The sequence below is a fragment of the Duganella kummerowiae genome (genome assembly GCF_053572355.1).
Genome location: NZ_JBKFEH010000008.1, coordinates 226,929 through 339,343 on the forward strand (window position 1 = coordinate 226,929; position 112,415 = coordinate 339,343).

Below are 112,415 nucleotides of genomic sequence, written 5' to 3' on the forward strand. Positions count from 1 at the left end.
GCAGGTTCAGGCGCGTGATGATGACGCTGATACCGGCCTCCACCTTCACCGTGTAGCGGCTGCCGTCAGTATGCCACGCCATGCTGGCCACGCCTGTCCATTTGGTGCCGTCCGCATCGACCCGGTCCACCTGCAGCTCGAAATCGGCGGGCGGCGGCAGCTTGACCTTGTAGCGGCGCATGGCGGGCAGCGCGGGCGCGGACGCCACGGCCGGGGCGGCATCGGCGGCCGGGGCCGGCGGCGCGGCGGTCTGCACCTGCTGTGCGCCGGGCCGCGGCGCGCCAGCCTGCGGCGCGCCAGCCTGCTGCGTGCCGGATTGCGGCGCGTCCGGCATGGCAAGGTCGGGCAGCGCGGCCACGGCGGGGTCCAGCGGCGCGGCGGCCGCTGCCGGCGCGCTGTCGGCCAATGGCGGCACGGCGTCCGGTACCGGCTGCGGCGGCGGCATGGCGGGCGGCCGGGGCCGGGCCGGGCGCGGGGGCCGGGGCGCCAGCGGCGCGATCTCCGGCGCAGCCTCGGCCGACGCCGTGCGCTGCGGCAGGGCCAGGCGCAGCTGCGCCGTGACGATCGCGGGCGGCGCCGGCTGCGCCTGCGGTCCCAGGCGGCTGCCGGCCCAGTCTATCGCCACCACGTGCAGCAGCGCGGTGGCGGCGCACAGCACCAGGGCGCGGCGGTGGCGGTACAGGAAGGAAGCTGGCGTCATGGCCGCTAGTGTAGCGTGTTCGGCGCGGGCGCATGGCGCGGCCCCGCGCCGGGTCCGGCAATCTTGTCAAAAGACTTTGAATGCCTGGGAATAATCTGGTACGCTGGTCGCTCTCTCGCCATAGGAGCCGCGACATGTCCCAACCGCAGATGCCCCATATCCCGGGCATGACCGACACCCTGGATTTCGTCAAGAACCTGTGGGGCAGTATGGGCGTGCCCGGCCTGACCGCGCCCACCCTGTCGGTCGAGGAACTGGACAAGAAAATCAATGACCTGAAGGCCGTCGAAAGCTGGCTCAACCTCAACATGAGCATGCTGCGCGGCAGCATCCAGGCGCTGGAAGTCCAGCGCGGCACGATCGCCACCCTGAAGTCGGTCGGCGCCAGCCTGGCCAGCGCCGTGCAGCAGGGCCACAGCGACCGCTCCATCTTCGACGCCAATCCCTACGCTTCGGCCTTCTTCCACCACGCCCAGGCGGCAGCCGCCAAGCCGGAGCCGGTCAAGCCGGCCCAGCCCGCCGCACAGCCGGCCCCGCCGCCGGCTGCCGAGAGCAAGGCTGATAACAAGGCCGACAGCAAGCCGGACGCCCCGCCGCTGGCCAATCCCGCCATCTGGTGGAATTTGCTGCAGGAACAGTTCAAGCAAGCAGTCTCGACCGCGATGGCATCCGAGGCGGCCATGGCCGACGCGGCCGCGCGCGCCACCGACACGGCGGTCAAGTTCGCCACCGCGGCAGCCGGCGGCAAAGCGGCCAAGGCCGAGACCGCCCCTGCGCCGGAACCGAAGGCCGACACCGGGCCCAAGGAAACAGTCCAGCCCGCCACCAAGCCGCCCGCGAAGGCCGCCAGCGCCTCCGGCCCCAGCAGGGCCAGCACCAGGCCCGCGTCCAAACGCACGCCAGCCGCCAGGAAACCACAGGATTAAGTCTGCACGGCGGGGCGCTGCGGCGCCACGGCCATGTTAAATGGCTACCCTAGGACAACCGCAGGATTCTGATGGCATCCACCAGCCCATCGGACTGGCGCTGCACTTTCTCGATATTGATCAATCCCTCGTCGGCGAGCTTCTGCGCGCCGTCCAGCGCGCCCTGGAAGCTCTCCAGGGTGTCTCCCTTGGCGGTGACGGGCCGTATCCAGGCCACGCCGCCGATTTTCATCTTGCCATACACTTCCTTGGCGATATCTCGCATAGATCAGCCTTTCCGGGGTATCAAGCAATCCAGTGTAATCAGGAGAGCAGGCTGTGACAAGCCACCGTTGCGGCCACCCATCAGTCCGCCACGGGCGCGGCGTCGCCGCTGTCCACCCCGACCTTGGCCAGCACCGCCAGCTGCTCCATCAGCTGGGCGAAGCGCTGCTGACCCGGCGCGATGCGGTCCACGTGCATCAGCACACCGATGGCTTCCTCCGACAGCTCGCGCCGGAAACCATGGGCCTGCATGTACGAGAGCAGGATTTGCGCCGAGTTGAACAGGATGCGCAGGTTGTTGGGCAGGGCGGTACGCGCCTCGCGCATCCATTGCACAGCCTGTTCCAGCTTGCCGGTTTTCCACAGCAGCACGCCCTTGTTCATCATGTCCGACGCCTCATCGCGGGCCTCGCGTATCAGCGCGGCGCCCTCCTCGCCCAGGCGGGCGTTGGCGAAGATGCGCTGCACGTCGTCCAGCAGCACCGGGTTGTCGTGGTTGTTGCGGGTCAGCTCGCGCAGCAGCGCCACCGGCGCCTCCTTGACCCCGACCGCGAACATCAGTGTCGCCATCTCCAGGCTGGTGCCATTGTCCGGCAGGCCGTGCTGGCCGCTTTCCAGCATGCGCTCCAGCTCGTCGCCGGCCTTGCGCGCGCGGCGGAAGTCGCCGCTCTCGTGGTACACCAAGCCCTCGGTAATCTTGGCGCGCAGCACCACCGGATTGCCCTCGAACTGGTGCACGGCCGCATTCAGCAGGCGCACGGCTTCCTTGATGTCGTTCTTGTGGCCGCACACGCGCGCCAGGCCGAAATACGCGTCCACTGTCTTGAGCACCGAGTACTCGCCGATTTCTATGCATTTGCGGAAGGCTTTTTCCGCCAGCGGGATATTGCCCAGCTTGAGCGCCACCATGCCCAGGTTGCGCTGGCGCGGCACCGAGTTGGGCGACAGCTTGGCGGCCTTCTCCAGCACCTCGCAGGCTTCCTCGGTCTTGCCCATCAACAGGCAGGACTGGGCCAGCTGGTCGAAGGCGTCGATATAGAAACGGTTGTCGGTGATCACGGCCTGGAACATCTGGTGCGCCGCCTCCGGTTCGCCGTCGGCCATCAGTATCTTGCCCAGGCCGGCGCGGGCCCAATTGTAGTCGCGCTGGTTCAGCACGTACTCGTACACGGCGCGCGCCTGGTCCGGCTCGCCCGCCTTCAGCAGCAGCGTGGCGCGCATGCGCAGCAGGTCGATCTCGTGCACGTGGTGGATGGCGGCCTGCTCCTGGCACAGGCGCGCGGCGCGCAGGTAATCCTTGTCGCCGTAGGCCTGGTCGATCTCGCGGAAGATCTGCTTCTTCTGCCAGACCCGGTTCAGGCGCGTCAGCAGCACGCCCTCGGTGATGGGCTTGATGATGTAGGCGTCCGGCTGGTGCTCGGCCGCGCCCATGACGGATTCCACGCTTTTTTCAGCCGATACCATCAGCCACACGCTGCTGGGCAGCATCAGGCTGCGGATGCGGGCTTCCTCCAGCACCTGCTGGCCGTTCTTGCCGTCGCCCAGGTTGTAGTCGCACATGACCACGTCGTAGCGGGTCTTGGCCAGCAGCACCATGGCTTCGCCGCCACTGGCGGCCTGGTCGATGTGGCGCGCCCCCAGGTTGCGCAGCGATTCGCGCAGCAGCTGGCGGATGCCGACGAAATCGTCGACGATCAGGTAGCGCTTCTCGGCCCAGTCGACACTGGACGTGGCCTCGGCGCTCATGGCAGGCGCAGCACGAACATGCCGCCGCCCAGCTGGCCGCCGTTTTCCAGCGCCACGCTGCCATGCCGCTGGCGGTGCCGGTGCATGCGCGCCACTTCGCTGGAAAAGTACAGCCCCAGCCCGCTGCTGTTGCTGACGAAGTTGACGCCGCTGCGCTGGCCGTGGCTGGCGGCCGCGCCGGCCTGCAGCAGGGCCGGCGGGAAGCCGGCGCCATTGTCCTCCACCCGCAGCTCCAGGTAGTCGCCGTCGCGCCGCGCCGTCAGGCGGATGCGGTCGCGCGTGTAGCGTACCGCGTTGTTGATGGCGTGTAGCAGCACGCCGATGATCAGGTCTTCGTCCACGGTCCAGATCAGTTCATGCGCCACCTCCACGTCCAGCGTGATGCCGCGCGACTGCAGCAGGATGCGGTCCTGGGCGGCGGCCTGTTCCAGCAGTTCGCTGACCGCCACGGTTTGCGGATCGAAGGGATAGCCGGGCTGGCCGACCTGCTTGTACAGGGCCAGCAGCTGTATCAGGTTGTCGTTCAGGCGCCGGGTCTGGTACAGCATGTGGGCCAGGGCCGGATAGGCGGCCGCCACGTCGCCGCCCACGGCCGCCGGGGCCGGGATGGCGTCCAGCGGGACGGCCGAGGGCGGCGCGTTGGCCAGCAGGTTTTCCAGCGTGCCGCTGAGCACACTGATCGAATTCTTCATGTCATGCACGGTGGAGGCCAGGAACATGCCCAGCCCGGGGGCATCCGTCGGTTCTTCCATGTCGCGCTCTCCGTGGGGTTGTTGCAGGAAAGGATTATATCGCCGCGCCGCCGGGGCCGCCAAGGAGGGCCGGCAAGCGCGCTATTGCTCGCGGCGGCGTTGCTTGAGCAGGAAGCGACCGGGGTCCACGGCGTCGGCCAGGGCCGCCTCCAGCGGCGGCGGCAAGCCCTCCAGCTGCGACACCAGCAGCTCGGCCATCAGCGGCGCCCAGATCAGGCCGCGCGAGGCATAGCCCAGCAGGCCGTACAGGCCCGGCAGGCGCGGCACGTCGGCCAGCTGTTCCAGGCGTCCGGCCGCCGGGTAATCGGGCAGGGCGCCGGCCAGCGGCAGGCGGTCCGGCCCGGCGCAGCGGAAGCCGACCCGGCCCGCCAGCGGCTGCGAGCCCAGATGGGCGCCGGGCAGGATGTCGGCCAGGCGCGCCAGGTTTTCCTCCTGGCTGGACAGGCGCAGCGCGGCATCATCGTCGTTGTCATAGGTGGCGCCAGCCGAAACGATGCCCTCGCTGGGCGGGGTGACATAGGCTTCACGGCACACCACCAGCGGCAGCGCAGGCGCGCCGTGCTCCAGGGCCAGGTGGGTGACCTGGCCGCGCAAGCTCCACAGCGGCAGTTCGGCGGTCTGGGCCAGGGTGCGGGCGCCGGTGCCGTTGGCCACGACGACGGTGGGCGCGACGGCCAGCAGCCGCCCATCGGCATCGCGCGCCTGCCACTGGCCGCCGCTGCGCTCCAGGGTGAGGGCCTCGGCGTGGAACAGGCGGCGCAAGCGCGCGCCGCAGGCATCCAGCATGGCGGCGCAAACGGTGGCGGGCCGGGCCCAGCCGCCCTGCTCGAACAGCCAGCCGCCATGGGGCGTGGCCTGGCCCAGCAGCGCGCCGGCCTGCCGGGCATCCAGCCAGCGCGCGTATTGCTGCGGATAGTTCCAGGCTTCGATCACGTCGCGCTGCACCTGTGCATGGCGGGCGTCGCGCGCCAGCTGCAGCACGCCGCAGCGCGCGCCGGTGAACGCGGCGCCCACGCCACCGAGGCGATCCCAGGCGCGCAGCGCGTGCAGGTAGGCGGCGCGGGACAGGCGGGTGGGAATGTTGTCGTCCTTGGACAGCAGCGGCATGAAGATGCCGGCGCGGTTGCCGGATGCTTCCTGGCCCGGCCCGGCATGGCGTTCCAGCAGGGTGACGTCCCAGCCATGCGCGCACAGGCGCTCGCAGGCGGCGGCGCCGGCCACCCCGGCGCCGATCACGATGGCGCGGCGCACGATGGCGCGGCGCACGATTACGTGCGGTTCTGCGGGGCGCGGCTCCGGGGCGAGCGGCTCGATGTCGAGGCCCCCGGTCGCGCCGCGCCCGGCAGCACGCGGCTCAGCGCCGACGCGTTCGATATCACGGCGCTCAGCTGCCGGCGGCGCGGCGGCGCGCGTTCGGTGTCCGGCGCGGTACTCGGCGCTGATATCGGGCGTATCGCCCACCACGGCGCAGCGGAAACCCACCGCCGCCAGCATCCACACCAGCAGCTCATCCGGCGCGCGCGCCAGCAGCGTGGCGCCGGGCCGCGCCAGCGCCGCCAGCGTGCGCGCCAGCTTTTTCGGGTCCGGCGCGCACAGGCCGTACGGCAGATGGAAATGGTCGACGCCGGCGCGCACCTGCGGTAGCACCACCTCGGCCTCGCCCACCATCAGGTCCAGGGTGACGCGGCCACCATCGAGCGCGATGCGGTGCCAGCCCGGCACCAGCAGCGGCCAGGCCGCGCGCAATTGCGCATCGTCGAACTGCGCGGCTTGCGGCGGCTGCGGCGCCACGGCCAGGTAGTACAGCGGCTGGCCGCAGGCCAGCGCCTGCGCGCGGCACTGCAGGAAATAGGCGCCCTGCCCGAAGCCGGCGTCGAGGATGACGCGCGGCCCGCTCACGACGCCGCCCCGCCCCCGGCCGCGTGGCGGAAACAGCTGGCGTCGTGGTCGTCAACCATGCCTATGCCCTGCATGTAGGCGTAGATGATGGTGGAGCCGACGAACTTGAAGCCCAGCTTGCCCAGATCCCTGGAAATGCGGTCGGATAAATCGGTCTTGACGATGCGCTGCCCGCCGCGGTTGACGATGGGCTGGCCGTCCACGTAGGACCACAGCAAGCCGTCCAGCGTCTGGCCCGAGGCGCGCAGGCGCAGATAGGCCTGGGCATTGCTGATGGCGGCCGCCACCTTCAGCCGGTTGCGCACGATGCCGGGATCGGCCAGCAGCGCCGCCACCTTGTCCGGACCATAGGCCGCGATCTTTTCCGCATCCCAGTTGTCAAACGCCGCGCGGTAGGTGTCGCGCTTGTTCAGGATGGTTTCCCAGCTGAGGCCAGCCTGGGCGCCCTCCAGGTTCAGCATCTCGAACAACGTGCGCTCGTCGTGGCAAGGGACGCCCCATTCATGGTCGTGGTAATCGAGATAGCGGGGATTGGCCGGATTGGCCCAGGAGCAGCGCGGTCGGTCCATGGCGGTGTTGGCTTTAATACGGGAAGCGGCAGTATACCCGCAATACCCTTAGAACCGTTTCAAAAAGACCATGGCGTCGTTACCGCTCCTTGCCGTGCAGGCGCACTGTCTGCGTCGCGGCGCCTAGCCCTGCTCATTTTGAAACAGGTTCTTAGTGATTAGTGATTGAGGTCGCTGGACAGCCCGGTGCGGCGCCGCTCACCGCCCAGCACCAGCGGTCCGGGCAGGTTGCTGACGATGCGCACCTGGCCTTCGGCCAGGGCCTCGCCGGGCTGGCGCATCAGGCGCGCAAAGATGCCGTCGGCGCTGGTCTGCGCGGTGCTGTACAGCGCGGCCCAGGCGTTGCGGCCGGAGCGCTTGGCGATGTACAGGCCCTGGTCGGCCAGCTCCACCACCTGCGACCAGCTCAACAGGCGCGGCTGCTCCGGCAGGAAGGGGAAGCAGCAGAAGCCGATGGAACAGGTGCGCGGCAGGGGCTGGCCGTCCGGCAGCACGAAATCGCGCTCGGCCACGGCGCGCCGCATGCGCTCGGCCACCACATGGGCGTCATCGCGCTGGGTGGCGCGCGCCAGCACCAGGAATTCCTCGCCGCCCCAGCGGATCAGGTAGTCGGATTCGCGGAACACTTCGCGCAGGCGTTCCTGCATCTGCACCAGGATGGAATCGCCGGCCGCGTGGCCGTAGCGGTCGTTGACTTCCTTGAAGTGGTCCAGGTCCACCATGAAGAACACCAGGTCCTTGGCGGCCGCCACGTCGCACTCGTTGAGCTGGCGGTGCAGGCCATGGTCGTAGGCCCGCAGGCTCATGGCCACGTCGGCGTCCACATTCTGCAGGAAGAAGCGGCGGTTGCGCAGGCCGGTCAGCTGGTCGGTCAGGCTGACCTCTTCCAGCGCCTTGTAGGCCTGCTCCAGCTCCAGGTTCTTTTCCAGCAGCTGCTCCTGGGTCGCGCTCAGGGTGCGCAGGGTGGCCGCCACCTGCCGGTAGGCGCTGGCGTTGTCCAGCGCGATGGCGCCATAGGCGCACAGGTTGCGGAAGATCAGCAGCTCGCGTTCGCCATAGGCGCGCGGCTGCAGCGATTGCACGGTCATCACGCCCAGCACCCGCTCGCCAATGCGCAACGGCGCGAACAGCAGGCTGCGGGTGGGCAGGGTGCCGGGGATCAGGTTGGGGGTGGCGCCGTCGGCCTCGATCAGGATTTCGCGCCGCTCGCGCAGGCAGCGCGCCGTGTTGGCGCGCGGGTCGGACACGGCGATGCGCAGCGGCGCCAGCGCCTTGCCGGCCTCGACCCCGAAGGCGCAGCTCAGGTGCCCGCCGTCCGGCTCCAGCAGGAACACGGAAAAGTGGGTGGCGTCCAGCAGGTTATGCACCTGGCGGTCCAGCACCCGCAGCACGGCGCCGGCGTCCAGCTGGGCCGTGATCTCCTGGCCGATGGCGCCCAGGCGGGCCAGCGTGTCGCCGGTCTGCGCCAGTACTTCGGCGCGCTCGGCTTGGGCGGCCGCCAGCTGGCGGTGGTGCTCGCCCTCGGTCTGGGCGCGTTCGGTCTGGTACTGCACCTGCATGGCGATGGCGCGGTTGGTGGCCTGCAGCTGGTGGCCGTGGTCGCGCGCGACGCCGGCCTGCCGCGCCACGGCATAGGCGCGCGCATAGTCGCCGCGGGCCGCGTGGCGGCTGGCCAGGGCGTCCAGCAGGGCCCCCGGCACCAGGTAGCCGTCGATGGCGCCCGCCAGCGCCAGCGCGCGCTCCAGATAGTGCTGGGCCGGGTCGGCCCCTTCCAGACCGGACGGCGCGGGCAAGGCATGGCGCATGTGGATCTCGGCCAGCACCTTGAGGGCGGCGATCTCGCCGCTGGGATTGCCATGCGCGCGCGCCAGGGCCAGCGCCGCCTCGGCCGCCTCCAGCGCCTCCACCGCCCGCCCCAGATGCGATAGGGCATGGGCCTGGCCGCGCCGCGCGCTGATGCCGAAATCGGGCTGGGCCAGGGCGTCGCCGCGCGCCGCCAGGCGGATGAAGCTGTCCAGCGCCGCCGCGTGGCTGCCCAGGTCCAGCGCCAGGTCGCCCTGGTATTCCAGTGCCATCGCATAGGCGCGCGAGCCGGACAGCGGCGCCAGGGTCTGCAGGGCCTCGCGCAGCAGGGCCTGGGCCGACTCGCGCTGGCCCAGCAGGCGCAGGGTCTCGGCGGTCTGCATCAAACACATGCCTATGCTGTGGGGCCAGCCGGTGGGACGGGCCAGCGCCAGGCCGCGCTGCATCCATTCCAGCGCCGCGTCATGCGCGTTCAGGCAGGTGAAGCCATGGCCGATATTGGCGGCGATGATGATGGCGCGACGCGGCTGTCCGCAGGCCAGGGCAGCCTCGTAGGCGCGCATCAGGTGGCCGATGGCGCGGCCGTATTCGCCGCCCTGGATGGCGGCGGTGCCCAGATAGTCACTGATCCAGCCGGCCGCCGCCGGCGCCAGCCCATCGAGCCCGGCGCTAAAGCGGTCCTGCCAGGCCAGCCGGGCCGACTGCCAGTCGCCGAACACGGCGCAGATGGCGCGCGCGGCGTCGATCACGTCTTGCCGCACAGGATCGGCGGCGGCGCGGGCGTGGCCGGCAGCCTGGTCCAGCAGCTGGCCGCCTCGCCGGCCATGGCCGCGGTCATTGGCGATCCACGCCTGCAGCCAGCGGCAGTCGGCACGGGCGGCCTCGCTCCCCGGCGCGCCGCCCACGCCGTCCAGCAGCCGCAGGGCTTGCGCCGCCAGGTCGTCGGCTTGGTCCAGCCCGGCCTCCAGCCAATAGCCTTCCGCAGCCACCAGCAGCAGGCGGGCGCGCGCCACAGCCGCCTGCGGCGGCGCCAGCACTTCCAGCAGGGGCGCCAGCTCGGCGCCGACAGCATGGGCGCGGGCCGGCGCGCGCTGGCGCAAGTGCCAGGCCAACGCCAGCAACAGGGACAGCCGCTCCCCGCCCTGCGCCACCGGCAAGTCCTGCTCCCACTGCGTCAGCGCCGCATCCGGCGCAAACAAGTCCACCAATTCGATTCCTTAAGCTGGAGAGACAACATTGTTGCTCTGGCGAACATACGCCATGCAGCATTATTCCACAGTTTTTCCACTGTGCATCTTTCCGCTCGTGGACCCGCCGGCATTATTGTGGTTTGCCGTCCCTGGCGCCCGCCAGCTTGGTCACTTCCTGCAGGTGGGCGTCGATGGTGGGCTGCAGCTTGGCGGCCAGGGCCTTCACGTCGGCATCCTTGGCCTTGGAGGCCGAGCTGCTGGCCAGCTGGTGCGCGGCCTTGTGGTCCTTGACGCCGGCCTGGGCCAGGTAGGCGCGGTCGAAGGCCTCGCCGCTCAGCTTGGACAGCTTGTCGGCGGCCTGCTTGTGCTTGGCGTCGGGCTCGGTCGGCAGGGTAACACTCTTGCTCTGCGCCACCTGCTGGACTTCCTGCAAGCCCTTGGTGTGGTCGTCGACCATCTTCTGGCCGAAGCTTTTCACGTCGGCGCTCTGGCCTTTTTCCACGGCCAGCTTGCCAGTCGCGATTTCGGCCAGGTTGGCCTGGGCCAGGTCGGCCAGGATTTTCTGGTCGCCCTTGGCCAGCTGCTGGGCATGGACGGTGGATACGGCGGCCAGCAGGGCCAGGCCGCCTATCAGTTTTTGCATTGCCATCATGGACTCCTGTCAGGAAAACAACGGGAGTCCATTGTATGGGCGCGGACCGGGCCGTCCGCGCACCATACCTTTGCACAACTAACGTGCTGCTGGCTGGGGCTGGCTGATCTTGATCAGGCGCGAGCGCATCACATCGTTGGCCGCCGGGCCGGGCGCGAACATGTAATCCTCGTCGTTGATGGCCAGGCCGCTGTTGGCGTCCACCAGCACCTGGTCGGCCGGCTTGCCGGTTTCACGGCTCACCACCAGCAGGCTGGCGCCCTCAGGCGCCAGGTGCTCGTTGCCCCAGGCAATAAAGGCCAGCAGCACCGGCTTGAAGTCGCGCCCGGCCTTGGTCAGCACGTATTCATAGCGCGGCGGGCGGGAACTGTACTGGCGACGCTCCATCAGCCCGCCCTCGACCAGCCCGGCCAGGCGGCGGGTCAGCATATTGGGGGCGATCTTCAGGCTCTTTTCAAATTCGTCGAAACGCGACAGACCGTAGAACGCATCACGCAGTATCAGGATGCTCCACCACTCTCCTACTTTGCCCAGGCTGCGGGCGATGGGGCAAGGCATGAGGCCGAAATCGGTATGCTTCATTTTTGACTCCTTTTATGGTTGGAATGAACAGCGGTAGACCCAGGCAAAACCGGCATGACTTTCAATTTAGGTGCAAGAAAGTGCGACATTTGCCCAAGGCGAGTCTCACTTTCCCCACAGTGACAATGTGTGATATTTGCGGCAGCAAAACTCACGCGCGGTCGCCTCACCGCGTACTCTGGCTTCCCTATGAAAACATGGCATCCGCCGCGTTTGCCACAGCCTCAAAAATAGGACAAAAAAGGGCTGCGCAAACTCTCCAAAACTCACATATTGACGTAAGGAAATTTCGATATAGAATGTGTATATCGCGAGAATGTTGATGCACGGTAAAATTACTTCCTACAGAGACATCTCCGACACCGCACCATCCCTGCAAATATCGGACTTTCTCACAAAATTGCCACCCGGAATTACGTGGCGCCCTGGTCCAGATGTGGTGGCTGCACGCCAGTTACGCACTTAAACAATGTGTGTCAAAAATGAAAAAAATTGCCTTTACTCTCGCTGTTGCCGTGGTTTCCTTGCCCATGCTGGCCCAGGCCGCCGGAAAGAACGCCAGCACCACCATGCAGGTGACCTTCACCGTCAAGGACAGCTGCACCGTGCAAACCGCCACCGACAGGCAAAACGCGCAGCCGGCCGTCGCTTGCCAGCTCGGCACTCCATATCAGGTCCAGCGCGCCTCGGCCCAGCCGGCGGCCCAAGCCACCACCAGCGCCAACAGCAGCGCCATCCAGCAGCAGCGTCCCGGGGCGCAGGACTGGGTGGTATATTTCTGACTCCCCCGCCAAAAAATGATGGTCGCCGTGACCGTATCCTTGTAATCCGCCGGCGACGGCGTGCTTTGCGCCGGCACCATGCCATAGATGGTCACACTATCCTGGCTGCCGGTTCCCGTTCCCCCCACCGTCTGGGTGCCGGCGCTGCCGTCACCCCACACCGGCCCGTCCAGGCTGCCCGACAAACTGTAGACGATGCGCTCGCTGCCATTGCCGAGGTTTTGCATCTGGCGCGCCGCCACATTGTTGGACACGGTACCGCCGTTGAGCGCGATCTGGTAGGCCGCGCCCTTGCTGCACAGCACGCGGATGGCGGCCGTGCTGCGCACCGGCGCACTCAGCACCGCCGCCGAACCGAAAGACAGCGGGTCGGCCGTGATGGTGCAGTCGCTGCTGATGTCGGCCTTCACCTGGAATGGAAAGCTGCCGGTGCCGCCCAGCGTGCACAGCTGCACCCCGCTCAGGAAGAAGGAATAGTTCATGGTGGTGGCTGCGGCAAAGCTGGCGCTGTAGGTGGCGGTGGCATTGATGGCGGTCGGTACCGTGGTGGCGATGCTGCTGCTGTAGGGAATGAAGCCATAGATGGTGACGTCGGTAAAGCGCGACGCCACTCCGGTGCCGCTGCCGCGCGACATGGCGATGTTGATGCTGGCGCCCTGCGCCACCGAGCCCCAGGGCTGGGTGCGGGCGGCGTCGCGGTACAGGTTGTAGGGTATCGACACCCCGCTGGTGGCGTTGAACAGGTTGCGCGCCGTATAGCTGCTGGCGTTGGTGCCCGGCCCCAGGCCCAGGCAGACCGACACTTCCGGGAACAGGGCCAGGCCAGTGCCCGCGTTGAGTAGATCCCAGGTGCAGGTCACGCGCGCCGTGGCCGTGACCGCGTTGCCAGCCGTGTTGATGGTGCTGGCGGGCGTGAACACCACGTCGGTCATGGCCACCGAGCAGCTGTCGGCGCGCGCCTGGCCGCACAGCAGCGCCAGCAGCAAGGCCAGCAGCCAGCCGGCCCGCTTCATGGCGCGCTCCTGCACACCAGGGGTCCCAGCAGCGGCAGTGCCGGACCATCCTTGGCCGCATAGGGGAAACGCACCAGGCAGCGCGCGGCGCCGCTGCCTACCTCCAGCGTGTTGTTTTCTTGCAAGCCATCGATGAAGGCCACGCCGTCGAACCCGGCCACGGTGGCGGCCCCGCTTTCCAGGTGGCGCACCGGGGTGCCGGGCGCGACCGGCTGGCCACCGGCGCCGTGCAGGATGACGCTGGCGGCCCGGTATTTCTCCACCATGAATGCAGCCAGCACGCCCGACAGGCGGGCCGGCACCAGGGTCTGGCGCGCACTGGCGATGCGCGCATCGAGCGGCAGGCCGCTGCTGTCGATGGCAACCTGGTTGCCCATGTAGGGCGTAAGGTTGGGCACTAGCAGGTAGCCGCCGCCATTGGTGGCGCCCACCAGCCGGTTTTCCTGCAGCACCGGCACGCCGGGCACGCCGGTGGACACCAGTGCGAAGCTGCTGCCCACCTGGCGCGCCGGCTGCAGCGTGCCATCCATCAGCACCAGCGATCCGGCCAGGTCCAGGGTGCTGCTGCGCTGGCCGCCGTATTCCTGTACGAAAGCGGTGGCCTGGCCATAGTTGCCCAGGTATTGCAGCTGGCCCTGGCGCACCGCCGTGCCATCGTTGTCCAGCGACTGCAGGCTCCAGCCCAGGCCGCCGCCATAGTCAGGGCTGCGCTGCAGGCCCAGGCCGCGCGTTCGCACCCCGTCCTGGCGCGCCTGGCTGGCGCTGAGCGCGACGCGCCCGCCCAGCGTCATGCCCAGGCTGAGGTTGATCCCGCGCACCGTGCGGTCGTCGAGATCGCGGAAGGCGCTCAGGCTGACAAAGGCCCCGCCCCACAGCGGCGCCGTGTAGGCCAGCGAGGCGACCCGCGCGCGCGGCGCGCCCGGCACCTGGTAGGCCACGTAGTTGGCGCCCACGCTGTGGCCGCGCACCAGGGCCAGGTTGACGCTGGCGCGGTCGCTAAGGCGCGCCGGAGCACCGCCGCCGGCCGTGCCCAGGTCGGCATAGCCGGCGCTGGCGCGGGTGCGCTGCAGGTCGATGCCGAAGCGCGGATGGACATACTGGTAACCCAGGCTGGCCTGGCGCCCGTTGCGGCCCAGGTCCTTTTCTCCTGGCTGGCCCGGCGCGCCGTCCGGCCCGGGCTGGCCCGCCATGAGGACCCGCACGGCGGAGCCCGCGCTGGCGGCCAGCGAGGCGCTCACCACCCCGCCCAGGCCCAGCCGCCACAACATGCCGGCGCCGCCGTTCAGCATGCCGCCGCCGCCCTCGCCATGGGCTTCCACCGTCAGCAATTCGCTCAGGCCGCGCCGCAGCGTAGCGCTGGCCAGCGGCGCGCCGCCGTAGCGGAATGAGCGCAGGCCATAGTCGCGCCGCAGCACGCCCAGCTCCACCGAATAGTCGGCGAGGCCGGGGGCCAGCATGCGCGTGTCCACGTACAGCGGCAGGCTGGTGGAAACGGCGCGCCCGGCCGCGTCGCGGGTCACCAGCGTGGCCACCCCGGCGCCGCTGATGCCGGCCACCTGGTTCACCACGAAGGGCCCGGCCGGCACCGTGGTGTCGACCTGGCGCACGCCGTTGATGTACAGGCTGACGGCGCTGGGCACCACGGCCGAGCCGCCCAGGCTGGCCACGGGAAAGGTCAGCAGGTCGGGCCGCAGGCCGAAATTCTTGTTCCACTGCACACCACCCATGCGCACCGAGCGGCTCCAGCTGAGCGAGGATGAAATCAGGTCGCCCACCTGCCAGGTTTCCAGGGTGGCGGGATCGGCCCGGCTCCAGCTGGTGTCGTAGCGCAAGTACTGGCTGCCCGCGCTGTTGCGGGTGGCCACGCCGTTGCTGCTGAACACGCCCCGGCTGTCGAAATAGCGCACTTCGTGCACCATGGCGTGGCTGTGATTGGTGCCGAGCTGGCTGAACAGGTCGTAGTTGAGCAGCCAACCCGGCGTGACGCTGGCCTGGCCGGCCACGGGCACGGTGCGCGCCGACAGCTGGGCCGGGGTGCGCAGGCTGTCGTCCAGGGTCAGCTCCAGGCTCTGGCGGGCCGCGTCGTAGCGGTAGCGCAGGCCCCGTATGCTGTCGAGCAGGAATTCGCTGCGGCCGTCCACGCCGAACAGCAGCGGGTCCAGGCCCAGCTCGCGCAGGTTCTGCACGCTGCTGCGCAAGCCGCCGCTGCCGCGAACGAAACGCAATATCTGCCCGCTGGCCTCCCCGTTCACGCTCACCTCCAGAAACAATTCCTCGTCCACGGCGGCGGCCTGGCGGGCGCATACGCCGGCCGGCCAGGCGCCGCCCAGCAGCGCCGCGCACGCCAGTCCCACGCCGCCGCCCGGCCAGGATTTCATAGGGCGGCCGTGGTGGCGCTTTGCGGCTTGGTGTTGATGGTGGTGCGCACCGTCAGCGCGCCGCGCAGGTCCGCCTTGCCCAATGCCGGCGGCAACTGCCACACCCGGGTGCGGCCCGCCAGCACATAGCCGAACAGACCCTCCGACACCAGGAAGGATTGGCCGGCCGGGTTGATCAGGGTCAGGGCGCCGATCTGGGCCCGCTGCCGGCCGCTATTGTGGACGCGCGGCATCCACTCTCCATCCTGCCGAAAACAGGTCCAGGCCAGGACCGGCACGCCGCTTTCGTCGGGCGGCAGCACGAACAGGGGCACGGAATACTGGAGCCGGATGTCCACTCCGCTGGTGGCCGGCTGGCCGGCGCCCGGGATTTCGTCGATCAAAATGCGGTAGCTCAGTTCGCTGGTGGATGGCTGGTCGCTGCGCCGCACCAGGTATCACCTGGCTGCTGCGGGCAGCGATCTGCACGATGGGCGGACTGGCCACCACGTCCTGGGTGGCGCTGAGCTCGTCGCCGGCGCCGCTCTGGTCCCAGCGGAACACCCGCACCTGGCCATACACCGGGGCCTCGCCCAGGTTCTGCAGGCTGATCCCGGCCGCGCCCTGGCCGGCGCGCAGGATGATCATCACCGGCGAAATCTGCAGGTTGGCCGCGCGCGCCCACGCCCGGCAGCGCCAGGATGCCGGTTAGCAGCCACAGCAGCCAGCGCGCCGCGCGCATGGTCAGAAGTACACCGTGGCCGTGATGGTGGATTTGTAGGTGTCCGGCTGCGGCGTGGACTGGGCCGGCACCACGCCGTACACGGTCAGCGCCTGGGCGGTGCCGGTGCCGGTGCCGGCCTTGGTGTCGGTACCCTGCGCATTGCCCCAGTTGGTGGCGCCGGCCGTCTGGTACAGCGAGTAGGCCACGGTGCTGGTATTGCCGCCGGTGGTGCCGCTCATGTAGCGGGCCGAGGTGGTCGAGCCGGTGCCGGTGCCGGCGTTCAGGCCCACGGCGTAGGGCGTGGTGCTGGTACAGGTCACGGTCAGCGTGGTGTTGACCGAGACCGCCGAGGCCAGCACGCCCTGGGTCTGGCCGAAGTCCAGGTTGTTGGCCGCGATGGTGCAGTCGGCGATGATCTTCAGGGTGACGTCGAAGTTCACGGTACGGCTGGCGGCATCGGCCAGGCCGTGGACGCCGAGGGTGGCGGCCGCCGCCAGGGCGGCCAGGGTGCGGGTGCTGCGGATGCCAAACATAATTCCTCCAGGATATCGACAGAAGTGCCGGGCCTGCCTGGCAGAAAATTGCCGCTAATCAACACTTGGTTCATTATGTGTGATCTGGAAAAGGCGTGCTTTTGCAGCAGGCGGCCACGCCTTTGCTGGCGGCGGTACGTTACAAAAATCTGCCTGGATGCGAACAATACGCAACAGCGGTTTCGACATGTTTATACAGGATGGCTACACCGCCTGCCGCCTGCTGAAGGCCCATCCGGCCACGCAGGACATCCCGATTATTTTCATCAGCAGCAACGATGGCGACGACGATCGCATCCTTGGCCTGTCCATAGGCGGGGTCGATTTCGTGTCCAAGCCATTCTCGGCTGGGGAACTGGCGGCCCGCATCCAGGTTCACCTGGGCCTTGTGCGGCGCTACGACGCCGCAGCGGACGCCGTCACGGTGGCGGCCGCCAAGCGGCTGATCGTCGAGCACCTGGCCGACCTGCCCAGCCTGGCCGAGATCGCGCGCCTGGTCGGTACCCACCGCGAAAAGCTGAGCCAGGTGTTCCGCCAGCAAACTGGGGCCACCGTGTTCGCTTATATCCGTGAGGAGCGCATCCGGCGCGGCGAACAGCTGCTGCGCGACACCGACATGGAGGTGCAGGATATCGCCATGCTGATCGGCTTCCAGAACGCCGGCAATTTCGCCACCGCCTTCCGCGCCCGCACCGGGGTCACGCCCAGCGCCTTCCGCCAGGCGCTGCAGCGTCAGCCCGGCTGAGCCTGCATGCGGCGGCGCCAGAAATACCAGGAGGCGGCCGCGTTCAGCCAGTAGAAGGCGTACAGCAAGGCGGTCAGGTACAGGCCACGGCTGGCGTACAGCGGCACCGATACCGTGTTCACCAGCAGCCAGAACGGCCAGCTCTCGATGCGCCTTCCCATCAGCAGCAGCTGGGCCACGATGGAAAAGGCCAGCACCGCCGAATCGATGAAGGGAGCGTAGGCATTGGTCCAGGCCTGCAGCATCAGGCCGTAGGCCAGGGTGCCGGCCAGGGCCACGCCCACCATCCAGGCCAGCGCGGCCGGACGCACGCGGGCGATGGGCAGCGCGGCCCCGCCATTGCCGCGCAGCCACTGCAGCCAGCCCAGCAGGCAGGTGACAATGAAAAAGACTTGCAGCGCCACGTCGGCATACAGGTTGACGCCGTAGAACAGCACGGCCAGCATGGAACAGCCCAGCACGCCGAGCCACCATGAATGCACATTGTTGCGGCCGGCCAGCACGATGGACACCGTCATGACGGCGTTGGCGGCGATTTCCAGGAATGAGGTCAAGCGGGCTTCCTTCCTGCCAGGGATGAGAACGGGCTATTCTCGTCCACGGCGCGCCGCCAGGCAAGCGGCGGCATCATCAATCACTTGAAGAAAGATGGTATTTCTGGCAAATTACAGCCTCGCAACCTGGAAAGAACTACATGCACGCGCGTCGCAGTTGGTCCGCACTGGCGTTCGCGCACTTCGCCGTCCTGGCCGCGACAGCACCGGCCTCATCAGCGGTAGGCGCCGCAGCGCCGGGCTGTACGCTGGCGGTGGCGCTGGAACAGTGGCCGCCTTATCTCTACTCGCAGGCCGACGGCGCCGCCGCCGGCCTCGACCTCGAACTGGTCCGCGCCATCCTGCGCGAGGCCGGCTGTACCTTGCGCCTGACGGCCGAGCTGCCGCCCGCACGCCGCCTGCGTCTGTTCCAGTCCGGCCAGCTGGACTTGCTGCTGGCGGCCTCCGACACCGCCGAGCGGCGCCGCTACGGCCGCTACAGCCTGCCCTACCGGCACGAGACGGTCGGCCTGTTCAGCCTGGCCACGCACCAGTCGCGCTATCGTGGCGTGACCAGCCTGGAGGCGCTGGCGCGCCTGCGCCTGCCGCTGCTGGCGCCCAAGGTCGGCTGGTACGGGCCGGCTTATGACGCGCTGCAGCCGCGCCTGGAGCAACAGGGATTGCTCAGCACCTTCCTCGGCTTCCAGCAGGGCATACGCATGCTAGCCGCCGGCCGCGCCGGCCTGCTGCTGGGCGACGTGGCCGCCGTGCGCCATGCGGCGCGCGAACAGCAGGTGGAAGTCGCACTGCTGCCGGTGCCGGTGCTGCGCGCGCCGGTGCACCTGCTGCTGAACCGTATCAGCACCACGCCCGAGCAGTTGGCCGCCATCGACGCCGCCATCCGGCGCCTCGAGCAGCGCGGGGCGCTGGGCGCCATCCGCGCCCGCTACGGCGCCGATTGAGCTGCCGATGCACGCACCGGCTCGTAAAATCCGCTATAATTCCTGACAAGAAATAGCACTTTATCCTGTGCACCTCCCCACGGCGCCCTGCCCCCTTCCCCGCAGCCGCCTGTCCACTCGGCCCGGCCCCAGCCGAACGTTATTTTTTCGTTCATTCCCATGGGCCAGTCCATCCATCGCATTCTTATCGTAGACGACAACCAGGAAGCTGCCGACATCACGGCCGAGCTGCTGTCCATGTACGGCTATCAGACCAAGGTCGCCTACAGCGGCGCCGACGGCCTGGAAGCCGCCCATCAATTCGCCCCTCAGGCCGTGCTGCTGGACCTGGGCATGCCAGGCATGGACGGCTACCAGGTCGCCAGCTCGCTGCGCACCCTGCCGGTCTGCCACGACGCCGCCCTGGTGGCGCTGACGGCCTGGGGCGACCCGGCCACCCGGGCCCGCACCAGCCAGGCCGGCTTCGACCACCACCTGATCAAGCCGGCCAGCCTGGACAGCATCCTGGCTAGCCTGGCCTACGCGGCCGACGCCCGCGCCGTGCGGCGCGCCGCCAACGACAGCGCCGCCTGAGGGACAAGCGGGCGGCAGGCAGGCTGCAGGCCGTCCGTAATCGGGCTGCGGGCGGGCAGGCCTCCGACACGGCGCTGCGGCGCGTTCCTACGGCTGCCCGCAGTTGCCGCCGCTATCATGGATATCCCAGCAATTGTTGCCAGGAGAGTGCCATGTTGTCGTTCAAAAAGCTCAGCCCCACCATCACCGACATGATCCGCTTCGACCATAGCCACGTGATGGTCACCTTCCATCAGTACACGGCCGGCGCACGGCCCAAGGTCAAGCAGGCGCTGGTGGAAACCATCTGCACCGCGCTGGAAATCCACGCCACCCTGGAAGAGGAACTGTTTTATCCGGCCATGCGCAGCATCGACAGCGGCGAGCCGGTGCTGCAGAAAAGCGTGCCCGAACATAACGAGATGCGCCGCCTGATCAGCGAACTGCGCGCCACGCCGCTGACCGACGTGCGCCACGACCAGCTATTGCACGAGCTCATGCGCGACGTCATCCACCACGTGGCCGACGAGGAGACCGTGCTGCTGCCGCACGCCGAGCGCCTGCTGGGCAAGGACCGCCTGGCCGAGCTGGGCGCCGCCATGACGGCGCGCCGCCTGGAACTGGTGACGCCCAAGGCCGGCAAGATCGCCGCCAATACCGCCATCGGCTTTTCCGGCAGCACGGCGGCCTGGGTGCTGGGCGCGGCCGGCGCCCTGGCCGCCGCCACCGTCCTGAGCCGCAAGCGCAGCCAGGCGACCTGAGCCGGGCTTCCCACTACGGCGGCCATTGCGGTTATGCTGGCGCTTTATGCGCTGGAGTAACCATGATACGGCTGGACGACCTCACCCTGTTCGTGCGCTCGGCCGCGCTGGGCAGCTTTTCCAACGCGGCGCGCGAACTGAACGTGCTGCCGGCCCAGGTCAGCGCCGCCATCCAGCGCCTGGAACGGGAGCTGGACGTACGCCTGTTCGCGCGCTCCACCCGCAGCCTGCGCCTGACCGATGAAGGCGAGCGCTACCTGCCCTATGCGCACGACGCGCTGGCCTCGCTGCAGGAAGGCGCCGGCATCCTGCACGGTGGCGGCGCCCTGACCGGCACCCTGCGCATCTCGGCCCCGTCCGACCTCGGGCGCAACCTGCTGCTGCCATGGATCAGCGAATTCCGCCGCCAGCATCCGCGCCTGGACCTGCGCCTGCTGCTGTCGGACCAGGTTCAGGACGTGTTCCGCGAGCCGATAGACATCGCGATCCGCTACGGCCCGATCGACGACGCCAGCTTCGTCGCTTTGCCGCTGGCGCCGGACAACCGGCGCGTGCTGGTGGCCGCGCCCGCCTATGTGGCGCGGCACGGCGCCCCCGTCTCGCTGGACGATCTGCCTCGGCACGCCTGCCTGCGCTTCCAGCTGGGCGGACGGGTGTACGAGAAATGGAGCTTCCCCGGCCCGGATGGCGGTCGCCAGGTGCAGGTCGGCGGCCCCCTGGTCACGGATGACGCCGACGTGGTGCGGCGCTGGGCCGTGGCCGGCGAAGGCATCGCCTACAAATCCTGGCTGGACGTGGCGGACGACGTGCGCGCCGGCCGCCTGCTGGTGCTGCTGCCGGAAGTCCAGGGCGAGGCGGCGCCGCTCAACCTGATCTGCCCGCACCGCAAGCAATTCTCGGCCGCCGTGCGCCAGTTGCACGAAGCGCTCAGCCTGCGCTGCCGCCAACTATGACAAAATAGACATCATTCACGGCCAGCGCGGAGGCGCATACGATGCAGGACAGGGACAGCGTCGCGGTCATCGCCATCCACGGCGTGGCCGACCAGAAGGCGGGCGACACGGTGAGCGCGGTCGCCGCCCTGCTGTCGACTGCCGGAACGCAGGCCTCGCGCTACAGCGACGGCGTGCGCGACAGCGTGCTGCTGCCGGTGCCGCCGCTGGCGCCGCTGGCGCTGGCCCAGGTGGCCGGGGATGTGCGCGCCCGCCACCTGGCGCTGTCGGGCCTGAGTGGCGCCGGCGACGGCGCCGCGCCGCCCCCCACCGCTCCCCCCAGCGTGGCCAAGGCGCTGCAGCAATCGCTGGCGTCGGATTTCAAGCGCCCCGGATGGCAGGCCCCGGCAGACCGCACCACCCGATTCCCGGCCGCCGCTAGCGCCAAGGCCGCGCCTGGCGATGAATCGCCAGGCGCTGGAGAGCCTGCTGCTGGTCTGCCGGCCGCTGCGCTTACCCCGCCTGCCATTGTGCCGCCTGCCATTGTGGCGCCTGCCGTAGCGCCGAAAGCCGCCGGGGCGCGCACCGGTGGGTCGCCCGCGGCCGCGCCCCCTGCCGCTGTTCCACCTGCCGCGGTTCCGCCCGGCGCAGTTCCACCTGCCGGTGCTTCACCTGCCGCAGTTCCCCCCGGCGCTGCTGCGCGCGCCGTTGTCAAGCCTGGCGGCGCGCATGACGCCGCCGGGCAGGCCGGGAGCGCGTCCGGCGCCGGTACTGGCGCGCCGCCGGGCGCCGACCTCGGGCTGGCCTACACCGACTACCTGTTGTTCAAGGCGCACGGCAACGGCGCCGGCAACGAGGTCTACGAAGCCAGCCGCATCCGCATGCGGCGCGCACAGAATGGCGAGGCGCCGGCACGCCAGGTCGACCTGTACGAAATGTACTGGGCCGACCTGTCGCGCCTGTCCGGCAAGATCCCGCAAATCGTCACCGAGGCCTTCACCCTGCTGTTCCGCTTTTCCCAGCTGGGACGCGACACGGTGCAACGGGCCGCCTACGCCCTGCCCGGTGCGCCCAGCCGTCCGTGGCGCCGCTTTGCCCAGGCCCAGCTGGCGCTGGACTGGGGCCTGGCCTACCTGCTGTCCAACATCTGCCTGCACCTGCTGCTGGTCGTTCTGACCATCGCCGTGCTGGGGCTGGTATCCCGCCAAGCCGTCGTGGTGCACCATGTGCTGGCCATCGCCCTGCCGCTGCTGGGCCTGTGGTGGCTGCTGTACCGCTACCCGCTACGCGCGGGCGGGCGGCTGCTGGCGCTGGCGGCGGCGCTGGCGGCCGCCGGGCTGGCCTGTCGGCTGCCGCCCCACCTGCTGGCCGGCGCCGCCTGGCTGGCGCTGCTGGCGGTGGCCTGCGACCAGGGCCTGCGCGTCGCCGCGGAGCGCTACCCGCTGGCGCGCACGGTGGGGCGGGTGTTCCTGGCCGTGCTCTACCCGCTGCTGCTGCTGCACGTGCTGGCCATGATGGCGCACGACGGCGCGTCCATGGGCTACCAGTACTGGCTGCACGCCAGCCTGCGGATGCTGGAATACCTGCTGCTGCTGTCGATACTCTGGTGGCTGGCGTTCGCGGCGCTGGCGCCCTGCTGGCTGGGCCTGGGCGCCTGGCTGGCGCGCGGCGGCGGCGCGGCGCGCGACGTGGTGGGCACCGGCTGGCTGGGCGTGCTGGTGTCGCTGTCGGCCTACACCATCGTATGGATGGCGCTGTGGGCGCTGCTGACCGGCGCCGCCGTCGAGCAGGCCGGCGGCACTCCCTACACGCCCCTGATCTTCGGGCGCGGCGCGGACCTGGCGGCCGGCAGTTTCCTGGACCAGCGCTACTACAACAGCACCATGACCTTCATCCTGGTGGCGGCCCTGCCCACCTTGCTGCTGCTGTACATCGTGGCCACGGTGCTGCCCAGCGTGCTGGCCGAGCTGCGCCTGCCGGTGGGGCCGGCGGCGGCGCTGGGACGCTGGCTGAGCGCCGGCTACCGGCTGCTGAACGCCGTGATCATGGCGCTGACTGTGGTTGGCTGCGGCGCGGCCTTCGTCACCGCGACCGCCATGATGCTGTCGCTGCTGGGGGCCGAGCCCCTGCTGGCGCGGCTGGCGCCCGTGCGCGACCTGATCGCCGGCGCTTCCTCCGATACGCTGCGCTACTTCTTCGTGGGCGCAGCCAGCGTGGCGGCCGTGTTTTCGCTGCTGGGACGGGCCCTGTCGCGCTATGCGCCCTGGCTGCGCCTGCCGCTGGACGTGGCCCTGGACGTGGACAACCACTTCCGCGAATTTCCGCGCCGCGCCATCCCGCGCGCCCGCATCTTCGCGCGCTACATGGCGCTGCTGGAGCACGTGGCGGCCCAGGGCCATGGCAGGATCGTGATCGTGGCGCACAGCCAGGGCACGGTGATCACCACCGAACTGCTGCGCTACCTGCAATACCGGGCGCGCTACGAAACAGACGGCCGCGCCGCCCTGCTGTGGGAACAGCTGGAGGGACGCATTGAACTGCTTACGGCCGGCTGCCCCCTGCGCCAGCTGTACGCGGCCCGCTTCCCGGAGCTGTACGGCTGGGTGCTGGACGGCGCCGGACCGCAAGCGGCCGACATCGGCGTGCGGCGCTGGGTCAACGCCTACACCACCGGCGACTACGTTGGCCGCTGGCTGTGGCGCACGCCGGCCAGCGCCTATGACGAGGATTTCTTCACCACGGCGGCGCCGCTGGCGCGGCCGGAAACGGAATTCTGCCTGGGCGCCGGCGCCCACACGCACTATTTCAAGCTGCCCGGCCAGCGCATGGGCCTGCTGATCGACGCGCTGATCCAAACATAATCATCTTGCTGAGCGTATGGAAACGTTGCGCCCCGATTTACACTACCATTCATTTTTCAGCAAGGACGGCCATGTTCAAATCCTCTGTCAGCCTCGCCCTCATGTTCACGCTGGCCCCGGCCGGCGCCCAGACTGCGCCCACCGAAGCCGAGGCGGCCAGCCAGGTGGTCAGGATCACCGGCGCCAAGCAGACGCCCACCGGTGAAAGCGCGCGCGTGTACGCCGCCAAGCAAAGCGCCCTGAAGGGCACGCTGGCGATCAAGTGCGGGCTCGATAGCGACTACCTCAGCGACGACGACGCCGTCGACGCCTCCCTGCAGCAGCGCGAGGACGCCGTGGTGGCGGGCGAGATTGCCGACCCCACCGGTCCCCGTCCGCTCAACAAGCCGCGCAAGTTCAGTGGCAGCGCGCCCGTCAACGACGTGGTGAACATGGATGAATCATCTTCCATCACGGGCACCGTGGGCAGCAGCGGCGGCATGGGACCGTGCAGCGACGGCGACCGCAAGTCGGCCTCGGCGCGCGAATACATCATCCGCAAGGACAAGACCTTCGCCGAGGCCGTGGCCGCCTACGAGGCCAAGGACTATCCCAGGGCCGCCACGCTGCTGCAAGCCGCCTACAGGAAGATCGCCTATCCGGAAGCGGCGGTCCTGCTAGGCAAGATGAGCCTGGAAGGCCAGGGCCTGCCGCGCGACACGGCCAAGGCGCTGGACTGGTTCGACCGCGCCGCCGTCGGCCGCTTCGACGCCGGACGCCAGCCGCTACGCTTCAATCCCAAGGACCCGGAAGCGTTCAACGGCATGATAGAGGGAGCGCTGATGCTGGCGCGCATACACCTCTCCGGCGTGGCCGGCGTGAAAAAAGATCCGGCCGAGGGCCGCAAGTGGTATGCCAAGGCGGCCGAACTGGGCTACGTCCCGGCCCTCAATGCGCTGGGCCTGGCCAGCCAGAAAGGCATAGGCGGCCCGCGCGACCTCAAGCAGGCGCAGGCCTATTTCAAGGAAGCGGCGGAGCGCGGCTATGCACCGGCCCAGTACAACCTGGCGCAGCTGTATTACGCCGGCAGCGACACCATCCCCCGCGACTACGCGCAAGCCCGCACCTGGTACGCCAACGCCGCCGTGGCCGGCCACAGCGGCGCCCTGTACGCCCTGGCGCGCATGGTGGACCTGGGCCAGGGCGGCCCGTCCGACCAGAAGAAAGCCTTTGCCTATTACAAGGAAGCGGCGCTGCGCGGCGAGCCGGGCGCGCAAAGCGCCCTGGCGCTGTACTACTACGAAGGCGAGCAGGTGCCCAAGGACCTGGCCATCGCCCGCAAGCTGTTCACGGAAGCGGCCATGCGCGGCCAGACCGAGGCCATGTTCAACCTGGCCGTGATGTCCACCAACGGCGAAGGCGGCGCCAGGGACCTGGGCATGGCCTACGTGTGGTTCAGCCTGGCCAAGGCCAATGGCCACCAGAAGGCGGCCCAGGCCATGGACGACGTGGCGCACGACATGTCGTCCCAGGACCGCGCCACTGCCGACGCCATCCTGAAGCCGCGCGCCGTCAGCCAGGTGCGCGCCGGGGGTTGACGGCCCGGCGGCACGCCCAGAGTGAATAGATACTCGCCCTATCCTTCAAGGCAAACGGGCTGTTTTGCATGGATACCTGAATAGATACTCAGGCGAACTGGGTAAAGTCCGGCTTGCGCTTCTGGAAGAAGGCCATGAAGGCTTCGCGCGCTTCGGGCGAGGCCAGCATGGCGGCGAAGTGCTGGTTTTCTTCCGTCATGGTGCTGCTGATGACGGCGTTGCGGCCGGCTTTCATCAGCTGCTTGGTGGTGCGGATGGAGCTGGCCGGCAGGGCCACCAGCTTGGCAGCCTGGCCGCGCGCATAGTCGTTCAGCTCGGCCACCGGCAGCACCCTGGACACCAGCCCCATCTCCAGCGCTTCCTGGGCCGGGAAGGCTTCGCCCAGCATCAGCTTCTCGGCGGCGCGCGGATAGCCGGCGATCTGCGTCAGCAGCAGGCTGGAGGCGAACTCCGGGCACAGGCCCAGCTGCGCGAAGGGCATCGAGAACTTGGCGTTGTCGGCCGCGTACACCAGGTCGCAGTGCATCAGCAAGGTGGTGCCTATGCCCACCGCGTTGCCGGCCACGGCCGCCACCACCGGCTTGGCGCAGCCGCTCAGCGCCAGCATGAAGCGGAACACCGAACGCTCTTCCAGCGGGGTGGTGTCCTGCGCGGTTTTCATGAAGTCCTGCAGGTCGTTGCCCGCCGTGAAAACTTCGGGTTTGCCCTGGATCAGGATGGTGCGCACGGCGCTGTCCTGTCCGGCGTCATTGATGGCGTCGGCCAGGCTCTGGTACATCTCCGCCGTGATCGCGTTCTTGCGCTCGGGGCGGTTGAATTCCAGGGTCAAAATGCCGTCGGCGATGCTGCTTAAGATATCCATGTCGTCTCCCAAAAGACCTTGTTTCAAAATGAGCGTGGCTAGGCGCGGCGTCGAAGACAGTGCGCCTGCACGGCGAGGCGCTGCAACAACGCCACGGTCATTTTGAAACAAGGTCAAAAAAACGGGGCCAGGTTTGTGGCCCGGCCCCGCTTCAGTGTTACGCGTCGCTTACACGCGTTCGATAATGCCCGCCGCGCCCATGCCGGCGCCGACGCACATGGTAACCATGCCGTATTTCAGCTGGTTGCGAATCAGGCCGTGCACCACGGTGGCGGCGCGGATGGCGCCGGTGGCGCCCAGCGGGTGGCCCAGGGCGATGGCGCCGCCCAGCGGGTTGACCTTGCTGGTGTCCAGGTTCAGGTCGCGGATCACGGCCAGGGCCTGGGCCGCGAAGGCTTCGTTCAGCTCTATCCAGTCCAGCTGGTCCTGGGTGATGCCGGCGGCGGCCAGGGCGGCGGGGATCGCCACCTTGGGACCGATGCCCATGATTTCCGGCGGCACGCCGCGCACGGCGAAGGACGAGAACTTGGCCAGCGGGGTCAGGTTGTGTTCCTTCAGGATTTTTTCGCTGACCACGATCAGGGCGCCGGCGCCGTCCGACATCTGCGACGAGGTGGCGGCAGTGACCGTGCCCTTGGCCGCGAACACCGGCTTGAGCTTGGCCATGGATTCCATGGAGGCGTCGGCGCGCGGGCCTTCGTCGGCGTCCACGGTGCGCTTGGACACCTTGATCTCGCCGGTGGCCAGATCGGGAGTGCGGGTGATGATCTCGACCGGGGTGATCTCATCCTTGAAGTGGCCGGCCTGCTGGGCCGCGATGGCCTTGCGGTGCGATTCCAGGCCGAATGCGTCCTGGTCTTCGCGCGACACTTTCCACTGGGTCGCCACTTTTTCGGCGGTCAGGCCCATGCCGTAGGCCAGGCCGATGTTCTCGTCCTTGAAAGTGTCCATGTTGATGGACGGGTGGTGGCCCATCATGGGCACCATGGACATGGATTCCACGCCGCCGGCAATCATCACGTCGGCTTCGCCCACGCGGATGCGGTCGGCCGCCATGGCCAGGGCGGTGATGCCCGAGGCGCAATAGCGGTTCACGGTGACGCCGCCCACGGTGTTGGGCAGGCCGGCCAGCACCACCGCGTTACGGGCGATGTTGAAGCCCTGCTCCGCTTCCGGGAACGAGCAGCCGATGATGGCGTCGACGATCAGCGCCGGGTCCAGGTTGGGCACGGCGGCCATGGCGCCCTGGATGGCTTTCACCAGCAGGTCGTCCGGACGGGTCTTGTTGAACATGCCGCGCGGCGCCTTGCCGATCGGGGTGCGGGTTGCGGCGACGATGTATGCGTCTTGAAGTTGTTTGCTCATTTTGTGCCTTCGAATTGGGTGAACGTAGGACGCGCTTAGTTGCGCACCGGCTTGCCGGTCTGCAGCATGCCCATGATGCGTTCCTGGGTCTTCGGATGGTTCAGCAGTTCCAGGAAGGCCTTGCGTTCCTTGTCCAGCAGCCACTGCTCGCTGACCACGCTGCCCTGGTCGATATCGCCGCCGCTGACGATCTCGGCGATCATGTCACCCAGCTTGAAGTCGTGCGCGGAGATGAAGCCGCCGTCGCGCATGTTGACCAGCTGGCCCTTGATGGTGGCCCAGCCGTAGCGGCCGGTGACCGGCACCGGGCGCTGCAGCGGAGCGCGGTAGCCGGCGTCGAACATCGAACGCGCCGTCACCTTGGCCACGTGCAGCAGCTCGTAGGGGTTGAACACGATCACGTCGTCTTCCTTCAGGTAGCCCATGGCCTTGGCTTCCAGCGCAGATTTCGACACATTGGCGGTGGCCGCATTGGTGAAGCCGGTCTTCAGGAATTGCAGGATGTCGTTGCCCTTGGCTTCCCTGGCGGCGCGGATGGCCGCTTCCTTCAGGCCGCCGCCGGCCGGGATCAGGCCCACGCCCACTTCCACCAGGCCGATGTAGGATTCGATGGCCGCCACGCGCTTGGACGCGTGCAGTGCCATTTCGCAGCCGCCGCCCAGCGCCAGGCCGGCCACCGCCGCCACCACGGGCACGTTGGAATACTTCATGGCCATGAAGGTGTCCTGCAGTTCCTTGATGATGGGGTCGACCGCTTTCGCGCCGCCGGCCATGAAGGCGGGCAGTGCCGATTGCAGGTCGGCGCCGGCCGAGAAGGCGCCGCCGTCGGCCGCGTCGGCGGACCAGATCACCAGGCCCTTGTAGCCTTCAGCGGCTTCCTTCAGGCCGCGCTGCAGGCCCTTGATGACGCCGTCGCCTATCACGTGCAGCTTGGTCTTGAGCGAGATCACCAGCACTTCGTCGCCGGAGTGCCACAGGCGTACCGAATCATCCTCGAACACGGTGGTGCCGGCGGTTTTCGGATCGGCGGCGCCGCTGCCGAACACCGGCGCGCGGAATTCCTGGCGGGCGTACACCGGCAGGGTGGAACGCGGCACGTAGCTGTTCGACACGGCGGAGTAGGAACCTTCAGCGGTGTGCACGCCCTTCTCGGCCACCTGGCCTTCGAACACCCAGGCCGGCAGCGGTGCGTTGCACAGGGCCTTGCCGGCGTCGATGTCTTCCTTCACCCACTGGGCGATCTGGGTCCAGCCGGCGGCTTGCCAGGTCTCGAACGGACCGACGCTCCAGCCAAAGCCCCAGCGCATGGCGAAGTCCACGTCGCGCGCGTTGTCGGCAATGGTGTCCAGGTGGTAGGCGATGTAGTGGAAGGCGTCGCGGAAGATCGCCCACAGGAACTGCGCCTGCGGGTTGGTCGATTCGCGCATGGCCTTGAATTTCTTGACCGGATCTTTTTCCTTCAGGATGCGGGCCACGATGTCGGCCGCCTTGCCGCCGCCGGCCACGTATTCGCCGCTGGCGAAGTCCAGGCGCTGGATGTCCTTGCCGACCTTCTTGTAGAAGCCGCCGCCGGTTTTCTGGCCCAGGGCGCCCTTCTCGATCAGCTTGGCCAGCACGTCAGGGGTCTTGTACACGCCGAAGAACGGGTCATCGGCCAGGTTGTCCTGCATGGTCTTGATCACGTGGCCCATGGTGTCCAGGCCGACCACGTCCGCGGTGCGGAAGGTGCCGGACTTGGCGCGGCCCAGCTTGGCGCCGGTCAGGTCGTCCACCACGTCCACGGTCAGGCCGAACTTCTCGGCTTCATGGATGGTGGCCAGCATGCCGAAGATGCCGACGCGGTTGGCGATGAAGTTCGGGGTGTCCTTGGCGCGCACCACGCCCTTGCCCAGCACCGAGGTCAGGAAGGTTTCCAGCTGGTCCAGGATTTCCGGCTTGGTGGAGGCGGTCGGGATCAGTTCCACCAGGTGCATGTAGCGCGGCGGGTTGAAGAAGTGCACGCCGCAGAAGCGCGCTTTCAGTTCTTCGTCGAAGCCTTCGGCCAGCTTGTTGATGGACAGGCCGGAGGTGTTGGAGGCAAAGATGGCGTTGGCGGCGATGTGCGGCGCGACCTTCTTGTACAGGTCGTGCTTCCAGTCCATGCGCTCGGCGATGGCTTCGATGATCAGGTCGCAGCCGGCCAGCACATCCAGGTTGTCTTCATAGTTGGCGACCTGGATCAGCTCGGCGTCGGCCTTGTCGCCGAACGGCGCCGGCGACAGTTTTTTCAGGTTATCGATGGCGCGCAGCACGATGCCATTCTTGGGCGTACCGCCGGAGACATGCTCCGGCTTCCCAGGCAGGTCGAACAGCACGACCGGCACTTTGGCGTTGACGCAGTGGGCGGCGATTTGCGCGCCCATCACGCCGGCGCCCAGCACGGCTACTTTTTTAACGGTGAAATTGGTCATAGCGATTCCTTTGGGAGCTCAGCAATTAGAACAGGTCGGCGTCCAGCGCCATCAGGTTGGCGGCGCCGGAACGGGCCTGGCGGATCAGGGTCGCGGTTTCCGGCTGCAGGCGGCCGAAGTAGAAGCGCGCCGTGGCCAGCTTGGTCTTGTAGAAGTTGTCGCCATTGGCTTCGGCGGCGGCGGTTTTTTCCAGCGCGATCTTGGCCATCTGGGCGAAGAAGTAGCTGTACACCAGGTGGCCCACCACACGCAGGTAAGGCACGGCGGCGGCGCCCACTTCGTCGGCGTTCTGGAAGGCCTTCATGCCGATTTCCATGGTCAGCTTGGTGACCTTGTCGCCCAGGTCGCCCAGCGGCGCGATGAATTCGTTCAGGTTTTCATCGAGGCCGTTTTCTTCCACGAAGTTCTTGATCTTCTCGCCGAACTTGCGCAGCTTGGCGCCGTTGTCGCCCAGGATCTTGCGGCCCAGCAGGTCCAGCGATTGCACGGTGTTGGTGCCTTCGTAGATCAGGTTGATGCGGGCGTCGCGCACGTACTGCTCCATGCCCCACTCCGAGATGTAGCCGTGGCCGCCGTACACCTGCATGGCTTCCGAGGTGGCGATCCAGGCGTTGTCGGTGATGAAGGCTTTCACGATCGGAGTCAGCAGCGCCACTTCATCGGCGGCTTCCTTGCGCACTTCCTCGTCGGGGTGGTGCAGTTCGCGGTCGATCTGCAGCGCCACGTAGGAGGTGAAGGCGCGCGCGCCCTCGGCGTAGGCGCGGCCGGTCAGCAGCATGCGGCGCACGTCCGGGTGCACGATGATGGGGTCGGCCGGTTTTTCCGGGTTCTTTACGCCGGACAGCGAACGCATCTGGATGCGGTCCTTGGCGTAGGTGACGGCGTTCTGGTAAGCCACTTCGGTCAGGCCCAGCGACTGCATGCCCACGCCCAGGCGGGCGGCGTTCATGAACACGAACATGGCTTGCAGGCCCTTGTTGGGCTGGCCGATGATCCAGCCTTTGGCGCCGTCCAGGTTCATCTGGCAGGTCGAGTTGCCGTGGATGCCCATTTTTTCTTCGATGGCGCCGCAGAAGATGGGGTTGCGCTCGCCGATGCCGCCGTCGGCGGTGGGCAGGTATTTCGGCACCAGGAACAGCGAAATGCCTTTCGAGCCTTCCGGTGCGTCCGGCACGCGGGCCAGCACCAGGTGCAGGATGTTTTCCGACATGTCGTGCTCGCCGGCCGAGATGAAGATCTTGTTGCCGGTGATCAGCCAGGAACCATCATCCTGGGGCACGGCCTTGGAGCGCAGCAGGCCCAGGTCGGTGCCGCAGTGTGGTTCGGTCAGGCACATGGTGCCGGTCCACTCGCCCGAGACCAGCTTGGGCAGGTAGAGGCGCTTCTGTTCGTCGGTGCCGTGCTCCTTCAGGCACTCGTAGGCGCCGTGCGACAGGCCGGGGTACATGGTCCAGGCCTGGTTGGCCGAGTTCAGCATCTCGTAGAAGGAATTGTTCATCACCACCGGCAGGCCCTGGCCGCCGTATTCCGGATCGCAGGCCAACGCGGCCCAGCCGCCTTCCACGTACTGCTTGTAGGCTTCCTTGAAGCCTTTCGGCGTGGTCACGGTGCTGGTGGCGGCGTCGTGCTTGCAGCCTTCGCGGTCGCCCGAGTGGTTCAGCGGGAACAGCACTTCCGAGGTGAACTTGCCGCCTTCTTCCAGCACCTGGTTGATGATGTCGGCATCGACTTCGGCATAGTTGGGCAATTGCTTGAGCTCTTGTTCCACGTTCAGGAACTCGTGCAGCACAAATTGCATATCCCGGATAGGCGCGACGTATTGACCCATGATGTTCTCCTGATGCTAAAAATAGTAAGTGTGGCTTGTTGGTGGTGTTTTAGTGCTGCGCGGCCGGCTCGTCGGCAGGCTGCGTATTCCGGTAATTCTCGATCAGACGGGTGAAACCAGTGCTGGCGCGTTCCAGGCTGCCCGGCATGCGCAGGAAGCGCGCATCGTGGTGCAGGGCCAGGATCAGGCCGTACATTTCGTAGACCAGCTGCTGCGGGTCGGTGTCCGGCTTGAGGTCGCCCGTTTCGATGGCCTGTTTGGCGCAGCGCAGCAGCGCGCCCTGCCAGGCTTGCACCATCGAAATCAGCTCTTCGCGGATGGGACCGGGGCGGTCGTCATATTCGACGGCGCCGCTGATGTAGATGCAGCCCGAGGCCACTTCCACGCTGACCCGCTTGACCCAGCGCGCAAACATGGAACGCAAACGCTGGATGCCGCGCGGCTCCTTCACGCTGGGGAAAAACACTTCCTGCTCGAAACGGCGGTGGTACAGCTTGAGTACTTCCAGTTGCAAATCCTCGCGCGAGCCGAAGTGGGCGAACACACCCGATTTGCTCATGTTCATTTTGTCCGCGAGCAAACCAATGGTGAGTCCTTCCAGGCCGTCCCGGCTGGCCAGGTCCAGCGCCACATCCAGGATGGCGGCGCGCGTCATTTCGCCCTTGCGCATAGTTGAGGTATTGATAATGGGGTTCCAGGTGAATTCAAGGGGAGCGAACGACGATTGTGCTCCCGTTAAATTGTCTCCGCGTGAAAAAATTACGAACGCTCGTACTATTATCCAACACCAGTTGAATGTCAAACGCTACGTTTAGAGGTGCGGTTCTATTGGTGCGCCGCAGCAATGCGGGCTGGGGAGGGGTTTACTCGTAATCGCTGAATTTGCCCAATTCGCGGCGGTCCCGCTTGGTGGGACGGCCCTTGATATCGGCGCCCGGCTCGCGGAACAAGCGGTGTCGTTCGGCATCGTTTTCACGCCGCAACACACCTTCGGCGGTTTCCTGGTACAGGGTGCGGGCCACGGGGGCCGGGCCGCGCACGTCGGACAGGCGCAACACTTCCACTTCCCAGCGGGTGGAACCGTTGTCTATATCCAACTTGTCGCCGATATGCAGTGCACGGGCCGGCTTGATCCTTTCACCTCCCAGCTTGACCTTGCCGCTGTCCACGGCGTCGGTGGCCAGCGAGCGGGTCTTGAAGAAACGGGCGGCCCACAGCCATTTGTCGAGCCGGACGGAAGCGTTGTCGGGAGAGTTCAAGCGTATTTTCCTACCGCAAAGATGCGCATCAAGAGTTTGTAGAACACGAAGGCGATTTCATAACCGATGCGGCGCAGATGGCCCACATGGGCGTAGTCATCCTGGTGGATTTCAACCCCGTCGGCAATGGCCAGCTCGATTTCCTGGCGCAGGCCGCGGGCAAAGGCGGCGTCGCGGATGACGACGTTGGCCTCCTGGTTCATGAACAGGCTGAGGCCGTCGACATTGCTGGAGCCAACCGTGGCCCATTCCTCGTCGATCACGGCCACCTTGGCGTGCAGCTGGGTCTTGCGGTACTCCACCACCTTCACCCCGGCGGCCAGCAGCTTGGGATAGAAGGAATGGGCGACCATGTCCTGCAGCCAGATTTCCCCCACCCCGATCAGGAGCACCACCTCCACCCCGCGCTGGGCGGTGGCGGCCAGGGCGCGGCGGAACTTGCGGCCCGGCGCGAAATAGGGATTGGCCAGCAGCACGCTGTGCCTGGCCTTGCCCAACGCCTGCAGGTAGGCGCGCTGTATGGTGGTGCGGTTGTGCCAGTTGTCGCGCACGATGAAGGCCGCCTCGACCACGTTGCGGGCCGCCGCCTTGACCACGCGGCGCGTGTCGCGCAGCAAACTCATGCGCTTGATCAGGCCCATGCGGCCGACCCGGTGCCACTGGTTCTGGGCTTCCTCGTGGATAGTGGTGACCAGCGGCCCGCGCACGGCCACCGCGAAGTCCCAGCGCGGCGCCTCCAAAGGCACGGTCGGGCGGGTGTCGCAGAACATGTCGTCGTTGACGTTGATGCCGCCCACGAAGGCCACCTCGCGGTCCACCACGCAAATCTTGCGGTGGGTGCGGGTCACGCCGCGCTTGAACCAGGGATTGAAGATGCGGTGCTCGACCTTGGCTTCCAGCAGGCGCTGGTGCATGCGCTGCACGCGGCCGTTGCCGGTGCCGAACCAGTCCGTGATCATGCGCACCTGCACGCCGCGTTCGGCGGCGGCGATGAGCGCCTGGAGCACGGTCTGGCCGGTGGCGTCGTCGGCGAAGATATAGGTTTCGAAGTAAATTTCGTACTGGGCGGCGGCAATGGCTTCCAGCAGCGCCGGGAAGAAATCGGTGCCGCAGCGTAGCAGTTTGACTTCGTTATCGGCGATAAAGTTCAGCGAGCGCATACCCGCAGTCTAGGCCAGCGCCAGCGTCGCCACAATAGGGGCGTGGTCGGACAGCCTGGCCCACAGCGGGCCGTGCATGACTTCGGCCGTCTCCACGGTGAAGCCGCGCACGTAGATGCGGTCCAGCCGGAAGAAGGGCATGGCGGCCGGAAAGGTGCGGGCCGGGATGATGCTGCTCTTGCGGCGCAGCTTGCGCATGATCTCGCCCAGGGCCGTGTTGGAGCCTTCGATCTCGTCGAAAGCCTCGACCACGCCCAGGGCGTTGTACAGTTCCGCGCTGAGGGTGTTGCGCCAGTCGTTGAAGTCGCCCGCGATCACCACCGGCTCGCCGTTGGGGGCGCTTTCCTGCACGGCCGAGATCAGGGCCTGGGTCTGGCGCCGCCGGCTGCCTTCGAACAGGCCCAGGTGCACGACGTAGCAGTGCACGGGGCCGGCTGGCGTGTCCAGCAGGCAGTGCAGGATGCCGCGCTGCTCGTAGGCGTGGTCGGAGACATCGCGGTTGGCCTGGCTGGCGATGGGGAAGGCGCTCAGCAGCGCATTGCCGTGGTGGCCATGGTCGTAGACGGCGTTCATGCCATAAGCGGCGTGCAGGTGGCGTGATTCACCGGCCAGGTATTCATGCTGGGCGGCCGCCGGCCAATGCTTGTTGCCCAGGTGTTCGGCGCCATACTTGGCGGCCTTGAGATCGTGCTTGCCCTGCACTTCCTGCAGGAACACCACATCGGCATCGAACATGCCGATGGCTTGCTTGAGCGCCAGCACGCGTGGTTCGGCCCGGATGCTGGACACGCCCTTGTGGATATTGTAGGTGGCGACTCGGATCTTCATGGGAATATTCTACTCCCGAGTCGGAATTTGGCGCACGCAACGATGGTGCGCCAGCGCACGCTAGGCGCCAATTGCTCAGGCTTCCGTATTCTCCGGCGGGCTGCGGCGCGCAGGAGCTGGATAGCCGGCCAGCAAGCCCTCGATGCTCAAATCCTCGTCCAGCTGAGGCCAGTGAATGCCGTGGCCCGCGCCGATGATTTCCCAGGCCGCCAACTGCGGCTGGCTGGCTTCCTGCAAGCGCGGATACCACGCCAGCGGCGCACTGATGGTACGGCCATCGAGCAGGGCGACGATGAGATTGTCCGCATCGAACGAGACAGTCCTGATGCGGTGATCAGGTTTCCAAGCCGAAGTGTTCATGCCACCTCCTGAGAAAATCAAACCGGTGCTTCATAATGATACGCGCCAGCCAGGAATTGAGCGTCCACAAAGTAAAATCTGCTTCTTCAGCACTTGAACCGACTACACACACTCATGCGTAAATTCCCCTGCCTCCCGTTGGCGTTTGTCCTGTTGTGTAGCTATGGGACGGCTCGGGCCGATACATGGCAGCCCGCGCCGGGATTGGCGCAGGTGCCGATCTGGCCCAACGCGGCGCCGGATCCGGTGCCGGTATCGAAGGCCGAAGCGCTTGAGCGTGCGGAGGGACATGGAGGTTGGCTGCGTGCCAGCAATGTCAGCCAGCCGACCATGACGGTGTATCCGCCCCGGGGCGGGAACAGCGGCGCGGCTGTAGTGGTGTTTCCTGGCGGCGGCTTCAAGGTGCTGGCCATGGATCTGGAGGGCACGGAGATCTGCGACTGGCTGACTGCGCGCAGCATCACTTGCGTGCTGCTCAAGTACCGCGTCCCGGCAGGCAACCATTACTGGGACGAACAGTGCCAGTGCCACATCACGCCCAAGGTGCCGCGCGCGCTGCAGGATGCGCAACGCACCATCCGTCTGGTGCGGTCGCGGGCCAGGGAGATGCAGATCGATCCCGCCAAGATAGGCGTGATCGGCTTTTCGGCTGGCGGCTACCTGGTGGCGCAGACCAGCACTATCTTCAAGCCGGTCTATAAGACTGTGGACGCCGTGGACCGGCTGAGCAGCCGGCCGGACTTCGCCATCGCACTGTATCCCGGGCATCTGTGCCGCGCAGGCGGCAAGCTCGATGCCAGCATCCGTGTGACCAGACAGACGCCGCCCACCTTCCTGCTGCAAGCCTGGGACGATCCGGTCGATGATATCTGCAACAGCACCCTGTATGCGCGGGCGCTGGAGCAGGCCGGGGTGCCGGCCGAGGTCCATCTGTTTGCCAAGGGCGGCCACGCTTTCGGGCTGCGGGACAAGGAGCATCCGGTGGCCGCCTGGCCGTCGCTGGTGGAAGCCTGGCTCAAGGAGATCGGCGTGCTGTGAAGCGCGCCCGCTTTCGCCTGGCGGCCAGCAGGCTAGCACTTGGGCGGGGCGATCTGGCGCGGCAGTTGCAGGATGGCTTCGGCGTTGGAGGCCGAGAAGCAGCGATCCGCCGCTTCCAAGTACGGCAGCCAGGCGTAATTGAGGTGCTCGCGCGGCGCCAGCGTGATGGGAATATCGCGCGGCACCTGCACGCTGAACACGTGCTCGGTGTTCTCGGTCACCCCCGGTGCATAGCGGTGCCGCCACACCGGATAAATCGTGTACACGTTGGATAAACACCAGTCGCGCAGCACGATGTTCTCGCCATCGGCCACGATGCCGGTTTCCTCGAACAGCTCGCGGGCGGCCGTTTCCAGCAGCGGCTCGTCCGGCGCATCGAGCGAGCCTGTCACCGATTGCCAGTAGCCGGGACGGTCGGCGCGCTCGATCAGCAGCACCTCCAGCTCGGCCGTGTGGATCACCACCAGCACCGACTCGGGTATCTTGTAGGGCTTGTTCATGGGCATAAAAAAAGGCGCCCGAGGGCGCCTTTTCCACAGTACGTCTTAGCCGGCCACTTTCGGCTCGGCGGCGCGCAGGCGGATGTGCAGTTCGCGCAGCTGCTTCTCGTCCACTTCCGATGGCGCATGGGTCAGCAAGTCCTGGGCGCGCTGGGTTTTCGGGAAGGCGATCACGTCGCGGATGGAATCCGACTTGGTCATCAGCGTCACGATACGGTCCAGGCCGAACGCCAAGCCGCCGTGCGGCGGGGCGCCGTACTGCAGCGCGTCCAGCAGGAAGCCGAACTTCAGGCGCGCTTCCTCGGCGTCGATCTTCAGGGCGCGGAACACCTTGGATTGCACTTCCTCGCGGTGGATACGGATCGAACCGCCGCCCAGTTCCCAGCCGTTCAGCACCATGTCGTAGGCCTTGGCAATGCAGGCGCCCGGATTGGTTTCCAGCATGTCCTCATGGCCGTCTTTCGGCGCGGTGAACGGGTGGTGGGTGGCGGTCCAGCGGTCGTCTTCCTCGTCGTACTCGAACATGGGGAAGTCGATCACCCACAGCGGGGCCCAGACGTCGTCGAACAGGCCGGCGTTCTTGCCGAACTCGGAGTGGCCGATCTTCACGCGCAGGGCGCCGATGGCGTCGTTGACCACCTTGGCCTTGTCGGCGCCGAAGAAGATCAGGTCGCCGTCCTGGGCGCCGGTGCGCTCCAGGATCTGGGCCAGGGCGGCGTCATGGATGTTTTTCACGATAGGCGATTGCAGGCCGTCGCGGCCCTTGGCCTTCTCGTTGACCTTGATGTAGGCCAGGCCCTTGGCGCCATAGATGGCGACGAACTGGGTGTAGGCGTCGATTTCCGAACGGGGCATGTCGGCGCCCTTCGGTACGCGCAGGCCGACCACGCGGCCATTCTTCATGTTGGCGGCGCCCGAGAACACCTTGAAGTCGACATCCTTCATGACGTCGGTCAGTTCGGTGAACTGCAGCTTGACGCGCATGTCCGGCTTGTCCGAACCGTAGCTGCCCATGGCTTCGGCAAAGTCCATCACCGGGAACGGGTTGGGCAGGTCGATGTCCAGGGTGTTCTTGAACACCTTGCGTATCATGTCTTCGAACAGGTCGCGGATTTCCTGCTCGTTCAGGAACGAGGTTTCGCAGTCGATCTGGGTGAATTCAGGCTGGCGGTCGGCGCGCAGGTCTTCGTCGCGGAAGCACTTGGTGATCTGGTAGTAGCGGTCGAAGTTGGCCACCATCAGCAGCTGCTTGAACAGCTGCGGCGATTGCGGCAGGGCGAAGAACTGGCCGGCGTTCACGCGCGAGGGCACCAGGTAGTCGCGCGCGCCTTCGGGCGTCGACTTGGTCAGGGTCGGGGTCTCGATGTCGATGAAGCCCAGTTCGTCCAGGTATTTACGCACTTCCATGGTGACCTTGTAGCGCAGGCGCAGGTTGTTCTGCATCTGCGGACGGCGCAGGTCCAGCACGCGGTGGGTCAAACGGGTGGTTTCCGACAAGTTGTCGTCATCCAGCTGGAACGGCACGGCCACGGAAGCGTTCAGCACTTCCAGCTGGGCCGCGATCACTTCGATCTTGCCCGATTTCAGGTTGGCGTTGACGGTGCCGGCCAGGCGGTCCTTGACCACGCCGGTCACGCGCAGGCAGTACTCGTTGCGCACCGATTCGGCCACCTTGAACACCTCGGCCTGCTCCGGATTGCACACCACCTGAACCAGGCCTTCGCGGTCGCGCAGGTCGATGAAGATCACGCCGCCGTGGTCGCGGCGACGGTGTACCCAGCCGCACAGGCTGACGGTTTGGCCAAGCAGGGCTTCAGTGGTGAGGCCGCAGTAGTGAGTACGCATTGAGGACATGTTATTTCTCGGTTCAGGTTATTCAGGTTGAATGGTCTTACTCGGTTGTTACGGGCTGGGCGGCCGCGGCGGGCACGGCATCGGCCGGCGCCACCACACCCATGGACACGATGTACTTCAGCGCCGCATCCACGCTCATATCCAGTTCCACCACATCCTTGCGGGCCAGCATGAGGAAAAAGCCCGAGGTCGGATTCGGCGTGGTCGGCACGTACACGCTCACGTAGTCGCCCACCAGGTGGTTCTTGACGTCGCCGCCGGGCGCGCCGGTCAAAAAGCCTATGGTCCAGGAATTCTGGTGCGGATACGGGATCAGCACCGCCTTGCGAAACGCGTTGCCGGACGACGAAAACAGCGTGTCCGACACCTGTTTGACGCTGGAATACAGCGAGCTGACCACGGGTATGCGGTTCAGCAGGCGCTCCCACAGCCTGACCACGTAGTTGCCGACCAGGTTGTTGGTCAGCAGGCCGGTCAGGAACACGATGAGGATGGTCAGCAGCGTGCCCAGGCCAGGGATGTCGAAGCCGATGAAGGTACGCGGCTGCCAGCGCTCCGGCACGAACAGCAGCGACTGGTCCATGGTGCTGATCACCAGGTTCAGCACCCAGGCCGTGATGGCCAGCGGCACCAGGATCAGCAGGCCGGTAATGAAATATTTACGCATACGCTCTCTCGTGGTCGGATCGGTACGCCCGCCGCTGTGGCGGGCGCGCTTCAGGTGCCGCTGCCGCCGTTGCCGGACGACGGAGCGGGCGCCGGCGCGGCCGGGGCCGATTCGGCCTTCTTCTCGGCCGGGGCGGCGCCGGTGGCGGGCGGCGTGCCGCCGCGGAAGTCGGTGACATACCAGCCGGTGCCCTTGAGCTGGAAGCCGGCCGCGGTCAGTTGCTTCTTGAACGAGGACTTGCCGCACGAGGGGCAAACAGTCAGCTGCGGGTCGGAGATCTTTTGCAAGACATCCTTGGCAAAACCACATTCCTCGCAGCGGTAGGCGTAGATCGGCATCAATTACTCCGCAAAAATCATCAAAACCCTGAATTATAAAGCTTTTTGGACCGGAGTTAGCGGTTTCCTCACTCCAACGCCCAGTGCCCACCGGCCGCTTATGCGCGCGTCCGCACAGTAGAGCTGGGGAGAACCCCTTATAACGATACTACCAACCAAGAAAAAGGAGATCACCATGATCAAGAAACTGTTGCTGGCCGCCGCCATCGCGGGTTCCCTGGGCACGGTCACCCTGCCCGCTTCTTCCGCCGTGATCATCGTCGAGAAAGCGCCGCCGGCGCCGCGCGAGGAGGCTGTGCCGGCGCCCCGCCGCGGCTACGTCTGGGTGCCCGGCTACTGGGATTGGCGCGGACACCGCCACGTGTGGGTCAAGGGCACCTGGGTGCGCGAACGGCGCGGCTATGTCTACCACCAGCCGCAATGGGTGGAACGCAACGGTCACTGGGAAATGCGGCGCGGCAGCTGGGCCCGGGGCGACCGCGACGGTGACGGCGTGCCGAACGGCGCCGACAACCATCCCAACAATCCGCGCCGCGACTAAGCACCAGCATGCCAGGCGGGACTAAGCCCGCCGGCGCCACGCCATCCAGCGCTCCTTGCCCGCGAACACGGGCAGCGAGCCGCTGACGGCCTGATCGGCCTCGCACACAAAGTGAGGGGCCAGCAGTGCCTCCAATTCCTCACGCCGGATGCCAAAGGGCGGCCCCTTGGGCGCCACGTCGAAAAAGAAGAATCCCGCCAGCAGCCCGCCAGCCGGCAGCACCCCGGCCCAGCGCGCCGCCACGCGCGGCCACAGCTCGCGCGGCATGGCGCACAGGAAGGCGCGCTCGTAGATCAGTTCCAGCGGCTCTGCCGGCTCCCAGCTGAAAAAATCGGCCAGCTCGATGCGGCCTGCATGCGGCCCGGCCCCGGCGCGCGCGGCAGCCACGGCGGCCGGCGAAAAATCGATGGCGGTGGCATCCCAGCCCTGCCCTGCCAGGTAGCACAGCTCGTAGGCCGCGCCGCAACCCGGGATCAGGGTGCGCAGCGGCGCCGGCGCATTCTGCACGAAAGCCTGCAGCGCGGCCGGCACCCCGCCCTGGTCCCAGGGCGTGAACCGGCGCTCGAAGCGCTCATCCCAGAAGGCCGGCTGGCGCGGGTCGCGCTGCAGGAAATCGCTCATGGTTCAAAGCAGGTGGTGCCAATGCCCGTAAAACGCATAGCCCAGCAGTCCCAGCACGATGGCGCCGCCGCCAAACAAGAGCACGCCCAGCAGGCGGTTGGTGCGCTGCTGTTCCACGATCAGCACCTTGATCAGCTCGGCATCGTCGCGCGGCTTCTCGCCCTGCTGTTCCAGGGCGCGGTGCAGCAGGCGCGGGAATTGCGGGAAGATGTGGGCATAGCGCGGCGCTTCGGCGCGCAGGCGTTCCCACAGGCCTTTCCAGCCGACCTGCTCGGCCATCCAGCGCTCCAGGTAGGGCTTGGCGGTCTTCCACAGGTCCAGGTCGGGATCGAGCTGGCGCCCCAGTCCTTCGATGTTGAGCAGGGTTTTCTGCAGCAGCACCAGCTGCGGCTGCACTTCCACGTTGAAGCGGCGCGAGGTCTGGAACAGGCGCAGCAGGATCTGGCCAAACGAGATGTCCTTCAGCGGACGGTCGAAGATGGGTTCGCAGCAGGCCCGCACGGCGGCCTCCAGTTCGTCCACCCGGGTTTCCTTGGGCGCCCAGCCGGACTCGATGTGGGCCTCAGCCACGCGCTTGTAGTCGCGCCGGAAAAAGGCCAGGAAGTTCTGCGACAGATAATCCTTGTCGAAGTCGTTCAGGGTGCCCATGATGCCGAAGTCCAGGGCAATGTAGCGGCCAAAGGTGTCCGGCTCGATGGACACGAGGATATTCCCCGGGTGCATGTCGGCGTGGAAGAAGCCGTCGCGGAACACCTGGGTGAAGAAGATTTCCACGCCATCGCTGGACAGTTTTTTCAAGTCCACCCCGGCCTGCTCCAGGCGGTCGATCTGCGACACCGGAATGCCGTGCATGCGCTCCATCACGATCACACTGGGCGAGCAATAGTCCCAGTACATTTCCGGCACCAGCAGCAGCTTGGAGTCGGCGAAGTTGCGGCGCAGCTGGCTGGCGTTGGCGGCCTCGCGCATCAGGTCCAGCTCGTCATGCAGGTATTTGTCGAACTCGGCCACCACCTCTTTCGGCTTGAGGCGCTTGCCCTCGGCCCAGATGCGGCCCACCAGGTCGGCCGCGATGTGCATCAGGGCCACGTCCTCGTCGATCAGCTTTTTCATGCCGGGGCGCAGCACCTTGACCGCCACCTGGGTGCCATCCTTGAGGGTGGCGAAGTGCACCTGGGCGATCGAGGCCGAGGCGACGGGATTGCGCTCGAAATGGGCGAACAGCTGGTCCGGATGGGCGCCCAGCGATTTCTGGATCTGGGCGATCGCCACCTCGGAATCGAAGGGCGGCACCCGGTCCTGCAGGCGCGACAGCTCGACCACCAGGTCGGGCGGGATCAAGTCGCTGCGGGTGGACAGCACCTGGCCGAACTTGACGAAGATCGGCCCCAGCGCCTCCAGCGCCAGGCGCAGCCGCACGGCGCGCGGGGTGGACAGGTCGCGCCAGAAGAACACGCCGTTGATCAGGCGCGCCGTGCGCGGCACGTGCAGGCCGGACATGGCGATATCGTCCAGGCCGTAGCGTATCGCCACGTTCAGGATTTTCAGGAAACGCAGGAATTTCAGTATCATTGGGGCGCTTTCGGTATTGCCTTGGCCAACTGCTCCAGGCGCGCCAGGCGCTTGGCGGCGCGTTCGACATCGTCGCGCAGGCGCGCCACGTCGCTGGAGTAGGATTCGACCGCCTGTGGACGCAGCAAGGTCGGCTGCTCATCGAGCAGGAACTCGGCCACGTTGGCGGCCAGCTTCTGCTGGCCATTGCGGGCAGCCTGCAGCGCGGCCCTGGCGCCGGCCACGGCGCGCACGGCGGCCACCGGGCCGATCAGCCGCTCCAGGTCGTGCTCGGCGTCCCAGCGCAGTGACTTGGACAGGCCGGAAATGGCATTGGCGAACTCGGCGTCACCCTCGATGCGCACATAGGAAAAGGCGCGCTCCCGGTTCTGCGCCATCAGCGGCAGGTCGGACAGCTTGAGGCGGATGGTGACGCTGTCGGCGGCCTCGGCCGGGGCGCTCTCCAGCAGGCCGTCGGCCGTGACGCGCAGGCGCAGCCGGGCCGGGGGCGCATCGATACATGCCACCTTGCCGGCGTGGCGGCGCAGCTCCTGGCGCGCCCAGGCTTCCTGGGCCAGCAGGTGGTTGATGGTGGCCACGGCCGGCAGCGACAGCGGCCCGGCGGCAAACAGCGAAGTAGGAAAGGGTAGATTCACGATAGGTTCGCGGTGGACTCACAAAACAAAACCGCCCGGACATGCGGGCGGTCTCGATCTTACCAGTTTGCCGGCCACAGGCCGGCCCGGCTGAAGGGTTGCGCCTGTGCTTACGCCAGCTGCTGGATGCCGGCCAAACGCCAGCCGTCGTTGCCGGACAGCGGCTTGGACAAATTCCACACTTCCTGGAACGGCTCGGCCAGGGCGTCCGGCGCCGGCTTGATGCGGCCGTTGAAGCGCACACTGGCCAGGTAATCGCTGCCGCTGGTCTCTATGCCCAGCAGTTCGGCGTCTATGCTGACCACGTCGGTGTAGTCGGCTTGCGCACCGCGCTCGGTGATCTGCATCTTCAGCTCGGCAAACACCTCGGGCGTGGTGAATTCGCGGATGTCGGCCACGTCGCCCTTGTCCCAGGCCGCCTGCAAGCGGATGAAGTTGCTCTTGGCCACGCGCAGGAAGGAGGCGGTGTCGAAGTCGGACGGCACACCCCAAGGAGTGTGGGCGGCCGGGGCCGCTGCCGGCGCTGCGGCGCCCGGCTCATACGCGGGCTGCAGGCGCGAGCCGATTTCCGGCGTGCCGCCCTGCTGCGGCATGGAATAGACATTGTCGTAAGCCTTGGCCTGACCGCCGCCGAAGCCGGCCGGCGCAGGCTGGGCCGGACGCTTGCCGCGCACCAGACGGAAGATCAAGTACAGCACGCCGGCGATCAGCGCGATGGTGATCAGCGAGCCCAGCATGCTGGCCATGGCGCCGCCCAGGCCGAAGTGCGACAGCAGAGCGCCCATGCCCAGGCCCAGCAGGGCGCCGCCCAGCACGCCTTTCCACATGCTGGGTTTCTTGGCCGGGACCGCCGGCGGCACGGCCGGGGCCGGCGCAGGAGCGGCCTGGCGCGGCGCCTGCTGCGGCGCGGCGGCAGGCGCGGCCGGCACCCGGCTCACGTTCTGCGACTGGCGGCCGATGGAACGGCCACCGCCCATGGGCTTGGCGGCCACTTCCGCCACCAGGGCGGCGGCGGACAGCGCGATCATGGCGCCGGCCAGGATTTTCTTCATGTTCATGAGGTTTCCCATCACAGTTTGATACCGGTGTGTAAAGCGGCCACACCTGCCGTCAGGTTGTAATACTGGACCCGCTCCAGTCCTGCCTGCTCCATCATGGACTTCAGGGTGTCCTGGTCCGGATGCATGCGGATCGATTCGGCCAGGTAACGGTAGCTGTCGGCATCATTGGCGATCTTCTGGCCCATCCAGGGCAGCACCTTGAAAGAATAAATGTCGTAGGGCTTTTTCAGGGCTTCCGCCACTTTCGAGAACTCCAGCACCAGCAGCTTGCCGCCCGGTTTCAGCACCCGGCGCATTTCGGCCAGCGCCACATCCTTGTGGGTCATGTTGCGCAGGCCGAAGGCGACGCTGACGCGGTCGAAATAATTGTCCGGGAAGGGCAATTTTTCAGCATCACACAGCAAGGTGGGGGTGACCAGGCCGCGATTCAAGAGCCGGTCGCGGCCCACGCGCAGCATGGATTCGTTGATGTCGGTCAGCCAGACCTCGCCGGTGGGACCGGCCTGCCTGGCGAACACCTTGGCCAGGTCGCCGGTGCCGCCGGCAATGTCCAGCACCTTGAAGCCGGGTCGCACGGCGGCGTGGGCGATGGTAAAGGTTTTCCACAGGCGGTGCAGGCCGGCCGACATAACGTCGTTCATCACGTCGTATTTGGCGGCAACGGAATGGAAGACCTTGGCGACTTCGCGCACTTTGTCTTCCTCAGCGACGGTCTTGTAACCGAAATGGGTGGTATTGGTCATGATGGCAGCCTGTTAGTTTGGCTGCATTATACAAGCGGCGTGGCCGGAGACGGCATTAGCTTGACACAGATGAAAGACGGGCGCCGGCAGCACGGTAAGCTCGGCTGATGCAAACCGTCTACCTCGACAGCAGCATCATTTTTCATCTGGCGGCCCCGCCCAGCGCCAATCCGATCACGCGCGCCTGCCAGCGGCTGACCCGGATGTGGTGGGAGACACGGATGATACCGGAGTTGACCTTCATTTCGGAGTTCGTCGAAGCAGACATCCGCAGGCATGTTCCTAAATGGGTGGACAGAAGGCTGGCTGCGGCCCATCGGGTAACGCAGTTGGAACTACAGAAGGGTAACGAATCGCTTGCGGAACTTCTTTTGGCTGCTGGAGGTCTAAAAAGCATGGCGCACGGCCGTCATATTGCCTGCGCAGTCCTGCGGGACATTGAAGTGCTAATGACCTGGAACTGTAGAGACCTTGCCAACGCCCGCACCTTGGGTACCTTGCGCAGCATAATCAACAGTCAACGGCTATCGCCTATCGAGCTGGTTACCCCCTTTGAATTGATGGAGAACAGTCATGAAATTCTATGGCAAAGAAATCCCGCCCGACATAGAAATCCCTGAGTTGGACGCCGACACCATCCAGGAACTTGACGCTTTGCATCAGCGCTGCCTGGCGGAACAGCGTGAATGGGAGGAGTTCCGGAAACTGTATCCCCCTACGGCAACCAACTACTCCAACCGGCCGGTACGCCAACTTGGCATTAATTTCGAAGCATTCCGGCAGTTGCCGCCCCGCGTACGCGCCATCATGCTGTACGTGCAGCGCGAGCACGTTACTCCCTGAGCTTCAACGCGCCGGCAGGTGGCGCCACTCCAGGCCCAGCGCGGCGCGCTTGGGGAAGCCCTTCCACAGGCCGGGATCGGGCTTGATGGTGCCGTCCGCGGCCAGCGGCTGCAAGTCCAGGTAGGATTGCAACGGCTCGCCCTTGAGCTGCACGCCCAGGAAGGCCGTCACGAAGTGCTGGTTGATGTTGTTGATGCGGCGGCTGTCCCATACCGGTTCCGCATAGGCCATGAAATCGTCGAAGTTGGACCAGGCCGCCGGCGAGGGCGGATTCGGCGCCGGGTTGTGGCGCCCGCCCACATAGGTGAGCAGGTAGCGCTCGGCATGCACCGTGCCCTGGAATAAACGCAGCACGCCATCCTGGTAGCCGGCCACGTCATCCTGGTCGCCGCTGATGAACAGCAGCGGCACACGTACCCCGGCCAGTCCTGCCTCGTCCCACACCTTGTGCGCCCCGCCCCAGGGCGCGAACGCCACCACGGCCTTGATGCGCGCATCGCGGGCCGCCCTGTCACGGGCCGCCTCGTATTGCGCATTGCCCTGCTGGTTGACGGCCAGTTGGCCGCCCGGCGCAAACGCCACCGCCGCCGCGCTGATGCCAGCGCCCACCGTGTTCAGGGCGCCGTAGCCGCCCATGGAATAGCCGATCAATGCCGTCCTGTCCGCATCGACCAGGCCGGACAGGAAATGCCCGCTGCCCGGCTTGCTCCAGGCCGCCACGGTATCGAGCACGAACAGATCGTCCAGGCGCCGGTTCAGCAGGGTGCTGGCGAAGCCGGCCTTGTCGGCGCGGGTCGATTCGGGATGGTCGATGGCCACCACCACATAGCCCTTGGACGCCAGGTTCTCGGTCAGGTAGCTCATCTGCAGCCGTGAGCCGGGATAGCCGTGCGACACGATCACCAGCGGATAGCGCTGGCCGGCCGCCGGCGCCGCATCGCGCGCGGCGCGGCCCTTGAACTGGAACGCAGTATTCGGGCGGGCCGGGTTGTTGGGGCCGGAGCCCAGCACGTCGGTGTACACCGTATGCTCGGTTTGTCCGGCAACCAGGCGGGCCGGATACCAGATTTCCAGGGTCAGCTTGCGGGTGTAGCGCGGAGCCGGCTGGTCGGCCGTGGCGCGCAGGATATCGAGCTGGTCGGCATGTTCGGCGGACTGGGCACGGACCCCGACCTGCAGCGGTCCGCGGGCCGCCAGTTCGGGCGCATCGGGCCGCATGTCGCCAAAGTACTCCTGCGCCGCCAGCCACGGCGAGGCCGCGAGCAGTGCCACCGCGATCACGCCCGCCACACCCCGGCGCAATGCCGGCCATCCACCCATCCCCGCCATGCCCATCCCTTCATCAAAAATCGCGCCGCCCACTATTCCATAGGCTTGTGACAAGCCGATGAAACCGCAGGCTGCTGACTTATGACTTTAACAGAACGGCACCAGGCAGCTTGGCCGCCCTTTTATCGAAGGTGTACATGGCAGCGCCGAGTTCTAAACTCTTGGCTAGAATCAAGCAGTTGGCAAAATTGACCGATCGCATATTCCAGAGCAACAGCGCCCGCTGCAACACATACGCATCATCAATTTGCACATCGCCGGAATAAAGCAAGATGGAAAAGATCTCTGCAATGGCAGGCTTGGAATAGCCATAAGCTGTCCGGAAAACCCATTCGGCCTCCAATATGACAAGCAGCGGCACGACCGCCTGCGTCCCGGCCACACGGCAGCTTTCAATGAGCTCAGCCGCCAAGGCAAACTGCACCATATCGTCTTGCACGATATAGCGGACGAGAACATTTGTATCGATGGAGGCCACGGTCATGGCGACATATCCTCTATGGCAACAGTAGCCTGGCCTTCTCGATGCAACCATCCTGCCAGATCGGTAATACTCCCGTTTCTGGGACGCAGCACCACTGTTCCGCCGTCCAGCACCATGAATTGCAACAGGTCTCCCGGACGCAACTTGAGTTGTTCCGTTATATCACGCGGCACTTTTACGGTACCATCGGCATCCACAATCACGTCGCAATCTCGCATGATCAGCCCTCCTTATCCTTCCAGCTTAGAGCAAAAAAGAAGGGCTGCAAGTGAGCTGTATCAGTGCTGGTGGCCGCAGCCGTGGTGGACCGGGGCATGATCCAGCTTGGCGCCGGGGTCGCGCCCGGTGTCGCCTTCGAAGCCGGCCGCGTGCAGGCGTTCCATGTAGTCGCGCCACAGGCCGCCCTGCTCCTTGCCCAGCTTGTACAGGTAGTCCCAGGTGTACAGCCCGGTGTTGTGGCCGTCCGAGAAGGTGGGCTGCACCGCGTAGTTGCCAACCGGGTCGAGCGCGGCAATGCCGACTTCGCGCTTGCCGACCTGTAGCACTTCCTGGCCCGGGCCGTGGCCCTGCACCTCGGCCGAGGGCGAATACACGCGCAGCAGCTCGAACGGAATCGAGAACGTGGCGCCATCGTCGAAGCTCACTTCGAGGATGCGCGATTTGTTGTGGACCGTCAGGCCGATGGGAGTGGCGCTCATGCTGCCTTCCTTTGCTGATTCAAATTTGCTGGTTCAAGCGTTCGACGATGGCCGCATGCAGCGCCGGCAGCAAGGCGCGGCGCGCCGCCAGGGCGGCCGCATCGCCGCTGCGCTGCTGCACGCCCCAGGTCGGCTGCGGGAAATGGGCGTCCTCGCGGTAGCGCGGAATCACATGCCAGTGCACGTGCGGGGTCATGTTGCCGAAGCTGGCCACGTTGACCTTGTCCGGCGCCAGCACGGCGCGCTGCGCCTGCTCCACCGCCCACACCGCGTCCATGACGCGGTTGCGCTGCGCCGGGGTCAAATCCGTCATTTCCTTGACGTGCTCCTGCCACACCACGCGCGTGTAGCCCGGATATTCAGGTTCGTCCACGGCCACCACCGCCAGCCCGGCGTCGCGCCAGAGGATGGCGCCGGCCGGCGGCGCCGCCAGCAGGCTGCACAGGTCGCAGGCCATCACACCAGCACCCGCTCGATGCCGCCGTCATTGGCGCGGCTGACGTATTCCGGCATCCAGTTCTCGCCCAGCAGGTGCTTGGCGATCTCGACCACGATGTAGTCGGCCGTGGTGCCGGCATCCTCGCTGTAGCGCGACACGCCGCCCAGGCAGGCCGGGCAGCTGGTCAGGATCTTGACCTCGCCGTCGAAGCCATCCGCGCGCAGCTTGCCGGCGCCCTTGATGACTTCCTCTTCCTTGCGGAAGCGCACCTGGGTCGAGATGTCGGGACGCGCCACCATCAGCGTGCCCGAGTCGCCGCAGCAGCGGTCGTTCTTCTCGATCTTGACGTTGTCGTGCGTCGCGATCAGGCCATTGACGGTCTTGGTCGCTTCCTGCAGCTTCATGGGCGTGTGGCAGGGCTCATGGTACATATAGCGGGTGCCGGTCACGCCTTCCAGCCTGACGCCCTTCTCCAGCAGGTATTCATGGATGTCCATGATGCGGCAGCCGGGGAAGATCTTCTCGAACTCGTAGGTGGCCAGCTGGTCGTAGCAGGTGCCGCATGAGACCAGCACGGTCTTGATGTCCAGGTAGTTGAGCGTGTTGGCCATGCGGTGGAACAGCACGCGGTTATCCGTCATCATCTTGTCGGCCTTGTCGTACTGGCCCGAGCCGCGCTGCGGATAGCCGCAGCACAGGTAGCCCGGCGGCAGCACGGTCTGCACCCCGACTTCCCACAGCATGGCCTGGGTCGCCAGGCCCACTTGCGAGAACAGGCGCTCCGAGCCGCAGCCCGGGAAGTAGAACACCGCTTCCGTATCGGCCGTGGTGGTTTTGGGATTGCGGATGATGGGAATGACCTTGTCGTCCTCGATATCGAGCAGGGCGCGCGCGGTTTTCTTGGGCAGGTTGCCCGGCATCTTCTTGTTGATGAAGTGGATCACCTGCTCGCGCACCGGAGGCTTGCCCACGGTTGGCGGCGGCGCCTTGGTCTGCTTCCTGGCAAACTTCTTCAGGATATCGTTGCCCAGGCGCTGGGCCTTGTAGCCCAGGCCCACCATGGCCGCGCGGGTGGCGTTGATGGTGGCCGGGTCCGTGGCGTTCAGGTAGAACATGGCTGCCGCCTTGCCGGGATTGAAGGACTTCTTGTCCATCTTGCGCAGCAGGTTGCGCATGTTCATGGACACGTCGCCGAAGTCGATGTTGACCGGACAGGGCGTGACGCACTTGTGGCACACGGTGCAGTGGTCGGCCACGTCCTCGAACTCTTCCCAGTGCTTGATGGAGATGCCGCGCCGGGTCTGTTCCTCGTACAGGAAGGCTTCGATCAGGGACGAGGTGGCCAGGATCTTGTCGCGCGGCGAGTACAGCAGGTTGGCGCGCGGCACGTGGGTCGAGCACACCGGTTTGCACTTGCCGCAGCGCAGGCAATCCTTGACGCTGTTGGCGATGGCGCCGATGTCGCTTTGCTGCATGATCAGCGATTCGTGGCCCATCAGGCCGAACGACGGCGTATAAGCATTGGACAAATCCGCTTCCATGCCGGGCAGGTTCAGCAGCTTGCCCTTGTTGAAGCGGCCTTCCGGGTCTACCCGCTGCTTGTAGGCGCGGAAGGACGAGATTTCATCCTCGGTGAGGAACTCCAGCTTGGTGATGCCGATGCCGTGCTCGCCCGAGATCACGCCGTTCAGCGAACGGGCCAGGGTCATGATGCGGGCCACGGCCTGGTGCGCCAGCTGCAGCATCTCGTAATGGTCGGAGTTGACCGGCAAGTTGGTGTGCACATTGCCGTCACCGGCGTGCATGTGCAGCGCCACGAACACGCGGCCGCGCAGCACGCGCTTGTGGATGGCCGTGGCTTCGTCCAGGATCAGCTTGTAGGCGGCGCCGTTGAAGATCTGGCGCAGCACGGCGCGGATTTCCGTCTTCCAGCTGATGCGCACGGTGCGGTCCTGCACCACGTCGAACAGGGTGGCTTGCGGCTGCACTTGCAGGCGCTGTTCCAGCACCGGGGCCAGCTTGTCCAGGCCGTGCGAGGACAGGGCGGGTATCGCCTCGCCCAGCGGCTGGTCCAGCTGCTCCAGCACATAGGTCCAGCGCGACCGCACCTGATCCAGCAGGGCCAGGGCCTGCTGGCCGCGGTCGCCCAGCATTTCGGCGTCGCCCACGCTGTCGTCGGCGTCGTCACTCTTGCCGACCGGGAGGTTGCCGGCCGCGAAGAACTCGCGCAGCTCATCGGCCAGCTGCAGCTTGTTCTTGATCGACAGCTCGACGTTGATGCGCTCGATGCCGTCAGTGTACTCGCCCATGCGGTTGAGCGGGATCACCACGTCCTCGTTGATCTTGAAGGCGTTGGTGTGCTTTGCGATGGCGGCGGTGCGGGCGCGGTCCAGCCAGAACTTCTTGCGCGCCTCGGGGCTCACAGCGACAAAGCCCTCGCCCACACGGGTGTTCGCCAGGCGCACCACTTCCGAGGCGGCCAGGGCCACGGCGTCTTCGTTGTCGCCCACGATGTCGCCGAACAGCGCCATCTTGGGCAGCACGCCGCGCTTGGACTTGGTGGCGTAGCCCACCGCGCGCAGGTAGCGTTCGTCCAGGTGCTCCAGGCCGGCCAGGCGCAGGGTGCTGTACTGCTCGCCCTTGGCCGGCAGGCTGTCCAGGTAATCCTTGATCTCGACGATCGACGGGATCGCGTCGCGCGCCTGGCCGAAGAATTCCAGGCACACGGTGCGGGTGTATTTGGGCATCTTGTGCAGGATCCAGCGGCCCGAAGTGATCATGCCGTCGCAGCCTTCCTTTTGCACGCCCGGCAGGCCGGCCAGGAACTTGTCGGTCACGTCCTTGCCCAGGCCTTCCTTGCGGAATACGCGACCGGCGATTTCCAGGATCTCGGTCTTGAACGGCGCGCCCTTGGCCTCGCCCCTGGCGCTGGGATGGGTCCATTCCAGCTTGAAGCGGGCCAGCGGCGTGTCATGGATCTTCGACAGGTTGTGGTCCAGGCGCGTGACTTCCAGCCAGTCGCCGTTCGGGTCCACCATGCGCCAGGAGGCCAGGTTGTCCAGCGCCGTGCCCCACAGCACGGCTTTCTTGCCGCCCGCGTTCATGGCGATGTTGCCGCCCACGGTGGAGGCGTGGGCCGAGGTCGGGTCCACCGCGAACACGAAGCCTGCCTTCTCGGCCGCTTCCGACACCTTGTTGGTGATCACGCCGGCGCCGGTGTAGATGGTGGCGTACTCGCGCTCCAGGCCGGGCAGCACCTTCATTTCCACCGGGCCGATGTTGAGCAGCTTCTCGGTGTTGATGACGGCCGACATCGGCGTCAGCGGAATGGCGCCGCCCGTGTAGCCGGTACCGCCGCCGCGCGGGATCACGGTCAGGCCCAGTTCGATGCAGCCTTTCACCAGGCCGGCCATTTCCTCTTCGCTGTCCGGGGTCAGCACCACGAACGGGTACTCGACGCGCCAGTCGGTGGCGTCGGTTACGTGACTGATGCGCTTCATGCCGTCGAAGCAGATGTTGTGCTTGTCCGTGTAGCGGCCCAGCACTTTATAGGTGCGCTTGCGCAGGTCGTAGGTGGCGCGGAACTGCTCGCCGAAATCGGCTACCGCTTTTTGCGCGGCCTTGACCAGCTTTTCCACGTTGGCACTGCGCTGGCGCGCCTCGGCCGCGTCCTGGCCCTCGGCCTGGGCGTCCACGGTCAGGCGGCGCTTGTCGACTTCGGCCAGGCGGTGGTGCAGGGCGTTGATCAGCTCCTGGCGGCGCTTGGGATTGTCCAGCAAGTCATCCTGCAGGTAGGGATTGCGCAGCACGGCCCAGATATCGCCCAGCACCTCGTACAGCATGCGCGCCGAGCGGCCGGTCTGGCGCGCGCCGCGCAGCACATCAAGCAAGCTCCAGGCCTCTTCCCCCAGCAGCCGGATGACGATCTCGCGATCGGAAAACGACGTGTAGTTGTAGGGGATTTCACGCAGACGGGTGGGCGCGGGACCATGGGGCGTTTCCGCCAGCAAAGCTTGGATTTGTGCAGGGGCATTCATTGGTGTGTGACGTGTAGACTGAACCCGGGGCGACCATTCTAGCCTATTGCGTCGCACAACGCCGGAACAGCCTTAGGCCGCCGAAGGGTACTCGCCAGCCCCGTTTGCCGCACAAAATTCGCATTCACAGCATTTCATTGGCATAAAATTGCCCGCGCCGCCACCTGGCGAAATAATGTTTATACATACGGCGATATGACAGAATCGCTACACCACGATGATCAGGACAGCAATTCGCCGATCTTGTGCCACACGCCGTCCGGCACGTACAACAACAGCGTGGTCATGCACAGGTAGCGCGCGCACTTGCCGACCGCCATGTACGCCAGGCTGGGCCAGAATGGCAGCCGCAGCCAGCCCGCCAGCGTGCACAGCGGATCGCCGATGCCGGGCAGCCAGGCCAGCAGCATGGTCTTGGCGCCGTAGCGCTCCAGCCAATGGAACCAGCGGCTCTTGCGCTCCTTGGCGAAGGTTTGCTTGGCTTGCCAGCCCATCCAGTAATCGACCGCCCCGCCCAGGGTGTTGCCCAGGGTGGCCACGGCGATGGCGCTCCAGTACAGCTCGGGATTGGCCTTGATCACGGCAAACACGGCCGGTTCCGAGCCCAGCGGCAGCAAGGTGGCCGAAACGAACGCGATCAGGAATACCGAAGTCAGCCCCACCTTGGGAACGGCGAGCACGTTGAGCAGCCAGGCGATTGCTGTTTCTATCATGGAAATTGGGCTGGACGAAAGCTGTCCATTATAATGAGTCCCACCCGCACGATTGAACAGTCCGGCGCGCGCTCCATCCGCGCCGCGCCAGCGCCCTTGCCGTCCCCGGTCACCAGCCGGTTTTACGCATGTCCATGTCCCCAGTCCCCGACTGGCCCGGAACCATACCGCCTGTATAGTCTGTAGACCATGACCATCGATTACCTGAAGAAAACCCTGACCGCGCGCGTCTATGACGTGGCCACTGAAACCCCGCTGGAACTGGCGCCGACCCTGTCGCAGCGCTACGAGAACCGAATTTATTTCAAGCGCGAGGACATGCAGAGCGTGTTCAGCTTCAAGATTCGTGGCGCCTACAACAAGATGGCCCAGCTCAGCGACGCCCAGCGCAAGCGCGGCGTGATTTGCGCCTCGGCCGGCAACCACGCCCAGGGCGTGGCCCTGTCGGCGGCCCGCATGGGCTGCCGCGCCGTGATCGTGATGCCCACCACCACCCCGCTGGTCAAGGTGGACGCGGTCAAGGCGCGCGGCGGCGCCATGGTGGAGGTGGAACTGTATGGCGAGTCGTACACGGACGCCTACCACCACGCCCTGACCCTGGAAAAAGAGCAGAAGCTGACCTTCGTCCACCCCTTCGACGATCCGGACGTGATTGCCGGCCAGGGCACCATAGGCATGGAAATCCTGCGCCAGCATTCCGGTCCCATCCACGCCATCTTCGTGCCCATCGGCGGCGGCGGCCTGATTGCCGGCATCGCCGCCTACGTCAAGCAGATCCGTCCCGACATCAAGGTGATCGGCGTGCAGACCCTGGATTCGGACGCCATGGCGCGCAGCCTGAAGGCGGGCCAGCGCGTCACCCTGGCCGACGTCGGCCTGTTCGCGGACGGCACCGCCGTGCGCCTGGCCGGCGAGGAAACCTTCCGCCTGGTGCAGCAGTACGTGGACGACATCATCGTGGTCGACACCGACGCCATCTGCGCCGCCATCAAGGACGTGTTCACCGATACGCGCAGCATCCTGGAGCCGTCCGGCGCGCTGTCCATCGCCGGCGCCAAGGCCTATGTCGAGCGCGCCGCGCTGACCAAGGACCCGGTCAAGAATGAAACCCTGGTCACCATCGCCAGCGGCGCCAACATGAACTTCGACCGCCTGCGCTTCGTGGCCGAGCGGGCCGAGCTGGGCGAATCGCGCGAAGCCGTGTTTGCCGTCACCCTGCCCGAGCAGCGCGGCAGCTTCAAGCGCTTCTGCTCGCTGGTGGGGCCGCGCAATGTGACCGAGTTCAATTACCGCATCAGCGACCAGGCCCAGGCCCATGTGTTTGTCGGCATCCAGATCGCCGACCGCGGCGAGTCCGGCGCGCTGGCGCGCAAGTTCGAGCAGAACGATTTCCAGACCCTGGACCTGACCCACGACGAGCTGGCCAAGGCCCACATCCGCCACCTGGTGGGCGGCAAGAGCGCGCTGGCCCAAGACGAGCTGCTGTACCGCTTCGAGTTCCCCGAGCGTCCCGGTGCGCTGATGCGCTTCCTCGATTCGATGGCGCCCAACTGGAATATTTCGCTGTGCCACTACCGCAGCCAGGGCGGCGACGTGGGCCGCATCCTGATCGGCCTGCAGGTGCCGCCGGAGGACGCCAGCGCCTTCACCCAGTTCCTGACCACGCTGGGCTACCGCTACTGGGACGAGACCAACAACCCGGTCTACAAGCTGTTCCTGGGCTGAGGACGTTTCAAAACGACCGTGGCGTTGTTGCGGCTCCTTGCCGTGCAGGCGCACTGTCTTCGGAGCTGCGCCTAGCCACGCTCGTTTGAAACGCCTCGACAAAATGGGGGCGCACCGTAGAGTGCGCCCCTTTTTCATTGCCGAATCTATAATTTCTGGCTGTAACGTCTCCCAGGAGCAGCCATGCCCGACGACCTGCAGTTTTCCAACAACTATCACGACCTCAGCAATTCCTCCGGCGTCGATGCCGGTTTCCAGTTCGAGTTCTATTGCCAGCGCTGCAGCGACCGCTGGCGCACCAGTTTCCAGCCCTACCGCAGCGGCCAGGCCTCGGGCTGGATGCAAAAGGGCGCCGGCCTGTTCGGTGGCCTGCTGGGCAGCGCCAGCAGCGTGCTGAACGGCATGGCCGAAGCCGGCTGGCACAGCGCCCGCGACGGCGCCTTCCGGGAGGCGGTGGAAGAAGCCAAGGGCCATTTCAACCGCTGCGGCCATTGCCACAACTACGTGTGCGCTCCCTGCTTCGACAGCGCCAACGGCCTGTGCTTCAATTGCGCACCCAATGTCAACGTCGCCATCACGCGGGCCCGGGCCCAGGGCGAGGTGACGCAGGCATCGGAAAACGCCAACATCGAAGGCCGCACGCGCGGCGCCCGGCGCGACGTGGCGCAGGACATGCAGCTGGTCTGCCCGCAATGCCGCACCGAGACACACGGCGCCAAGTTCTGTCCCGAGTGCGGCCACAAGATGGCGCAGCAAACCGCCTGCAGCGCCTGCTCCGCCAAGCTGGAACCGGGCACCAAGTTCTGCACCGAATGCGGCCATCGTCAATAAACCCCTGTGTCATGTCTAACCTGGTGTCTAACCCCGGTAACCCCGGTGTCATAACCCCGGTGTCAGGTCTGCCATTGGTAACCCCGGTGTCAGGTCTGCCATTGGTACATGAGCTCGCCTTCGGAGGCAGCCTCATGTACCAATGGCAGATCTGACACCGTGGGGCCCATGTACCAATGGCAGATCTGACACCGTGGGGCCGACACCGTGGGGCCGTGGGGGTGGACACCTGGCTGGCGGGGGCGCGTTACAATGGGACCTTACTTGTCATTTTTACCGCCATGACCAACACCGCAGACCAGTCCCCTCTGGGCAAGACTTCCGCCTACCGCAGCGATTACGCCCCGGAGCTGCTGTTCCCCATCCCGCGCCAGGGCAAGCGCGATGAGCTGGGCCTGACCGGCACCCTGCCCTTCTTTGGCGTCGATATCTGGAACGCCTACGAAATCTCGTGGCTGAACCAGCGCGGCAAGCCGCAGGTGGCCATTGCCCGCATCACGGTGCCGGCCGACTCGCCCAACATCATCGAATCGAAGTCCTTCAAGCTGTACCTGAACTCCTTCAACCAGACCCGCCTCGACAGCGTGGTGGCGCTGAAGAACCTGCTGGTGCAGGATTTGTCCAAGGGCTTCGGCGCCAACGTCCACATCACCCTGACCCAGCCCGAGGAATTCGGCATGCTGGCCATGGGCGAACTGGACGGCCTGCTGCTGGACCGCCTCGATATCGAAGTCGACAGTTACAGCCCTGCCCCAGAACTGCTCAAGGCCAACTTCGACGAGGCCCCGGTGGAGGAGAAACTGGTCTCGCACCTGCTCAAGTCCAACTGCCTGGTGACCGGCCAACCCGACTGGGGCAGCGTGCAAATCCATTACGCCGGCCCGCAAATCGACCAGGAAAGCCTGCTGCGCTACCTGATCGGCTTCCGTGAGCACAATGAATTCCACGAGCAGTGCGTGGAGCGCATCTTCACCGACATCCTGCGCCAGTGCCAGCCGCAGCAGCTGGCCGTGTACGCCCGCTACACCCGCCGCGGCGGCCTGGACATCAACCCCTGGCGCAGCAACTTCAGCACGGCCCAGCGCCCGCCCAATTTGCGCGGCGCGCGACAGTAACAGATTTTTCTCAGCGCCAACAGAAAACAGGCGTATGATGGGCATCCATGGCGCATATGCCCCCGGCCGTATCACTGTCCGGCTTGGGGCCCATAAAAACGCGCAAATTTGGCTTGAATGCCCCGCTCCCAGCGAAAAGACGGTATTTGTCGGCTTTACTACCCGGATATAGCGCACACCCACTTCGGTGCATTTTGGATCGAGCCCGGACCGGCCCCGGACGCCCAGTGGCGGACGCCCCGGCGGTCCGCCGGCGCCAGTGAATTCGTTACATGGCGCCCAAACAGGCCTATAATTCTGCTCGCATGCCACCCTTGTGCGCCGCACCATTTTACGTCGCCTTATGAACAATCTAAGCAAAATACTCTCGCTGGAAAATGTCCTGCTGGATCTGGAAGTGTCGAGCAAAAAGCGCGCTTTCGAACAGGCCGGCCTCATATTCGAGAACAATTGCGGTATCGCCCGCTCCACCGTGTCGGACAACCTGTTTGCGCGCGAGCGCCTGGGGTCCACCGGCCTGGGCCATGGCGTGGCCGTCCCGCACGGCCGCATCAAGGGCATGAAGAGCCTGAAGTCGCCGCTGGCCGCCTTCGTGCGCCTGTCCGAGGCGATTCCCTTCGAATCGCCGGACGGCAAGCCGGTCAACCTGCTGTTCTTCCTGCTGATCCCCGACCACGTGACCCAGCAGCACCTGGAAATCCTGTCCGAGATCGCCGAAATGTTCTCCGACGACGCCTTCCGCACGGCGCTCTCCACCGATCCCGATCCGCGTTCGGTGCACGCCCGCATCACCAATTGGCTGCCGTCGCTGCAGGCGGCCGGCTGATCCACGGCCGGGCAAATCGGTTACACTCGGGTTTCAACCCACCCTCCAGTAAAGACCGCCCATGCTGCAAACTCCGCTGACGATACAACGGCTGTATGACGACAATCGCGAAAGTTTGCAACTCGGGTGGTTTGCCGGCTTTCCCGGCGGCGAACGCCTGATCTCGGGCGACGTGGCCTCGGCGGCCGACCAGGTCGGCCACCTGAACACCATCCACCCGGGCCGCATCCAGGTGTTCGGCCACCAGGAAATCAATTACTACCAGCGCCTCAAGTCGCTCACGCGCAGCCACGTCATCGGCGAACTGATCGCGGGCGGGCCGCCGGCCCTCATCATCGCCCAGGGCCTGGAGACGCCGCCCGACATCCTGGCCATCTGCGACGAGAAAAACATCCCGCTGTTTTCCACCCCGCTGCCGGCCGCGCAGGTGATCGACTTCCTGCGCGTCTACCTGTCCAAGAAGCTGGCGCAGCGCGTCATCATGCACGGCGTGTTCATGGACGTGCTGGGCGTGGGCGTGCTGATCACGGGCGATTCCGGCCTGGGCAAGAGCGAGCTGGGCCTGGAGCTGATTTCGCGCAGCCACGGCCTGGTGGCTGACGACGCGGTGGAATTCTCGCGCATCGCGCCCAACATGATCGAGGGCCGCTGCCCGCCGCTGCTGCAGAATCTGCTGGAAGTGCGCGGGCTGGGGCTGCTGGACATCAAGGCCATCTTTGGCGAGACGGCGGTGCGGCGCAAGATGCGCCTCAAGCTGATCGTGCACCTGGTGCGGCGCGGGGCGGCGGACGAGGAAGTGGAACGGCTGCCGTTCCAGTTCCCCACCGAGGATGTGCTGGGGCTGCCGATCCGCAAGGTGGTGATACCGGTGGCGGCCGGCCGCAACATCGCCGTGCTGCTGGAAGCCGCCGTGCGCAACACCATCCTCCAGCTGCGCGGCATCGACACGCTGCAGGAGTTCATGGAGCGCCAGCGCCAGGCCATGAGCGGAGACTAAGCATGCACATCGTCCTCATCACCGGCATCTCCGGCTCGGGCAAGTCGGTGGCCCTGAACGTACTGGAAGATACAGGCTACTACTGTGTCGACAACCTCCCTCCCGCTCTGCTGTCCAACCTGGTCTCCACCCTGGTGGCGGAAGGCACGGACATGCTAGCCGTGGCGGTCGATGCGCGCAGCGCCGAATCGCTGGCCGGCCTGCCGGCCGACGTGCAGGCCCTGCGCCAGCTGGGCCACGACGTGAAGGTGATGTTCCTGACCGCGAACACGCATTCGCTGGTGGCGCGCTTTTCCGAAACGCGCCGCAGCCACCCGCTGTCGCATGAACTGCGTCCGGGACAGAACCCGGCCGCGCGCCGCACCCTGATCGAATGCATTGCCGAGGAACGCGAACGGCTGTCGCCCATCGAAAAGCTGGGCCACGTGATCGATACCTCGGAAGCCAGCGCCAACAAGCTGCGCGGCTGGATCAAGGACCTGGTGGCGATCGAGCGCGCGCCGCTGACCCTGTTCTTCGAATCGTTCGCCTTCAAGCTGGGCGTGCCCATGGACGCCGATTTCGTGTTCGACGTGCGCGCCCTGCCCAATCCGTATTACGACCTGGCCCTGCGCCCGCTCAACGGCCGCGACGCGCCCGTAATCGACTTCCTCAATGCCCAGCCCAGCGCGGTGGAGATGTACAACGACATCCGCGCCTTCGTGGAAAAATGGCTGCCCTCGTTCAAGACCGACAACCGCAGCTACCTGACGGTGGCGGTGGGCTGCACCGGCGGCCAGCACCGCTCGGTGTACATGGCCGAGCGCCTGGCGCAGTACTTCCACCCCGCCGAGCGCGTGGTGGTCAGGCACCGCGAACAGTCCTGATCAGCCCACGAGCCCGCGCAGCGGGTGGGCGTAGCCGGGCCATACCGGCTCGAAGAACTGCGCCACCATGTCGCCGCCAACCTGTTCCAGCGCGGGCGGGTTCCAGCGCGGCGCGTGGTCCTTGTCGACCACCAGGGCGCGCACGCCCTCCAGCACCTCGCCATGCTCGAAGCAGCGCCGCACCAGGCTGCGCTCCATGCGCAGGCACTCGGCCAGCTCCAGCGTGGCGCCGCGCCGTAGCAGCTCGTGGGTCACGCACATCATCAGCGGCGAACGGGCGCGCATGGCGTCCAGGGCTTCTTGCGCGAAGGGGCTGGGGTCGGCCGCCAGCGCGTCCATGATGGCCGGCACGGAGCCGGCGCTGAAATGGCGTGCGATGGCGTCGCGCTGCGCCTCCAGCCTGCCTGCCTGCAGCTGCGCGCGGAACGGCGCGGCAAACGCGGCGATGGCGGCGCGCAGTCCGGCGCCGGGCGTGGCGGCGACCAGCTGCGCCAGCGCCCCCAGGTGCGTGGACGGCACATAGTGGTCGGCCAGCCCGGCATACAGCGCGTCGGCGGCGTGAATGGCCAGTCCGGTCAGGCCCAGGTAATGGCCCATGGCGTGCGGCGCGTGCGACAGGAAGTGGCTGCCGCCCACGTCCGGGAACAGGCCGATATTCACCTCCGGCATGGCCATGCGGGTACGTTCGGTGACGATGCGCACCCGCGCCTGCGGGCCGGCCTGCGAGATGCCCATGCCGCCGCCCATCACCACGCCATCCATCAGCGCCACATAGGGCTTGGGATAGTGGTGGATGAGGTGGTTGAGCGCGTATTCCTCGGTGAAGAAATCCTCCAGCAGCGCCGCCCGCGGCGTGCGCCCGACCTCGTGGAAGAAGCGGATATCGCCGCCGGCGCAGAAGGCCCTGGCGGCGCTGGAGCGTATCAGCACGGCCGTCACGTCATCGCTGGCGCGCCAGTCCAGCAGGGCGCGTGTGATGGCGCGCACCATCTCCAGCGACAGGGAATTGAGGGCCTGGGGACGGTCCAGCGTGATGACGCCGGCGCCGTTGCTGATGCTGGTCTGGACGAATTCGCTCATGGCCCATTCTACCGCGCCACGTGCTCCAGCGGATTGGCCAGTTTCAGTTCTCCGCCCAGGCGCGGATAGCGGGTCGGGTTGGCGGCCGCCAGTTCAGGCTTGCCCTCATGGCGGGCATAGATCACGGTCCACGACATCTCGCCCGGCCCCACCGGCTCCTGCTCGACGCCGGCGGCCCTGGCGATGCCGGACGGGTCGCGCGCGGCGGCGATGGTGTAGCGCACCAGCTGGTCCAGCCTGGGCGAGTGCACGTCCAGCACCGAGGCCAGCATGGACAGCGGTACGGCCGAGAACACGTGGTAGTGCAGCGCCTTGGCGGCGCGCGCCATCTCGGCCGGCAGCGAGCCGTCGTCCGCCACCTGTGTCATGGCGTGGTCGAACACCTTGCGGCCCCAGGCCAGGCGGCGCTGGTCGCCGGTCACGGCGCCGGCGGCGGCCACCGCCAGGCCTTCCCAGTAGTAGTGGTTGTTGCGCACGCCCTTATGCGCGTCCGAATGCTGGATGGTGGCGTCGGCGATAGTCCCCAGCCAGCCTTCGATGGCCTGGCGCTGCTGCTCGCTGGCGGCCGGCTTGACGCGCGCATAGCTGAGCGAGAGGCCGGACAGGGTCCATTTGCGCTGGTACCAGGACTGCTCCGTGCTCAGCTTGCCCAGCATGGCGCCCTGCCCGGCCCAGGCCGACAGCCATGCCAGCGCGCAGGCGCCGTCGGCGGCCTGGCCCTGCGGGTCGGCCTGGTAGCGGCTGGCCGCGCTCGACACTTCGCCGAGGAAATCCTCGATGGGTTTGGTGTTGGCGATGTTGCGGGCGCGCAGTACCGGGTCGATCACGGAGTGATGGCTGTCGGTGTAGTAGCCGTTGGCGTCGATGTCGATCACGGCCGGCGGCGCCGGCTTGCAGGCAGGTGCGGCGGCGGAGACGGACACGGCGGCGCTGAGCAGCAACGATATAAATAATTTATCAAGTTTCATGCAGCCACTCGCAGAAGGAAAACGTTTACCTTAACACAGGCAAAAAAGGGCGCCAAGCGCGCCCTTCGTTGTGGAGCCGGCGTGGGGTCTAGACGGCGGCGGTGGGTTCGTAGCTGTCGGGCAGGTGTTTGATGGCGTCGTGGCCATGCTGCTGGACTTTGTCCTTGTATTTCATGACTTGCCGGTCGAGCTTGTCGATCAGCGTATCGATGGCGGCGTACAGGTCTTGCGACAGGCTTTCCACGTACACGGTCTTGCCGGACATACGCAGGTTGATTTCAGCCTTTTGACGTTTCTCTTTCTCTTTAAGGTTATCGACCGTGAGGATCACGGCGATATCGATCACTTGATCAAAGTGGCGGGTGACGCGCTCCAGCTTGTTCTGCACGTATTCACGGATAGCCGAAGTCACTTCGAGATGATGACCACTGATGGTGAGATTCATACACACTCCTAAAGATGATGTCGCCTTACGGCCAGTGCGGGCGCCCATTGCCGCCGGGCGCGCAGTGGCCAATGCACTACAAAGACTTGCGGAGGCTGACTGGAGGGATTTTCAAGGCTTCGCGATACTTGGCAACAGTACGTCGCGCGATCACCATGCCCTGTTCTCCCAGCATGTCCGCAATCTTACTGTCGGATAAAGGATTTTTAGGGTCTTCTGCTCCTGTCAGTTGCACGATGAGCGCCCGTATCGCCGTCGATGAGGCTTCGCCCCCCGCTTCGGTGGCGACGTGGCTGCCGAAGAAATATTTCAACTCAAACATGCCATGCGGGGTCAGCATGTATTTCTGAGTTGTTACCCGAGAAATAGTACTCTCGTGTAAACCCAGTGTATCAGCAATTTCGCGAAGCACAAGGGGTCTCATGGCGACGGCGCCGTGCGAGAAAAAATTCTTTTGCCGTTCCACTATCGCCTGCGCCACGCGCAGGATGGTGTCGAAGCGCTGGCGCATGTTCTTGATCAGCCACTTGGCTTCCTGCAGCTGAGCACCCATGGCGCCCTCGCCCTTGCCCTGCTTGAGCAGGTTGGCGTACATGGCGTTCACGCGCAAGCGCGGCATGACGTCGTTGTTCAGGCTGACCTGCCAGCCGTTGCGGCCCTTCTTGACGATCACGTCCGGCACCACGTAGTCGGACACGTCGGACGCGAAGGCGGCGCCCGGATGCGGATTACACTGGCGGATCACGGCCTGCGCCTCGCGCAAGTCTTCCTCGTCGCAGTTGAGGGCTTTTTTCAGCTTGTTGAAATCGCGCTGGGCAAACCAGGCCAGATGCTGTTCGACGATGGTCAGCGCCATGCGCCGCGTCACCAGGGGCACGCCGGGCATGCGGCGTATCTGCAGCGCCAGGCACTCGGACGCGTTACGGGCGCCCACGCCCACCGGGTCGAAGCTTTGCAGCAGCGTGAGGGCCGTGCGCAGCTCATCGAGCTCGATCTCCAATTCTTCCGGCAGGCGCGCGTGGATGTCCTCCAGCGGCTCTTCCAGGTAGCCGTTCTCGTCCAGCGCATCGATGATGATTTCCACCAGCGCGCGGTCGCGCATTTCCAGCACCGTCACCCGCATCTGCTCCATCAGGTGCTCGCGCAGGGTGCAGTGGCCCGCTTCCAGTTGCGGGCGGGAATCCTCGTCGTCGTTGTTCTTGCTACGGCCGGCGTCGCCCCAGTCCATGTCGGCCTCGGGGGTGGTGCTGTCGGTGTCGGCGGCCGGGCCGTCATAGGCCTCGCCTTCGCCGGCCGGCGCAGCATTGTCGGGCGTGTGCACGGGATCGGCGCCGGCCTCGGCGGCGCCGGCCGGCTGGCTGATGGCGCCATCGGACAGCAGGCGCACGGAGTGGTCCAGCGGGTCGTCCAGCCTTTCCAGCAAGGGATTTTCGGTCAGCAGCTGTTCCAGTTCCTGGTGCAATTCCAGCGTCGACAATTGCAGCAGGCGTATGGACTGCTGCAGCTGCGGCGTCAGCGCGAGATGTTGCGAGGTACGCAGTTGCAAAGACTGTTTCATGGATCTACATACGGAAATGTTCACCCAGATACACGCGACGCACCGACTCATTGGCGATGATGTCGTCTGGCCGGCCTGATGCCAGTACCGTGCCCTGGTTGATGATGTATGCGCGGTCGCAAATGCCCAGCGTCTCGCGCACATTGTGATCGGTAATGAGGACGCCGATGCCGCGCTCCTTGAGGAAGCGCACGATGCGCTGGATCTCAATCACGGCAATCGGGTCGACCCCGGCGAAAGGTTCATCGAGCAGCACGAAGCGCGGGTTGGTGGCCAGGGCCCGCGCGATCTCCACGCGGCGCCGCTCGCCGCCCGACAGGGACAGCGCGGCGTTGTCACGCAGCTTCTCGATTTGCAAATCGGCTAGCAGGGTATTGAGCCGTTCATCAATTTCCGCCTTGGATAAAGGCTTGCCGTTGACTCGCTGGATTTCGAGCACGGCGCGGATGTTTTCTTCCACCGTCAGTTTGCGGAACACGGACGCCTCCTGCGGCAGGTAGGACAGTCCCAGCGCCGCGCGGCGGTGGATGGGCAGGCGCGAGATGTCGGTCCCGCTGATATCGATGCTGCCCGCATCGGACGGCACCAGGCCGACGATCATGTAGAACGAGGTGGTCTTGCCGGCGCCGTTGGGGCCCAGCAGGCCCACCACTTCGCCGCACTCGACCTGCAGCGACACGTCATGCACCACCTGGCGCTTGCCATAGGTCTTTTGCAGTCCGCGTACGATCAGGGTGCTGCCGCAGCTGGCCATGTCCATTATTTCCCCTGTGGCGCTGGTTGCGGCGCGGCGTTGGCCGGGTTCTTGCTGGATGGCTGTATCACCATGGAGCCGCGTCCGCCGCCCACCTTGCTCTCGCCGGTGGAGGTGTTCTTGACCGCGAAGAATTCCTTGCGGCTGTCGTAGGAAATGAATTCGCCATCGACCTGGTCGGCCGGCTTGCTGCCTTCCAGGCGCTTGATCTGGGCCTTGGAAAACAGTTTGACCAGCTCGGTCTTGCCATCGTATTCGATGCGCTCGGCCTGGCCTTCGACCCACTGGTCGCCGGCGCCGTCGCGCTTCTGGCGGAAGGTGGCCATGGTGCCGGGCGAATTGGTCAGGGTGACGTACTGGTAGCCCTCAGGGTCCTCGGTCACCACCGCCTTGGGCGACTTCATCAGCAGGGTGCCGCGGGTCAGGATCACGTTGCCGGTGAAGGTCTTGATCTGCTTGACGTCGTCCACTTCCAGCTGGTCGAACTTGATCTCGGTGGGCTTGTTGGAATCGGCCTTCTCGGCCTGCGCCACGCCGGCGGCGCCGCCCAGCAGCAGGGCGGCGGCGGCCAGCAGTAATTGCATCGTATGTCGTGTCATGTTGGGTTCTCCTGGTGCTCAGCGCGCGCCGCGCGGCGGCACGTCGATCTGGCCGCGCCCGTACAGGGTGATCTGGCGCGTCGCGTTGTTGGCTTTCATGCCGCTGCCCTGGGCGGTCGACTTGCCCATTTCCAGGTGCACCGGCTGGTCGGTTTCCATTCTTTCCTCGTCCGGGAACACGGTCAGTGCCGGCGTGGTCAGGCGCAGCGGCTGGGCCGCCGCCGTGGCGGGCCGCACCACGTCCACGCTGCCGTTCAGCTGGACGCGGGTGTTGCCCTCGTCTACGCGGGCGGTGTCGGCCCGCATGTTCATGGGAGGCTGGTCGGTGGCCAGGCTGTGCACGATGGGCTTGTCGATCACCGAGGAATCGTCGATGGGCCGGTGGGTCAGCTTGTCGCCCGAAATGATGTAGGCCGGCTGGCCGTTCTTGCCGGCCCGCACGAAACTAAAGCGCTCGACGATGTAGTCCGGCTCGCTGCGGTGCTGGTCGACCCATGCTTCCTGGCCGGCCTGGTTGACCACCTGCACCAGCCAGGTGGTGCCGACAGCGACAAATACGCCCACCGTCATGATCAGGGTCAGGCGCCAGCGGTGGGCGGTACGTTTGCGCATCACCATCCTCAGGCCTGGAAACGGGCCAGGATATGGGCCACGGGTTCGATGGGGGTGAAGGTTGCCGTCATCAGATCACCTTGGCGCGGGTCAGGTCGTGGATGTGCAGGGCGCCCACCAGCTTGCCGTCGGCGTCCGTCACCAGCATCTGGTTGATGCGGTACTGCTCCATCACGGCCACGGCGTCCACCGCCAGCTTGTCCGGGCTGATGCTGCGCGGGTTGGGGTGCATCACGTCGCGTATCACCACCTGGGTAAAGTCCTGCACCTTCTCGATCATGCGGCGCAGGTCGCCGTCGGTGAACACGCCCAGCGGGCGGCCTTCGCCGTCCACGATGGCGGTCATGCCCATGCCCTTCTGGGTGATTTCCAGCAGGGCGTCGGTCAGCTTGACATCGGCGGCCACGCGCGGCACGGCGTCGCCGCTGCGCATTACGTCGCGCACATGGGTCAGCAGGCGCCGGCCCAGGGCGCCGCCCGGGTGCGAGCGGGCGAAGTCTTCTTCCTTGAAGCCGCGCAGGTCCAGCAGGGCCACGGCCAGGGCATCCCCCAGCGCCAGCGTGACGGTGGTGGAGGTGGTCGGCGCCAAATTCATGGGGCAGGCTTCCTTGTCCACCGCCACGTCCAGGTGCACATCGGCCAGGCGCGCCAGGCTGGAGCCGGGCTTGCCCGTGATGGAAATCAAAGGGCTGCCCATGCGCTTGACCACCGGCAGGATGGCCATCAGCTCCGAGCTTTCGCCGGAATACGAGATCGCGATGAAGGTGTCGTCGGCCGTTACCATGCCCAGGTCGCCATGGGCCGCCTCGGCAGGATGCACGAACAGGGCCGGGGTGCCGGTCGAGGCCAGGGTGGCGGCGATCTTGCGTGCGATGTGGCCGGACTTGCCGATGCCGGACACCACCACGCGGCCTTTGCAGTTGAGCAGCAGCTCGATGGCGCGCACCACGCTGTCGTCGCGCTCCAGGCGCGCCTCCAGGGCGCTGATGGCCTGGGCCTCGATCCGCAGGGTCTCGCGCGCCAGCTTGAGGGCGTGCGCGGCCGTATTTGCGTCAAAAGCTTTCAGCATTGTTTTTTGATGGGTTACACTCATGCCGAAAGTATAGCCGAATTGGCCAAGCAAAAAACTTGCCAGTCGTAACAAAGTCGCTACACGCCCGTAAACCTCGGAAAACACCTAGCCCTTATGTTGGAATAATGTACACATCGCTGGAATTGACCCTCTTATTGCTGGGCTCGGCTGTATTGGGCGTGGTGGCGTTCCGGATGTTGCATTTGCCTCCCATGCTGGGCTACCTGGCCGTGGGCATATTAATCGGGCCGCATGCGCTGGGACTGGCGGAAAACAGCGAGACCACCCACGCCCTGGCCGAATTCGGTGTTGTTTTCCTGATGTTCTCGATCGGGCTGGAATTCTCCCTGCCCAAGCTCAAGTCCATGCGCAGCATCGTGTTCGGGCTGGGCATGGCCCAGGTCGGGCTGACCATCATCGCCACCGTACTGTTCGGGCTGCTGGTGGCCAGCCAGCTGCCGGCCTTCCTGCGCATCTCCTGGCAAGCCTCGTTCGCGCTGGGCGGGGCGCTGGCCATGTCGTCCACCGCCATCGTGTCCAAGATGCTGACCGAGCGCCTGGAGCTGGAAAGCGAGCATGGCCGCAAGATCATTGGCATCCTGCTGTTCCAGGACCTGGCCGTGGTGCCGCTGCTGATCTTGATCCCGGCCCTGGGCCAGGGCGCGGACAACCTGGTGGAAACCCTGGCCTGGGCCGGCCTGAAGGCGGCCGTGGTGCTGGCCCTGCTGCTGTTCTTCGGCCAGAAGCTGGTGCGCGGCTGGTTCACCATCGTGGTCAAGCGCCGCTCGCAGGAACTGTTCATGCTGAACCTGCTGCTGATCACCCTGGGCGCGGCCTGGATCACGGAAAAAGCCGGCCTGTCCATGGCGCTGGGCGCCTTCGTGGCCGGCATGCTCATTTCCGAGACCGAATACAAGCACCAGGTGGAGGAAGACATCAAGCCCTTCCGCGACGTGCTGCTGGGACTTTTTTTCATCACCATAGGCATGCTGCTCAACGTGCGCCTGGTGGCCGAGAACTGGTGGCTGGTGCTGGTGCTGCTGCTGGGCCCGGTGCTGCTCAAGTTCGCCCTGATCGCCCTGCTGGCCAAGCTGTTCGGCGCTTCCGACGGCGTCGCCATCCGCACCGGCCTGGGGTTGGCCCAGGCCGGCGAATTCGGCTTCGTGCTGCTCAACCTGGCGGGCGGCATCAAGCTCATGGACCCGTTCCTGGTGCAGGTGGTGCTGGCCTCCATGGTGCTGTCCATGCTGGCCGCGCCCTTCATCATTGCCAAGTCCGACCAGATCGTGATGAAGCTGTCCAGCAACGAGTGGATGCTGCAATCGCTGACACTGACCAAGATCGCCAGCCGCACCATGGCCACCCAGAAGCACGTGATCGTGTGCGGCTTCGGCCGCAGCGGCCAGAGCCTGGCCACCCTGCTGAGCGAGGAAAACATCCACTACCACGCGCTCGACCTGGACCCGGAACGGGTGCAGGAAGCGCAGACGGCCGGCGCCCATGTCTCCTACGGCGACGCGGCGCGCCGCGAAAGCCTGGTGGCGGCCGGCATCTACCGCGCCAGCGCCGTGGTCATCACCTACGCCAGCACGCCCTCGGCCATGAAGGTGCTGCGCCTGGTGCACGAGCTGGCGCCAACCTTGCCGGTGATCGTGCGCAGCCACGACGATGTGGACCTGGAGCGCCTGATGGCGGCCGGCGCCACCGAGGTGGTGCCGGAACTGATGGAGGGCAGCCTGATGCTGGCCTCGCACGCGCTGGTCATGCTGGGCGTGCCGCTGCGGCGCGTGGTGCACCGGGTGCAGGCCGCGCGCGACGCCCGCTACGCCTCGCTGCGCGGCTTCTTCCACGGCGCCAGCGACGTGGACGAGGAAAGCGACCTGGAACGCCTGCACTCGGTGGTGCTGGGCGGCGGCGCCGCCTGCGTCGGCAAGGCGTTGGGCGAGATCGATCTGGAAAGCGTGGGCGCCCAGGTCAGCAGCATACGGCGCGGCCTGGGACGGGTGGACGTGGCGCCGGAAACGGTGCTGGAGGCGGGCGACGTGGTGGTGTTGCGCGGCAGCGCGGCGGCGGTGGACAAGGGTGAACTGCGCTTGCTGAAACTGAAGTGATTCAGGGCTGGTGCCGAACCACGCGGTTACGGCCGCCGTCCTTGGCCTGGTACAGGGCTGCATCGGCCTGCGCCACCAGGGTGCGGGCGATGGCCGGGGCCTCGCCCTCGATGGCCGGGTCCAGGCAAGCCACGCCTATCGACACCGTGACCGACACGCTCAGTTCAGGCGACAAGGTGATCATGCTGGCCGCCACCCCGGCGCGTATGCGTTCGGCCACGAAGGCGGCGCTATCGAGATCGGCGTCGATCAGCAGCACCACGAATTCCTCGCCGCCAAAGCGCGCCAATGCGTCCGACAGGCGCAGCTCGGCCTTGATGCGGGTCGCCACCTCGCGCAGCACCTCGTCGCCGCCGCCGTGGCCGACGGTGTCGTTGACGCGCTTGAAGTGGTCGATGTCCAGATACATGAAGGAAATCGGATAGCCCTGGCGGCGTGCGCGCGCGATTTCCTCCAGCAGGCGGCGGTCGATGTAGCGCCGGTTGTAGACCCCGGTCAGCGAATCGGTCAAGCCTATGTATTTCAGCATCTCGTTACTGATCACGTTTTCCAGGCAGATGGCGATGATGGAACCCATGTGCTCCAGGAAATCCGTGCCCAGGCTGGGCGTGAAGCGGGTCGGGTCCACGCTGCCCAGGTTCAGGCTGCCGATGATGCGGCGGTTGCGCAGCAGCGGCACCATGGCCACGCTCTGCAATCCCGCCTGCGCGTTTGGCATGTGCGGCAGGTGGCGCTGGGGGTCGTACATGCCCAGCACCGGCTTGGGCGGCGCGGCGTGGGCATGGCACTGGCCGAGGTCGTAGCCCAGGCCGTCGATATTTTCGACGAACACCAGGTTGGGGAAATCCTCGAACACCACGTCCAGCTTGAGCATGACGGTGCGGATGTCGGCATCCTCGTCGACCAGCACCACGGTCACGTTGTCCAGCTCGGAAATGACGGGCAGCACGCGGAAGATGGTGCCCACCAGCTCGGGGAAATTGGCGGCGCCGACGATGTCCAGGTCGAAGGACTGGTGGCGCGTCATGATGGAATGGTTGCGCTCGGCCTGTTCCAGCAAATACGCCATGCGCGCCCGCAGCGCCTGGTTCTCGGCGCTGAGGTCTTGCACTCGCAGCGCCAGGTCGTCCTGGGGCGGCAGCTTGCTGGGGGCGGTTGGGGTCATAACACCTCTGGTATATGGCGGACGCCATATTACCTTACGCGAAACGGGATTACTTGAAAATACCCTGGCTGAAACTAAGTTGTAAATGTAGTTAGCGGACTTATCTAGAAAGCAATGTCGACGTCGACTTCCTGGCCCACGCGCAACACCGCGTCCCCGCCTTCCAGCAGGATGGCATTCATGCCGAAGCATACCGCGCCATCGAGTTCCGGCTTGGCGCGGTAGCCTTGCAGGATGTCCAGCGGATCGGGACCGAACTGGCCGGTCTCCTGGTCGATCGAAGGCATGGGGCAGCGCGGACAGGGTTTGACCGGCTTGAGCAGGGCCTCGCCGAAGCGGTAGGACTCGGCGTAATCTTCCTCGAAGGCTTCAATGCCGGCGATAACCACGTTGGGACGGAAACGGTTCATGGGCAGGGCCACGCGCCCGGCCGCCCGCAGGCGCTGGTTGAGGTCGTCCAGCGTAGCGGTGCTGGTGACCAGCACCGGGTAGCCGTCCGAGAACATGGTGGTGGCCTCGACGCCGTTGGTCCACCTGGTGCTGACCGGGCGGCGGGCGTGGGCGTGGAAGCGCACCAGGCGGCTGGGCACGCCCAGGTATTGGGTGAACCACTCGGCGGTGAGGGCGTCGCAGTCGTAGGCCAGGATGGTGTCTTCCCACAGGGTCACGCTGCGGGTGGGCGCCAGTTCGGGATCGGGCAGGCCCAGCGCCAGCTCAAGGCGCAGCATGCCGGGGGCGCGCAGTTCCAGCACGTCGCCCTTGAGGGTGGGCACGATCAGCGCCATGCGCGGCTGTTCGCGCTGGGTGATGACGTGGTTGTGTTCGTCCACCACCATCCATTCGCGGTCGTAGATCTGCTGGGTCATCAGGCCGTCGGAGGTCAGGGTCGCCTGCTCCAGCGCCAGGCCGGCGCAGGATTTGATGGGATAGATGGTGAGAGAAGCAAGCGTGGGCATGGCGGCGGCCGGGACGGGTTGCCGTCCCGATATTGAGCGAAAAATAAGTATCAGTATCGCACAATGCCGGAGTTGGCGCCCCCGGCAGCCGGGGAGCCGACGGGAACGCGGCCAGCGCTGGCAGTTCACTGCCATGCACGCGGCAATCCATGCTGAGCGTGCCACCCAGGATGCGGCGCACAGCCTGGACGGCTGCACGTCATTGCCGCGCAGGCGGCAATCCGTGCCTAATGTACCGCACAGGATGCGGCAGACAGCCCCGGGGTACGCGGGTCATTGCCGCGCAGGCGGCAAGGATTATCAGGCCTCGGGCGTGGTTTTGGGCTTGGCCTTGGCGGCGGCCGGACGGCGTGGGCGCGCGGCAGGCTTGCGGGCTGGCTTGGCGGCGGCCTCGCCTTCGGCGGCTTGGGCGGGCGTGGCCGGCGCCGCTACGGGCTCGGCTGCCGCCTCCGCTGCAGGCTGCGCATCCGCCTTGGCGGGCTTGGCAGCCTTGGGCGGACGCACCGGCTTGGCGGTCTTGGCTGGACGCGCAGGCTTGGCGGCTTTCCCCGGCGCAGCGCCGGCTGCCGCAGCTTCGGCTGCCGCAGCTTCGGCTGCAATCTCAGCGGCCGCCACTGTGGCTGGCACCGCTTCGGCTGCCGATGGCACCGGGCCGGTCTCCTGCACCGGGGTCGCAGGCCGGGCGGCAGGCTGCTCCCGCACCGGGGCGGCGTCGGCCGCCGGCCCGGCGGAGGCCTCGGCGGCGGCCTGGGCCTTGCCCTTGGCAGCCGCCTTGGCCTTGCGGGCCGGGGTGCGGATACGGTTGGACCTGCCCTGCTTGGCGCCGCCGGCCGTTTCAGGCTCGGCCACTTCATGCACGGCATCGGCGGTCTGCTCCACCAGGTCCGAGAAGCTGGTGGACGGTTGATCCGCCACCTCGTGCACAGCCTCGGCAATCTGCTCGGCAACCTCGGCAACTGGCGCCAGGATCACGGGCTGCACGCCCTCTTCCTGGCTGGCCGCACCGGCTTCGTACGGCGTGCCAGCGGACGCTTCGGCTTGCGCGCCCTGCTGGCGCTCGTTACGGTCGCGGTTACGGTTGCGGCCGTTGCGGTTGCGGTCACGGTCGCGGCCACGGTTGGAATCGACCCGGAAGCCCTCGGGACGCTCGGCCCCGGCCACCGGCGCCTCGCCATGCTCGGCCTGCGGCGCGGCATCGGCCAGCACAGGAGCAGGAACGCCCGAGCTGCGGTAGACATAGGCGCCCGACTTCTCGTCGCGGCCAAACTCCAGCAGGCCGCGCGCCTTGGCTTCCTCGATCAGGTTGCCGAAAGTGCGGAAGCCATAATACGACTCGCTGAAGTCCGGCTTGCGGCGCTTGATGGCTTCCTTGAGGACCGAGGCCCAGATCTTGCCCGTGTCGCCGCGCTCCAGCACCAGCGCCTCGAAGGTGTTGATGGCGATTTCCACCGCTTGGTTGCGGCGCTTGTCCATTTCCTCGCGGCGGGCGCGCTCCTCCTCGGGCGTGCGCTTGACGGCCGGCTTGGCCTCGCTGCTGGCCTCGCGCTTGGCGCGGCGGCTCTCGCGCACCAGGTCGTCATAGAAGATGAATTCGTCGCAGTTGGCCACCAGCAGGTCCGAGGTGGACTGCTTGACGCCCACGCCGATCACTTTCTTGGCGTTTTCGCGCAGCTTGGACACCAGCGGCGAGAAATCCGAGTCGCCGGAAATGATGACAAAAGTGTCAACATGGGACTTGGTGTAGCACAGGTCCAGCGCATCGACCACCATGCGGATGTCGGCCGAGTTCTTGCCCGACTGGCGCACATGGGGGATTTCAATCAGCTCGAAGTTGGCCTCGTGCATGGAAGCCTTGAAGCCCTTGTAGCGGTCCCAGTCGCAATACGCCTTCTTGACCACGATGCTGCCCTTGAGCAGCAGGCGCTCCAGCACCGGCTTGATATCGAACTTGTCGTAATTCGCGTCGCGCACGCCCAGCGCCACGTTCTCGAAGTCGCAGAACAAGGCCATGCTGACGTTATCGTTGGAAGATGCCATGAAGTTGTTTTTTCTCGTGAGGGGGTGTAGCGGCCGCCCCTGCGGGCGCGGCAATCCGGGCGATTATACAGAACAAGCATGGACGCGCCGCACCGCGCGGCGGCGCCGGGGCCATCTGCGTATAATGAAAACACATCAATCTTTCCTCCCACCCACATGCAGCACCATCACCACGACATGCGCTCGGCTTTCAAGCGTGAGTTCGCCACGCCCGAACAGTGGTGGTCGCGCGCGGTGGTGGTGGGGGCGGCGGCCGTGGCCGGACTGACCGTGGTCGGCTTCACCCACCTGGCCGAGGCGGCGCTGGACCTGTTCCTGGCCGTGGCGGCGCCGACCTGGTGGCTGACCCTGCTGTGGATGCCGGCCGCCTGCGCCGCCATCGTGTGGCTGACCCGGCGCTATGCAGCAGGCGCGGCCGGCTCCGGCATTCCCCAGGTGATGGCGGCGCTGGACCCGGCCGTGCCGGGCGGGCAGCGTTCCCTGTATGTCTCGCTCAAGCTGAGCCTGGCCAAGCTGGCGCTGACCACGGCCGGCCTGCTGGGCGGCCTGTCGCTGGGACGTGAAGGGCCGTCGGTGCAGATTGCGGCCGGCATCATGCTGGCGGCGCGGCGTCTGCTTCCGCGCAATACGTCGGTGAGTCCGCATAGTTTGCTGGTGGCCGGCGGCGCGGCCGGCATTGCCGCCGCATTCAATACGCCGCTGGCCGGAGTAATGTTTGCAATTGAAGAATTATCGCGTTCGCCGGAACAGCGCAGCAGCGGCTTGATCGTGGCCGGCATCGTATTGGCCGGATTAATCGCGGTCTCCATCGACGGTAATGGCACGCATTTCGGCGTTATTCACGCGGGACCGATAGGCTGGTCCTTGCTGGCGCCCGGGTTATTGGTTGCGCTGGCTTGCGGCGCTGCCGGAGGATTATTTGCGCGGCTGCTGCTGGCCAGTTTGAGCGGACGCTCGGCGGATCGGGCAAGCCAATTCCGCGGCCGTTATCCGGTTATATTCGCCGCCATTTGCGGATTAATGGTCGCAATAATCGGCATAGCGGCAAACGGCAATACCTATGGCAGCGGAAATACCATGACCGTGGCTTTGTTAAATGGGGACACCCCGCATTCCGCCATGTTTAGTTTTCAAAAATTCATTGCGACCTGGTTCACCGTATGGTCGGGTGCGCCGGCGGGGATTTTCGCTCCTTCATTATCCATAGGCGCCGCATTCGGTAATAATATCGCCACCCTGGTGCATTATCCCCATGCTGCCGCTTTAATCGCGCTCGGCATGGTAGGGTTTTTGGCAGCCGCTACCCAGGCGCCATTAACTGCATTCATCATCGTCATGGAAATGGTGGATGGGCACGGCATGGTGTTAAGCCTGATGGCCTGCGCAGTTATCGCCAGCACGATCTCCCGCGTATTAACGCCTCCCTTGTACAGCAGCCTCGCGCAGCTGCAACTGAACCGCCTCCCCACGCCTGCGGCAAGCAAGCCAGCCGCCTGAACCCCACCGTTTTCCCCGCTGGGCCCTGCCTTGGGGCCTCTGTTTCGCCCTTCTCATGCTCAAAATTGGCATGATCGAGCTATTTCTTGGCTTCCGCAGTGCAAAAAAAGCCTCGCTAGGCGAGGCTGTTGATCATGTTGACCCGTCAGAGTGCCGGACCACCTGCCTTTTTAACGGAATGCCAGCGCAAAAGAAAAAACCCCTCAGCAGCTTCCCTGCCGAAGCAGGGTCACCGAGAGGGGCCGTGTTAATACCGATGTTAGGCTAAAGGGCCAGGTCCGCCAATGCGACTTGCGGTCTCTTCTGATTACCGTAGTTGGACTTAGACGTTAAACAAGAAGTTCAACACATCGCCATCCTTGACGACATATTCCTTGCCTTCGGCGCGCATTTTGCCAGCTTCCTTGGCGCCAGCTTCGCCTTTATATTGAATGAAATCATCGTAGGCGATGGTTTGCGCGCGGATGAAACCACGCTCGAAATCGGTGTGGATCACGCCAGCGGCCTGCGGGGCGGTATCGCCGATATGAATGGTCCAGGCGCGCACCTCTTTTACACCTGCGGTGAAATACGTCTGCAGGCCCAGCAGTTTATAGGCGGCGCGGATCAAACGGTCCAGGCCCGGCTCTTCCATGCCCAGGTCGGCCAGGAAGGCGGTTTTATCCTCGTCGTCCAGATCGGCAATTTCCGCCTCGATGGCGGCGCAAATGGCGACGATGGGTGCGTTTTGCGATTTGGCGTATTCCGTCAGCTGGTCCAGCAGCGGATTATTGCTGAAACCATCTTCCGACACATTGGCCACATACATGGCCGGCTTGGCGGTAATCAGGCACAGCGGTTTAATCAGGGCCAATTCGGCTTCGTCCAGGCCCAGCGAACGGGCCGGCTTGGCTTCGTTCAGGTGCGGCACCAGACGCTCCAGCACGGCCACCAGCTTGATGGCGTCCTTGTCGCCGGAACGGGCTTTCTTGTTTTCGCGGTGGATGGCTTTTTCCACAGTGCCCAGGTCGGCCAGCGCCAGCTCGGTCTGTATCACTTCGATATCGTCCAGCGGGCTGACCTTGCCGGCCACGTGTATCACGTTGTCATCCTGGAAGCAGCGCACCACGTTGACGATGGCGTCGGTTTCGCGGATGTGAGACAGGAACTGGTTGCCCAGGCCCTCGCCCTGCGACGCGCCCGCCACCAGGCCGGCGATGTCCACGAATTCCACGATGGCGTTCACCATGCGCTCGGGTTTGACGATCTCGGCCAGCGCGGCCATGCGCGGATCGGGCACCTCGACCACGCCCACATTAGGCTCGATGGTGCAGAACGGGTAGTTTTCGGCCGGGATGCCGGCCTTGGTCAGGGCGTTGAACAGGGTGGACTTGCCGACGTTGGGCAGGCCGACGATGCCGCATTTGAGACTCATGGAAAACCTTTACTGGTAATGGATGCTATTTCAGCGTTCAAGGATCCATTGTACCTTTCCTGCCGCCCGGATTCAAAAAACTTGCCCCGCCCGGGCCGCCAATCTGGAGTATCCTTTTGGCAAATTTTTAAAAAAGGATAACCTGATGGCCCTGTCCCGCCCTGTCCGCACCACCGTCCTTGCCGCCAGCCTGCTGGCCGCCTCCCTGGCCGCGCCGCCGCTGCTGGCGGCCGCACCTGCCACCGCGCAAGCGGCGCAGCCGGCGCCATCCCCCCAGCGCCAGCAGCTGGACCGGCTGGCCGATGCCTTCTATGTGGCGCGCGCGAAATTCGATCCGCTGCTGTACGCCACCGCCAACGGCGACAGCCGCTATGACGACCAGCTGGGCCACACCATCTCGCCCACCGGCCGCGCCAGGCAATTCGCCCTGTACCACCGCATGCAACAGCAGCTGGCCGCCATCAACCGCAGCCAGCTGACCACGAAGGAGCAGCTGAACTACGACTTGCTGGCCTTCGAACTGGCCGCCTCGCTCAACCTGGAGCAATTTCCCGAGCACCTGCTGCCGCTCAACCAGATGGACAACGTGCCCAGCACCCTGGCCAACTATGCGGGCGGCGCCGGCTCGCAGCCGCTGTCCACGCCCGCCCAGTACCGCGCCTACCTCAGCCGCTTGAAGCAGCTGCCGGGCTGGATAGACCAGGCCATCGCCAACATGAAGGAAGGCATGCGCACCGGCGTGGTCCAGCCCAGGGCCATCACCAGCGCCATGCTGCCGCAATTCCAGGCACTGCGCGCCACGGCGCCGGAACTAAGCGTGTACTACTCGCCCATCACGCGCCTGCCGGCCGGCTTTTCCAGCGCGGACAAGCAGAAGCTGGCCCGCGATTACCGCCGCACCGTGGCCCTGCTGCTGCCAGCCATCGACCGCCTGTGCGCCTTCCTTGAGAAGGATTACTTGGCCGCCGGCCGCAGCAGCACCGGCCTGGGCGCCCTGCCCAATGGCGCGGCATGGTATCTGGCGCGCATCAAGGACAATACCAACCTGCCGCTGCAGCCGGAGCAGATCCATGCGCTGGGATTGAAGGAAGTGGCGCGCATCCAGCAGCAGCTGGCCGAACTCGGACCCAAGCTGGGCTACGATGGCCCGCCCGCCAGGCTGCCGCAGTGGGTCAGCGCCCAATCGGCGTTCAAGCCCTTCAAGACGGAACAGGAAGTGCTGGACGCCTACCGCGCGATCGACGCCGCCGTGGTGAAAAAGCTGCCGGCCTATTTCAGCCTCCTGCCCAAGGCGCAGCTGGAACTGCAGCTGGAGCCGGAACTGACCCGCGCCACCGCCTCCGACCATTACACACCGGTGGCGGCCGACGGTTCCCATCCGGGCGTGTTCTGGCCGGTGGTGAACGACCCGCGCGACTATTCCACCGTCAGCATGGTGACGCTGTTCCTGCACGAGGGCCTGCCCGGCCACCACCTGCACGCCGCCCTGCTCAAGGAACTGGACCTGCCGGACTTCCGCAAGTTCAACACGGAGCAGCAGAGCGCCGCCGCCTACACGGAAGGCTGGGCCCTGTATTCGGAAACCATGGGCCGCGAGTTCGGCTTCTACGACAAGCCTGAGTCCTACTACGGCCACCTGAACGACGAGATGCTGCGCGCCGTGCGCCTGGTGGTGGACACCGGCATGCACGCCAAGGGCTGGACCCGCGAGCAGGCCATCGCCTACATGATGGAGACCCTGGGCTACAGCGAGGCGCGCGCCCGCAACCAGGTCGAGCGCTACATGGTGATCCCGGCCCAGGCCCTGGCCTACAAGGTCGGCGCCATGAAGATCCTGGAGCTGCGCTCGCGCGCCCAGCAGGCGCTGGGGGACAGGTTCAGCTACGCCAAATTCCATGAGGTGGTGCTGGGCGACGGCACCCTGCCCATGCCCATCCTGGAGGCGCAGGTGGAGCGCTGGATAGCAGCCGGCAAGTAAGGCATACAGCCTGTAGTATCAGGCTGCGCTACCGCTGGGAGCCTGGCGCGCTGCGTGCGGGATAAGGGGCGTGCTATCGTTGTTCTTTCATTATCATGCCTGGACTACGATGAGGGAGGACGCCGTGCTGGAATTGCTGCTGGTGGTATGCGTCATCGTTGCGATGCGATGGGCGTGGCGGGCGCGGGAGGAAGCGCGCCTCGCACGCGGCCTGGCGGAACAGCAGCTGCACGAACTGGCCTTGCTGCGCACGGTGGTCGAACGGCTGCAGGCCGAAGTCACGGCCAATCCGGGCGCGCCGGCGCAGGCGTTCCAGCCAGCGCCGGATGCCGCCATGCGGCACGGCCTGCGCCCGGCTGCGGCACAGCATGTGCCCAGGCCCGGACCTTTGCCGGAAACCCTGTCCGGCACTCTGCGCGAAGCTGTTCCCGCAACTCAGCGCGAAGCTGTTCACGAAGCCGTGGACAAAGGCGCGCAGCCAAAAGAACAACCGTCCACGGCTGACGCCACGCCGGCAGCGCCGCCGGACGACTGGCAGCAGTACCGCGAATTCGAGCCCGCCGCCAGCGCCAGCGCGCCAGCCGCCGCCCCCACCGGCCAGCCGAGGTCCAGCCCGCCGCCGGCCTGGCTGCTGGCCGCCAGGGCCTGGCTACTCGGCGGCAACCTGGTTGCCAAGCTGGGCCTGCTGATCCTCTTCATCGGCGTCAGCTTCCTGCTGCGCTACACGGCGGCGCGCATCAGCGTGCCGATCGAGCTGCGCCTGGCCGGGGTGGTGCTGGTGGACCTGGCGGTGCTGGCCTGGGCCTGGCGCATCCGGGCGCGCCGCCCGGCCATCAGCCTGCCGGTGCAGGGCACGGCGCTGGCGGTGCTGATGCTGGTGACCTTTGGCGCCTTCCGCATTTATCACCTGCTGCCAGGCTCGCTGGCCTTCGCCCTGCTGCTGGCGCTGACCGTGTTCACCTGTTTGCTGGCAGTGCTGCAGGATGCGAAGTGGCTGGCGGTATTCGGCATCGCGGGCGGATTCGCCGCGCCCATCCTGGCCTCCAGTGGCGGCGGCAGCCATGTCGCGCTGTTCTCCTATTACGCCGTGCTCAATGGCGGCGTGTTCGCCATCGCCCTGCTGCGTTCCTGGCGCATCCTGAACCTGATCGGCTTCGCTTTTACCTTCACCATCGCCACCGCATGGGGCGTGCTGGGCTATCAGCCGGAGCATTACCTGTCGGCCCAGCTGTTCCTGGTCCTGTTCTTCCTGTACTACGTCGGAATCTCGCTGGCCTATGCCCAGCGGCAGGCGGTGCGGCTGCGCCATCACATCGATGGCACCCTGGTATTCGGCACGCCCTTGCTGGCCTTCGGGCTGCAATTCGGACTGGTGCATCACTATCCGTTTGGCGTGGCGTATTCGGCGCTGGCCCTGGGCTTGTTCTACATCGTGCTGGCCAGCATGCTGCGACGGCGCGCGCAGTTCGAGCTGCCGGTCAGCGCCTTCATCGCCTTGGGCATCGTGTTCGGCACGCTGGCGATTCCGTTCGCGCTCGATGCGCGCTGGACGTCCGCCGCGTGGGCGCTGGAAGGCGCGGGCATCGCGTGGGTCGGGCTGCGCCAGCGCCGCAAGCTGGCCTGGGTGTTCGGCCTGCTGGTACAGGGCGGCGCCTGGATATCGCTGGCCGGCGCGCTGCTGGACCAGACCTCGATATCGTCGCTGGAAACCTGGCTGTGGACTTTCTTCACCCTGCTGGCCATCCCTCCGGTGCTGCTGGCCTACCGGGCCCGGACCGAAGGCGGACGCGGCTTCGTGGCATGGCTGCTCCTGGCGCTGGCGCCGTGCGGCCTGGCGCTGGCGACGGTGGAAGGCGGCGCGTGGCGCCTGCCCATCCATCAGCTGCTGGACCAGCCCATCCTCGGTGCAGCCATGATACTGGCGGGAGCCGCCTTCACCAGCTGGACGCTGCAGCGCCACGCGGCTCTGGCGCCACCCTGGCTGGCGCGCCTGATGCTGGGCTGGTCGGCATGGTGGTGGTACGCCCTGATCGCGCCGCTGCTGGGGGCCTGGCTGGGCACACGCTACTGGACCACATCGCACTACGAAAAACTGGGACCAGGGCTGGCCTGCTACCTGCTGCTGGTCGCCGCCAGCGCACCGCTGCTGCTGTGGGCCGCGCGCCGGCTGGCGTGGCCGCAGCTGCGCTGGACCGCCCTGCCCTGCTGGATCGCACTGGCAAGCGCCAGCATCGCCATGCTGGACACGCTATACGGCTACGGCCCGCCGCCCGGTGCGCTGCTTTGGATCAGCTATGGCGCACTATGGCTGGCGGGCGAGTGGCTGCTGCGCGCCTGGCCGCAGCTGTCCGCCCCCGCACTGCGATCCATCCACACCCTGCGCAGCGCCGCGCCTTGGCTGATGCTATGGCCCGTGGCCCAGCGCGCCATTGCCGGATGGCTGGGCGACGGCGTGAGCGCGGAGGCGCTGGCCAGCCCGGATTGGCATGCCGACGCCAGCTGGACGCGCTTCCTGCCGGCCTGGCTGATGATGGCGGCCGCCGCCTGGCTGATACGCCGCACGCGCAACGGCGGCTGGCCGGTGGCCCCCATCGCCAGCTGGTACCGCCGCGTGCTGGTGCCGGCGGCCTGCGCCTGGTCGCTACTGCTGATCGGCGTATGGAATTTCACGCAGGATGGCGCCATGGCGCCGCTGCCTTATCTGCCGCTGGCCAATCCGCTCGACCTGAGCTGCGCGTTCGCCCTGTTGCTGGCGGCGTCGGCCAGGCGTCTGTGGCGCGAGGACGCCGATGCACCAGCCCTGCCGTGGGCGCCGCTGGCGGGTGCGGCGCTCGCCTATGTGTGGTTCAACCTGGCGCTGCTGCGGGCGGTTTCCCATTATCTCGGCATCCCTTACGAAGCGCGGCCCATGTTCGATGCGCAGTTCGTGCAGGCCATGCTGTCGCTGGTATGGAGCGTGACCGCGCTGCTGCTCATGCACCGCGCCGCCAGGCGCGCGCTGCGTCCGCTGTGGATAGGCGGCGCGGTGCTGCTGGGCCTCACCGTCGCCAAGCTGTTCCTGGTGGACCTGTCCAATATCGGCGGCGTGGAGCGCATCGTTTCCTTCGTCGGCGTCGGCGCGCTGATGGTGGGCATAGGCTATGTCGCGCCGTATCCAGCGCAAAGCAAGGAAGGAAAAGCAGCATGAAGAAGCTGATTGCCATGTTGATGATGGCTGTGGCGCCGCTGGCATGGCCTGCCGAGACGCCGGCCGATTTCAGCCACGCCATCCCGCTCACCATCGCCAGGCCGGGCATGGTGCAGCTACGCCTGCCCAGGGATGTGTACCTGTATGCGCGCTCGGCGCTGCTGAACGATGTGCGCATCTACACGGCGGACGGCCAGCTGGTACCGTACGCGCTGCGCCAGCCGCGCGCCGATGAGCAGATCACCCACGCCAGCCGCGCCGTCACCGTGTTCCCGCTCATGCACAACGGGCCGGCATCCGAGGCGCCGGTCGACCTGGACGTGCGCACCGGCGCCGATGGCCGCCTGCTGTCGGTGCGGGTGCAGCCGGACCGCGCAGGCGCGGGCAAGCAGGAGCCACGCCTGCAGGCGCTGATCCTCGACCTCGGCCCGCCCGATGCCGATGGCCGGATGCCCGAGGTCGATGCGCTGCGCTTCTCTCCGCCGGACGGTGCGGCTGTCTACAGCGCCCAGGTGTGGCTGGAGACCAGCAACGACTTGAAGCACTGGGAAGCAGCCGGCGCCACCGAGCTCAATTGGCTGACCAACCAGGATGCGCGCACGCTGACGAGCGACCGCCTCGACCTGAGCCCGCGCCGCTTTCGCTACGGGCGACTCAGCTGGCGCAGCGGCACGCCTATGCGCTTCGCCGCGATCCGGGCCGAGCTGCCCTCGCGCAGCGCCGCCGCCGCGCCGCAGGAACAGCTGCTGCTGCCGCCGGCGCCCGGCGCCGATGACAAGGAGCTGCGCTACAGCGCGCCGGTCGCGGTGGCGGCGCGCGCCGTCGGCTTGCGCTTCGAGGAAAACAACATCGTCCTGCCGGTAACGCTGGGCACCTACAACACGGTCGGACAGCAGCGCTTCCAGCCCCTGCTCAGCACCACCTTCTACCGCATCGAGCAGGATGGCAGGGAGCGCAGCTCGGGCGACATCGCGGTGGCGCCCGTGCACGCCGCGCTATGGGCGCTGCGCACGCAAGCCGCCGTCAAAGCGCGGCCCCAACTGAGCCTGCGCTGGGAGCCGGCCACGCTGGTGTTCCTCGCCTCCAGCCCGGGGCCGTACACGCTGAGCGTGGGCCGCTTCAATGCGCCGGCGGCGGCGCGCGGCTTGGCGGAGGTCGCACCGGGCTACAAGGAGGAAGAACTGGAGCGCCTGCCGCTGGCCACGGCCGGCGCTGCGCAGCGGCGCGGCGACGCGCAAACCAACGCAGCGGCCGACATGGACAGCGCCGTGCAGCGCCTGGCCGCACTGTGGGGCGTGCTGCTGCTGGGTGTGGCGGCGCTGGCGTGGATGGTGTGGCGGCTGCTCAGGCAGCAGAAGCCGCCCAGCGATCAAGAAGATATTTCAAACTGAGCGTGGCCAGGCATGGCGAGCGGCAACGACGCCACGGTGATGTCGCAACATCCTCTAAGGCTTCAGCACATTCAGGACCGCCACGCTCATGGCCTGTATGGCCGTCTTGATGGACGGTTCGGCCACCGGCGCGTACTGCGGCGAGTGGTTGAACGCCACCGGCTTGCCGCCCGGCTTGGCCGCCTCGGCCACGGCGCCAGGCTCGTACACGCCGGTGAAGAAGAACATGCCCGGCACGCCCTCGATGATGTACTGCGAGAAGTCCTCGCTGGCCGTCATGGCGGGCACCTTGATCACCTGGCCGGGGCCGAAGTTTTTCTCCCAGGCCGCCACCGTGCGGTCCACCAGCGCCTGCTGGTTGACGATGGCGGCGCCGCCCGATTTCAGTTCCACCTCGGGCGCCGGCGCATCCGACATGGCGGCGGCCGCATAGGCCACGCGGCGCACGCCGTCCAGCAGCTTGGCCCGCACTTCCGGGCTGTAGGAGCGGATGGTGCCGCTCACGTGCACGGTATCCGGAATGATGTTGCCCACCGTGCCGCCACGAATGGCGCCTATGGTGACCACGCCGAATTCCTTGGGATCCTTTTCGCGGCTGACCACGCCCTGCACGTCCACCACGAAGCGCGCCGCGATGGCGATCGGGTCTATGGTCTTGTCCGGCGCCGAACCGTGTCCGCCGCGCCCCTTGAAGGTGATCTCCAGCGAGTCCGAATTGGACGACACCGGGCCGCTGTTGTAGCCCACCGTCCCGTAAGCATACGGCCAGGAATGCAGCGCGAAGGCGTAGTCCGGCTTGGGGAAGCGGGTAAACAGGCCGTCCGCGATCATGGCCTTGGCGCCGGCCACCACTTCCTCGGCCGGCTGGGCGATGAACATCAGCGTGCCCTTCCACTGCGCCTTGAGCGCCACCAGGGCGCGCGCCGTGCCCAGCCAGGCGGTCATGTGGATGTCGTGGCCGCAGCTGTGGGTGACCAGGGTTTCGCGGCCGTCCAGCATGCCCTTGTTCTTGCTGGCGTAGGGCAGGCCGGTTTTCTCCTCCATCGGCAGGCCATCGAGCTCGGTGCGCACCAGTACCGTGGGGCCGGCGCCGTTCCTGTAGATCGCCACCAGGCCGGTCTTACCCACTTTCTCCGTCACCTCGAAGCCCAGCGCGCGCATCTCGGCCGCCAGCTTGGCGGCCGTGCGCACTTCCTGGAAGGCGATCTCGGGATGCGCGTGCAAGTCCTGGTAAATGGTTTCCAGCCTGGGGTACATGCTGTCCACCAACGGCTTGACCTGCTGTGCGATGGCGCCCTGCGCCAGCAGCAAGGCCAGGGACCAGGGGACGAGACGGGTGCGCAGCTTCATCGGGCTTCCTTTACAGTGAAAAAATCAGGCGGTGTGTAGCTTCATGGTGGCGGCCTCGAACTTGCCGTCCACGATCTGCTGCATGACGGACAGCGATTTGTCTATGGATTGTTCGATCAGGTCCTGGTCCTCGCGGCGCGGCCGGTGCAGCACGAAGTCGGCCACCTGCTGCGCCAGGCCCAGGGTGCGCGGATGGCCTATGCCCAGCCGCAAACGCCAGTAATCCTGGGTGCCCAGAGCGGCCGTGATGTCCTTCAGGCCGTTATGGCCGCCGGATGATCCGCCTTTTTTCAGGCGCGCGGTGCCGGGCATGAGATCGAGCTCGTCATGCACCACCAGCACCTCGTCCGGATTGATCTTGAAGAAGCGGCACAAACCGCCCACCGACTGGCCGGAACGGTTCATATAGGTCTGCGGCTCCAGCAGCCACAGTTCCTGGCCGCCCATGCTGGACTTGGCCATCAGGGCGTTGTATTTGGTCTCGCGCTGCAGGCGCGCGCCCAGACTGTTGGCCAGGTTGTCCACCAGCCAGAAGCCGGCGTTGTGGCGGGTCTGTTCGTACTCGGGGCCGGGATTGCCGAGGCCGACGATAAGGCGTATGGGCATGACGTTCGTGAAACGAAAAAATTGCATTATCGCTGAAAAGCCAGCGCGCGAAAAAAAACCGCCGGGGCAATGCGCGCCGGCGGTTTTTTCAGGAGTGCCGCCCCGCAGGCGGGGCGGCGTCCGGATTACTTCTTGCCTTTTTTGGCGTCAGCTGCCGGCTCAGCGGCGGCGGCTTCAGCGGCCACGTGACCAGCCGGCACCGAAGCGGTGGCGATGGTCAGGTTGGCGCCGTGGGTCACGGCGGTCACGCCGGCCGGCAGGACCAGGTCGTTCACGTGCACGGAGTGGCCGACGTCGACGTTGGACAGGTCCACGGTGATGAACTCGGGCAGGTCTTTCGGCAGGCAGGACACTTCGATTTCGTTGGCGACGTGCGAGATGGTGGCGGCGTGCAGTTTCACGGCCGGCGACACATCGGCGTTCACGAAGTGCAGGGCGACTTTCATGTGCACTTTGGTGTTGGCGTCGACGCGCTGGAAGTCAGCGTGCAGGACCAGTTGCTTGTATGCGTGGACCTGGAAGTCGCGCAGCAGCACTTGTTCGGTCTTGCCATCGATTTCCAGGTCCAGGATGGACGAGTGGAAGGCTTCTTTTTTCAGCGCGTGGTACAGGGCGTTGTGGTCCAGGGCGATGGTCACCGGGGCTTCCGTGCCACCGTAGACGATGCCGGGGGTCTGGCCCGAATTGCGCAGGCGGCGGCTCGCTCCGGAACCTTGCAATTCGCGTTTGAATGCGACTACTTTCATGTGTAACTCCAAATGTAAACAGGGCTCGCGCCCCGCTGTTATGAGGCCCCCGCGACCAGGGCGCCTCGGAAATGAGCAGACTGCGCTCATGAAACCGGAAGTACAACGGCGCACCGGACAGAATCCGGCGCGCCGTCTGTTGAATCTGATGACAGCGTCGTCTTAGTCGACGAACAGGGAGATCACGGAATCGCCCTTGATAATGCGTTTGAACGTCTCGGCCAGCAGCGGTGCGCAGGTCAGCTGGCGGATCTTGCCGCAAGCCTGGGCCGCAGCCGACAGCGGGATGGTGTCGGTCACGACCAGCTCGTCCAGCGAGGAGCCGGTGATGCGGTCGATGGCCGGGCCGGACAGCACGGCGTGGGTGCAATAGGCGATCACTTTCTTGGCGCCGCGCTCTTTCAGCACTTCAGCCGCTTTCACCAAGGTGCCGGCGGTGTCCACCATGTCGTCCATGATCACGCAGTTGCGGCCTTCGACTTCACCGATGATGTTCATCACTTCCGACACATTGGCTTTCGGACGGCGCTTGTCGATGATGGCCAGGTCGCAGCCCAGGCGTTTTGCCAGGGCGCGGGCGCGCACCACGCCGCCCACGTCGGGCGACACCACCAGCAGGTCCTGGTGGTTCTTTTTCTGCAGGTCGCCCAGCAGGATGGGGGAAGCGTAGATGTTATCGACCGGGATGTCGAAGAAGCCCTGGATCTGGTCGGCGTGCAGGTCCATGATCAGGACGCGCTCGACGCCGGCTTCTTCCAGCATGTTGGCCACCACCTTGGCCGAGATGGCGACGCGGGCCGAACGCGGACGGCGGTCCTGGCGGGCGTAGCCGAAGTAAGGAATGGCGGCGGTGATGCGGCCGGCCGATGCGCGCTTGAGCGCGTCCACCATCAGGATCAGTTCCATCAGGTTGTCATTGGTCGGTGCGCAAGTCGACTGCAGCACGAAGACATCCTTGCCGCGGACGTTTTCGTTAATCTCCACCATGACCTCGCCGTCCGAGAATTTCGAGACGTTAGCCTTGCCGAGAGGGATGCCGAGATTTTTTGCGACTCCTTCTGCCAACGCAGGATTAGCGTTGCCGGTAAAAACCATCAGGTTTTCGTAAGCCATGGGAGTCCCAGAGAAGTTCGTTGAAATGTATTTTTTGAAAAGTCACCGGAGACTAACACCGGCGCGATACTCAGAGTGAACGGCTGGCGCCGCCCATCTTTACTTCACTCTCCGCCGGAGGCACCGGGCCTCGACAGCGAACAGGAATTGAATGGCAGGGGAACAAGGATTCGAACCTTGGTATGCCGGAATCAAAATCCGGTGCCTTAACCAGCTTGGCGATTCCCCTACGCAACTGACTGCTTGTCGTTACATGGCCGGTATTCTACAGCCAAATTCACGCTAAGCCAAATTTTTTTCTCGACTACAACTTCGCGGCCATGGAATGCTGCGCCAGCGCTTTCGCTTTCCAGGCCCGCCACTTCGATGGTACCAGATTCAGTATCGCATCGGCGCCGGACTCGTCCGCGACAGCGCAGAACACGCACGCTCCGGAGCCAGTCATCCTGGCGTCGCCGTAAGCGCTGAGCCATTCTACCGCTTCTGCTACCGGCGGGAACAGCGTCGTTGCTACCTGCTGCAAGTCGTTCTTTCCAAACCCCTTTAAATCTTTCGATTTTTCGAGGTGGCTGGAAAAGTCCGATATTATGACGGGCCTTGTGTCCCTTGTCAAATGTTCGGAACAAAAAATTGCTGCGGTGGGGACGGACACGCCCGGCTCCAGCACCACGTACCAGCAATCCGGGGTGGCCACCGGCTGCAGCGCCTCGCCCACGCCCTCGGCAAAGGCCGATTGGCCGAAGATGAAGAAGGGAATGTCGGCGCCCAGCGGCAGGCCCAGCGCCATCAGCTCGTGGCGCTCCAGCCCGGCCTTCCACAAGTGGTTGAGCGCCATCAGGGTAGTGGCGGCGTCCGACGAGCCGCCGCCAAGGCCGCCGCCCATGGGGAGTATCTTGTGGATGGCGATATCCACGCCGGGCGGCAGCCTGCCGCTGCGGCGCTGCACTTCCGCCTGCAGCAGCCTGGCGGCGCGCACGATCAGGTCCTGCTGCTCGGGCACGCCTTCCACCTCGGTGACGCGGCATATCTCGTGGTCGGCGCGCAGGGAGAAATCCAGGGTATCGCTGCGGTCCACCAGCTGGAAGACGGTTTGCAGCAGGTGGTAGCCGTCGGGACGGCGGCCGGTGACATGCAAAAACAGGTTGAGCTTGGCCGGAGCCGGGCAATTCTTCAATACGGTCATGTGTTTATTCGGGAGGGAGGATAGCGATACGAAGCGTGAGTTCGTCGACCTGGCTGGAAGCGATGCGGGTCACGTCGATGCGCTTGGGCTTGGGAACGGCGGCAGTGCCATCTTGCCAGGCCGCGTAGTGCAGCTTCCAGCCGTCGCGGGTGACCACGGTGTCCTTGGCGGGCGAGGCGGCAAAGCGCTGGCCCTGGGCGTCGGTGGCGTAGCCCTGCAGCCAGTCGCGCAGGCCGGATACCGGCAAGGTCCAGCCCAGCACGCGCGCCGTCAGCGCATCCACGTCGGGCGCGCTGATGGGCTGCTTGCCGGCCGGCGTCAGCGTGGCCGATTGCGGGGTCACGCTGAGCCTGGCCTCGATGGTGCCCAGCGGATTGAGCAGGCTGACCTCGGTATTCGGCCCCTGCTGCACCCAGTTGAAGTTCACGGTCAGCGACGAGGGCCGGCCATCCTTGCTGTAGGTGACAGAGAATTTACCATTCAGCTCGACGTTGTCGCTGTACGGCGCCACGCTGGCGGTAGACAGCGGCCCGCTGGCCGTCGTGGCGCAGCCGGCCAGGACGGCGCCCAGCAAGGCGGCGCAAATGGCGGAACTCAGGATGCGTTGTTTCATCGGTCTCCGGGTCTTGATCACAGGCTGGGATTGAGGCGCGCCAGGGTACTGCGCAGCACGTCGTTCTTGGGATCCTTGCTGCGCGCTTCCTGCCACAGCTTCTCGGCGCCGGCCTTGTCGCCCTTGGTCCACAGCACCTCGCCCAGGTGCACGGCGATTTCCGGGTCGCTGCGCTGGGCGTAGGCGCGCCGCAGCAAGTCCTCGGCCTGGTCCAGGTTACCCATGCGGAACTGGACCCAGCCCATGCTGTCCATGATGAAGGGGTCGCCCGGCGCCATCTTCAGTGCGGTGGCGATCAGGTTGTAGGCCTCGGTCAGGCGCACGTTGCGCTCGGCCAGCGAATAGCCCAGGGCGTTGTAGGCGTGCTGGTTGTCGGGCGCGGCCGCGATCACGCGTCGCAGCGCCGCTTCCATCACGTCCACCTGGCCCAGCTTCTCGGCCATCAGGGCGTAGTCGTACAGCAGGTCGGTGTTGTCCGGATAGCGCTTGAGCGCGTTTTCCAGCACGGTGTAGGCGGCGATATTGTCGCCGGCGTCGCGCAGCAGCTGGGCGTCGGCCTGGAACACCTGGGCCTGCTCGGCGGGATCGGTCGGGTGCAGGTCGGCCAGCTGGCGGCGGGCGTCGTCGACGTCGCCCTTGCGCGCTGTGAGCGCGGCGCGCTTGAGGCGGGACGACAGGTAGAGGCGGGTATCGGCATTGCTGTCGATCTTGTCCAGCCACTGGATGGCCGCGTCCAGGTCGTTGCGGTCCTCGGCGATCTGGGCCAGTATCAGCAGCACCTTGGTGGGATCGGCGTCCTCTCCCGGGTGGTCGGCGGCGGCCATGAATTGCTTGAAATAGCCTTCCGCGCCCTTGGGGTCATTGGCCTGCAGGGCGATCATGCCCAGCGCGTACAGCGTGGGCAGGTGCTGCGGCTGATCCTGCAGCAGGATCTGGAACTGCCGGGTCGCGGCATCGTACTGCTTGCTCTCGGCCAGGATGCGGGCATAGGCCGCGCGCACCTCGCGCGCCTTGGGATGGGCTGCCAGGAAGTCCGTCATCAGCTTGTTGGCGCTGTCCACGTCGGGCGCCACCTGGGCCTTGGTCAGGATGGCCAGCTCGGAATCGGGCTTGATGGCCAGGGCGCGGTCGGCCTCGCCGCGGGCCCGCTCGCTGTCGCCCAGGGCAAAGGCGCCCTGGGCCAGTATCAAATGGCTTTCCAGCGTGTCGTCGTATTGGGCCAGCACGCGCTCCTGGACCGCGAAGGCGGCCGCCTTGTTCTTGGCGCGCAGCAGGAACTGCTGCATCTGCAGCATGTACAGGCCGCGCGAGCCGGGCGGGCTCTTGGCCAGGCGCTGGGCGAAGATCTGTTCGGCCTCGGACAGGTCGTCGGCCACCACGGCAAAGCCCAGCAGGAACTGGGCCGCCTCGTCGGAATCGGGCGCCAGGCCGCGCCACAGGCGGATCGCGGCCAGCGCCTCGCCGCCCTGCTTGGCCGCCAGCGCCATCTCCGCCGCGCGCCTGGCCAGGCGCGGATCACGGGTCTGCTGGGCCAGCGACAGCATGGTGACATAGGGCCCCTGCCATTGCCCGCGCTTGAATTCCAGTTCCGCCTTGGTGATGCGGTACAGCAGCTCGCCGGTCAGGTCCACATTGGGCAGCGGATCAGGCACCGGCGCGGGCGGTTCCAGCGACAGGCCGGCGGCCGCGGCCTCGGCGGCCGGCGTGGGCGTAGTCTCCGGCGCCTTGGGGGCGGCCTCGGGCGCCGGCGGCGCGCTGGCGCACGCCGACAGCAGGGCGGACAGGGTTACAATGGCGAAAGCGTTCTTCAAAGGAAAATCCTGGCAGGTCGGGCGATACGGTCGGGCAGCCGATGGGGGTGATTGCTTGAATTCTACGTTGCTTGGATTCTACGCCCATCGCATTCTTTACGTCTGTACGCATAGTGTAACGAAATATACGCCCTCCCCCCCATAGCCAGAGCGGATTCAGAGTCGAGATGCCAGAATTACCAGAAGTCGAAGTCACCCGGCGCGGCGTCGCGCCCCATGTGGAAGGCCGCACCGTGGGCGGCGTGGTACTGCGCCGCGACGGCCTGCGCTGGCCCTTCCCTCCCGGCCTGGACCAGCTGCTGCAAGGCCGCCGCGTGCTCGGCACCGGGCGGCGCGGCAAATACCTGCTGCTGCACTTCGAGCACGGCGCGCTGATCATCCACCTCGGCATGTCCGGCCATTTGCGCGTGATCCCGCCCGACGTGCCGGCCCGGAAGCACGACCACATCGATGTGCTGCTGGACGGCCCGGACGGCCGCCAGGTGCTGCGCATGAACGATCCGCGCCGTTTCGGCGCCGTACTCTGGCACGGCAGCGAGGATGGCGTGCTGGACGAGCACCTGCTACTGCGCGGCCTGGGCGTGGAACCGCTGCAGGATGGCTTCGACGGCCAGCTGCTGCACCGCGCCACGCGCCAGCGCGGCGCGCCCATCAAGCAGGTGCTGCTGGCCGGCGATATCGTGGTTGGCGTGGGCAATATCTACGCTTCGGAAAGCCTGTTCCGGGCCGGCATCAACCCGAAGACGCCGGCCCGGCGCATCAGCCTGGCGCGTTACGACAAGCTGGCGCAGACCATACGCGAGGTGCTGGCCGAGGCCATCGTGCAGGGCGGCAGCACTTTGCGCGACTTTATTGCCGTGAACGGGCAATCCGGCTACTTCCAGCAGACGTATTTCGTCTATGATCGGGCTGGCGCGCCTTGCCGCGTGTGCGGCACTGAGATCCGCCAGATCAAGCAGGGCCAGCGGTCGACTTTCTATTGCGTCACTTGTCAGAAGTAGCCAACCAAGGTAGCCAACAAAAGTAGCCAAACAAGGAGCGGATGGGCATCATGGTCAGGGACCTGGAACAATACAGCGCATGGCGCCAGGGCGTGGCGGCGGCCTTGCAGGCCTACCAGGCCTTCGTACGCCAGGCCGCCCTGGCCGACGCCGCCACCGACCAGCGCATTGCCCGCACCCTGGCCAGGCTGGCAGACGACAAGCTGTCCGTGGCCTTCGTGGCCGAATTCTCGCGCGGCAAATCGGAGCTGATCAACGCCATTTTCTTCGCCGACTACGGCCAGCGCATCCTGCCCTCGGCGGCCGGGCGCACCACCATGTGCCCGACCGAGCTGATGTACGATCCGGCGCTGCCGCCCTCGATACGTTTGCTGCCCATCGCCACCCGCGCCGACCATTTGTCCACCACCGACTACCGCGACCAGCCATCCGCCTGGACCGTGCTGCCGCTGGACCTGGAGGCGGGCGACGCCATGCAGGCCGCCTTCCGCGAGGTCTGCCAGACCCGCCACGTGCCGGTCGAGGAGGCGCGCCGCTACGGCCTGTACGACGAGGACGATCCCGACCTGCCGGCCACGCTGGACGAACACGGCATGGTGGAAATTTCGCAATGGCGCCACGCCATCATCAACTTTCCCCATCCGCTGCTCAAGCAGGGCCTGGTGATACTGGACACGCCGGGCCTGAACGCCATCGGCACCGAGCCCGAGCTGACGCTGAACCTGATCCCCAACGCGCACGCGGTGCTGTTCATCCTGGCGGCCGACACCGGCGTCACCAGGAGCGACATCGAAGTCTGGCGACAGCACATAGGCGGCGGCGCGGGGCGCCTGGTGGTGCTCAACAAGATAGACGCCATGTGGGACGAGCTGCGCAGCGAGGCCGAGGTGCAGGGCGAGATCGCGCGCCAGCAGGACCAGGCTGCGCACACCCTGTCGCTGCAGGCCGGCCAGGTGTTTCCGGTCTCGGCCCAGAAGGCGCTGGTGGCCAAGATCACGCACGACCCGGCGCTGCTGGCGCGCAGCGGCCTGCGCGCGCTGGAGGACGCCCTGTTCCACCAGCTGATCCCGGCCAAGCAGGACCTGGTGCGCCAGCAGCTGGAAGGCGAGCTGCGCGGACTGGGCGCGGCGCACCACGCCATGCTGAACGGGCGCCTGCGCGGCATCGCCGAACAGCTGCACGAGCTGCGCAGCCTGCGCGGCAAGAACCGCAACGTGATCGCCCACATGATGCGCCGCATCGAGGCCGAGAAAAAGGAATTCGACGCCAGCCTGTTCAAGCTGCAGGCCACGCGCTCCGTGTTCACGCGCCTGTCCACCGAGCTGTACACCTGCATGGGCATGGACATCGTGCGCGACGACATCCACCAGGTGCGCGACGAAATGCAGCGCAGCCGCTTCTTCCTGGGCGTGCGCGAGGCCGTGCGCCAGTATTTCGAGCGCAGCCGCGCCCACCTGGACGACGCCGGCCGCAAGACGGTGGAAATCGCCGAGATGATGGGCGTGATGTACCGCCGCTTCGCCAGCGAGCACGGCATGACGCTGGCCGTGCCCTCACCCTTCCCGCTGCAGCCCTACCGCGACGAGATCGCCAGCATCGAAGCCATCTACAGCAAGCAGTTCGGCACCGCCACCCTGCTCACCACCAGCCGCGTGGTGCTGATGGAAAAATTCTTCGACACCATCGCCTCGCGCGTGCGCAACTGCTACCGCCTGGCCAACGACGACGCCGAAGCGTGGCTGAAGGTGATCATGGCGCCGCTGGAAGCGCAGATCCGCCAGCACAAGGACCAGCTGCGCCAGCGCCAGGCCTCGATACAGCGCATCCACGACGCCACCGACAGCCTGGAACAGAAAATCGAAGCCCACGAGGCCAGCCTGCGCGAACTGGAAGCGCAGCGCGCCCGCCTCAACGAACTGGCCGACAGCATCAGCAGGGCCATCCGCGCCGAGCTGGCGCCCCTGGACGCGGCCGCATAAGGAATGGAATGCAAAGCAGTAACGAGTACACCGACCCGAGTTTTTCCCGCGCCATCATCGAATGGCAGCAACAGCACGGCCGCCACACGCTGCCGTGGCAAAACACCCGCGACGCCTACCTGGTGTGGCTGTCCGAAATCATGCTGCAGCAGACCCAGGTAGCCGCCGTGCTCGGCTATTACGCGCGCTTCCTGGAGCGCTTTCCCACCCTGCGCGACCTGGCCGCGGCGCCGGTCGAGGAGGTCATGGCGCAGTGGAGCGGCCTGGGCTATTACACCCGCGCCCGCAACCTGCACAAGTGCGCCCAGCGCGTGGTGGCCGAATACGGCGGCGTGTTCCCATCCGACCCGGCCCTGCTGGCCGAGCTGCCCGGCATAGGCCGCTCGACGGCGGCCGCCATCGCCGCCTTCTCCAGCGGTGCGCGGGCCGCCATCATGGACGGCAACGTCAAGCGCGTGTTCGCGCGCGCCTTCGGGGTGGACAGCTATCCGGGCGAGAAAAAGACCGAGGAGATGCTGTGGCGGCGCGCCGAAGCCCTGCTGCCGGAGACCGGCATCGAAGCCTATACCCAGGGCCTGATGGACATGGGCGCCACCCTGTGCACGCGCAGCAGCCCGTCCTGCGAGCGCTGCCCGCTGCAGGCGCGCTGCGTGGCCTACGCCACCCAGCGCACCCATCTGCTGCCGGTGCGCAAGCCGAAAAAAGCCACGCCGGAAAAGCAGGCCCACATGCTGATGATCGTCGATGGCGGCCAGGTGCTGCTGGAACAGCGGCCGGCCACGGGGATCTGGGGCGGGCTGCTATCCCTGCCCGAGCTGGACGGCCACGTGGCCGCCGACGACGACGGCGTGGCGGACGCCGCGCATGATGCGCTGATGCTGGCCGTGGGCCGGTTTGGCGAGATGGAATCGTATGAAAGGCTGAGCACGGTAACGCACGTCTTCACGCATTACAAGCTGCACATCGTGCCCTACCGGATAATGCTGGCGAAACGCCTGCGGGTGGCGGCGCAGGCCGGCTATACCTGGCTGGACAGCGCCCGCCTGCCCGAGGCCGCCCTGCCCGCGCCCATCAAGAAACTGCTGCTGGAGCTATTGGGCGACAGCCGCGCCGCCCAGCAAAGGATGTTCTGATGCGCTAGCCTATGTAGCGCGCCAGTCCGAAGACTATGCCCGCCACGGTGACACTCATCCCGACCATCCAGCGTATCAGGCGGGACTCCATCTTGGCCATTTCAGTGCGCAAGCCGCCGAATTGTTCCGCCATGTCGGCCCTGGTGACATAGTTGGAGCGGATCACGGCAACGTCCGTTTCCAGCGCGCTCAATCGGGAATTGACCGTCTTGAACTCGGCGTTGAACTGGTCGCGGACAATCTTGAACTCTTCCGACGTTTCCTGATCCATGGCAGGCTCCCGAAAGTAGACGAGATGTCATCGTCTGCCGCGATGATTGCGCCGTCAAGCGGCACCCGGCAGACTATTGATGCGGGACAGAGTATCTACAGTTCCTCCAGCGAGAACAGGCGGCGGTGTTCGCGGATGGCGTAGCGGTCCGTCATGCCGGCGATGTAGTCGGCAATCTTGCGGGCACGCTGGTCGACATCGCCGGACTGGTCCTGGTAGTCGGGCGGCAGCAGCGCCGGTTCGGCCATGAAGGCATGGAACAGTTCGCGCACGATGCGGCTGGCTTTCACCCGCATCCGGTTTACCTTGTAGTGGCGGTACAGATTGGCGCGCAGGAAGCGCTTGAGCTCGGTGGCGTCCTTGCGCATGCCGTCCGAGAAGCGTATCAGCGGCGGGCTGTTGCGCACGTCGTCCACGCTGCGCGGCGCGGCATCGGCCAGCAGCGCGCCCGAGGTGGCGATCAGGTCGTCGGCCAGGGCCGTGATCAGGCGCCGCAAGGTTTCGTAGATGGCGCGCCGTCCCGACAGGCCGGGGAAGGCCGCCTGCACGTCGCGCCACAGCCGGGCGAAGAAATCGACCTCCTCCAGCTGGGCGATGGTGATCAGGCCGGAGCGCAGGCCGTCGTCGATATCGTGGCTGTTGTAGGCGATCTCGTCGGCCAGGTTGGTCAGCTGTGCCTCCAGCGACGGCTGGGTGCGGTCGATAAAGCGTTGCGCCACCGGCCCCAGCAGCTTGGCATTGGCGAGCGAGCAGTGCTTGAGTATGCCCTCGCGCGTCTCGAACATGAGGTTGAGGCCGTTGTAGGCGCCGTAGTGCTCCTCCAGCTCGTCCACCACGCGCAGGCTCTGCAGGTTGTGCTCGAAGCCGCCATGGTCCTTCATGCATTCGTTCAGCACATCCTGGCCCACGTGGCCGAAGGGCGTGTGGCCCAGGTCGTGCGCCAGCGAGACGGCTTCCACCAGGTCTTCGTTGAGGCGCAGGTTGCGCGCCAGCGAGCGGCCGATCTGGGCCACTTCCAGGCTGTGGGTCAGGCGGGTGCGGAACAGATCGCCCTCGTGGTTGAGGAAGACCTGGGTCTTGTACTCCAGCCGGCGGAAGGCCGAGGAATGGATGATGCGGTCGCGGTCGCGCTGGAACTGGCTGCGCGACGCGTGCGCCTGTTCCGGATACAGCCGGCCCGGCCCGCCGCCATCGGAGCGGACCGCGTAGGGGGCGAGATGGGCTTCCGGCAGCATGATGCTATTGGGTGCAGGCCGCCAGGGTCTGCAGCAGCAGTTCCTGCGGCGCGTTGCCTATGCAGGGGCTGCCCAGCGGTTTCATCAGGATGAACTTGATGGCGCCGCCCTCGTTCTTCTTGTCCACTTCCATCAGTTCCAGCCAGCGCGCGGCGCCCAGGTCGGGCGCCTTGACGGGCAAGCCGGCCGCCTGCACCAGCTTGCGCACACGGGCTTCGGCCGCCTCATCGATATAGCCAAGGCGGCGCGACAAATCGGCCGCCATCACCATGCCGCAGCCGACCGCTTCGCCGTGCAGCCAGTCGCCATAGCCGAGGCCGGCCTCGATGGCGTGGCCGAAGGTGTGGCCGAAGTTGAGGATGGCGCGCAGGCCGCCCTCGCGCTCGTCCTGGCGCACCACGTCGGCCTTGATCTCGCAGGAGCGGGCGATGGCGTAGGCCAGGGCCGCCTTGTCGCGCGCCACCAGCTTGGCGATGTTGGCCTCTATCCATTCAAAGAAGGCCAGGTCGATCACGGCGCCGTACTTGATCACCTCGGCCAAGCCCGCCGCCAGTTCGCGTTCGGGCAGGGTTTCCAGGGTGGAGGTGTCGGCCACCACCACGCGCGGCTGGTAGAAGGCGCCTATCATGTTCTTGCCCAGCGGGTGGTTGATGCCGGTCTTGCCGCCCACCGAGGAATCGACCTGGGACAGCAAAGTGGTGGGCACCTGGATGAAATCGACGCCGCGCATGTAGCTGGCGGCGGCAAAGCCGGTCAGGTCGCCGATCACGCCGCCGCCCAGCGCCACCAGGGTGGTCTTGCGGTCGGCCTTGTTGGCCAGCAGGGTGTCGAAGATCTGCATCAGGCTGGACCAGTTCTTGTGTTCCTCGCCGTCCGGCAGAACCACGGTCATGACCGACTTGCCGGCCGCTTTCAGCCCGGCTTCGACCGGCGCCAGGTACAGCGGCGCCACGGTGGTGTTGGTGACGATGGCGACCTTGTTGCCGCCGCAGTAGCGCGCCAGCATGGCGGCGTCGCCCAGCAGCGCGGGGCCGATGGAGATCGGGTAGCTGCGCTCGCCCAGATCGACGTTTAAAAGGATGGTGGATTGATCAGTCATCGAAGGTTCGGCTCGGGTAGCACAGTCCGGCGCGGCCTGGCAGGCCAGCCGGTCCAGGTGGGTCATGATGGTGTGGACCATTGCTTGTACGTTCGGCCGGCCGGTATCGATCACCAGGTGGGCAATCTCGTTATAGAGCGGATCGCGGGTGGCGGTCAGCTCCTCCAGCTTGCGGCGCGGATCGGCGGTCTGCAGCAAGGGACGGTTCTTGTCGTGGGCGGTGCGCTGCAGGATGCTGTTGACGCTGGCGCGCAGGTAGATCACGGTGCCGCGCTCACGCAGCAGGGCCCGGCTGTCGGGATTGAGCACGGCGCCGCCGCCGGTGGCCAGGACGACGCCCTCCAGCCCGGTCAGCTCGCGGATCACCTCGGCCTCGCGGCGGCGGAAACTGGCCTCGCCCTCGATTTCGAAGATCCACGGGATGGAGGCGCCGGTACGGGCCTCGATCTCGTGGTCGGAATCGATGAAGCGCAGGCCCAGCTTGCGCGCCAGGATGCGGCCTATGGTGGTCTTCCCCGCCCCCATCAACCCGACTAAGAACACATTTTGCATTGACTTCCGATTAATTAGTAGTGGTGCAATCCGCCACTCTACCATATGGGCTGTGGCGTCCGGGAGGCGTCACGGCCTAAGAAATGTAGTCCGCAGCCAGCCCCGGCAGGATGGGGCAGGCCGCCATCAGCAGGGCTCAGGCAGCAGCACCACCCGGTGGTACAGGGTTGCTGGTTTTCGTACTGCTCGTGACTCCTTCCGTATCAGCGGCGCTCGCTGACGATCCTGGGCGTGATGAAGACCAGCAGCTCGGTCTTGTCCTTGGTGCGTGAATTGCTCTTGAACAGATAGCCCAGCACGGGCACGTCGCCCAGCAGTGGCACCTTGGTCACGGTGTTGCGCTCGGTCTGCTGGTATATCCCTCCCAGCACCACGGTGCCGCCGTTTTCCACCATGACCTGGGTCTTGACGTGCTTGGTGTCGATGGCGAAGCCGGCCCGGGTTTCCTGGCCCACGCTGTCCTTGTTGACGTCGACGTCGATCACCACGTTGCCGTCCGGTGTGATCTGCGGCGTCACCTCCAGCCGCAGGTTAGCCTTGCGGAACATGATGGAGGTGGCGCCGCTGCTGGTGGCCACCTGGTAGGGCAGTTCCACGCCCTGCTCGATCAGGGCGCTGGCCTTGTCGGCCGTGATCACGCGCGGGTTGGAAATGATCTTGCCGGCGCCATCGGCCTCCAGCGCCGACAGTTCCAGGTTGAGGAAGCGGTTGGCCGCCGAGGAGAACAGGCTGATGGCCAGCGAGCCGGCCAAGGACCCGTTGATGTCGGCGGCCGGCAGGTTGACGAACTGGCTGTTGCTGTAGACGTTGGCCGTAGCGCCGATCTGCCCGGTGGTCTCGCCCACGCCCGTGATATTGCCGCCGATGGCGAGCCGGGTATTGCCGTTGCCCAGCTGGTAGCCGGAATCGCCGCCGCGCTGGGTGCGCAGGTCGGAGAAGCCCAGCTTGGCGCCCAGGTTGCGGGTGAAGGTGTCGTTGGCCTCGACGATGCGGGCCTCGATCAGCACCTGTTTGGTGGCGATGTCGGTCCTGGCGATCAGCTGGCGGATTTCCTCCAGCCTGGAAGGCGTGTCGGTGACGAACAGCTGGTTGGTGCGCGGCTCGATGATGGCGCTGCCGCGGCGCGACAGCACGCGGTTCTTGCTGTCGGCGCCGCCGCCGTCCAGGCCGAACACCATCTTGAACGCTTCGGCCTTCTGGTAATTGAGCTGGAAGATCTCGGACTTCAGCGGCTCCAGCTCGGCGATCTGGGCGCGCTGCTCCAGCTCCAGCTTTTCCTTGACCAGCAACTCCTCCCTGGGCGCGATCCAGATCACGTTGCCGTTCTTGCGCATGTCCAGGCCCTTGGCCTGCAGGATCACCTCCAGCGCCTGGTCCCACGGCACTTCCTTCAGGCGCAGGGTGAGGCTGCCCGCCACGCTGTCGCTGGCAATGATGTTCAGGCCGGAGATGTCGGCGATGGCCTGCAGCACGGCGCGCACTTCCACGTTCTGGAAATTGAAAGACAGCTTTTCGCCCCGGTAGCCCTCGCTGCCCGCGCCGCCCTGCGCCACGGCGTCGCACACCAGCGCCAGCAGCAGCGCCACGGCCCCGCGCGCCCCCCGGCCGCATCGCCCGCGCAATAGCGCCAGTAACAGCACCAGTAACAGCACCAGCACCAGTAACAGCAAGGGCGGGTCTGGTCTGGATATCATTTGCCGTTCTCCTTGCTTTCCTGTAGCTCCAGCCTGGAAATGCGCTCCACCCAGTCGCCGGCGGCGTCCTGCACGATTTCCTTGATGGTCACGGCGTTCTCGCTGACGCGCGTGACCAGTCCGAAATTCTGCCCCGCATGCTGGCCCGCCCGTACCTGGTACACCGCGCGGTCTATCTGCAGCAGCGCGGTCATCACGCCGCCCATTTCCAGCGTGCCCACCATGCGCATGGTGTCGAGCGGGTAGTTTTCCAGCACTTCCTTGCGGCGCGCGGTATCGGGTTTCAAGCCGCCGCCCCGGTCGGCGCTCCTGGCCAGTTCCGCCAGCAGCTTGCTGGGGTTGAAGGGGTCCATGGCGTCATGCGGCTGGTAGGCATAGGAAATGAAAGCCTTGGGCTCGGCCAGCGGCGGGACTCTGATACGCGCTTGCGCGTCGACTTCCTTCATCCACTGCCGCAGTTCCTGCTCGCCGCTGCCGCCGCAGCCGGCCAGCAGCGCGGCGCATGCCGCCAGCAGGACCGGCCGCGCGTTCATTTGCGCACCGCCTTTTTCCTGTCCTGCACGGCCTTGCGCTGGGCCTGTACTTCCTCGGGGTCGAGGTAGCGGAAAGTCTTGGCGATGGCTTCCAGGGTCAGCACGCCATCCTTGCCCGCCACCAGGTTCATATTATTGAGGGTGACGATGCGCGGCAGGCTGGCCATGTCGCCGGCAAAGGCGCCGATGTCGTGGTAGGCGCCGCTGACCTTGATGTCGATCGGCAGCTCGGCATAGTAGTCGCGTACCGCCACCTGGCCCGGCTTGAACAGCTCGAACTGCAGGCCGCGCCCGACGCCGGCCTGGTTGATGTCCGACAGCAGGGCCGCCATCTCGGCCTTGCTGGGCAGCTGCTTCTGCAACCGCTCCACATACTGGTCGACCTGGACCTTCTGGCGCCGCAGCGCATCCAGGTTCACGGCCTGCATGGTCTTGTAGCGGTATTCGTCGCGCTGCGCGCTTTCCTTGCGGGCGCCGGCCTCCTGTTCTTCGAACTGGCCGCTCCAGTAGCCGGCATGGCCCAGCGCCACCACGGCCGCCATCACGCCCAGCGCGCACAGCAGGCGCGGCGCGGCCGGCCACTGGCCGGGGTGCCGCCCGTTCAGGCCGCGGAACTGGTCCGCCAGCGATGCCGCCACCCGCCTCAGGTCCGCCATGGCCGGCTCCTCATGGCGCGGCCGGCCTGGCGGGCGGCTGGCCGGCGCCGGGCAAGGTGTCGCCCGCCCCCTGCTGGCGCGGACGCTTGATGTTGACGGTCAGGTTGAACTCCACCACCTTGCGCGCATTCCTGCCCTGCCCCAGGCCGGCCGAGCGCACCTCGATCAGGTCGGGCCGCTCCAGCCAGGGCGAGGCGTTCGCCAGGTTGCGCAGCAGTTCGGACACGCGCTCCTGCGACTGCGCATAGCCGTTCACACCCACCTTCTGGCCCTCCTGGCGCAAGCCCTTGAGATAGACGCCGGCCGGCGTCTGCTTGACCAGCTCGTCCAGCAGGTAGACCGGTTGGTTGCGGTCGCCCTGCAAGTCCTCCACGGCCTGCCGGCGCGCCTTGAGGGCCTCGATTTCCTGCTTGAGGGCGGCGATTTCCGCGATCTTGCTGTCCAGCCCGGAGATGGACGCCTGCAGCAGCTGGTTGCGGCCGTTCTGGATGGCGATGGCGCGCGCGTTGTAGCCGGCCACCATCAGCACCACCGCCGCGCCGGCCACTCCGCCCAGGGCCAGCAGGGCGTAGAAGGCGGCCTTTTGCTGCTTGCGCCTTTCCGCGCGGTGCGGCAGCAGGTTGATGCGCATCATCAGCCGAACCTCCGCAGCGCCAGGCCGCAGGCCACCAGGCAGGCCGGGGCGTCGTGGCGCAGCTGGGCCTCTCGCACGCCCGGTCCCAGGTCCATGCCCTGGAACGGCGACAGCACGGCGCTGGCAATGCCGGTGCGCCCGCTGATCACATCGGCCAGCCCCGGCAGCTGGGCGCAGCCGCCGGCCAGCCAGATATGATCAATCCGCGTGTAGAGCGTGGAAGTGTAGAAGAACTGGATGGCGTGTGTCACTTCCAGCGCCGCGCTGTCCAGGAAAGGCTGCAGCACGGCGGCGCCGTAGCCGTCCGGCAGGTCGCCGGACTTCTTGCGCGCTTCCGCCTCCTCGTAGCCCAGGCCGTAGCTGCGCACGAGGTCCAGGGTCAGGCTGTCGCCGCCGAAGGGCTGCTCGCCCTCGTACACGGCAGCGCCGTCCAGCATGATGGAGACATGGGTGGCGTGGGCGCCGATCTGGAACAGGGCCACGATCTGCCCCTGCCGCGCCGTGACGCGGTCCAGCGCGGCGCGGGCGGCATGGGATTCGATATCCATGACGGTGGCCTTCAGGCCCGATGCCTCGGCAATGGCGACCCGGTCCTCGACCTTGTCGCGGCGGGCGGCGGCCAGCATGACCTCGATATCGTCGGGATGGGCGGCCGGTCCGATGATGCCGAAATCCAGGCTGACCTCGTCCAGGGCAAAGGGGATGTACTGGCTGGCCTCGGACTCGACCTGCAGTTCCAGCTGCTCTTCCGTCAGCCCGGCCGGTACGGTGATCTTCTTGGTGATGACGGCGGCCGGCGGTATGCCCAGCGCGGCCAGGCGGGCGCGCGTGCCGCTTTTCTTGCAGACGCGGCGCACCACGTCCACTACCTGGTCCATGTTCTCGACATTGCCATCCACGACGGCGCCGCGCGGCAGCGGCTCCGAGGCAAAGCGCTCCAGGCGCACGCCACCCTTGCCGGACAGGCCTAGCTCCACCAGCCGCACGCTGGAGGTGCTGATGTCGATACCGGCCAGCGGCGCATGGCCCCGGCCCAGCACAGCCTTCCAATCCATGTCCCCATGCCTCCAGTCTGGCAGCCAGGAAACCGGCATTCAAGCCAGCCCATAGCGTGTAAAAGTATTTCTCCCGTGCACAATTGAAGCGCTGTGCGCAGCGCGCCACCTTGATATAGCGCTATTTCAGTGCAAATAACCGTGTTTTGTTTCATTGCTCATGCGAAACATTCAGGCGCGCGGCGCGTGCCGCGCGCAGGGGTGGCTCGCTTATAATGAATCGGATACAACTCAGACTTCCAACAAGCAATGGCATCTTCCAAATCCGCCCCTCCTTCCACTCCCGACGACAAGGCCAAGGGCGCCCGGCCGCGCCGCTGGCTGCTGATGACAGCCGTGTCGGCCGGCGGCCTGGCCCTGGCCGGCGTGCTGCTGGTGGTGTTCGGCCTGGCCATGGCCTACCCCAACCTGCCCGAACTCGACACCCTGACCGATTACCGGCCCAAGATGCCGCTGCGTATTTTCTCGGCCGACGGCGTGCTGATCGGCGAATTCGGCGAGGAGCGCCGCAACCTGGTCCACATCAAGGACATTCCCGATGTCATGAAGAAGGCCGTGCTGGCCATCGAGGACGACCGCTTCTACCAGCACGGCGGTGTGGACTACACCGGCATCCTGCGCGCGGCCGTGCACAACGCCATCGGCGGCGGTGGGCGGCAAGGGGCGTCCACCATCACCCAGCAGGTGGCGCGCAACTTCTTCCTGTCCAGCGAACAGACCATCAAGCGCAAGGTGTATGAAATGCTGCTGGCCTGGAAGATCGAGAAAAACCTCAGCAAGGACCAGATCCTGGAGGTCTACATGAACCAGATCTACCTGGGCCAGCGCGCCTACGGCTTTTCCTCGGCCGCCCAGATTTATTTCGGCAAGAGCCTGAAGGACATCAGCGTGGCCGAAGCCGCCATGCTGGCCGGCCTGCCCAAGGCGCCCTCGGCCTACAACCCGGTGGTCAATCCCAAGCGCGCCCGCGCCCGCCAGCAATACATCCTGCAGCGCATGCACGACCTGGGCTACATCACTGACAAACAGTACGAGGAAGCCAAGGCCGACCCGCTCAAGGTCAAGACCGACAGCAGCGAATTCGGCGTGCACGCCGAGTACGTGGCCGAGATGGCGCGCCAGCTGGTGTACGAGCAATTCAAGGAAGACACCTACACCCGCGGCCTGAACGTGTTCACCACCATCACTAAGGCCGACCAGGACGCCGCCTACCTGGCGCTGCGCCGCGGCGTGATGGAATACGAGAAGCGCCACGCCTACCGCGGCCCGGAAGCCTATATCGACATCCCGGCCGCCAAGGAAGAGGCCGACGACGCCATCGAAACCGAACTGGCCGACCATCCGGACAGCGACGACATCGTGGCCGCCGTGGTGCTGTCGGCCACGCCGCAGTTGATCACGGCCGTGACCGCTTCAGGCGAGGAAATCAAGATCACCGGCGCCGGCCTGGAAATGGGCCGTTCCTGGCTGTCCGACAAGAACCCGCCCAACAAGCGCATCCGCCGTGGCGCCGTGATCCGTGTCATGCAGGAGGGCAAGGACTGGCAAGTGACCCAGATGCCGGAAATCGAATCCGCCTTCGTGGCGGCCAGCACCACCGACGGCGCCATCAAGGCCATGGTGGGCGGCTTCGATTACAACCGCAGCAAGTTCAACCACGTGACCCAGGCCTGGCGCCAGCCCGGCTCCTCGTTCAAGCCCTTCATTTATTCGGCTTCGCTGGAGCGCGGCCTGTCGCCGTCCACCATCATCAACGACGCCCCGATCTCGTTTGACGCCGGCCAGACCGGCGGCCAGGCCTGGGAGCCCAAGAACTACGACGGCAAGTACGAAGGCCCGATGACCATGCGACGCGGCCTGACCAAGTCCAAGAACATGGTCTCGATCCGCATCCTGCACAAGATAGGCGCCAAGTACGGCCAGGAATACGCGACCCGCTTCGGCTTCGACGCCGACAAGAATCCGCCCTACCTGACCCTGGCCCTGGGCGCCGGCAACGTCACCCCGCTGCAGATGGCGGGCGCCTACGCCGTGTTCGCCAACGGCGGCTACAAGGTCAGTCCCTACCTGATTTCCAAGGTGACCGACGCCAACGGCAAGGTGCTGTCGCAAGCCCAGCCCGACTTGGCCGGCGACGAGAAAAACCGCGTGATCGACGAGCGCAACGCCTTCCTGATGGACAGCATGCTCAAGGACGTGGTGCGCTTCGGCACCGCCACCAAGGCGCTGTCGCTCAAGCGCCCCGACATCGCCGGCAAGACCGGCACCACCAACGATTCCATCGACGCTTGGTTTGCCGGCTACCAGGCCAAGCTGGTGGGCATCGCCTGGATAGGCTACGACCAGCCCAGGAACCTGGGCAACCGCGAAACCGGCGGCGGCCTGGCCCTGCCGATCTGGATCAGCTACATGGGCAAGGCCCTGAAGAGCATCCCCATCGAGGAACGCGCCGTGCCCGAAGGCGTGATGCTGGTTGGGGATGATTACTACTACGCGGAAAACCCGCCGGGCGCGGGCGTCCATAACCTCGATGGGGCCACCCAGGGCACCCCGGCCGAGGAAAAGGCCAAGGATGCCGTCAAGAACGAACTGTTTTAAGGAGCCGTAATGATGACCGGCGCGCCCGACTGCGCGCTGGCCAGCTCCGACAGCGAGGCATACAGCTCGGAGCCGTCGCGGGTGTTGAGCCAGCGGCCTGCGGCGTCCTGGCGGTAGTGGTAGCCGCCGGCGCGCGCCGCCACCCACAGCTCCTTCATCGCCGACTGGCTGTTGACGATGATCTTGGAACCGTTGTGCAGGAATTCGATTTCCAGCACATTGCCGCTGCGGCTGCATTCCACGTCGACCACGTCCTTGTCGTTCAACTCATCCAATGCTGCTTCGATGGCGTCCAATGCGGCTTCCGCCTGCGCCAGGAATTCGGTATCGCCCATGCTACACTCCCATATCTGTAGATAATTCCGTGATTTTAATCGTGAAGTCCACTTCAAGCTTATTTATTGGCGCCATCCTCTGCCTGAGCGCCGTCCTGGGCGGCTGCGGCCAGACCGGTCCGCTATACCTGCCCAAGACGCCCGCCAAGTCCGCCACCAGCGACTCCACCAGCCGGCCCGGTGTGGCGCCACCGACCGCGCCCGTGCCTTCCACTCCTCCCGCATCCCAACAATAAGTTTCCATGTCGCAATTCAACTATCAAGACGGCGTGCTGCACGCCGAAGGCGCGTCGCTGGCCGCCATCGCCGGGCAGTTCGGCACCCCGACCTATGTGTATTCCAAGGCCGCCCTGCTGGGCAACTTCGCCGCCTACGCCGACGCCTGCGCCGGCCGCGACGCGCTGGTGTGCTACGCCATGAAGGCCAATTCCAACCTGGCCATCCTGAACCTGCTGGCGGCCAAGGGCGCCGGCTTCGACATCGTGTCCGGCGGCGAGCTGCTGCGCGTGGTGGCGGCCGGGGGCGACGCCCGCAAGGTGATCTTCTCCGGCGTCGGCAAGAGCGTGGAAGAAATGCGCCTGGCGCTGCAGCATGACATCCTGTGCTTCAACGTCGAATCCATCCCCGAGCTGCACCGGCTGAACGAAGTGGCGGGCGCCATGGGCAAGAAGGCGCGCATTTCGCTGCGCGTGAACCCCAACGTCGATCCCAAGACCCATCCCTACATCGCCACCGGCCTGAAGGCCAGCAAGTTCGGCGTGGCTTTCGACGACGCGCTCGATACCTACCGCACCGCCGCAGCCCTGCCGCACCTGGACGTGGTGGGCATCGATTGCCACATCGGCTCGCAGCTGCTGGACGACGCGCCGCTGCTGGAAGCGCTGGACCGCCTGATCGAGCTGATCGACACCCTTGGCAGCGAAGGCATCGTGCTGCACCACCTGGACATAGGCGGCGGCATCGGCATAGCCTACCGCGAGGCCGGCGAAGCGGCGCCGGTGCCGGTGGGCGAGTACCTGGGCCGCTTGTTCGCCAGGGTGGACGCCTGGCGCGCCGCCCGCCATGACGGCAAGCCAATCAAAGTGATTTTCGAGCCGGGCCGCTCCATCGTGGGCGACACCGGCGTGCTGCTGACCAGGGTGGAATACCTGAAGCACGGCGAGGAAAAGAATTTCTGCGTGGTGGACGCGGCCATGAACGACATGATGCGTCCGGCCCTGTACCAGGCCTGGATGGACATGCAGCCGGTGGTGAACAACGGCGGCGCGGCGGCGCAGAAGTATGACGTGGTGGGTCCGATCTGCGAATCGGGCGACTGGCTGGCGCGCGACCGCGAACTGCCGGTGCAGGCCGGCGACCTGCTGGTGATGCACACGGCGGGCGCCTATGGCCTGACCATGGCGTCCAACTACAACACCCGCGGCCGCGCGGCCGAGGTGATCGTGGATGGCGAGGTATGCCACCTGGTGCGCCAGCGCGAAAACCCGGCCGACCTGTACGCGCTGGAATCCATCATCAAGTAATCATCCAGCTTAGAGGACGTTTCAAAATGAGCGTGGCCAGGCGCGGCTCCGAAGACAGTGCGCCTGCACGGCGAGGAGCTGCAACGACGCCATGGTCATTTTGAAACGTCCTCTTGGCGCCGGTTACCGTCCAGGGTACCGGCGAACAGCTCCTTGAGGTTCCTGGCGTCGAACAGCCGGTCCTCCCAGATATCGACATAGTCTTCGTCGGCCCATACGATGACGTGGTGCAGTTTCCTTGGGATCTTGCCAAAGCGTTTGGTCAGCAAGCGCTCCAGCATGCGCTTGCGCGCAGTCAAGCCAAATTCGTACTGCCAAATTTCCTCCATCGATTGCAAATTAGGTAAAGTCATCCCGGCGCCCTCCTTCGATTTCATCTTAAGCAGGAGATCGTTCGCATTCAAGCTGGCAGAAGCACCTCTGCTCAGCCTATGTTTAAAGTCGACATCCATTTCCAAACCCGCCAGCCTTTGAAATTCCTCGGCAGCCAAGAAGGCCGCCGTCTCATCGTCGCTGAGCTGAAAACTGAACATAGCTGCGGCGAGGTTCTCCAGTGACGACAGCCGTTTGGCCGGTAGGCGAAACAAATCGACCAGCACATATTGCTGCTTGGGCTGCAGGTGCCGAAGGGACGCAGGAACGCGCGCGATCAGGTCGTTCAGTTCCACGCTGGCGCCCCAGCGCTGGCGGCCGCTATACAGCACAACGGGAAACACCGGCGGCAGGCGACCGGCTTGCGGCAGCTCATGGCGTTTGACCAAGTCTTGCTATAACAGGCCGACGTAGACCTGCATGCGCAGCGCCATCCAGTGGTCGGGGCGCGATTGGAACTCCAGCAGCAAATAAATGTAGACCCACTCGGCGCCATTGCGCACCTTCCACACCATGTCGCTGTGACGCTGGCGGCCGTCGCGGCCGACGTAGCTGCCGCTGCTGACACGCTGCAGGCTGTCCAGGTCGAGTGCGCGTACCCACTCGCCATCGACAAAGCCCAACAGCAGATCGCGCACCATTTCCCGGTGCGCGAACAATTCCTTGTAAATGCCGTCGTCGTCGCTTGCCATCCGCCCATGCTAGCGGGTGCGAAGCGCCGCGCCTTGGCACACCTCAAGCGCGGGCGGGAGAAGCTACCTTGGAGCGCGCCCACCACAGGCGCAGCAGCAACAGCACGGCCACGATCAGGCCGAAGATGATGGGCTCGGTGAAGTTGTGCTTGCCCGCCTTCATCCACCAGAAGTGCAATATGCCCAGCGGCGCGATCACATAGATCAAACGGTGCAGCCACTGCCAGCGCTTGCCGCCCAGGCGCTTGATCATGCCGTTGGTGCTGGTCACGGCCAGCGGGATCAGCAATACGAAAGCAATGAAACCCACCGTGATGAAGGGCCGCTTCAGCACATCCTTCCACATCTCGGCCAGGTCGAAGAAATGGTCGAACCACAGGAAGGTCAGGAAGTGCAGGCTGCAGTAGAAGAAGGCATACAGCCCCACCATGCGGCGCAGCCGCACCAGCCAGTTCCACCTGGACAGGCGCCGCAGCGGCGTCACCGCGAGGGTGATGCACAGGAAGTACAAGGTCCAGTCGCCGGTGCCGCGCGTGATGAATTCCAGCGGATCGACCAGCGCCCCGCTGACGGTCAGCCACACCATGCGCGCCAGAGGGGCCAGCGCCAGCACGAACACGGCGGCCTTGATCGCGCCCAGCTGGCGCGCGGTGGGATTAATGGCCATATTAACGGCCATGTCAGAAGTACTTCTTCAGGTCCATGCCGGCGTACAACGGCGCCACCTCGTTGTAGCCGTTGAACATCAGGGTCTTGCGCTTGCGGGCCAGGAAGCCGTCCTCGCCGATGCGGCGCTCGGAAGCCTGCGACCAGCGCGGGTGGTCCACGTCGGGATTCACGTTGGAATAGAAGCCGTATTCGCTGGGCGCCGCCAGGTTCCAGGCCGTGCGCGGCTGGTCCTTGGTGAAGCGGATCTTGACGATGGACTTGGCCGACTTGAAGCCATACTTCCAGGGCAGCACGATGCGCACCGGGGCGCCGTTCTGGTTGGGCAGGGTCTCGCCATACATGCCCAGGGTCAGCAGCGCCAGCGGATGGTTGGCCTCGTCAATGCGCAAGCCCTCCACGTAAGGCCAGTCGAGCACCCTGCTTCCCACGCCCGGCATCTGCTTCTTGTCGGCCAGCGAGGTGAATTCCACGTACTTGGCGTTGCCGGTCGGCTCCACCTTCTTGATGATCTCGGAGAAGGAATAGCCTATCCACGGGATCACCATGGACCAGCCCTCCACGCAGCGCAGGCGGTACACGCGCTCCTCCAGCGGCGCCAGCTTGAGCAGGGCGTCCAGGTCCAGGGTCATGGGTTTCTTGACCTCGCCTTCTATGCTGACCGTCCACGGGCGCGGCCTGAGGGTGCCGGCATTGCGCGCCGGGTCGCTCTTGTCGGTGCCGAACTCGTAGAAGTTGTTGTAGGTGGTGGCGTCCTTGTAGGCGGTCTGCTTGTCCAGCGCCGAGTAGGGCGGATTGAGCTTGGCCGGCAGCTTGGGATTGACGCCCTGGGCGAACGCCTCGCGCGAGGCCATTTCCAGCAGCGCGCCGCCGGCCACGGCGCCGGACGCGATGTGCTTGATGAACTGGCGGCGCGATTCGAACAGTTCGCGCGGCGTGATTTCGGATGGATACGGCAGGTCCATGCCGTTGGGGCTACGCTTGATCAGCATTGTCGACTCCAAAGAATAGTGTCAGGCCAGAACTGAACCTTACACCATCCCCCGGAAGCCGGTGATTACATTACGATTACATTTTTAGAACCCGTTTCAAACGGCCAGGGCTAGGCGCCGCGACGAAGGCAGTGCGCCTGCACGGCGAGGAGCAGCAACGACGCCATGGCCGTTTTGACACGGGTTCTTACAGTTTGCCGTAGGAGTGCAGGCCGGACAAGAACATATTCACGCCCAGGAAGGCAAACGTGGTCACCAGCAAGCCCACCAGCGCCCACCAGGCCGCCGCCCTGCCGCGCAAGCCATTAATCAGCCGCATGTGCAGCCAGGCCGCGTAGTTGAGCCAGACGATCAGGGCCCAGGTTTCCTTCGGGTCCCACGACCAGTAGCCGCCCCAGGCCTCGGCCGCCCACAGCGCGCCCAGGATGGTGGCCACCGTGAAGAAGGCGAAGCCGACCGAGATGGCTTTGTACATCACATCGTCCAGCACTTCCAGCGATGGCAGGCGGTCCACCAGGTAGCCCGACGATTTCAGCAGGTAGGCCGTGGCCACCATGGCCGACAGCGAAAAGGTGCCATAGCCGATGAAATTGGCTGGCACGTGTATCTTCATCCACCAGCTTTGCAGGGCCGGCACCAGCGGCTGGATGTCGGCCGCGTCGCGGCTGACCGTGTACCACAGCAGGAATCCCACCGCCGCCGAGATCACCAGCAGCACGAAGGGGCCCAATTGGCGGGTCGCATAGCGCTGCTCGTAGTACAGGTAGAACAGGGCCGTGATCAGGGCGAACAGGATGAATACTTCATACAGGTTGGAAATCGGGATGTGGCCGACGTCGGCGCCGATCAGGTAGGACTCGTACCAGCGCACCATCATGCCGGTAAAGCCCAGCGCCACCGCAGCCCAGCTCAGGCGCGAACCGATGGCCGCGCCGGAGGGCGAGCGCGCCACCAGTCCTATCCAGTAGAACAGGGTGGACAGGAAGAACAGCGTGCCCATCCACAAAATGGCCGACTGGCTGGACAGCATGTACTTGAGGAAGAACTTCTTGTTGGCCATGTCCAGGTCGTGGCCATAAATCGAGATGGCGAACAGCGACAGCAGCGCGATCAGCGGCATCAGCCAGCGCACCGGCTTCCAGTGCCAGCCCAGCGCGGCAAAGGTGGGCGCCGAGGCCAGCAGGATGGCCTTTTCATAGATATCCATGTAGGCGCCGTAGCGGTTCAGCGCAAACAGCGCGCCGGCCAGCAGGGCCAGGCCGTAGCCCCAGTCCACCAGGGTCAGGCGCTTGAAATAGCCGGGCGCCTGGGTATAGGTTTGTTGTGATTGAGTCAATTCCATAGGTGTTCTCCTGACTAGCCGACAGCTTACGCCGATTGTGGCAGTTTTTCCTTCAGGCTGGCGAATTCATGTTCAAAGTCCAGGGTCTTGCGCTGGGTGCTCATGGCCATCAGGGCGTGGGCGCCGCCCTCGGCATCCTTGATCCACACCCACAGGCGGCGCTCGCGGATGTAGAACATGGCGAACACACCCAGCACCAGGAACAGACAGCCGAGGTAGACCACGGCCTTGCCCGGCGAGCGGGTGACCTGGAATACCGAGGCCTTGATCTCGGTGAAATCGTCGAGCTGCAAATACACCGGGGCGCCGTAGAAGAACGCATCGGACAGCGAATTGGTGGCCAGCTGCAGCCAGCGGCCGTGGGCCTCGTCGGCCGCCACCGGGGACAGATGGTCCTGCTCGCGCGCCGCCTGCCACAGTTCCCACAGGCTGCCGTTCAGTATCTTCATGAAGATATCGGCCGCCTTCTCCTGCTCGCCGGAGGGGATTTTCTCCAGGAAGTGCGAAATGGCGAGGAAGCCGCCTTCCTTGCCATTGCCGGCAAAGATGCCCAGGCTCTTGTCTGCCGAGGCCTGCAGCTGGCTGCGCAGGGCCTCGCCGCCCGACGTGGACGGGGTGGCGCGGCGCGCATAGCGGGCGGCAGCTTCGGCGCGCAGGGCGCTGTCGTTGAGGGCGGCACGCAAGCGCATCCAGTCGCGCACGCTGTGCTCATCGTCGGCCGGGATGCGCAAATAGCTGAACGGATCGCCCGGATTGCTGCGCACCCCGGCCAGGAACACGCTGGCGCCATCCAGGGTCAGCGGCTGCATGTAGTTCTGGAACTCGCGCGCCTGGCCGGTCTGGTCGCGCAGCTTGTACTGCACGCTGGGGCCGACGTTTTTCAGGTCCTTGTTGTTGGCGTTCTTCGCGGCCGAGCCCAGGCGCTTGTCCAGCCCGGCGGCGAAGCGGCTTTCCAGGCTGTCGCCCTTGGTGACGGCGCGCGCATCCTGGCTGCCCATGTTTTCCACATTGAAGGGGCGGAAGCCCGACCATTCGATGGTGTATTCCTTGTTGAGCGGGGTGGCGCCGCCCACTTCGCCCGCGATCTCGAAGCTGTCCTTGCCGGCGCCCTTCATGGGATAGCCCTTCAGCTTGAGCTTGCTGCCGCCATCCTCGAAGCTGGACTGGTACACGGCCAGGCCCTTGTAGATGAAGGGCTTGTTGACTTCGATGGTGGCCGGAATGGCCTGGCCGGTCTCGTGGTCGCGCACCACCACGTCGCTGGCAAACAGCTTGGGCATGCCGGTGCTGTAGAAATCGATGGTGAACTTCTTCAGTTCGATGGTGAACGGCAGTTCCTGTATCAGCACGCCGTCCGGGCGCGACAGCACGGCGTTGCTGCTGGCGCCGCCCTCGGGAATCATGGTGTTGCCGCGGAAGGTGGGGTTGCCCAGGCCCAGGCGGTGCTGCTGCGGGATGTCGGCGATCAGGCCGCTGCCGGCATAGGGGGTCTTGCCCAGGAACCATTCCTGGAAACGGATGGGCATGTCGGAATCGAGCAGCCCGCCCAGGCAGATGATGACGATGGCGCTGTGGGCAAAGATGTAGCCGAACTTGTTGCCGGCGCCGCGCCTGGCGGCCACCAGGGTACCGCCGTCCTTGTCCACGATCTTGCTCTGGTAGCCGGCGTCGGCCAGGCGGGCGGCGGTCTGCCGCGCCAGGGCGGTACGCTCGAGCGGGGTGGTCCATTCGCTCCGGTGGTGGAAATTGCGCAGCGACTGCTCGCGCACGTTCTCGCGCCAGCTGCGCATGTCCTTGATCATCTTGG

Annotated in this window: 100 protein-coding genes, 1 tRNA gene and 3 pseudogenes (2 of these 104 cut by a window edge); 30 read left to right on the top strand and 74 right to left on the bottom strand. The window is 66.0% G+C overall.

What is annotated here, in order from left to right:
• A protein-coding gene (locus tag ACLB1G_RS08785) for a DUF3108 domain-containing protein (protein WP_491626827.1) crosses the window boundary here: on the bottom strand, window positions 1–700 show its 5' portion. It extends 503 nt beyond the left edge of the window; the window shows 700 of its 1,203 coding nt (coding positions 1–700); it begins with the start codon at window positions 698–700; its stop codon lies off the left edge, out of view.
• A gap of 134 nt (window positions 701–834) precedes the next feature.
• On the opposite strand from ACLB1G_RS08785, the gene ACLB1G_RS08790 reads away from it, so the two are divergent.
• Complete coding sequence (locus ACLB1G_RS08790) at window positions 835–1,626, top strand: PhaM family polyhydroxyalkanoate granule multifunctional regulatory protein (protein ID WP_491626828.1); 792 nt, start codon at window positions 835–837, stop codon at window positions 1,624–1,626.
• A 49-nt stretch (window positions 1,627–1,675) separates the two neighbouring features.
• Here ACLB1G_RS08790 and ACLB1G_RS08795 read toward each other — a convergent pair whose 3' ends face one another.
• The 8 genes from ACLB1G_RS08795 to ACLB1G_RS08830 form a co-directional block, all read right to left on the bottom strand.
• Window positions 1,676–1,891: a hypothetical protein gene (locus tag ACLB1G_RS08795; RefSeq protein ID WP_491626829.1), complete on the bottom strand. Its 216-nt coding sequence runs from the start codon at window positions 1,889–1,891 to the stop codon at window positions 1,676–1,678.
• An 80-nt stretch (window positions 1,892–1,971) separates the two neighbouring features.
• On the bottom strand, window positions 1,972–3,636 hold the full coding sequence (locus tag ACLB1G_RS08800) for a tetratricopeptide repeat protein (protein ID WP_491626830.1): 1,665 nt from the start codon (window positions 3,634–3,636) through the stop codon (window positions 1,972–1,974).
• A complete protein-coding gene (locus ACLB1G_RS08805; RefSeq protein WP_491626831.1) occupies window positions 3,633–4,388 on the bottom strand; it encodes a sensor histidine kinase in 756 nt (251 codons plus the stop codon). Before ACLB1G_RS08805 ends, ACLB1G_RS08800 begins: the two co-directional genes overlap by 4 nt.
• Window positions 4,389–4,469: 81 nt before the next feature.
• Complete coding sequence (gene mnmC1, locus ACLB1G_RS08810) at window positions 4,470–6,287, bottom strand: FAD-dependent 5-carboxymethylaminomethyl-2-thiouridine(34) oxidoreductase MnmC1 (protein WP_491626832.1); 1,818 nt, start codon at window positions 6,285–6,287, stop codon at window positions 4,470–4,472.
• Entirely contained in the window at window positions 6,284–6,856 is a 573-nt protein-coding gene (locus ACLB1G_RS08815; protein WP_491626833.1) for a DNA-3-methyladenine glycosylase I, read from the bottom strand. Before ACLB1G_RS08815 ends, mnmC1 begins: the two co-directional genes overlap by 4 nt.
• Before the next feature lie 158 nt (window positions 6,857–7,014).
• The gene (locus tag ACLB1G_RS08820; protein WP_491627265.1) at window positions 7,015–9,864 is read right to left on the bottom strand and encodes a diguanylate cyclase; all 2,850 of its coding nucleotides are present in this window, start codon (window positions 9,862–9,864) and stop codon (window positions 7,015–7,017) included.
• A 115-nt stretch (window positions 9,865–9,979) separates the two neighbouring features.
• On the bottom strand, window positions 9,980–10,501 hold the full coding sequence (locus tag ACLB1G_RS08825; RefSeq protein ID WP_491626834.1) for a DUF4142 domain-containing protein: 522 nt from the start codon (window positions 10,499–10,501) through the stop codon (window positions 9,980–9,982).
• 78 nt (window positions 10,502–10,579) lie between these two features.
• Window positions 10,580–11,083: a winged helix-turn-helix transcriptional regulator gene (locus ACLB1G_RS08830; RefSeq protein WP_491626835.1), complete on the bottom strand. Its 504-nt coding sequence runs from the start codon at window positions 11,081–11,083 to the stop codon at window positions 10,580–10,582.
• A gap of 515 nt (window positions 11,084–11,598) precedes the next feature.
• Between ACLB1G_RS08830 and ACLB1G_RS08835 the strand changes: the two genes are divergently transcribed.
• Window positions 11,599–11,865, top strand: a complete 267-nt coding sequence (locus ACLB1G_RS08835) for a hypothetical protein (protein ID WP_491626836.1) — start codon at window positions 11,599–11,601, stop codon at window positions 11,863–11,865.
• Here ACLB1G_RS08835 and ACLB1G_RS08840 read toward each other — a convergent pair.
• The 5 genes and pseudogenes from ACLB1G_RS08840 to ACLB1G_RS08860 all read right to left on the bottom strand — a co-directional run bounded on the left by ACLB1G_RS08840 (window position 11,754) and on the right by ACLB1G_RS08860 (window position 16,492).
• Complete coding sequence (locus tag ACLB1G_RS08840) at window positions 11,754–12,878, bottom strand: Csu type fimbrial protein (RefSeq protein WP_491626837.1); 1,125 nt, start codon at window positions 12,876–12,878, stop codon at window positions 11,754–11,756. The genes ACLB1G_RS08835 and ACLB1G_RS08840 overlap by 112 nt on opposite strands.
• Complete coding sequence (locus tag ACLB1G_RS08845) at window positions 12,875–15,256, bottom strand: fimbria/pilus outer membrane usher protein (RefSeq protein WP_491626838.1); 2,382 nt, start codon at window positions 15,254–15,256, stop codon at window positions 12,875–12,877. The genes ACLB1G_RS08840 and ACLB1G_RS08845 overlap by 4 nt, the downstream gene beginning before the upstream one ends.
• Window positions 15,253–15,687 (bottom strand): fimbrial biogenesis chaperone, encoded by a 435-nt coding sequence (locus ACLB1G_RS08850; protein WP_491627276.1) that lies wholly within the window; start codon window positions 15,685–15,687, stop codon window positions 15,253–15,255. Before ACLB1G_RS08850 ends, ACLB1G_RS08845 begins: the two co-directional genes overlap by 4 nt.
• A gap of 64 nt (window positions 15,688–15,751) precedes the next feature.
• A pseudogene (locus ACLB1G_RS08855) lies at window positions 15,752–15,883 on the bottom strand (molecular chaperone); the annotation flags it as partial.
• 96 nt (window positions 15,884–15,979) lie between these two features.
• Window positions 15,980–16,492 (bottom strand): Csu type fimbrial protein, encoded by a 513-nt coding sequence (locus ACLB1G_RS08860; protein ID WP_491626839.1) that lies wholly within the window; start codon window positions 16,490–16,492, stop codon window positions 15,980–15,982.
• A gap of 157 nt (window positions 16,493–16,649) precedes the next feature.
• On the opposite strand from ACLB1G_RS08860, the gene ACLB1G_RS08865 reads away from it, so the two are divergent.
• A complete protein-coding gene (locus ACLB1G_RS08865) occupies window positions 16,650–17,237 on the top strand; it encodes a helix-turn-helix transcriptional regulator (RefSeq protein ID WP_491626840.1) in 588 nt (195 codons plus the stop codon).
• Here the strand turns inward: ACLB1G_RS08865 and pnuC are convergent.
• Entirely contained in the window at window positions 17,225–17,791 is a 567-nt protein-coding gene (pnuC, locus tag ACLB1G_RS08870; protein WP_491626841.1) for a nicotinamide riboside transporter PnuC, read from the bottom strand. The genes ACLB1G_RS08865 and pnuC overlap by 13 nt on opposite strands.
• Before the next feature lie 140 nt (window positions 17,792–17,931).
• Between pnuC and ACLB1G_RS08875 the strand changes: the two genes are divergently transcribed.
• The 6 genes from ACLB1G_RS08875 to ACLB1G_RS08900 all read left to right on the top strand — a co-directional run bounded on the left by ACLB1G_RS08875 (window position 17,932) and on the right by ACLB1G_RS08900 (window position 25,415).
• Complete coding sequence (locus ACLB1G_RS08875; RefSeq protein WP_491626842.1) at window positions 17,932–18,732, top strand: substrate-binding periplasmic protein; 801 nt, start codon at window positions 17,932–17,934, stop codon at window positions 18,730–18,732.
• 159 nt (window positions 18,733–18,891) lie between these two features.
• Complete coding sequence (locus ACLB1G_RS08880) at window positions 18,892–19,305, top strand: response regulator (protein WP_491626843.1); 414 nt, start codon at window positions 18,892–18,894, stop codon at window positions 19,303–19,305.
• Window positions 19,306–19,457: 152 nt separating this feature from the next.
• Entirely contained in the window at window positions 19,458–20,045 is a 588-nt protein-coding gene (locus ACLB1G_RS08885) for a hemerythrin domain-containing protein (protein ID WP_491626844.1), read from the top strand.
• A 62-nt stretch (window positions 20,046–20,107) separates the two neighbouring features.
• Window positions 20,108–20,998 (top strand): LysR family transcriptional regulator, encoded by an 891-nt coding sequence (locus ACLB1G_RS08890; RefSeq protein WP_491626845.1) that lies wholly within the window; start codon window positions 20,108–20,110, stop codon window positions 20,996–20,998.
• 41 nt (window positions 20,999–21,039) lie between these two features.
• On the top strand, window positions 21,040–23,838 hold the full coding sequence (locus ACLB1G_RS08895; RefSeq protein WP_491626846.1) for a hypothetical protein: 2,799 nt from the start codon (window positions 21,040–21,042) through the stop codon (window positions 23,836–23,838).
• Window positions 23,839–23,909: 71 nt separating this feature from the next.
• The gene (locus ACLB1G_RS08900) at window positions 23,910–25,415 is read left to right on the top strand and encodes a tetratricopeptide repeat protein (protein WP_491626847.1); all 1,506 of its coding nucleotides are present in this window, start codon (window positions 23,910–23,912) and stop codon (window positions 25,413–25,415) included.
• 88 nt (window positions 25,416–25,503) lie between these two features.
• On the opposite strand, the gene ACLB1G_RS08905 is transcribed toward ACLB1G_RS08900, so the two are convergent.
• The 9 genes from ACLB1G_RS08905 to ACLB1G_RS08945 form a co-directional block, all read right to left on the bottom strand.
• Window positions 25,504–26,277: an enoyl-CoA hydratase gene (locus tag ACLB1G_RS08905; RefSeq protein ID WP_491626848.1), complete on the bottom strand. Its 774-nt coding sequence runs from the start codon at window positions 26,275–26,277 to the stop codon at window positions 25,504–25,506.
• 168 nt (window positions 26,278–26,445) lie between these two features.
• Window positions 26,446–27,642, bottom strand: a complete 1,197-nt coding sequence (locus ACLB1G_RS08910; RefSeq protein ID WP_491626849.1) for an acetyl-CoA C-acyltransferase — start codon at window positions 27,640–27,642, stop codon at window positions 26,446–26,448.
• A 35-nt stretch (window positions 27,643–27,677) separates the two neighbouring features.
• Window positions 27,678–30,092, bottom strand: a complete 2,415-nt coding sequence (locus ACLB1G_RS08915; RefSeq protein ID WP_491626850.1) for a 3-hydroxyacyl-CoA dehydrogenase/enoyl-CoA hydratase family protein — start codon at window positions 30,090–30,092, stop codon at window positions 27,678–27,680.
• A 25-nt stretch (window positions 30,093–30,117) separates the two neighbouring features.
• Window positions 30,118–31,920 (bottom strand): acyl-CoA dehydrogenase C-terminal domain-containing protein, encoded by a 1,803-nt coding sequence (locus ACLB1G_RS08920; RefSeq protein WP_491626851.1) that lies wholly within the window; start codon window positions 31,918–31,920, stop codon window positions 30,118–30,120.
• 49 nt (window positions 31,921–31,969) lie between these two features.
• Window positions 31,970–32,590, bottom strand: coding sequence for a TetR/AcrR family transcriptional regulator (locus tag ACLB1G_RS08925; protein ID WP_491626852.1), 621 nt, complete (start codon window positions 32,588–32,590; stop codon window positions 31,970–31,972).
• A 193-nt stretch (window positions 32,591–32,783) separates the two neighbouring features.
• Entirely contained in the window at window positions 32,784–33,179 is a 396-nt protein-coding gene (locus ACLB1G_RS08930) for an RNA-binding S4 domain-containing protein (protein ID WP_491626853.1), read from the bottom strand.
• Window positions 33,176–34,339 carry a cardiolipin synthase ClsB gene (gene clsB, locus ACLB1G_RS08935; protein WP_491626854.1) on the bottom strand — a complete coding sequence of 388 codons (1,164 nt, stop codon included), beginning with the start codon at window positions 34,337–34,339 and terminating at the stop codon, window positions 33,176–33,178. Before clsB ends, ACLB1G_RS08930 begins: the two co-directional genes overlap by 4 nt.
• 9 nt (window positions 34,340–34,348) lie before the next feature.
• Window positions 34,349–35,167 carry an endonuclease/exonuclease/phosphatase family protein gene (locus ACLB1G_RS08940; RefSeq protein ID WP_491626855.1) on the bottom strand — a complete coding sequence of 273 codons (819 nt, stop codon included), beginning with the start codon at window positions 35,165–35,167 and terminating at the stop codon, window positions 34,349–34,351.
• Between the two features lie 75 nt (window positions 35,168–35,242).
• A complete protein-coding gene (locus ACLB1G_RS08945; protein WP_491626856.1) occupies window positions 35,243–35,527 on the bottom strand; it encodes a DUF2442 domain-containing protein in 285 nt (94 codons plus the stop codon).
• Between the two features lie 213 nt (window positions 35,528–35,740).
• Here ACLB1G_RS08945 and ACLB1G_RS08950 point away from each other — a divergent pair, with 213 nt between their 5' ends.
• Window positions 35,741–36,565: an alpha/beta hydrolase gene (locus tag ACLB1G_RS08950; protein WP_491626857.1), complete on the top strand. Its 825-nt coding sequence runs from the start codon at window positions 35,741–35,743 to the stop codon at window positions 36,563–36,565.
• A gap of 32 nt (window positions 36,566–36,597) precedes the next feature.
• Here the strand turns inward: ACLB1G_RS08950 and nudB are convergent, their stop codons facing one another.
• Genes nudB through ACLB1G_RS08970 form a run of 4 tightly spaced genes read right to left on the bottom strand, consistent with a single transcriptional unit; the run spans window position 36,598 to window position 39,924 of the window.
• Window positions 36,598–37,071 (bottom strand): dihydroneopterin triphosphate diphosphatase, encoded by a 474-nt coding sequence (gene nudB / locus ACLB1G_RS08955; protein WP_491626858.1) that lies wholly within the window; start codon window positions 37,069–37,071, stop codon window positions 36,598–36,600.
• A gap of 39 nt (window positions 37,072–37,110) precedes the next feature.
• A complete protein-coding gene (gene aspS / locus ACLB1G_RS08960; RefSeq protein ID WP_491626859.1) occupies window positions 37,111–38,919 on the bottom strand; it encodes an aspartate--tRNA ligase in 1,809 nt (602 codons plus the stop codon).
• Between the two features lie 37 nt (window positions 38,920–38,956).
• Window positions 38,957–39,586 (bottom strand): DUF502 domain-containing protein, encoded by a 630-nt coding sequence (locus ACLB1G_RS08965; RefSeq protein ID WP_491626860.1) that lies wholly within the window; start codon window positions 39,584–39,586, stop codon window positions 38,957–38,959.
• A gap of 50 nt (window positions 39,587–39,636) precedes the next feature.
• On the bottom strand, window positions 39,637–39,924 hold the full coding sequence (locus tag ACLB1G_RS08970) for an FmdB family zinc ribbon protein (RefSeq protein WP_491626861.1): 288 nt from the start codon (window positions 39,922–39,924) through the stop codon (window positions 39,637–39,639).
• A 175-nt stretch (window positions 39,925–40,099) separates the two neighbouring features.
• Here ACLB1G_RS08970 and ACLB1G_RS08975 point away from each other — a divergent pair, with 175 nt between their 5' ends.
• Window positions 40,100–40,465, top strand: coding sequence for a YXWGXW repeat-containing protein (locus tag ACLB1G_RS08975; RefSeq protein ID WP_491626862.1), 366 nt, complete (start codon window positions 40,100–40,102; stop codon window positions 40,463–40,465).
• Window positions 40,466–40,486: 21 nt separating this feature from the next.
• Here the strand turns inward: ACLB1G_RS08975 and ACLB1G_RS08980 are convergent, their stop codons facing one another.
• The 5 genes from ACLB1G_RS08980 to ubiE form a co-directional block, all read right to left on the bottom strand.
• Entirely contained in the window at window positions 40,487–41,086 is a 600-nt protein-coding gene (locus ACLB1G_RS08980; RefSeq protein WP_491626863.1) for a methyltransferase domain-containing protein, read from the bottom strand.
• A 3-nt stretch (window positions 41,087–41,089) separates the two neighbouring features.
• A complete protein-coding gene (ubiB, locus tag ACLB1G_RS08985) occupies window positions 41,090–42,658 on the bottom strand; it encodes a ubiquinone biosynthesis regulatory protein kinase UbiB (protein ID WP_491626864.1) in 1,569 nt (522 codons plus the stop codon).
• A complete protein-coding gene (locus tag ACLB1G_RS08990) occupies window positions 42,655–43,293 on the bottom strand; it encodes a ubiquinone biosynthesis accessory factor UbiJ (protein WP_491626865.1) in 639 nt (212 codons plus the stop codon). Before ACLB1G_RS08990 ends, ubiB begins: the two co-directional genes overlap by 4 nt.
• Window positions 43,294–43,403: 110 nt before the next feature.
• Window positions 43,404–44,351: a Tim44 domain-containing protein gene (locus tag ACLB1G_RS08995; RefSeq protein ID WP_491626866.1), complete on the bottom strand. Its 948-nt coding sequence runs from the start codon at window positions 44,349–44,351 to the stop codon at window positions 43,404–43,406.
• 11 nt (window positions 44,352–44,362) lie between these two features.
• On the bottom strand, window positions 44,363–45,097 hold the full coding sequence (ubiE, locus tag ACLB1G_RS09000; RefSeq protein ID WP_491626867.1) for a bifunctional demethylmenaquinone methyltransferase/2-methoxy-6-polyprenyl-1,4-benzoquinol methylase UbiE: 735 nt from the start codon (window positions 45,095–45,097) through the stop codon (window positions 44,363–44,365).
• Between the two features lie 107 nt (window positions 45,098–45,204).
• On the opposite strand from ubiE, the gene ACLB1G_RS09005 reads away from it, so the two are divergent.
• Window positions 45,205–45,717, top strand: coding sequence for a PIN domain-containing protein (locus tag ACLB1G_RS09005; protein WP_491626868.1), 513 nt, complete (start codon window positions 45,205–45,207; stop codon window positions 45,715–45,717).
• On the top strand, window positions 45,671–45,940 hold the full coding sequence (locus ACLB1G_RS09010; RefSeq protein WP_491626869.1) for a hypothetical protein: 270 nt from the start codon (window positions 45,671–45,673) through the stop codon (window positions 45,938–45,940). The genes ACLB1G_RS09005 and ACLB1G_RS09010 overlap by 47 nt, the downstream gene beginning before the upstream one ends.
• 3 nt (window positions 45,941–45,943) lie before the next feature.
• On the opposite strand, the gene ACLB1G_RS09015 is transcribed toward ACLB1G_RS09010, so the two are convergent.
• From ACLB1G_RS09015 to ACLB1G_RS09045, 7 genes are all read right to left on the bottom strand, one after another.
• Window positions 45,944–47,269, bottom strand: a complete 1,326-nt coding sequence (locus ACLB1G_RS09015) for an alpha/beta hydrolase family protein (protein WP_491626870.1) — start codon at window positions 47,267–47,269, stop codon at window positions 45,944–45,946.
• A gap of 79 nt (window positions 47,270–47,348) precedes the next feature.
• Window positions 47,349–47,753, bottom strand: coding sequence for a type II toxin-antitoxin system VapC family toxin (locus ACLB1G_RS09020; RefSeq protein ID WP_491626871.1), 405 nt, complete (start codon window positions 47,751–47,753; stop codon window positions 47,349–47,351).
• The gene (locus ACLB1G_RS09025; RefSeq protein WP_491626872.1) at window positions 47,750–47,971 is read right to left on the bottom strand and encodes an AbrB/MazE/SpoVT family DNA-binding domain-containing protein; all 222 of its coding nucleotides are present in this window, start codon (window positions 47,969–47,971) and stop codon (window positions 47,750–47,752) included. Before ACLB1G_RS09025 ends, ACLB1G_RS09020 begins: the two co-directional genes overlap by 4 nt.
• A gap of 60 nt (window positions 47,972–48,031) precedes the next feature.
• Complete coding sequence (locus ACLB1G_RS09030; RefSeq protein ID WP_491626873.1) at window positions 48,032–48,451, bottom strand: gamma-butyrobetaine hydroxylase family protein; 420 nt, start codon at window positions 48,449–48,451, stop codon at window positions 48,032–48,034.
• 19 nt (window positions 48,452–48,470) lie between these two features.
• Window positions 48,471–48,908, bottom strand: a complete 438-nt coding sequence (locus tag ACLB1G_RS09035; protein WP_491626874.1) for an HIT family protein — start codon at window positions 48,906–48,908, stop codon at window positions 48,471–48,473.
• On the bottom strand, window positions 48,908–52,927 hold the full coding sequence (locus tag ACLB1G_RS09040) for a DUF3683 domain-containing protein (RefSeq protein ID WP_491626875.1): 4,020 nt from the start codon (window positions 52,925–52,927) through the stop codon (window positions 48,908–48,910). Before ACLB1G_RS09040 ends, ACLB1G_RS09035 begins: the two co-directional genes overlap by 1 nt.
• Before the next feature lie 221 nt (window positions 52,928–53,148).
• A complete protein-coding gene (locus tag ACLB1G_RS09045) occupies window positions 53,149–53,640 on the bottom strand; it encodes a YqaA family protein (protein WP_491626876.1) in 492 nt (163 codons plus the stop codon).
• A gap of 189 nt (window positions 53,641–53,829) precedes the next feature.
• Here ACLB1G_RS09045 and ilvA point away from each other — a divergent pair, with 189 nt between their 5' ends.
• From ilvA to rapZ, 6 genes are all read left to right on the top strand, one after another.
• Window positions 53,830–55,365 carry a threonine ammonia-lyase, biosynthetic gene (ilvA, locus tag ACLB1G_RS09050; protein WP_491626877.1) on the top strand — a complete coding sequence of 512 codons (1,536 nt, stop codon included), beginning with the start codon at window positions 53,830–53,832 and terminating at the stop codon, window positions 55,363–55,365.
• 183 nt (window positions 55,366–55,548) lie between these two features.
• Window positions 55,549–56,196 (top strand): zinc ribbon domain-containing protein, encoded by a 648-nt coding sequence (locus ACLB1G_RS09055; protein WP_491626878.1) that lies wholly within the window; start codon window positions 55,549–55,551, stop codon window positions 56,194–56,196.
• Between the two features lie 281 nt (window positions 56,197–56,477).
• A complete protein-coding gene (queF, locus tag ACLB1G_RS09060; RefSeq protein ID WP_491626879.1) occupies window positions 56,478–57,311 on the top strand; it encodes an NADPH-dependent 7-cyano-7-deazaguanine reductase QueF in 834 nt (277 codons plus the stop codon).
• Between the two features lie 343 nt (window positions 57,312–57,654).
• Complete coding sequence (locus tag ACLB1G_RS09065; protein WP_491626880.1) at window positions 57,655–58,137, top strand: PTS sugar transporter subunit IIA; 483 nt, start codon at window positions 57,655–57,657, stop codon at window positions 58,135–58,137.
• 61 nt (window positions 58,138–58,198) lie between these two features.
• Window positions 58,199–59,134: an HPr(Ser) kinase/phosphatase gene (gene hprK, locus ACLB1G_RS09070; RefSeq protein ID WP_491626881.1), complete on the top strand. Its 936-nt coding sequence runs from the start codon at window positions 58,199–58,201 to the stop codon at window positions 59,132–59,134.
• A gap of 2 nt (window positions 59,135–59,136) precedes the next feature.
• Window positions 59,137–60,000 carry an RNase adapter RapZ gene (gene rapZ, locus ACLB1G_RS09075; protein ID WP_491626882.1) on the top strand — a complete coding sequence of 288 codons (864 nt, stop codon included), beginning with the start codon at window positions 59,137–59,139 and terminating at the stop codon, window positions 59,998–60,000.
• Here rapZ and ACLB1G_RS09080 read toward each other — a convergent pair whose 3' ends face one another.
• The 8 genes from ACLB1G_RS09080 to ACLB1G_RS09115 all read right to left on the bottom strand — a co-directional run bounded on the left by ACLB1G_RS09080 (window position 60,001) and on the right by ACLB1G_RS09115 (window position 67,085).
• Window positions 60,001–61,080: an enoyl-CoA hydratase/isomerase family protein gene (locus ACLB1G_RS09080; RefSeq protein WP_491626883.1), complete on the bottom strand. Its 1,080-nt coding sequence runs from the start codon at window positions 61,078–61,080 to the stop codon at window positions 60,001–60,003.
• Between the two features lie 8 nt (window positions 61,081–61,088).
• A complete protein-coding gene (locus ACLB1G_RS09085; RefSeq protein ID WP_491626884.1) occupies window positions 61,089–62,048 on the bottom strand; it encodes an alginate lyase family protein in 960 nt (319 codons plus the stop codon).
• Between the two features lie 88 nt (window positions 62,049–62,136).
• Window positions 62,137–62,493 (bottom strand): ribosome hibernation-promoting factor, HPF/YfiA family, encoded by a 357-nt coding sequence (hpf, locus tag ACLB1G_RS09090; RefSeq protein ID WP_491626885.1) that lies wholly within the window; start codon window positions 62,491–62,493, stop codon window positions 62,137–62,139.
• Window positions 62,494–62,569: 76 nt separating this feature from the next.
• Window positions 62,570–64,051, bottom strand: coding sequence for an RNA polymerase factor sigma-54 (locus tag ACLB1G_RS09095; protein WP_491626886.1), 1,482 nt, complete (start codon window positions 64,049–64,051; stop codon window positions 62,570–62,572).
• 4 nt (window positions 64,052–64,055) lie between these two features.
• Window positions 64,056–64,811, bottom strand: a complete 756-nt coding sequence (gene lptB / locus ACLB1G_RS09100) for an LPS export ABC transporter ATP-binding protein (protein WP_491626887.1) — start codon at window positions 64,809–64,811, stop codon at window positions 64,056–64,058.
• Window positions 64,811–65,404 (bottom strand): lipopolysaccharide transport periplasmic protein LptA, encoded by a 594-nt coding sequence (gene lptA, locus ACLB1G_RS09105; RefSeq protein ID WP_491626888.1) that lies wholly within the window; start codon window positions 65,402–65,404, stop codon window positions 64,811–64,813. The genes lptB and lptA overlap by 1 nt, the downstream gene beginning before the upstream one ends.
• 18 nt (window positions 65,405–65,422) lie before the next feature.
• A complete protein-coding gene (lptC, locus tag ACLB1G_RS09110) occupies window positions 65,423–66,016 on the bottom strand; it encodes an LPS export ABC transporter periplasmic protein LptC (RefSeq protein WP_491626889.1) in 594 nt (197 codons plus the stop codon).
• A 70-nt stretch (window positions 66,017–66,086) separates the two neighbouring features.
• On the bottom strand, window positions 66,087–67,085 hold the full coding sequence (locus tag ACLB1G_RS09115; RefSeq protein WP_491626890.1) for a KpsF/GutQ family sugar-phosphate isomerase: 999 nt from the start codon (window positions 67,083–67,085) through the stop codon (window positions 66,087–66,089).
• Window positions 67,086–67,213: 128 nt separating this feature from the next.
• Between ACLB1G_RS09115 and ACLB1G_RS09120 the strand changes: the two genes are divergently transcribed.
• Complete coding sequence (locus ACLB1G_RS09120; RefSeq protein ID WP_491626891.1) at window positions 67,214–69,199, top strand: monovalent cation:proton antiporter family protein; 1,986 nt, start codon at window positions 67,214–67,216, stop codon at window positions 69,197–69,199.
• Window position 69,200: 1 nt separating this feature from the next.
• On the opposite strand, the gene ACLB1G_RS09125 is transcribed toward ACLB1G_RS09120, so the two are convergent.
• The 3 genes from ACLB1G_RS09125 to ACLB1G_RS09135 all read right to left on the bottom strand — a co-directional run bounded on the left by ACLB1G_RS09125 (window position 69,201) and on the right by ACLB1G_RS09135 (window position 73,357).
• Window positions 69,201–70,364: a GGDEF domain-containing protein gene (locus ACLB1G_RS09125; RefSeq protein ID WP_491626892.1), complete on the bottom strand. Its 1,164-nt coding sequence runs from the start codon at window positions 70,362–70,364 to the stop codon at window positions 69,201–69,203.
• Between the two features lie 104 nt (window positions 70,365–70,468).
• Window positions 70,469–71,320 carry an MOSC domain-containing protein gene (locus tag ACLB1G_RS09130; RefSeq protein WP_491626893.1) on the bottom strand — a complete coding sequence of 284 codons (852 nt, stop codon included), beginning with the start codon at window positions 71,318–71,320 and terminating at the stop codon, window positions 70,469–70,471.
• A 300-nt stretch (window positions 71,321–71,620) separates the two neighbouring features.
• Window positions 71,621–73,357 carry an NYN domain-containing protein gene (locus tag ACLB1G_RS09135; protein ID WP_491626894.1) on the bottom strand — a complete coding sequence of 579 codons (1,737 nt, stop codon included), beginning with the start codon at window positions 73,355–73,357 and terminating at the stop codon, window positions 71,621–71,623.
• 156 nt (window positions 73,358–73,513) lie between these two features.
• On the opposite strand from ACLB1G_RS09135, the gene ACLB1G_RS09140 reads away from it, so the two are divergent.
• Window positions 73,514–74,854: a chloride channel protein gene (locus ACLB1G_RS09140; RefSeq protein ID WP_491627266.1), complete on the top strand. Its 1,341-nt coding sequence runs from the start codon at window positions 73,514–73,516 to the stop codon at window positions 74,852–74,854.
• 322 nt (window positions 74,855–75,176) lie between these two features.
• On the opposite strand, the gene ychF is transcribed toward ACLB1G_RS09140, so the two are convergent.
• Window positions 75,177–76,268, bottom strand: a complete 1,092-nt coding sequence (gene ychF / locus ACLB1G_RS09145) for a redox-regulated ATPase YchF (protein WP_491626895.1) — start codon at window positions 76,266–76,268, stop codon at window positions 75,177–75,179.
• Window positions 76,269–76,413: 145 nt separating this feature from the next.
• Between ychF and ACLB1G_RS09150 the strand changes: the two genes are divergently transcribed.
• From ACLB1G_RS09150 to ACLB1G_RS09160, 3 genes are all read left to right on the top strand, one after another.
• The gene (locus ACLB1G_RS09150) at window positions 76,414–78,246 is read left to right on the top strand and encodes a DUF885 domain-containing protein (protein ID WP_491626896.1); all 1,833 of its coding nucleotides are present in this window, start codon (window positions 76,414–76,416) and stop codon (window positions 78,244–78,246) included.
• 109 nt (window positions 78,247–78,355) lie between these two features.
• Window positions 78,356–81,433, top strand: a complete 3,078-nt coding sequence (locus tag ACLB1G_RS09155) for a DUF2339 domain-containing protein (protein WP_491626897.1) — start codon at window positions 78,356–78,358, stop codon at window positions 81,431–81,433.
• Window positions 81,430–82,824, top strand: a complete 1,395-nt coding sequence (locus ACLB1G_RS09160; RefSeq protein ID WP_491626898.1) for a DUF3999 family protein — start codon at window positions 81,430–81,432, stop codon at window positions 82,822–82,824. Before ACLB1G_RS09155 ends, ACLB1G_RS09160 begins: the two co-directional genes overlap by 4 nt.
• 54 nt (window positions 82,825–82,878) lie before the next feature.
• Here ACLB1G_RS09160 and ACLB1G_RS09165 read toward each other — a convergent pair whose 3' ends face one another.
• The 8 genes from ACLB1G_RS09165 to ACLB1G_RS09200 form a co-directional block, all read right to left on the bottom strand.
• Window positions 82,879–84,174 (bottom strand): amidohydrolase, encoded by a 1,296-nt coding sequence (locus tag ACLB1G_RS09165; protein ID WP_491626899.1) that lies wholly within the window; start codon window positions 84,172–84,174, stop codon window positions 82,879–82,881.
• 24 nt (window positions 84,175–84,198) lie between these two features.
• Window positions 84,199–84,780, bottom strand: a complete 582-nt coding sequence (pth, locus tag ACLB1G_RS09170) for an aminoacyl-tRNA hydrolase (protein WP_491626900.1) — start codon at window positions 84,778–84,780, stop codon at window positions 84,199–84,201.
• A gap of 125 nt (window positions 84,781–84,905) precedes the next feature.
• Window positions 84,906–85,526 (bottom strand): 50S ribosomal protein L25/general stress protein Ctc, encoded by a 621-nt coding sequence (locus tag ACLB1G_RS09175; protein WP_491626901.1) that lies wholly within the window; start codon window positions 85,524–85,526, stop codon window positions 84,906–84,908.
• A 162-nt stretch (window positions 85,527–85,688) separates the two neighbouring features.
• The gene (locus ACLB1G_RS09180; protein ID WP_491626902.1) at window positions 85,689–86,639 is read right to left on the bottom strand and encodes a ribose-phosphate pyrophosphokinase; all 951 of its coding nucleotides are present in this window, start codon (window positions 86,637–86,639) and stop codon (window positions 85,689–85,691) included.
• A gap of 152 nt (window positions 86,640–86,791) precedes the next feature.
• Window positions 86,792–86,868: transfer RNA gene (locus ACLB1G_RS09185), tRNA-Gln, on the bottom strand.
• 75 nt (window positions 86,869–86,943) lie between these two features.
• Window positions 86,944–87,822 (bottom strand): 4-(cytidine 5'-diphospho)-2-C-methyl-D-erythritol kinase, encoded by an 879-nt coding sequence (gene ispE / locus ACLB1G_RS09190; protein ID WP_491626903.1) that lies wholly within the window; start codon window positions 87,820–87,822, stop codon window positions 86,944–86,946.
• Window positions 87,823–87,826: 4 nt separating this feature from the next.
• Complete coding sequence (locus ACLB1G_RS09195) at window positions 87,827–88,435, bottom strand: outer membrane lipoprotein LolB (protein WP_491626904.1); 609 nt, start codon at window positions 88,433–88,435, stop codon at window positions 87,827–87,829.
• 17 nt (window positions 88,436–88,452) lie between these two features.
• Window positions 88,453–90,246: a tetratricopeptide repeat protein gene (locus ACLB1G_RS09200; RefSeq protein WP_491626905.1), complete on the bottom strand. Its 1,794-nt coding sequence runs from the start codon at window positions 90,244–90,246 to the stop codon at window positions 88,453–88,455.
• A gap of 167 nt (window positions 90,247–90,413) precedes the next feature.
• Here ACLB1G_RS09200 and mutM point away from each other — a divergent pair, with 167 nt between their 5' ends.
• From mutM to mutY, 3 genes are read left to right on the top strand one after another with little or no spacing between them, the layout of a single operon-like run.
• Window positions 90,414–91,247, top strand: coding sequence for a bifunctional DNA-formamidopyrimidine glycosylase/DNA-(apurinic or apyrimidinic site) lyase (mutM, locus tag ACLB1G_RS09205; RefSeq protein ID WP_491626906.1), 834 nt, complete (start codon window positions 90,414–90,416; stop codon window positions 91,245–91,247).
• A 50-nt stretch (window positions 91,248–91,297) separates the two neighbouring features.
• Window positions 91,298–93,226, top strand: a complete 1,929-nt coding sequence (locus ACLB1G_RS09210; protein ID WP_491626907.1) for a dynamin family protein — start codon at window positions 91,298–91,300, stop codon at window positions 93,224–93,226.
• Between the two features lie 8 nt (window positions 93,227–93,234).
• A complete protein-coding gene (mutY, locus tag ACLB1G_RS09215) occupies window positions 93,235–94,359 on the top strand; it encodes an A/G-specific adenine glycosylase (RefSeq protein WP_491626908.1) in 1,125 nt (374 codons plus the stop codon).
• Window positions 94,360–94,363: 4 nt separating this feature from the next.
• On the opposite strand, the gene ACLB1G_RS09220 is transcribed toward mutY, so the two are convergent.
• The 8 genes and pseudogenes from ACLB1G_RS09220 to ACLB1G_RS09255 form a co-directional block, all read right to left on the bottom strand.
• The gene (locus ACLB1G_RS09220; protein WP_491626909.1) at window positions 94,364–94,630 is read right to left on the bottom strand and encodes a hypothetical protein; all 267 of its coding nucleotides are present in this window, start codon (window positions 94,628–94,630) and stop codon (window positions 94,364–94,366) included.
• 95 nt (window positions 94,631–94,725) lie between these two features.
• Entirely contained in the window at window positions 94,726–95,865 is a 1,140-nt protein-coding gene (locus tag ACLB1G_RS09225) for a deoxyguanosinetriphosphate triphosphohydrolase (RefSeq protein WP_491626910.1), read from the bottom strand.
• Between the two features lie 4 nt (window positions 95,866–95,869).
• The gene (gene aroKB, locus ACLB1G_RS09230) at window positions 95,870–97,489 is read right to left on the bottom strand and encodes a bifunctional shikimate kinase/3-dehydroquinate synthase AroKB (protein WP_491627267.1); all 1,620 of its coding nucleotides are present in this window, start codon (window positions 97,487–97,489) and stop codon (window positions 95,870–95,872) included.
• A 230-nt stretch (window positions 97,490–97,719) separates the two neighbouring features.
• Window positions 97,720–99,051, bottom strand: a pseudogene (locus ACLB1G_RS09235) (type IV pilus secretin PilQ); the annotation flags it as partial.
• Between the two features lie 155 nt (window positions 99,052–99,206).
• Complete coding sequence (locus tag ACLB1G_RS09240) at window positions 99,207–99,743, bottom strand: pilus assembly protein PilP (RefSeq protein WP_491626911.1); 537 nt, start codon at window positions 99,741–99,743, stop codon at window positions 99,207–99,209.
• The gene (locus ACLB1G_RS09245) at window positions 99,740–100,399 is read right to left on the bottom strand and encodes a type IV pilus inner membrane component PilO (RefSeq protein WP_491626912.1); all 660 of its coding nucleotides are present in this window, start codon (window positions 100,397–100,399) and stop codon (window positions 99,740–99,742) included. The genes ACLB1G_RS09240 and ACLB1G_RS09245 overlap by 4 nt, the downstream gene beginning before the upstream one ends.
• Window positions 100,400–100,409: 10 nt before the next feature.
• A complete protein-coding gene (locus tag ACLB1G_RS09250; RefSeq protein WP_491626913.1) occupies window positions 100,410–101,033 on the bottom strand; it encodes a PilN domain-containing protein in 624 nt (207 codons plus the stop codon).
• Complete coding sequence (locus tag ACLB1G_RS09255; RefSeq protein WP_491626914.1) at window positions 101,033–102,088, bottom strand: pilus assembly protein PilM; 1,056 nt, start codon at window positions 102,086–102,088, stop codon at window positions 101,033–101,035. The genes ACLB1G_RS09250 and ACLB1G_RS09255 overlap by 1 nt, the downstream gene beginning before the upstream one ends.
• Before the next feature lie 249 nt (window positions 102,089–102,337).
• Between ACLB1G_RS09255 and ACLB1G_RS09260 the strand changes: the two genes are divergently transcribed.
• Entirely contained in the window at window positions 102,338–104,686 is a 2,349-nt protein-coding gene (locus ACLB1G_RS09260; RefSeq protein ID WP_491626915.1) for a penicillin-binding protein 1A, read from the top strand.
• Here the strand turns inward: ACLB1G_RS09260 and cyaY are convergent.
• Window positions 104,683–105,021 carry an iron donor protein CyaY gene (gene cyaY, locus ACLB1G_RS09265; RefSeq protein ID WP_491626916.1) on the bottom strand — a complete coding sequence of 113 codons (339 nt, stop codon included), beginning with the start codon at window positions 105,019–105,021 and terminating at the stop codon, window positions 104,683–104,685. The genes ACLB1G_RS09260 and cyaY overlap by 4 nt on opposite strands.
• 41 nt (window positions 105,022–105,062) lie before the next feature.
• On the opposite strand from cyaY, the gene lptM reads away from it, so the two are divergent.
• Together lptM and lysA are read left to right on the top strand one after the other, a co-directional pair.
• Window positions 105,063–105,257: an LPS translocon maturation chaperone LptM gene (gene lptM, locus ACLB1G_RS09270; RefSeq protein ID WP_491626917.1), complete on the top strand. Its 195-nt coding sequence runs from the start codon at window positions 105,063–105,065 to the stop codon at window positions 105,255–105,257.
• Between the two features lie 6 nt (window positions 105,258–105,263).
• Window positions 105,264–106,544 carry a diaminopimelate decarboxylase gene (gene lysA, locus ACLB1G_RS09275; protein WP_491626918.1) on the top strand — a complete coding sequence of 427 codons (1,281 nt, stop codon included), beginning with the start codon at window positions 105,264–105,266 and terminating at the stop codon, window positions 106,542–106,544.
• 95 nt (window positions 106,545–106,639) lie between these two features.
• On the opposite strand, the pseudogene ACLB1G_RS09280 reads toward lysA, so the two are convergent.
• From ACLB1G_RS09280 to ACLB1G_RS09300, 5 genes and pseudogenes are all read right to left on the bottom strand, one after another.
• Window positions 106,640–107,608, bottom strand: a pseudogene (locus tag ACLB1G_RS09280) (Rpn family recombination-promoting nuclease/putative transposase).
• 43 nt (window positions 107,609–107,651) lie between these two features.
• The gene (gene msrQ, locus ACLB1G_RS09285) at window positions 107,652–108,275 is read right to left on the bottom strand and encodes a protein-methionine-sulfoxide reductase heme-binding subunit MsrQ (protein WP_491627268.1); all 624 of its coding nucleotides are present in this window, start codon (window positions 108,273–108,275) and stop codon (window positions 107,652–107,654) included.
• Window positions 108,276–108,288: 13 nt separating this feature from the next.
• On the bottom strand, window positions 108,289–109,266 hold the full coding sequence (msrP, locus tag ACLB1G_RS09290) for a protein-methionine-sulfoxide reductase catalytic subunit MsrP (RefSeq protein ID WP_491626919.1): 978 nt from the start codon (window positions 109,264–109,266) through the stop codon (window positions 108,289–108,291).
• Window positions 109,267–109,453: 187 nt separating this feature from the next.
• Entirely contained in the window at window positions 109,454–110,608 is a 1,155-nt protein-coding gene (gene ccsB / locus ACLB1G_RS09295; protein WP_491626920.1) for a c-type cytochrome biogenesis protein CcsB, read from the bottom strand.
• A 26-nt stretch (window positions 110,609–110,634) separates the two neighbouring features.
• On the bottom strand, window positions 110,635–112,415 hold the 3' portion of the coding sequence (locus ACLB1G_RS09300; RefSeq protein ID WP_491626921.1) for a cytochrome c biogenesis protein ResB. 307 nt of this gene lie beyond the right edge of the window; only the last 1,781 of its 2,088 coding nucleotides appear in the window; the start codon falls outside the window, past its right edge; its stop codon occupies window positions 110,635–110,637.

What these genes read in the sequence shown, in the direction of transcription:
- ACLB1G_RS09035 (WP_491626874.1), bottom strand. Translation starts at nt 48,908, where the DNA reads ATGGCCTGCGACCTGTGCAGCCTGCTGGCGGCGCCGCCGGCCGGCGCC.
- ACLB1G_RS08970 (WP_491626861.1), bottom strand. Translation starts at nt 39,924, where the DNA reads ATGCCGATCTACGCCTACCGCTGCGAGGAATGTGGTTTTGCCAAGGAT.
- ilvA (WP_491626877.1), top strand. Translation starts at nt 53,830, where the DNA reads ATGACCATCGATTACCTGAAGAAAACCCTGACCGCGCGCGTCTATGAC.
- ACLB1G_RS09140 (WP_491627266.1), top strand. Translation starts at nt 73,514, where the DNA reads ATGCAGCACCATCACCACGACATGCGCTCGGCTTTCAAGCGTGAGTTC.
- mutM (WP_491626906.1), top strand. Translation starts at nt 90,414, where the DNA reads ATGCCAGAATTACCAGAAGTCGAAGTCACCCGGCGCGGCGTCGCGCCC.
- lptB (WP_491626887.1), bottom strand. Translation starts at nt 64,811, where the DNA reads ATGGACATGGCCAGCTGCGGCAGCACCCTGATCGTACGCGGACTGCAA.
- ACLB1G_RS08795 (WP_491626829.1), bottom strand. Translation starts at nt 1,891, where the DNA reads ATGCGAGATATCGCCAAGGAAGTGTATGGCAAGATGAAAATCGGCGGC.
- ACLB1G_RS09095 (WP_491626886.1), bottom strand. Translation starts at nt 64,051, where the DNA reads ATGAAACAGTCTTTGCAACTGCGTACCTCGCAACATCTCGCGCTGACG.
- ACLB1G_RS08880 (WP_491626843.1), top strand. Translation starts at nt 18,892, where the DNA reads ATGGGCCAGTCCATCCATCGCATTCTTATCGTAGACGACAACCAGGAA.
- msrQ (WP_491627268.1), bottom strand. Translation starts at nt 108,275, where the DNA reads ATGGCCATTAATCCCACCGCGCGCCAGCTGGGCGCGATCAAGGCCGCC.
- pth (WP_491626900.1), bottom strand. Translation starts at nt 84,780, where the DNA reads ATGCCCATACGCCTTATCGTCGGCCTCGGCAATCCCGGCCCCGAGTAC.
- ACLB1G_RS08830 (WP_491626835.1), bottom strand. Translation starts at nt 11,083, where the DNA reads ATGAAGCATACCGATTTCGGCCTCATGCCTTGCCCCATCGCCCGCAGC.
- ispE (WP_491626903.1), bottom strand. Translation starts at nt 87,822, where the DNA reads ATGACCGTATTGAAGAATTGCCCGGCTCCGGCCAAGCTCAACCTGTTT.
- ccsB (WP_491626920.1), bottom strand. Translation starts at nt 110,608, where the DNA reads ATGGAATTGACTCAATCACAACAAACCTATACCCAGGCGCCCGGCTAT.
- ACLB1G_RS08910 (WP_491626849.1), bottom strand. Translation starts at nt 27,642, where the DNA reads ATGAGCAAACAACTTCAAGACGCATACATCGTCGCCGCAACCCGCACC.
- ACLB1G_RS09160 (WP_491626898.1), top strand. Translation starts at nt 81,430, where the DNA reads ATGAAGAAGCTGATTGCCATGTTGATGATGGCTGTGGCGCCGCTGGCA.
- ACLB1G_RS08980 (WP_491626863.1), bottom strand. Translation starts at nt 41,086, where the DNA reads ATGAGCGATTTCCTGCAGCGCGACCCGCGCCAGCCGGCCTTCTGGGAT.
- ACLB1G_RS08865 (WP_491626840.1), top strand. Translation starts at nt 16,650, where the DNA reads ATGCGAACAATACGCAACAGCGGTTTCGACATGTTTATACAGGATGGC.
- ACLB1G_RS09220 (WP_491626909.1), bottom strand. Translation starts at nt 94,630, where the DNA reads ATGGATCAGGAAACGTCGGAAGAGTTCAAGATTGTCCGCGACCAGTTC.
- ubiE (WP_491626867.1), bottom strand. Translation starts at nt 45,097, where the DNA reads ATGACCAATACCACCCATTTCGGTTACAAGACCGTCGCTGAGGAAGAC.
- lptC (WP_491626889.1), bottom strand. Translation starts at nt 66,016, where the DNA reads ATGCGCAAACGTACCGCCCACCGCTGGCGCCTGACCCTGATCATGACG.
- ACLB1G_RS09025 (WP_491626872.1), bottom strand. Translation starts at nt 47,971, where the DNA reads ATGCGAGATTGCGACGTGATTGTGGATGCCGATGGTACCGTAAAAGTG.
- ACLB1G_RS08840 (WP_491626837.1), bottom strand. Translation starts at nt 12,878, where the DNA reads ATGAAGCGGGCCGGCTGGCTGCTGGCCTTGCTGCTGGCGCTGCTGTGC.
- aspS (WP_491626859.1), bottom strand. Translation starts at nt 38,919, where the DNA reads ATGTCCTCAATGCGTACTCACTACTGCGGCCTCACCACTGAAGCCCTG.
- rapZ (WP_491626882.1), top strand. Translation starts at nt 59,137, where the DNA reads ATGCACATCGTCCTCATCACCGGCATCTCCGGCTCGGGCAAGTCGGTG.
- ACLB1G_RS09040 (WP_491626875.1), bottom strand. Translation starts at nt 52,927, where the DNA reads ATGAATGCCCCTGCACAAATCCAAGCTTTGCTGGCGGAAACGCCCCAT.
- hpf (WP_491626885.1), bottom strand. Translation starts at nt 62,493, where the DNA reads ATGAATCTCACCATCAGTGGTCATCATCTCGAAGTGACTTCGGCTATC.
- clsB (WP_491626854.1), bottom strand. Translation starts at nt 34,339, where the DNA reads ATGCGCTCGCTGAACTTTATCGCCGATAACGAAGTCAAACTGCTACGC.
- queF (WP_491626879.1), top strand. Translation starts at nt 56,478, where the DNA reads ATGACCAACACCGCAGACCAGTCCCCTCTGGGCAAGACTTCCGCCTAC.
- ACLB1G_RS09225 (WP_491626910.1), bottom strand. Translation starts at nt 95,865, where the DNA reads ATGCTGCCGGAAGCCCATCTCGCCCCCTACGCGGTCCGCTCCGATGGC.
- ACLB1G_RS09115 (WP_491626890.1), bottom strand. Translation starts at nt 67,085, where the DNA reads ATGCTGAAAGCTTTTGACGCAAATACGGCCGCGCACGCCCTCAAGCTG.
- ACLB1G_RS09150 (WP_491626896.1), top strand. Translation starts at nt 76,414, where the DNA reads ATGGCCCTGTCCCGCCCTGTCCGCACCACCGTCCTTGCCGCCAGCCTG.
- ACLB1G_RS08895 (WP_491626846.1), top strand. Translation starts at nt 21,040, where the DNA reads ATGCAGGACAGGGACAGCGTCGCGGTCATCGCCATCCACGGCGTGGCC.
- aroKB (WP_491627267.1), bottom strand. Translation starts at nt 97,489, where the DNA reads ATGGGGGCGGGGAAGACCACCATAGGCCGCATCCTGGCGCGCAAGCTG.
- ACLB1G_RS09120 (WP_491626891.1), top strand. Translation starts at nt 67,214, where the DNA reads ATGTACACATCGCTGGAATTGACCCTCTTATTGCTGGGCTCGGCTGTA.
- ACLB1G_RS08845 (WP_491626838.1), bottom strand. Translation starts at nt 15,256, where the DNA reads ATGAAATCCTGGCCGGGCGGCGGCGTGGGACTGGCGTGCGCGGCGCTG.
- ACLB1G_RS09010 (WP_491626869.1), top strand. Translation starts at nt 45,671, where the DNA reads ATGAAATTCTATGGCAAAGAAATCCCGCCCGACATAGAAATCCCTGAG.
- ACLB1G_RS09255 (WP_491626914.1), bottom strand. Translation starts at nt 102,088, where the DNA reads ATGGATTGGAAGGCTGTGCTGGGCCGGGGCCATGCGCCGCTGGCCGGT.
- ACLB1G_RS09135 (WP_491626894.1), bottom strand. Translation starts at nt 73,357, where the DNA reads ATGGCATCTTCCAACGATAACGTCAGCATGGCCTTGTTCTGCGACTTC.
- ACLB1G_RS09155 (WP_491626897.1), top strand. Translation starts at nt 78,356, where the DNA reads ATGAGGGAGGACGCCGTGCTGGAATTGCTGCTGGTGGTATGCGTCATC.
- ACLB1G_RS09165 (WP_491626899.1), bottom strand. Translation starts at nt 84,174, where the DNA reads ATGAAGCTGCGCACCCGTCTCGTCCCCTGGTCCCTGGCCTTGCTGCTG.
- ACLB1G_RS09250 (WP_491626913.1), bottom strand. Translation starts at nt 101,033, where the DNA reads ATGATGCGCATCAACCTGCTGCCGCACCGCGCGGAAAGGCGCAAGCAG.
- ACLB1G_RS09080 (WP_491626883.1), bottom strand. Translation starts at nt 61,080, where the DNA reads ATGAGCGAATTCGTCCAGACCAGCATCAGCAACGGCGCCGGCGTCATC.
- ACLB1G_RS08965 (WP_491626860.1), bottom strand. Translation starts at nt 39,586, where the DNA reads ATGCGTAAATATTTCATTACCGGCCTGCTGATCCTGGTGCCGCTGGCC.
- ACLB1G_RS09085 (WP_491626884.1), bottom strand. Translation starts at nt 62,048, where the DNA reads ATGAAACTTGATAAATTATTTATATCGTTGCTGCTCAGCGCCGCCGTG.
- msrP (WP_491626919.1), bottom strand. Translation starts at nt 109,266, where the DNA reads ATGCTGATCAAGCGTAGCCCCAACGGCATGGACCTGCCGTATCCATCC.
- cyaY (WP_491626916.1), bottom strand. Translation starts at nt 105,021, where the DNA reads ATGGGCGATACCGAATTCCTGGCGCAGGCGGAAGCCGCATTGGACGCC.
- ACLB1G_RS08885 (WP_491626844.1), top strand. Translation starts at nt 19,458, where the DNA reads ATGTTGTCGTTCAAAAAGCTCAGCCCCACCATCACCGACATGATCCGC.
- ACLB1G_RS08925 (WP_491626852.1), bottom strand. Translation starts at nt 32,590, where the DNA reads ATGCGCAAGGGCGAAATGACGCGCGCCGCCATCCTGGATGTGGCGCTG.
- ubiB (WP_491626864.1), bottom strand. Translation starts at nt 42,658, where the DNA reads ATGATACTGAAATTCCTGCGTTTCCTGAAAATCCTGAACGTGGCGATA.
- ychF (WP_491626895.1), bottom strand. Translation starts at nt 76,268, where the DNA reads ATGAGTCTCAAATGCGGCATCGTCGGCCTGCCCAACGTCGGCAAGTCC.
- ACLB1G_RS08945 (WP_491626856.1), bottom strand. Translation starts at nt 35,527, where the DNA reads ATGAACACTTCGGCTTGGAAACCTGATCACCGCATCAGGACTGTCTCG.
- ACLB1G_RS08975 (WP_491626862.1), top strand. Translation starts at nt 40,100, where the DNA reads ATGATCAAGAAACTGTTGCTGGCCGCCGCCATCGCGGGTTCCCTGGGC.
- ACLB1G_RS09030 (WP_491626873.1), bottom strand. Translation starts at nt 48,451, where the DNA reads ATGAGCGCCACTCCCATCGGCCTGACGGTCCACAACAAATCGCGCATC.
- ACLB1G_RS08905 (WP_491626848.1), bottom strand. Translation starts at nt 26,277, where the DNA reads ATGGATATCTTAAGCAGCATCGCCGACGGCATTTTGACCCTGGAATTC.
- ACLB1G_RS09240 (WP_491626911.1), bottom strand. Translation starts at nt 99,743, where the DNA reads ATGAACGCGCGGCCGGTCCTGCTGGCGGCATGCGCCGCGCTGCTGGCC.
- ACLB1G_RS08815 (WP_491626833.1), bottom strand. Translation starts at nt 6,856, where the DNA reads ATGGACCGACCGCGCTGCTCCTGGGCCAATCCGGCCAATCCCCGCTAT.
- mutY (WP_491626908.1), top strand. Translation starts at nt 93,235, where the DNA reads ATGCAAAGCAGTAACGAGTACACCGACCCGAGTTTTTCCCGCGCCATC.
- ACLB1G_RS08860 (WP_491626839.1), bottom strand. Translation starts at nt 16,492, where the DNA reads ATGTTTGGCATCCGCAGCACCCGCACCCTGGCCGCCCTGGCGGCGGCC.
- lptA (WP_491626888.1), bottom strand. Translation starts at nt 65,404, where the DNA reads ATGACACGACATACGATGCAATTACTGCTGGCCGCCGCCGCCCTGCTG.
- ACLB1G_RS09015 (WP_491626870.1), bottom strand. Translation starts at nt 47,269, where the DNA reads ATGGCGGGGATGGGTGGATGGCCGGCATTGCGCCGGGGTGTGGCGGGC.
- ACLB1G_RS09210 (WP_491626907.1), top strand. Translation starts at nt 91,298, where the DNA reads ATGGTCAGGGACCTGGAACAATACAGCGCATGGCGCCAGGGCGTGGCG.
- ACLB1G_RS09260 (WP_491626915.1), top strand. Translation starts at nt 102,338, where the DNA reads ATGGCATCTTCCAAATCCGCCCCTCCTTCCACTCCCGACGACAAGGCC.
- ACLB1G_RS08995 (WP_491626866.1), bottom strand. Translation starts at nt 44,351, where the DNA reads ATGAACATGAAGAAAATCCTGGCCGGCGCCATGATCGCGCTGTCCGCC.
- lysA (WP_491626918.1), top strand. Translation starts at nt 105,264, where the DNA reads ATGTCGCAATTCAACTATCAAGACGGCGTGCTGCACGCCGAAGGCGCG.
- hprK (WP_491626881.1), top strand. Translation starts at nt 58,199, where the DNA reads ATGCTGCAAACTCCGCTGACGATACAACGGCTGTATGACGACAATCGC.
- ACLB1G_RS08875 (WP_491626842.1), top strand. Translation starts at nt 17,932, where the DNA reads ATGCACGCGCGTCGCAGTTGGTCCGCACTGGCGTTCGCGCACTTCGCC.
- ACLB1G_RS09130 (WP_491626893.1), bottom strand. Translation starts at nt 71,320, where the DNA reads ATGCCCACGCTTGCTTCTCTCACCATCTATCCCATCAAATCCTGCGCC.
- ACLB1G_RS09175 (WP_491626901.1), bottom strand. Translation starts at nt 85,526, where the DNA reads ATGAAAGTAGTCGCATTCAAACGCGAATTGCAAGGTTCCGGAGCGAGC.
- ACLB1G_RS09245 (WP_491626912.1), bottom strand. Translation starts at nt 100,399, where the DNA reads ATGGCGGACCTGAGGCGGGTGGCGGCATCGCTGGCGGACCAGTTCCGC.
- ACLB1G_RS09180 (WP_491626902.1), bottom strand. Translation starts at nt 86,639, where the DNA reads ATGGCTTACGAAAACCTGATGGTTTTTACCGGCAACGCTAATCCTGCG.
- ACLB1G_RS08900 (WP_491626847.1), top strand. Translation starts at nt 23,910, where the DNA reads ATGTTCAAATCCTCTGTCAGCCTCGCCCTCATGTTCACGCTGGCCCCG.
- ACLB1G_RS08790 (WP_491626828.1), top strand. Translation starts at nt 835, where the DNA reads ATGTCCCAACCGCAGATGCCCCATATCCCGGGCATGACCGACACCCTG.
- ACLB1G_RS09195 (WP_491626904.1), bottom strand. Translation starts at nt 88,435, where the DNA reads ATGAAACAACGCATCCTGAGTTCCGCCATTTGCGCCGCCTTGCTGGGC.
- ACLB1G_RS08825 (WP_491626834.1), bottom strand. Translation starts at nt 10,501, where the DNA reads ATGATGGCAATGCAAAAACTGATAGGCGGCCTGGCCCTGCTGGCCGCC.
- ACLB1G_RS09065 (WP_491626880.1), top strand. Translation starts at nt 57,655, where the DNA reads ATGAACAATCTAAGCAAAATACTCTCGCTGGAAAATGTCCTGCTGGAT.
- ACLB1G_RS09055 (WP_491626878.1), top strand. Translation starts at nt 55,549, where the DNA reads ATGCCCGACGACCTGCAGTTTTCCAACAACTATCACGACCTCAGCAAT.
- ACLB1G_RS09005 (WP_491626868.1), top strand. Translation starts at nt 45,205, where the DNA reads ATGCAAACCGTCTACCTCGACAGCAGCATCATTTTTCATCTGGCGGCC.
- ACLB1G_RS08890 (WP_491626845.1), top strand. Translation starts at nt 20,108, where the DNA reads ATGATACGGCTGGACGACCTCACCCTGTTCGTGCGCTCGGCCGCGCTG.
- ACLB1G_RS09020 (WP_491626871.1), bottom strand. Translation starts at nt 47,753, where the DNA reads ATGACCGTGGCCTCCATCGATACAAATGTTCTCGTCCGCTATATCGTG.
- ACLB1G_RS08915 (WP_491626850.1), bottom strand. Translation starts at nt 30,092, where the DNA reads ATGACCAATTTCACCGTTAAAAAAGTAGCCGTGCTGGGCGCCGGCGTG.
- ACLB1G_RS08805 (WP_491626831.1), bottom strand. Translation starts at nt 4,388, where the DNA reads ATGGAAGAACCGACGGATGCCCCCGGGCTGGGCATGTTCCTGGCCTCC.
- ACLB1G_RS08920 (WP_491626851.1), bottom strand. Translation starts at nt 31,920, where the DNA reads ATGGGTCAATACGTCGCGCCTATCCGGGATATGCAATTTGTGCTGCAC.
- ACLB1G_RS09125 (WP_491626892.1), bottom strand. Translation starts at nt 70,364, where the DNA reads ATGACCCCAACCGCCCCCAGCAAGCTGCCGCCCCAGGACGACCTGGCG.
- nudB (WP_491626858.1), bottom strand. Translation starts at nt 37,071, where the DNA reads ATGCCCATGAACAAGCCCTACAAGATACCCGAGTCGGTGCTGGTGGTG.
- ACLB1G_RS08940 (WP_491626855.1), bottom strand. Translation starts at nt 35,167, where the DNA reads ATGAAGATCCGAGTCGCCACCTACAATATCCACAAGGGCGTGTCCAGC.
- ACLB1G_RS08800 (WP_491626830.1), bottom strand. Translation starts at nt 3,636, where the DNA reads ATGAGCGCCGAGGCCACGTCCAGTGTCGACTGGGCCGAGAAGCGCTAC.
- ACLB1G_RS09045 (WP_491626876.1), bottom strand. Translation starts at nt 53,640, where the DNA reads ATGATAGAAACAGCAATCGCCTGGCTGCTCAACGTGCTCGCCGTTCCC.